General features: G+C 62.4%; 89 protein-coding genes and 1 tRNA gene. 46 read left to right on the top strand and 44 right to left on the bottom strand.

Annotated elements, in window-relative coordinates:
- Positions 1-228 precede the first annotated feature (228 nt).
- The 3 genes from M6D32_RS01670 to acnA form a co-directional block, all read right to left on the bottom strand.
- Positions 229-600, bottom strand: a complete 372-nt coding sequence (locus tag M6D32_RS01670; RefSeq protein ID WP_298252717.1) for a DUF2794 domain-containing protein — start codon at positions 598-600, stop codon at positions 229-231.
- Between the two features lie 450 nt (positions 601-1,050).
- Positions 1,051-1,818 (bottom strand): thioredoxin family protein, encoded by a 768-nt coding sequence (locus M6D32_RS01665; RefSeq protein ID WP_298252715.1) that lies wholly within the window; start codon positions 1,816-1,818, stop codon positions 1,051-1,053.
- A 155-nt stretch (positions 1,819-1,973) separates the two neighbouring features.
- Entirely contained in the window at positions 1,974-4,694 is a 2,721-nt protein-coding gene (acnA, locus tag M6D32_RS01660; protein ID WP_298252713.1) for an aconitate hydratase AcnA, read from the bottom strand.
- A gap of 228 nt (positions 4,695-4,922) precedes the next feature.
- Between acnA and ccmA the strand changes: the two genes are divergently transcribed.
- The 5 genes from ccmA (at position 4,923) to M6D32_RS01635 (ending at position 7,936) form a co-directional block, all read left to right on the top strand.
- Positions 4,923-5,525 carry a heme ABC exporter ATP-binding protein CcmA gene (gene ccmA, locus M6D32_RS01655; RefSeq protein ID WP_298252712.1) on the top strand — a complete coding sequence of 201 codons (603 nt, stop codon included), beginning with the start codon at positions 4,923-4,925 and terminating at the stop codon, positions 5,523-5,525.
- Complete coding sequence (ccmB, locus tag M6D32_RS01650; protein WP_298252710.1) at positions 5,522-6,190, top strand: heme exporter protein CcmB; 669 nt, start codon at positions 5,522-5,524, stop codon at positions 6,188-6,190. Before ccmA ends, ccmB begins: the two co-directional genes overlap by 4 nt.
- A gap of 70 nt (positions 6,191-6,260) precedes the next feature.
- The gene (locus tag M6D32_RS01645; RefSeq protein WP_298252708.1) at positions 6,261-6,998 is read left to right on the top strand and encodes a heme ABC transporter permease; all 738 of its coding nucleotides are present in this window, start codon (positions 6,261-6,263) and stop codon (positions 6,996-6,998) included.
- Positions 6,999-7,164: 166 nt separating this feature from the next.
- Positions 7,165-7,329: a heme exporter protein CcmD gene (gene ccmD / locus M6D32_RS01640; protein ID WP_298252706.1), complete on the top strand. Its 165-nt coding sequence runs from the start codon at positions 7,165-7,167 to the stop codon at positions 7,327-7,329.
- 10 nt (positions 7,330-7,339) lie between these two features.
- A complete protein-coding gene (locus M6D32_RS01635; protein WP_298252704.1) occupies positions 7,340-7,936 on the top strand; it encodes a DsbE family thiol:disulfide interchange protein in 597 nt (198 codons plus the stop codon).
- Positions 7,937-8,007: 71 nt separating this feature from the next.
- Here M6D32_RS01635 and M6D32_RS01630 read toward each other — a convergent pair whose 3' ends face one another.
- Positions 8,008-8,616: a septation protein A gene (locus M6D32_RS01630; RefSeq protein ID WP_298252702.1), complete on the bottom strand. Its 609-nt coding sequence runs from the start codon at positions 8,614-8,616 to the stop codon at positions 8,008-8,010.
- Positions 8,617-8,625: 9 nt separating this feature from the next.
- Positions 8,626-9,564: a signal recognition particle-docking protein FtsY gene (ftsY, locus tag M6D32_RS01625; protein ID WP_298252700.1), complete on the bottom strand. Its 939-nt coding sequence runs from the start codon at positions 9,562-9,564 to the stop codon at positions 8,626-8,628.
- A 176-nt stretch (positions 9,565-9,740) separates the two neighbouring features.
- On the opposite strand from ftsY, the gene M6D32_RS01620 reads away from it, so the two are divergent.
- A complete protein-coding gene (locus M6D32_RS01620; protein ID WP_298252698.1) occupies positions 9,741-10,481 on the top strand; it encodes an RluA family pseudouridine synthase in 741 nt (246 codons plus the stop codon).
- A gap of 211 nt (positions 10,482-10,692) precedes the next feature.
- Here the strand turns inward: M6D32_RS01620 and mtaB are convergent, their stop codons facing one another.
- Positions 10,693-11,949, bottom strand: coding sequence for a tRNA (N(6)-L-threonylcarbamoyladenosine(37)-C(2))-methylthiotransferase MtaB (gene mtaB / locus M6D32_RS01615; protein WP_298252696.1), 1,257 nt, complete (start codon positions 11,947-11,949; stop codon positions 10,693-10,695).
- Positions 11,946-12,818, bottom strand: coding sequence for a diaminopimelate epimerase (gene dapF / locus M6D32_RS01610; protein WP_298252694.1), 873 nt, complete (start codon positions 12,816-12,818; stop codon positions 11,946-11,948). The genes mtaB and dapF overlap by 4 nt, the downstream gene beginning before the upstream one ends.
- A 206-nt stretch (positions 12,819-13,024) precedes the next feature.
- Between dapF and M6D32_RS01605 the strand changes: the two genes are divergently transcribed.
- Positions 13,025-13,681 (top strand): GyrI-like domain-containing protein, encoded by a 657-nt coding sequence (locus M6D32_RS01605; RefSeq protein WP_298252692.1) that lies wholly within the window; start codon positions 13,025-13,027, stop codon positions 13,679-13,681.
- A 5-nt stretch (positions 13,682-13,686) separates the two neighbouring features.
- On the top strand, positions 13,687-14,406 hold the full coding sequence (locus M6D32_RS01600) for an SIMPL domain-containing protein (protein ID WP_298252690.1): 720 nt from the start codon (positions 13,687-13,689) through the stop codon (positions 14,404-14,406).
- A gap of 129 nt (positions 14,407-14,535) precedes the next feature.
- Here the strand turns inward: M6D32_RS01600 and M6D32_RS01595 are convergent, their stop codons facing one another.
- Entirely contained in the window at positions 14,536-15,519 is a 984-nt protein-coding gene (locus tag M6D32_RS01595) for an MBL fold metallo-hydrolase (RefSeq protein ID WP_298252688.1), read from the bottom strand.
- Between the two features lie 400 nt (positions 15,520-15,919).
- On the opposite strand from M6D32_RS01595, the gene ffh reads away from it, so the two are divergent.
- The 4 genes from ffh (at position 15,920) to M6D32_RS01575 (ending at position 19,662) form a co-directional block, all read left to right on the top strand.
- Entirely contained in the window at positions 15,920-17,461 is a 1,542-nt protein-coding gene (gene ffh / locus M6D32_RS01590; RefSeq protein WP_298252686.1) for a signal recognition particle protein, read from the top strand.
- Positions 17,462-17,512: 51 nt separating this feature from the next.
- Positions 17,513-17,848 (top strand): 30S ribosomal protein S16, encoded by a 336-nt coding sequence (gene rpsP / locus M6D32_RS01585; protein ID WP_298252684.1) that lies wholly within the window; start codon positions 17,513-17,515, stop codon positions 17,846-17,848.
- A gap of 176 nt (positions 17,849-18,024) precedes the next feature.
- Positions 18,025-18,546, top strand: a complete 522-nt coding sequence (gene rimM, locus M6D32_RS01580; RefSeq protein WP_298252682.1) for a ribosome maturation factor RimM — start codon at positions 18,025-18,027, stop codon at positions 18,544-18,546.
- Between the two features lie 33 nt (positions 18,547-18,579).
- The gene (locus M6D32_RS01575; RefSeq protein WP_298252680.1) at positions 18,580-19,662 is read left to right on the top strand and encodes a zinc-binding dehydrogenase; all 1,083 of its coding nucleotides are present in this window, start codon (positions 18,580-18,582) and stop codon (positions 19,660-19,662) included.
- Between the two features lie 48 nt (positions 19,663-19,710).
- Here M6D32_RS01575 and M6D32_RS01570 read toward each other — a convergent pair whose 3' ends face one another.
- Positions 19,711-20,112, bottom strand: coding sequence for a DUF1398 family protein (locus M6D32_RS01570; protein WP_298252678.1), 402 nt, complete (start codon positions 20,110-20,112; stop codon positions 19,711-19,713).
- Between the two features lie 26 nt (positions 20,113-20,138).
- Complete coding sequence (locus M6D32_RS01565; RefSeq protein ID WP_298252676.1) at positions 20,139-20,597, bottom strand: MarR family transcriptional regulator; 459 nt, start codon at positions 20,595-20,597, stop codon at positions 20,139-20,141.
- A gap of 99 nt (positions 20,598-20,696) precedes the next feature.
- Between M6D32_RS01565 and trmD the strand changes: the two genes are divergently transcribed.
- From trmD to M6D32_RS01545, 4 genes are all read left to right on the top strand, one after another.
- Positions 20,697-21,428, top strand: coding sequence for a tRNA (guanosine(37)-N1)-methyltransferase TrmD (trmD, locus tag M6D32_RS01560; protein WP_298252674.1), 732 nt, complete (start codon positions 20,697-20,699; stop codon positions 21,426-21,428).
- 107 nt (positions 21,429-21,535) lie between these two features.
- Entirely contained in the window at positions 21,536-21,916 is a 381-nt protein-coding gene (gene rplS, locus M6D32_RS01555; RefSeq protein ID WP_298252672.1) for a 50S ribosomal protein L19, read from the top strand.
- A gap of 333 nt (positions 21,917-22,249) precedes the next feature.
- Positions 22,250-23,656: a 3-isopropylmalate dehydratase large subunit gene (gene leuC / locus M6D32_RS01550; protein WP_298252670.1), complete on the top strand. Its 1,407-nt coding sequence runs from the start codon at positions 22,250-22,252 to the stop codon at positions 23,654-23,656.
- A 110-nt stretch (positions 23,657-23,766) separates the two neighbouring features.
- A complete protein-coding gene (locus M6D32_RS01545; RefSeq protein ID WP_298252668.1) occupies positions 23,767-23,979 on the top strand; it encodes a hypothetical protein in 213 nt (70 codons plus the stop codon).
- A 269-nt stretch (positions 23,980-24,248) separates the two neighbouring features.
- Here the strand turns inward: M6D32_RS01545 and M6D32_RS01540 are convergent, their stop codons facing one another.
- On the bottom strand, positions 24,249-24,536 hold the full coding sequence (locus M6D32_RS01540) for a hypothetical protein (RefSeq protein WP_298252666.1): 288 nt from the start codon (positions 24,534-24,536) through the stop codon (positions 24,249-24,251).
- Between the two features lie 56 nt (positions 24,537-24,592).
- Positions 24,593-24,925, bottom strand: a complete 333-nt coding sequence (locus tag M6D32_RS01535; protein WP_298252664.1) for a hypothetical protein — start codon at positions 24,923-24,925, stop codon at positions 24,593-24,595.
- A 158-nt stretch (positions 24,926-25,083) separates the two neighbouring features.
- Here M6D32_RS01535 and M6D32_RS01530 point away from each other — a divergent pair, with 158 nt between their 5' ends.
- The 4 genes from M6D32_RS01530 (at position 25,084) to M6D32_RS01515 (ending at position 27,446) form a co-directional block, all read left to right on the top strand.
- Positions 25,084-25,419, top strand: a complete 336-nt coding sequence (locus M6D32_RS01530) for a DUF1330 domain-containing protein (RefSeq protein WP_298252662.1) — start codon at positions 25,084-25,086, stop codon at positions 25,417-25,419.
- Positions 25,420-25,442: 23 nt separating this feature from the next.
- Positions 25,443-25,841 (top strand): metallopeptidase family protein, encoded by a 399-nt coding sequence (locus M6D32_RS01525; protein WP_298252660.1) that lies wholly within the window; start codon positions 25,443-25,445, stop codon positions 25,839-25,841.
- Positions 25,842-25,934: 93 nt separating this feature from the next.
- Positions 25,935-26,537: a 3-isopropylmalate dehydratase small subunit gene (leuD, locus tag M6D32_RS01520; protein WP_298252658.1), complete on the top strand. Its 603-nt coding sequence runs from the start codon at positions 25,935-25,937 to the stop codon at positions 26,535-26,537.
- A 126-nt stretch (positions 26,538-26,663) separates the two neighbouring features.
- Complete coding sequence (locus M6D32_RS01515; RefSeq protein ID WP_298252730.1) at positions 26,664-27,446, top strand: hypothetical protein; 783 nt, start codon at positions 26,664-26,666, stop codon at positions 27,444-27,446.
- A 296-nt stretch (positions 27,447-27,742) separates the two neighbouring features.
- Here M6D32_RS01515 and M6D32_RS01510 read toward each other — a convergent pair whose 3' ends face one another.
- Positions 27,743-28,621: a CoA ester lyase gene (locus M6D32_RS01510; protein ID WP_298252656.1), complete on the bottom strand. Its 879-nt coding sequence runs from the start codon at positions 28,619-28,621 to the stop codon at positions 27,743-27,745.
- Between the two features lie 172 nt (positions 28,622-28,793).
- Here M6D32_RS01510 and M6D32_RS01505 point away from each other — a divergent pair, with 172 nt between their 5' ends.
- Positions 28,794-29,438: a carbonic anhydrase gene (locus M6D32_RS01505; protein WP_298252654.1), complete on the top strand. Its 645-nt coding sequence runs from the start codon at positions 28,794-28,796 to the stop codon at positions 29,436-29,438.
- A 38-nt stretch (positions 29,439-29,476) separates the two neighbouring features.
- Here the strand turns inward: M6D32_RS01505 and M6D32_RS01500 are convergent, their stop codons facing one another.
- Positions 29,477-30,028 carry a TIGR00645 family protein gene (locus M6D32_RS01500; RefSeq protein ID WP_298252652.1) on the bottom strand — a complete coding sequence of 184 codons (552 nt, stop codon included), beginning with the start codon at positions 30,026-30,028 and terminating at the stop codon, positions 29,477-29,479.
- Between the two features lie 26 nt (positions 30,029-30,054).
- The gene (locus M6D32_RS01495; protein WP_298252651.1) at positions 30,055-31,089 is read right to left on the bottom strand and encodes an aspartate-semialdehyde dehydrogenase; all 1,035 of its coding nucleotides are present in this window, start codon (positions 31,087-31,089) and stop codon (positions 30,055-30,057) included.
- Between the two features lie 131 nt (positions 31,090-31,220).
- Between M6D32_RS01495 and M6D32_RS01490 the strand changes: the two genes are divergently transcribed.
- Complete coding sequence (locus M6D32_RS01490; protein ID WP_298252650.1) at positions 31,221-32,006, top strand: hypothetical protein; 786 nt, start codon at positions 31,221-31,223, stop codon at positions 32,004-32,006.
- A 150-nt stretch (positions 32,007-32,156) separates the two neighbouring features.
- Positions 32,157-32,567: a hypothetical protein gene (locus M6D32_RS01485; RefSeq protein ID WP_298252648.1), complete on the top strand. Its 411-nt coding sequence runs from the start codon at positions 32,157-32,159 to the stop codon at positions 32,565-32,567.
- Positions 32,568-32,668: 101 nt separating this feature from the next.
- On the opposite strand, the gene leuB is transcribed toward M6D32_RS01485, so the two are convergent.
- The gene (gene leuB / locus M6D32_RS01480; RefSeq protein WP_298252646.1) at positions 32,669-33,781 is read right to left on the bottom strand and encodes a 3-isopropylmalate dehydrogenase; all 1,113 of its coding nucleotides are present in this window, start codon (positions 33,779-33,781) and stop codon (positions 32,669-32,671) included.
- A 139-nt stretch (positions 33,782-33,920) separates the two neighbouring features.
- On the opposite strand from leuB, the gene M6D32_RS01475 reads away from it, so the two are divergent.
- Positions 33,921-35,108, top strand: a complete 1,188-nt coding sequence (locus M6D32_RS01475) for a YbfB/YjiJ family MFS transporter (protein WP_298252644.1) — start codon at positions 33,921-33,923, stop codon at positions 35,106-35,108.
- Between the two features lie 85 nt (positions 35,109-35,193).
- Here M6D32_RS01475 and M6D32_RS01470 read toward each other — a convergent pair whose 3' ends face one another.
- The 3 genes from M6D32_RS01470 to M6D32_RS01460 form a co-directional block, all read right to left on the bottom strand.
- The gene (locus M6D32_RS01470) at positions 35,194-35,979 is read right to left on the bottom strand and encodes a molybdopterin-dependent oxidoreductase (RefSeq protein WP_298252642.1); all 786 of its coding nucleotides are present in this window, start codon (positions 35,977-35,979) and stop codon (positions 35,194-35,196) included.
- Between the two features lie 20 nt (positions 35,980-35,999).
- The gene (locus M6D32_RS01465) at positions 36,000-36,629 is read right to left on the bottom strand and encodes a cytochrome b/b6 domain-containing protein (RefSeq protein ID WP_298252640.1); all 630 of its coding nucleotides are present in this window, start codon (positions 36,627-36,629) and stop codon (positions 36,000-36,002) included.
- Positions 36,630-36,827: 198 nt separating this feature from the next.
- Positions 36,828-37,382, bottom strand: a complete 555-nt coding sequence (locus tag M6D32_RS01460; RefSeq protein WP_298252638.1) for a fasciclin domain-containing protein — start codon at positions 37,380-37,382, stop codon at positions 36,828-36,830.
- 611 nt (positions 37,383-37,993) lie between these two features.
- Here M6D32_RS01460 and M6D32_RS01455 point away from each other — a divergent pair.
- Positions 37,994-39,535, top strand: a complete 1,542-nt coding sequence (locus M6D32_RS01455; protein ID WP_298252636.1) for a malonyl-CoA synthase — start codon at positions 37,994-37,996, stop codon at positions 39,533-39,535.
- A 525-nt stretch (positions 39,536-40,060) separates the two neighbouring features.
- Here M6D32_RS01455 and M6D32_RS01450 read toward each other — a convergent pair.
- Positions 40,061-40,924 carry a sulfite exporter TauE/SafE family protein gene (locus M6D32_RS01450; protein WP_298252634.1) on the bottom strand — a complete coding sequence of 288 codons (864 nt, stop codon included), beginning with the start codon at positions 40,922-40,924 and terminating at the stop codon, positions 40,061-40,063.
- Between the two features lie 202 nt (positions 40,925-41,126).
- On the opposite strand from M6D32_RS01450, the gene M6D32_RS01445 reads away from it, so the two are divergent.
- The 7 genes from M6D32_RS01445 (at position 41,127) to M6D32_RS01415 (ending at position 47,903) form a co-directional block, all read left to right on the top strand.
- Positions 41,127-42,080: a LysR family transcriptional regulator gene (locus M6D32_RS01445; protein ID WP_298252632.1), complete on the top strand. Its 954-nt coding sequence runs from the start codon at positions 41,127-41,129 to the stop codon at positions 42,078-42,080.
- A 210-nt stretch (positions 42,081-42,290) separates the two neighbouring features.
- On the top strand, positions 42,291-42,686 hold the full coding sequence (gene sdhC / locus M6D32_RS01440) for a succinate dehydrogenase, cytochrome b556 subunit (protein ID WP_298252630.1): 396 nt from the start codon (positions 42,291-42,293) through the stop codon (positions 42,684-42,686).
- Between the two features lie 29 nt (positions 42,687-42,715).
- Positions 42,716-43,090, top strand: a complete 375-nt coding sequence (gene sdhD / locus M6D32_RS01435) for a succinate dehydrogenase, hydrophobic membrane anchor protein (RefSeq protein ID WP_298252729.1) — start codon at positions 42,716-42,718, stop codon at positions 43,088-43,090.
- Between the two features lie 2 nt (positions 43,091-43,092).
- Positions 43,093-44,934: a succinate dehydrogenase flavoprotein subunit gene (gene sdhA, locus M6D32_RS01430; RefSeq protein ID WP_298252629.1), complete on the top strand. Its 1,842-nt coding sequence runs from the start codon at positions 43,093-43,095 to the stop codon at positions 44,932-44,934.
- Positions 44,935-44,947: 13 nt separating this feature from the next.
- Positions 44,948-45,730 (top strand): succinate dehydrogenase iron-sulfur subunit, encoded by a 783-nt coding sequence (locus M6D32_RS01425; protein ID WP_298252627.1) that lies wholly within the window; start codon positions 44,948-44,950, stop codon positions 45,728-45,730.
- Positions 45,731-45,813: 83 nt separating this feature from the next.
- The gene (locus tag M6D32_RS01420) at positions 45,814-46,038 is read left to right on the top strand and encodes a hypothetical protein (RefSeq protein WP_298252625.1); all 225 of its coding nucleotides are present in this window, start codon (positions 45,814-45,816) and stop codon (positions 46,036-46,038) included.
- A 248-nt stretch (positions 46,039-46,286) separates the two neighbouring features.
- A complete protein-coding gene (locus tag M6D32_RS01415; RefSeq protein ID WP_298252623.1) occupies positions 46,287-47,903 on the top strand; it encodes an OmpA family protein in 1,617 nt (538 codons plus the stop codon).
- A gap of 121 nt (positions 47,904-48,024) precedes the next feature.
- Here the strand turns inward: M6D32_RS01415 and M6D32_RS01410 are convergent, their stop codons facing one another.
- On the bottom strand, positions 48,025-48,390 hold the full coding sequence (locus tag M6D32_RS01410; RefSeq protein WP_298252621.1) for a nuclear transport factor 2 family protein: 366 nt from the start codon (positions 48,388-48,390) through the stop codon (positions 48,025-48,027).
- 151 nt (positions 48,391-48,541) lie between these two features.
- Here M6D32_RS01410 and M6D32_RS01405 point away from each other — a divergent pair, with 151 nt between their 5' ends.
- Entirely contained in the window at positions 48,542-49,129 is a 588-nt protein-coding gene (locus tag M6D32_RS01405) for a TetR/AcrR family transcriptional regulator (RefSeq protein WP_298252619.1), read from the top strand.
- Positions 49,130-49,195: 66 nt separating this feature from the next.
- On the opposite strand, the gene argG is transcribed toward M6D32_RS01405, so the two are convergent.
- From argG to M6D32_RS01375, 6 genes are all read right to left on the bottom strand, one after another.
- A complete protein-coding gene (gene argG / locus M6D32_RS01400) occupies positions 49,196-50,530 on the bottom strand; it encodes an argininosuccinate synthase (protein ID WP_298252617.1) in 1,335 nt (444 codons plus the stop codon).
- Between the two features lie 91 nt (positions 50,531-50,621).
- Positions 50,622-51,398 carry a phosphatase PAP2 family protein gene (locus M6D32_RS01395; RefSeq protein ID WP_298252615.1) on the bottom strand — a complete coding sequence of 259 codons (777 nt, stop codon included), beginning with the start codon at positions 51,396-51,398 and terminating at the stop codon, positions 50,622-50,624.
- A 43-nt stretch (positions 51,399-51,441) separates the two neighbouring features.
- Positions 51,442-51,939, bottom strand: coding sequence for a hypothetical protein (locus tag M6D32_RS01390; protein ID WP_298252613.1), 498 nt, complete (start codon positions 51,937-51,939; stop codon positions 51,442-51,444).
- 122 nt (positions 51,940-52,061) lie between these two features.
- Positions 52,062-53,279, bottom strand: coding sequence for a 23S rRNA (adenine(2503)-C(2))-methyltransferase RlmN (gene rlmN, locus M6D32_RS01385; protein ID WP_298252727.1), 1,218 nt, complete (start codon positions 53,277-53,279; stop codon positions 52,062-52,064).
- Positions 53,280-53,526: 247 nt separating this feature from the next.
- Positions 53,527-54,117, bottom strand: a complete 591-nt coding sequence (locus M6D32_RS01380) for an invasion associated locus B family protein (protein ID WP_298252611.1) — start codon at positions 54,115-54,117, stop codon at positions 53,527-53,529.
- A gap of 227 nt (positions 54,118-54,344) precedes the next feature.
- Entirely contained in the window at positions 54,345-55,190 is an 846-nt protein-coding gene (locus M6D32_RS01375; RefSeq protein ID WP_298252609.1) for an SDR family oxidoreductase, read from the bottom strand.
- A 114-nt stretch (positions 55,191-55,304) separates the two neighbouring features.
- Between M6D32_RS01375 and M6D32_RS01370 the strand changes: the two genes are divergently transcribed.
- The 3 genes from M6D32_RS01370 (at position 55,305) to M6D32_RS01360 (ending at position 58,914) form a co-directional block, all read left to right on the top strand.
- Positions 55,305-56,279 (top strand): NADPH:quinone oxidoreductase family protein, encoded by a 975-nt coding sequence (locus tag M6D32_RS01370; protein ID WP_298252608.1) that lies wholly within the window; start codon positions 55,305-55,307, stop codon positions 56,277-56,279.
- A 722-nt stretch (positions 56,280-57,001) separates the two neighbouring features.
- On the top strand, positions 57,002-57,712 hold the full coding sequence (locus tag M6D32_RS01365; protein WP_298252607.1) for a hypothetical protein: 711 nt from the start codon (positions 57,002-57,004) through the stop codon (positions 57,710-57,712).
- Positions 57,713-57,738: 26 nt separating this feature from the next.
- The gene (locus tag M6D32_RS01360) at positions 57,739-58,914 is read left to right on the top strand and encodes a TAXI family TRAP transporter solute-binding subunit (protein WP_298252605.1); all 1,176 of its coding nucleotides are present in this window, start codon (positions 57,739-57,741) and stop codon (positions 58,912-58,914) included.
- Between the two features lie 83 nt (positions 58,915-58,997).
- Here the strand turns inward: M6D32_RS01360 and M6D32_RS01355 are convergent, their stop codons facing one another.
- From M6D32_RS01355 to M6D32_RS01345, 3 genes are all read right to left on the bottom strand, one after another.
- Positions 58,998-60,191, bottom strand: a complete 1,194-nt coding sequence (locus M6D32_RS01355; RefSeq protein WP_298252603.1) for an adenylate/guanylate cyclase domain-containing protein — start codon at positions 60,189-60,191, stop codon at positions 58,998-59,000.
- Between the two features lie 6 nt (positions 60,192-60,197).
- A complete protein-coding gene (locus M6D32_RS01350) occupies positions 60,198-60,572 on the bottom strand; it encodes a YkvA family protein (protein WP_298252601.1) in 375 nt (124 codons plus the stop codon).
- 93 nt (positions 60,573-60,665) lie between these two features.
- A complete protein-coding gene (locus M6D32_RS01345; protein ID WP_298252725.1) occupies positions 60,666-60,968 on the bottom strand; it encodes a 4a-hydroxytetrahydrobiopterin dehydratase in 303 nt (100 codons plus the stop codon).
- Between the two features lie 272 nt (positions 60,969-61,240).
- On the opposite strand from M6D32_RS01345, the gene M6D32_RS01340 reads away from it, so the two are divergent.
- Together M6D32_RS01340 and M6D32_RS01335 are read left to right on the top strand one after the other, a co-directional pair.
- Positions 61,241-62,644, top strand: a complete 1,404-nt coding sequence (locus tag M6D32_RS01340) for a TAXI family TRAP transporter solute-binding subunit (protein ID WP_298252599.1) — start codon at positions 61,241-61,243, stop codon at positions 62,642-62,644.
- Between the two features lie 97 nt (positions 62,645-62,741).
- Entirely contained in the window at positions 62,742-63,011 is a 270-nt protein-coding gene (locus M6D32_RS01335; protein ID WP_298252597.1) for a hypothetical protein, read from the top strand.
- 65 nt (positions 63,012-63,076) lie between these two features.
- On the opposite strand, the gene M6D32_RS01330 is transcribed toward M6D32_RS01335, so the two are convergent.
- Entirely contained in the window at positions 63,077-63,655 is a 579-nt protein-coding gene (locus tag M6D32_RS01330; protein WP_298252595.1) for a TIGR00730 family Rossman fold protein, read from the bottom strand.
- A gap of 101 nt (positions 63,656-63,756) precedes the next feature.
- Positions 63,757-64,146, bottom strand: coding sequence for a response regulator (locus tag M6D32_RS01325; RefSeq protein WP_298252723.1), 390 nt, complete (start codon positions 64,144-64,146; stop codon positions 63,757-63,759).
- 215 nt (positions 64,147-64,361) lie between these two features.
- On the opposite strand from M6D32_RS01325, the gene M6D32_RS01320 reads away from it, so the two are divergent.
- The 3 genes from M6D32_RS01320 (at position 64,362) to M6D32_RS01310 (ending at position 68,582) form a co-directional block, all read left to right on the top strand.
- Entirely contained in the window at positions 64,362-65,117 is a 756-nt protein-coding gene (locus tag M6D32_RS01320; RefSeq protein WP_298252593.1) for a helix-turn-helix domain-containing protein, read from the top strand.
- Positions 65,118-65,384: 267 nt separating this feature from the next.
- Positions 65,385-67,211: a translational GTPase TypA gene (gene typA, locus M6D32_RS01315; RefSeq protein ID WP_298252591.1), complete on the top strand. Its 1,827-nt coding sequence runs from the start codon at positions 65,385-65,387 to the stop codon at positions 67,209-67,211.
- Positions 67,212-67,313: 102 nt separating this feature from the next.
- Entirely contained in the window at positions 67,314-68,582 is a 1,269-nt protein-coding gene (locus M6D32_RS01310) for an NAD(P)/FAD-dependent oxidoreductase (protein WP_298252589.1), read from the top strand.
- A 70-nt stretch (positions 68,583-68,652) separates the two neighbouring features.
- Here M6D32_RS01310 and M6D32_RS01305 read toward each other — a convergent pair whose 3' ends face one another.
- The 4 genes from M6D32_RS01305 to M6D32_RS01290 are packed head-to-tail and all read right to left on the bottom strand — an operon-like array spanning position 68,653 to position 71,763.
- A complete protein-coding gene (locus tag M6D32_RS01305; protein WP_298252587.1) occupies positions 68,653-69,060 on the bottom strand; it encodes a thiol-disulfide oxidoreductase DCC family protein in 408 nt (135 codons plus the stop codon).
- Positions 69,060-70,376 (bottom strand): SDR family oxidoreductase, encoded by a 1,317-nt coding sequence (locus M6D32_RS01300; protein ID WP_298252720.1) that lies wholly within the window; start codon positions 70,374-70,376, stop codon positions 69,060-69,062. Before M6D32_RS01300 ends, M6D32_RS01305 begins: the two co-directional genes overlap by 1 nt.
- Before the next feature lie 14 nt (positions 70,377-70,390).
- Positions 70,391-70,858 (bottom strand): DUF2269 domain-containing protein, encoded by a 468-nt coding sequence (locus M6D32_RS01295; RefSeq protein ID WP_298252585.1) that lies wholly within the window; start codon positions 70,856-70,858, stop codon positions 70,391-70,393.
- A complete protein-coding gene (locus M6D32_RS01290; protein ID WP_298252583.1) occupies positions 70,855-71,763 on the bottom strand; it encodes an alpha/beta fold hydrolase in 909 nt (302 codons plus the stop codon). The genes M6D32_RS01295 and M6D32_RS01290 overlap by 4 nt, the downstream gene beginning before the upstream one ends.
- Before the next feature lie 424 nt (positions 71,764-72,187).
- Between M6D32_RS01290 and M6D32_RS01285 the strand changes: the two genes are divergently transcribed.
- Positions 72,188-72,697 (top strand): GNAT family N-acetyltransferase, encoded by a 510-nt coding sequence (locus M6D32_RS01285; protein ID WP_298252581.1) that lies wholly within the window; start codon positions 72,188-72,190, stop codon positions 72,695-72,697.
- A gap of 99 nt (positions 72,698-72,796) precedes the next feature.
- On the top strand, positions 72,797-73,327 hold the full coding sequence (gene ppa / locus M6D32_RS01280; RefSeq protein WP_298252579.1) for an inorganic diphosphatase: 531 nt from the start codon (positions 72,797-72,799) through the stop codon (positions 73,325-73,327).
- Between the two features lie 132 nt (positions 73,328-73,459).
- On the opposite strand, the gene folD is transcribed toward ppa, so the two are convergent.
- Both folD and M6D32_RS01270 read right to left on the bottom strand, forming a co-directional pair.
- Positions 73,460-74,344 (bottom strand): bifunctional methylenetetrahydrofolate dehydrogenase/methenyltetrahydrofolate cyclohydrolase FolD, encoded by an 885-nt coding sequence (gene folD / locus M6D32_RS01275; RefSeq protein ID WP_298252577.1) that lies wholly within the window; start codon positions 74,342-74,344, stop codon positions 73,460-73,462.
- A gap of 12 nt (positions 74,345-74,356) precedes the next feature.
- Positions 74,357-74,647, bottom strand: a complete 291-nt coding sequence (locus M6D32_RS01270; RefSeq protein ID WP_298252575.1) for a YggT family protein — start codon at positions 74,645-74,647, stop codon at positions 74,357-74,359.
- 189 nt (positions 74,648-74,836) lie between these two features.
- Here M6D32_RS01270 and M6D32_RS01265 point away from each other — a divergent pair.
- Positions 74,837-74,912: transfer RNA gene (locus M6D32_RS01265), tRNA-Ala, on the top strand.
- 100 nt (positions 74,913-75,012) lie between these two features.
- On the opposite strand, the gene M6D32_RS01260 is transcribed toward M6D32_RS01265, so the two are convergent.
- From M6D32_RS01260 to M6D32_RS01240, 5 genes are all read right to left on the bottom strand, one after another.
- Positions 75,013-75,801, bottom strand: a complete 789-nt coding sequence (locus M6D32_RS01260; RefSeq protein WP_298252573.1) for a glutamine amidotransferase — start codon at positions 75,799-75,801, stop codon at positions 75,013-75,015.
- 82 nt (positions 75,802-75,883) lie between these two features.
- The gene (locus tag M6D32_RS01255) at positions 75,884-76,663 is read right to left on the bottom strand and encodes an SDR family oxidoreductase (RefSeq protein WP_298252718.1); all 780 of its coding nucleotides are present in this window, start codon (positions 76,661-76,663) and stop codon (positions 75,884-75,886) included.
- A 218-nt stretch (positions 76,664-76,881) separates the two neighbouring features.
- Entirely contained in the window at positions 76,882-77,358 is a 477-nt protein-coding gene (locus tag M6D32_RS01250) for a TerB family tellurite resistance protein (protein WP_298252571.1), read from the bottom strand.
- Between the two features lie 103 nt (positions 77,359-77,461).
- Entirely contained in the window at positions 77,462-78,871 is a 1,410-nt protein-coding gene (locus tag M6D32_RS01245) for an adenylate/guanylate cyclase domain-containing protein (RefSeq protein WP_298252569.1), read from the bottom strand.
- A gap of 40 nt (positions 78,872-78,911) precedes the next feature.
- Positions 78,912-80,300: a cytochrome P450 gene (locus M6D32_RS01240; RefSeq protein ID WP_298252567.1), complete on the bottom strand. Its 1,389-nt coding sequence runs from the start codon at positions 80,298-80,300 to the stop codon at positions 78,912-78,914.
- A 227-nt stretch (positions 80,301-80,527) separates the two neighbouring features.
- Between M6D32_RS01240 and M6D32_RS01235 the strand changes: the two genes are divergently transcribed.
- Complete coding sequence (locus M6D32_RS01235) at positions 80,528-82,216, top strand: MFS transporter (RefSeq protein ID WP_298252565.1); 1,689 nt, start codon at positions 80,528-80,530, stop codon at positions 82,214-82,216.
- A gap of 4 nt (positions 82,217-82,220) precedes the next feature.
- Here the strand turns inward: M6D32_RS01235 and M6D32_RS01230 are convergent, their stop codons facing one another.
- Positions 82,221-82,445 carry a cysteine rich repeat-containing protein gene (locus tag M6D32_RS01230; protein ID WP_298252563.1) on the bottom strand — a complete coding sequence of 75 codons (225 nt, stop codon included), beginning with the start codon at positions 82,443-82,445 and terminating at the stop codon, positions 82,221-82,223.
- A gap of 237 nt (positions 82,446-82,682) precedes the next feature.
- Here M6D32_RS01230 and M6D32_RS01225 point away from each other — a divergent pair, with 237 nt between their 5' ends.
- Positions 82,683-83,714, top strand: a complete 1,032-nt coding sequence (locus M6D32_RS01225) for a polysaccharide deacetylase family protein (RefSeq protein WP_298252561.1) — start codon at positions 82,683-82,685, stop codon at positions 83,712-83,714.
- Positions 83,715-83,915 lie beyond the last annotated feature (201 nt).

The following is an 83,915-nucleotide window of genomic DNA, read 5'->3' as shown; positions in this document are numbered from 1 at the left end:
ACGACCTCGGTGCCGACCACTTCCATCGCCACAGCAGCAGCACTCGAACCAAACGTCTGGTTCGCAGCCTCGAACATCTCGGATATACCGTCGACATCAGACCGATCGCCGCCTGACTGCCCAGTTTCGTATTAGGAGCGCAGCGCGCGTCTCGAACCATGAGGCCCGTGGCCCATCCTTCGAGACGCCGCGCAAGCGCGGCTCCTCACGATGAGGGAGTGTCCGGAATTAGACCACCGCCAGCTTGCGATCGATCACCAGCAACACGCGATCGAGCTCAGGGCCGCGGCGCAGGATCAAACCGCTCGCCGAAATCACGCTGTACATGCCCTGCTTGCGCGCCAGCCGCGGATCTTTCTCGATCCGGTAGAGCGGGACTTCCGACGAACGGCGGAAGATCGAGAACACGGCGCGGTCGCGCAGAAAATCAATGGCGTAGTCACGCCACTCTCCGTCGGACACCATGCGTCCGTACAAATTCAGAATGCGATTGAGCTCGAGACGATTGAACGTTACCCGGTTCGGCGAGGCGCCCGCAGCGCTCTGGCGCGCCACGGCGCGTGCCTCGCTTGGATCGGTATCCTCCGAGATCAAACTCATGGCACATCTCTCCTGTCATTTGTTTGATATGATCGCGCCGACTGAACCGCTCGGCAAGGGGCGGCGTTACCGCACCCCACTGCTTGGGGCCGAGACTTCACGACTTTTTGCCCGGCAACCGCCCTTTCGACGCCGTCACGGGATCGTTAGCCCAATCATAATACCGCCCCACTTCCGCCAAGCGGGTGCCCTGCTGGATTGCGAGAAGAATCATCTGCGTTGGCCCGGTCCTTTCGATACCGGATTCCTCAGCCCCCAGCCCCCCGGGGTCGTCGGGACCGGGTCTATCGCAGAACAATTGATCCGAGACTGGACCAACGCGAGTTGGTCCTTTTTCTTTTCTGGTACCTTCACTGTCCGGATTTGAGAAACGGATCGGAACGCGCCGCAAGCAAGCGCGCTTGTCGCGACCAATCCAATTTCGGTGGTGTCTCGCGAAGTCGAAGCTGCTTAGTGCAGCGACGTATAGGCCGCGCCCAGCATTGCGCCCGGCCGATCACGGCTTCCGTCCTGGACGAAAACGGCCGCAGCATCGATGCCTTCATGGGAAATATTTTCGAGCGGCACAGTCCAGCTGCCGGCCGTGCCGTTCCAGTCGCCAACCTTCAGCGCGTTGCGGACGACGTTGTAGTAGGTCAATTCGCGTCCGTGGTTCTCTCCGCGGGCAATCGCGATCGGTACCGCCTTGGAGATCGAGTAAATCCAGACTTCGCCGTGAGTCGCGGTGCTCGCCTTGACGGCATCGGGAACCGATACCGTGATGTGGCCGCCCGACAGCTTCATCGAAACCGGCACCGACATCACGCCATCATTTTTCCTGGTCGCGCCGATCGCCCGCTCGATTCCGGCCCGATCGCTGCCTACCACATGGGCTTCGCCGTTGATGATGGCTTGCGGCGTATAGACATCGCGATCGCCGCGCATCTGCGAATACGCCTTCTGGCGGGCGGTGAAGCGCGCGTCAGCGAGCGTATCTTTCCAGCCGAGATAATCCCAATAATCGATCGGCATGCTGAGCGCGATCACGGAAGGGTCCTTGGCCAGTTCGCCGATAATCTTGTCGGCCGGCGGGCACGACGAACAGCCTTGCGAGGTGAAGAGCTCGACGACCGCGCGAGGCTCGGCCGCCCCGGCGGGACGGATAATGGCGACGATGGCGCAGACACCCAAGGCGCCGGACCATCGTGAAATCGAATTACAAGCCATCATCACTGCCATCACTCAAGACCGGGAAATTTGTGGTTGCCAGTTCTCGCCGCTAACACCTAACGGAGCACCAAGCCATAAGGCTTTAGAACAGGGGCAAAGCAGCCATTTTTTAGGCTGCCTTCCCCTGCCTCGCTACTCACTTCGCGGTGAGCCGGCGATCACGATCACGCGGCCAGCTTGCGCAGCACGTACTGCAGAATGCCGCCGTTCCGGTAGTAATCCAGCTCGTCGAGCGTATCGATTCTGCACAGCAGGGAAATGCGCTGCAATGCACCGTCGCTCGATACGATTTCGGCGGTCAATTTCTGCCGCGGCTTCAGGTCACCCTGCAATCCGCGTATGGTTACTTTCTCGTCGCCCTTCAGTCCGATCGACTGCCACGACGTCCCGTCCTCGAAGGTCAGCGGCAATACGCCCATGCCGACCAGGTTGGAGCGGTGGATGCGCTCAAAGCTCTGGCAGACCACGGCGCGCACGCCGAGCAGGCGGGTTCCCTTCGCGGCCCAGTCTCGTGACGAGCCGTTGCCGTACTCGGCGCCGGCAAACACCACCAGCGGCACGCCCTCTTCCTGGTACTTCATCGCGGCGTCGTAAATCGACATCTCTTCGCCGTCGGGCCAGTGCTTGGTCATGCCGCCCTCGGGAATGTTGCCGTCGGCTCCCTTCAGCATGAAGTTCTTGATGCGGATGTTGGCGAAGGTGCCACGCATCATCACTTCATGGTTACCGCGCCGTGTACCGTACTGGTTAAAGTCGGCGGGGCGCACCTGATGCTGGCTCAGGAATTTGCCGGCCGGCGAGGTCAGTTTGATCGAACCCGCAGGCGAGATGTGATCGGTCGTGATCTTGTCGCCGAACATCGCAAGGATCCGCGCATCGACCACATCAACGATCGGATCCGGCTGCTTTTTCATCCCTTCGAAGTAAGGCGGGTTCTGCACGTAGGTCGAGCTCATGTTCCAGCGGAAGGTCTCGCTGTCCGTGGTCTTGATCTTGCGCCAATTGGTGTCGCCCTTGAAAACGTCGGCATATCGCTTCTTGAAGATCTGCGCGGTGACGTACTTCTTGACGAAGGCGTTGACCTCCTTCGCGGTCGGCCAGATGTCCTTCAGATAGACTGGCTTGCCGTCCTTGCCTTCGCCGATCGGTTCAACCGCGAGGTCTTTCTTGACCGTGCCAGCGAGTGCGTGCGCGACGACGAGCGGCGGCGAAGCCAGATAGTTCGCCTGCACGTCCGGCGAAACGCGGCCTTCGAAATTGCGGTTACCCGACAGGACCGCGGCTGCGACAATGCCGTTATCGTTGACCGATTTTGAAATCTCTTCCGGCAACGGGCCTGAGTTGCCGATGCAGGTCGTGCAGCCGAAGCCGACGAGATTGAAGCCGACCTTGTCAAGATCGGCCTGAAGACCCGAATTGGAGAGATACTCGGCGACCACCTGACTGCCGGGCGCGAGCGACGTCTTCACCCAGGGCTTTGCTTTCAAACCCTTGGCGGCCGCCTTGCGGGCGAGCAGACCTGCTGCGATCAACACGCTCGGATTGGAGGTGTTGGTGCAGGAAGTGATCGCCGCGATCACAACGTCGCCGTGACCGAGATCGAAATCGCGGTTTTTGACCGAATAGCGCGCTGCCGCATCCTCGGTCCGCTTGTACTCACTGGTGAGTGCCGCGGCAAAACCTTCCGCCACCGCCGGCAATGCAATGCGGCCTTCGGGGCGCTTCGGACCCGCCATCGACGGCACGACGTCCTTGAGGTCGAGCATCAGTTTCGTCGTGAAAACCGGATCGGCGGATTTGGCCGTGCGGAACAGGCCCTGGGCCTTCGCATAGGCCACGACCAGCGCGACGCGGTCGGCCTTGCGGCCGGACGTCTTGAGATAGTCGATGGTCGCTGTATCGACCGGGAAGAAGCCGCAGGTCGCGCCATATTCGGGCGCCATGTTGCCGATCGTTGCCTTGTCGGCGACCGACAGGGTGTCGAGACCGGGACCGAAGAACTCGACGAATTTTCCGACCACGCCCTGTTTGCGCAGCATCTGCGTGACGGTGAGCACGAGGTCGGTCGCGGTGACGCCTTCCTTGAGCTTTCCCTTCAGCTTGAAGCCGACGACCTCCGGCAGCAGCATCGACAGCGGCTGACCAAGCATGCAGGCCTCGGCCTCGATGCCACCGACGCCCCAGCCGAGCACCGCGAGGCCGTTGACCATCGTGGTGTGCGAATCAGTACCGACGAGCGAGTCCGGATAGGCCACTTCAAACGTGCAGGTCTTCTTGCCGACCTTCATCTTCTCCTTCCTGGTCCACACGGTCTGCGCGAGATATTCGAGATTGACCTGGTGGCAGATGCCGGTGCCGGGCGGCACCACGGAGAAATTCGAAAACGCCTTCTGGCCCCACTTCAGGAATTCGTAGCGTTCCTGATTCTGCTTGTATTCCTCGACCACGTTCTTGCCGAACGCCTTGTTGTCTCCGAAGAAGTTCACGATCACCGAGTGGTCGATCACGAGATCGACCGGCACCAGCGGATTGATCTTCTCGGCATCGCCGCCCAGATTCTGCATTGCGTTGCGCATCGCTGCCAGATCGACCACTGCCGGGACGCCGGTAAAATCCTGCATCAAGACGCGCGCCGGGCGGAAGGCGATCTCATGCTCGAGCGCACGCTTCTTCAGCCATTTCGAGACCGCGACGATGTCGTCCTTCTTGACGGTACGGCCGTCCTCGTTGCGCAGCAGGTTCTCCAGCAGCACCTTCATCGAGTAGGGCAGCCTGGATATCCCCTTGAGACCGTTCTTCTCGGCGACGGGAAGGCTGTAATAGACGTAGGTCTTGCCGCCGACCTTGAGGGTCTTTTGGCATTTGAAGCTGTCGAGAGAGGTCATGTGAGGCAATCCCAGATTGTCAGTGTATACCCGGCAAGGGTATTATTGCACCGGCTGCGGGGTTTGGCCGGCAAGGTCGCAGACGCTGATCGTGTGTCGCGTCAAGTTCCGGCTTATAGAATCTTTCAACAATCGCCGCCACACCGGTGAGCGAGTCACAGCAATGCGACACCTATAAATTCTGATGCGCTACCCCCAATGGATTTCGGGGATTGGCGAAGGGGCAAGATGCGGCTTTCAGGACGCGAGGTCGGTTGTGTACGGGGCGGCCGCAAGGTCTTCTCCGGGCTCAATTTCGAGGCGGCCTCCGGCGAGGCGCTGGCGGTTGTCGGACCCAACGGATCAGGCAAGACTTCGTTGCTGCGCCTGATTGCCGGCCTGCTCGTTCCGGCGCGTGGATCGATCACGCTCGAGGGCGGCGAGGCCGAGCTGACGCTTGCCGAACAATCGCACTATCTCGGTCATCGCGACGCGCTGAAGCCGGCCTTGAGCGTCTCGGAAAACCTCAATTTCTGGCGCGACTTTCTTGGCGGAGAGAGGTCGGATCCCGCCGAGAGCCTTGCGACCGTCGAACTCGACCACGCCTCGCATTTGCCGGCGGCCTTTTTGTCCGCAGGGCAGCGGCGAAGGCTTTCGATCGCGCGGTTGCTGACGCTGCGGCGGCCGCTCTGGCTGCTCGATGAACCGACCAATGCCCTCGATACAGCCGGACAAAGGATGTTCGTCGGACTGATGGGCGATCATCTGTCGCGCGGCGGCCTGATCGTTGCCGCAACCCACATGCCGCTCGGAATTGCCGCACGGACGCTGCGCGTCGGAGACGCCTCGTGACCGCGCTTTTGGCGCTGATCCGCCGGGACATCCGGATCGCACTGCGCGTCGGCGGCGGCGCGCTGATCGGCGTGCTGTTCTTTCTCACCGTGGTGGTCTTGATGCCGTTCGCGATGGGGCCGGACCTTGCGCTGCTTGCACGGCTGGGACCTGCGATCCTCTGGCTGGGCGCGCTCCTGGCCAGCCTCCTGACGCTGGATCGCCTGTTCACGGCCGATCACGACGACGGCGCGCTCGACCTGATCACGATGAGCCGAACGCCGCTGGAACTGTCATGCGCCGCGAAGGCGCTGGCACATTGGCTCGCCGCGGGACTGCCGCTTGTCATCGCCACGCCAATCCTGGGGTTGCTGCTCAATCTTGACGCCGGCGCGACTGCAGCCGTGGCGTTGACGCTGCTCGCGGGCACACCGGCGCTGACCTTCACCGGCATGATCGGGGCAGCACTCGCCGTGACACTGCATCGGGGTGGCTTGTTGCTTGCGGTTTTGGTGTTGCCGCTATCGATTCCCGTGCTGATCTTTGGCGTGGCGGCGTCGGAAGCCGCCATCGCCGGACCGTCGTCATTCGGGGCGCCGTTTTCGATCCTGTGCGCGCTGTCGCTGTTTGGCCTCGTGGTCGGACCCCTTGCAGCGGCCGCGAGCCTGCGCCAAGGGCTGGATTGATGATCATCAACTCTCGCTGAAAGACTTCATGCCAATTGCGCGCAACGGCTGCGGCCATTAACAGAGTGCCATGACGCTGATCGACCTCGCCAATCCGACCCGGTTCCTTGCTCTGACCGCGCGCGCCTTGCCGTGGCTGGTGGCAACGACCGCGATCCTGCTCGCGATCGGGCTGTACCAGTCGGCGATGGCGCCTGACGACTACCAGCAGGGCGCCACCGTGAAGATCATGTTCATTCATGTGCCCAACGCCTGGCTGTCGATGTTCGTCTGGGCCGTGATGAGCCTCGCCGCGCTGGGTACGTTGGTGTGGCGCCATCCGCTCGCCGATGTCGCGGCCAAAGCCGCCGCGCCAATCGGCGCCGCCTTTACCTTCCTCGCGCTGGTGACGGGTTCGCTGTGGGGCCGGCCGATGTGGGGAACCTACTGGGAGTGGGATGCCCGGCTGACGTCCGTTTTGATCCTGTTCCTGATGTATCTCGGCTTGATCGCGCTGTGGCGCGCGGTCGAGGATCCCTCGCGCGCGGCGCGCGCGGCGGCGGTGCTGACGCTGGTCGGCGCTCTCAACCTGCCGATCATCAAGTTTTCGGTGGATTGGTGGAACACGCTGCATCAGCCGGCTTCGGTGATGCGGATGGGCGGACCGACCCTCGACCGCGCGTTCCTGATTCCGCTCCTGGTAATGGCGCTGGCGTTTTCACTGCTGTTCATCACCCTGCACCTGGCGGCGATGCGCAATGAGATCCTGCGCCGTCGCGTGCGCGCCATGCAAATGATCCAGGCGCAAGCCGGCAAGCCGCAGGCCTAGTGCGGCGAATTTGAAGTTCCTATCAGTTTCGCCGCAAGTTCGTTATAGGAACTTCAAATTCAAAAGCCGCACTAGAATCATAGTGCGCCAGAGCTCCTTTGATTCCGAAGTTCGCATCAGAGGCGCCCCATTAGTTTGCGAACTTCGGAATCGGAGCTTTAGGGCGATGTCCCTTGGACCCTATACGACCTTTATCGTGACCTCCTATCTGGCGGTCCTGATGGTGGTCGTGTTGCTGATCGCTTGGATTGCGATCGACTATCGTCGCCAGAAGCGGCGCCTGAGCGACCTTGAAGCAAAAGGGCTGGTTCGCCGCTCCGGACGCAAATGACGGAAAAAACATGAGCACACCTACAACCTCCAACGAGCGCCTGCGAAGTTCGCGCTGGCTGATGGCGCTGCCGCTCGTCATCTTTGCGGCGCTTGCCACCATCTTCTGGTTCGGGCTCGGCGATGGCGATCCTTCGCGGCTTCCATCGGCATTGATCGGTCATCCAGCGCCACAAACTCCCTTGCCGCCGCTCGCGGGGCTCGCCAGCAACGGTGCGCCGGTTCCCGGCCTCGATCCAACCGTCTTCAAGGGCAAGGTCAGCGTCGTCAATGTCTGGGCGTCGTGGTGCGTGCCTTGTCACGACGAAGCGCCGCTCCTGACTGAGCTTGGCCGCGACAAGCAGCTGCAAGTCGTCGGCATCAACTACAAGGACTCGGCCGACAACGCCCGGCGCTTCCTTGGCCGCTACGGCAATCCGTTCGGTATTGTCGGCGTCGATGCCAACGGCCGTGCCGCGATCGAATGGGGCGTCTATGGCGTGCCTGAAACCTTCATCGTCGGGCGCGAAGGCACCATCCTTTACAAGCTGGTCGGCCCGATAACGCCCGATAACATCAATACGACGCTTCGCGCCGAGATCGACAAGGCGCTGAAGGCGGGCTCCTGATTGCGCTAATCCGGCGGGGCCGGCGGTTCGGTCAGCATCGAGATCCACGTTTCGCTGTTCGCTTTCACTGCTTAGTGCGCTTTCTCTCGGACATCGCCTTCCGCCGCTTCACTCGCTTGCAGCGAGACCGGATCGAGATGATGCCGCTTGATCAGCGGCATCTGGATGATCGCAAACGCCATCGTCAGCGGAATCACGCCAAAGGCCTTGAAGCCGACCCAGAAGTCGGTGCTCTGCGTGCGCCAGATGACTTCGTTCAGGATCGCCATCGCGAAGAAGAACAGCGCCCAGCGCAGCGTAAGAGTTCGCCAGCCCTGCGCCGTGAGATTGAATACCTGATCGAACAGGACGGCGATGAAGGAACGGCCGAACAGAAGGCCGCCGCCGAGAACCAGCGCAAACAGGCCGTAGATGATGGTCGGCTTGACCTTGATGAAGGTCTCGTCGTGCAGAACGAGCGTCAGCGTGCCGAACACGAGCACGACGACGCCGGTGACGAGCGCCATCAGCGGCACATGCCGCGTCACGACATAGGAGGCCACCATCGCCGCAACGATCGCCACCATGAACGCCCCGGTCGCGACGAACAGGTGAAACTTGGCGTTCGCGCCGAAGAACACGAGCAATGGCCCGAGTTCGGTGGCGAGCTTGAACAGCGGATGCGGCTGGGTCTTGTCCATTGCTAATGCCTATACCTCTATTCCCGCGATCGCCTTCGCAAAGTCGCGAGCCGTGAACGGCGCCAGATCGTCGATGCCCTCGCCAACGCCGATGAAGTGAACCGGCAGCTTGTATTTCTCCGAAAGCGCAACGAGAATTCCACCCCGTGCGGTGCCGTCGAGCTTGGTCATCGCGAGGCCGGTGACGCCAGCGGTACGATGAAAGGCGTCGACTTGCGATAGCGCGTTTTGTCCCACCGTTGCGTCGAGGACCAGCAGCACCGCATGGGGTGCGGTGTCGTCGACCTTCCGGATCACACGAACGACCTTTTCGAGTTCGTTCATCAGTTCGGCCTTGTTTTGCAGCCGCCCAGCCGTATCGATCAGGAGCACGTCGCGCTTCTCGTCGCGCGCCGCAGACAAAGCGTTGAAGGCGAGGCTCGCGGAGTCCGAGCCCTGGGCTCCGGCAACCACCGGCGACTTCGTCCGCTCGCCCCAGACCTTCAGCTGTTCGATCGCGGCGGCGCGGAACGTATCTCCGGCGGCGAGCATCACCTTGCGGCCTTCGACGGAAAATTTTGCGGCCAGCTTGCCGATGGTGGTAGTCTTGCCGGAACCGTTGACGCCGACGACCAAAATAACGAACGGCTTTTGCGTCTCGTCGATGACCAGAGGTTTCGCCACCGGGGCCAGCACCTTTTCGACCTCGGTTGCGACCACCGCTTTGACCTCGTCGGCCGAGATCGATTTGTCGTAACGGCCGTGGCCCACGGCCTCAGCAATTCGCGCCGCCACTTCGGTTCCGAGATCGGCGCGCAGCAGCACATCCTCGATGTCCTCGAGCATGGCGCGGTCGAGCTTGCGCTTGGTCACGAGGTCCGCGACCGCCGTGCCAAGCGAACTTGAAGTCCGCTTCAATCCACTGGATAGCCGGCGCCACCAGCTCTGTTTCGGTGCTTCCTCGGTCATGGCGTGGTGTGTTAGCGGTTTAAAGCCCAGTGGTCCGATGCCAACATTCGCATCCCGCCTGGGCAAGCAATTTTGCGCATGTTGGCATCAAAGGACCACTGGCAAGATATGAGACTGCTGGTGGAATTTTAGGGTTTGACATTCGCTTTCCGCGCTTTTGGTCGGTAGTGTAGCGAATGTCAAACCCATTCCACCAAGGTGAAAGTCTTGACCGTCCGATCGATGTCGCCCAACTGACGGCGGAACAAATCCAGTCCCGCGTGCTTCATCGCGACGGGCTAATGCTTGTGATTGACAAGCCCGCAGGCCTTCCCGTGCATCGCGGCCCGAAAGGCGGCCCGAACCTGGAAGCCTCCTTCGATGCGTTGCGGTTTGGCCTGCCGCGGCCGCCGGTGCTGGCGCATCGGCTGGACAAGGACACCTCCGGCTGCCTCGTGCTCGGGCGACATCGCAAGGCGACCGCCTCGCTCGGCCTTCTGTTCAAGCACGGCAAGATTTCAAAGACCTATTGGGCGATCGTCGAGGGCGGCCCGGCCAGCGACGAAGGCACCATCGACATGCCACTCGGCCGGCTCAACGCCGAGCGCGGGTGGTGGCAGAAGGTCGACCCCGAAGGACAACCGGCGACCACGAACTGGAAGGTGTTGGGACGCGAGGGCGGCCTGACGTGGCTGGCGCTCGAACCCGTCACTGGCCGCACCCATCAACTGCGCGTGCATGCCTCCGCGCAGGGCTGGCCGATCGTCGGCGACAACATCTATGGCAACGGGCCGCGCTTCGGCGAACCGCGCCTGCATCTGCACTCCCGCGAGATCGGGATTCCGATTTCGAAGAACAAGGAACCGGTGCGCGTGCTGGCGCCCGTGCCGGAACACATGCGCGAGCGATTGCGCGCTTGCGGATGGAACGGGGAGTAGCAATCTCGTACTGGATCGCCCGATCAAGCCCGGGCGATGACAGCGGAGTTCTAGTGTCCCGATTCCGAAGTTCGTAGCCTGTTACGGAGCCACGTTTCGAACTTCGGAATCGAAAGGACACTAGCAAGCCTATTGATCTAGTGTGGCTTTGGTTCAGAAGTCCGCATGACGAGCCCGCGGCAGTAATGATGCGGACTTCTGAACCGCCACACTAGGTGGTCAGCCGCCCATCCACATGACCGGTAATTGCAAGCCGACGCACCTGACCCGGCGCCGAACCACTGATCGCAACGGGCAGAAAATGTTCCGTTCGGCCCTGCGTGCCGCTTTCGATCAGAATTTCGCGCGTAGCGCCGATTTCCGACACAAGACGTCGCCGCAGCGCGGCCTCGCCCGCCTCGCGCAGGCGCCTGGCGCGCTCCTTGACCAGGCCACGCTCGACCTGCGGCATGCGCGAGGCCGGCGTACCCGGACGAGGTGAATACGGAAAGACGTGCAGGAAGGTCAGGCCGCTTTCATCAATGAGGTCCAGTGAGCGGGCAAACATCTCTTCGGTCTCGGTCGGAAAGCCCGCGATGATATCGGCGCCAAGCGCAATATCCGGCCTCAGGTGACGCACTTGCCCGCAGAACTCGATCGCCTGCCGCCGCGAGTGACGGCGCTTCATGCGTTTCAAAATCAAATCGTCGCCGGACTGCAACGACAAATGCAGATGCGGCATCAGCCGCTCGTCCGTGGCGATGACCTCCAGCAAATCGCGATCAACCTCGATCGAGTCGACGGAGGAAATCCGCAAGCGCTTCAGTTCGGGCACGTCTCGCAGAATCTGCTTGGTCAGTTGGCCGAGTTTCGGAGCGCCGGGCAGGTCGGCGCCATAACTCGTGAGATCAACGCCGGTCAGCACGATTTCGGGATGACCGCGCTCGACCAGCGCGCGAACCAGCGCCACCGCCATCTCGACTGGCACCGAGCGCGAATTGCCGCGACCGAACGGAATGATGCAGAAGGTGCAGCGATGATCGCAGCCGTTCTGAACCTGCACTAAAGCGCGCGGCAGACCCTGCTGCAATCCTTCCAGACGAAGCGGCGCCATCCGGCGAACCGACATGACGTCGGTAACCGCGATCTTGTCGCTTGTTCCACCTCCATCAAACGCCGCGCGCGCGCGCTGCCAGGCCTCACCTTGCATCTTGTCGTCATTGCCAACGACGCGATCGACTTCCGTCATGCCGGCAAACATTTCGGCTTGAGTCTGCGCCGCGCAGCCGGTGACGACGATCCGCGCCGATGGCCGCTCTCGCTTCAGCTTGCGGACCTGTTGGCGCGCCTGCGCTACTGCCTCGCCTGTGACGGCGCAGCTATTGATGACGATGGTGTCGGAAAGCCCCGCGCGGACGGCTTCAAGGCGCACCACCTCAGATTCAAACGCGTTGAGACGGCAGCCGAAGGTGACGACGTCGACGCTCATGTGACCGAAGCAAACAGCGCCGGATCGAAATGGCCCTCATATTCGAAGGCTGCCGGGCCCGTCATCAGCACATGATCGTCGCGGTCGCGCCATTCGATGGTGAGATCGCCGCCGGGAAGCGTGATCTGGACCGTCCGGCTGGTGCGCTTGAGCCGCGCGGCCGCCACCGCGGTGGCGCAGGCCGCCGAGCCGCAGGCCTTGGTCAGGCCCGCGCCGCGTTCCCAGGTGCGGATCGTGATGTGATCGCGATCGACGACATGGGCGAGCGTGATGTTGGCGCGCTCGGGAAAGATCGGATGATTTTCCAATAGCGGGCCGAAGCGGCCGAGGTCGTAGCCCTGCACGTCGTCGACCCAGAAGATCGCATGCGGATTGCCCATGCTGACGACGGACGGCGTGTGCAGGATCGGAGCGTCGATCGGGCCGATCTGCAGCTCGATGCCACGCGTGTCGCGAAATTCCTCGGCGAGCGGAATATCCTGCCAGCCGAATTTCGGCGCGCCCATATCGACCGTGTAGAGATCGGCAGACGGCCCCTGCCAGCAATTCAACAGCCCGGCGCTGGTCTCAAACGTAACGGCGTTCTGACCGGATGCCTCGAACACGCGCCGCGCCACGCAGCGCATGCCGTTGCCGCAGGCGCCGGCTTCGGAACCGTCATTGTTGTAGATCCGGATAAAGGCCTCGGTGCCCGACAAGCGTGGCTGCTGCAGCACCATCAACTGGTCGTAGTGAACCCCGTTCGGCGAAGCGACCGCTCGCGCATCATCGGCCGTGACAGGGCCGGGCCGGTCGCGCAGGTCCACCACGACGATCTCGTTGCCGATCCCATTCATCTTGGCAAAGCTGTGGTTGGCGAGCGCGCTCATAAGCCTGTCCGGTCAAATGCCTTGCCTTATATGGCCAACGAGGCCGGATTAGCTAGATGTTGGTTTATCTGTGTCGCCGCCCCCGTCCCGGCGGGGAGGGCCCATGAAATATCCGCAAATATCTGCCATGGGACGAACGCCGCGCTCGCGTGTTAGACATCCGGGATTCGCGCGCGCAGGCCACCGAAGGCCTTGGAGAAGACCTGATGAACTACGCCAGCCCCCTTCGTGTTGCCCTGTTCGCTCTGGTCCCTCTGGTCGCCGTCGCATTCCAGTCTGTGCACGCGCAGGCGCCCACACCCGCAGCACCGGCCCCCTCCACGACCCCTGCCCCGCCGCCCGCCGAAAACAAATCTCCGGGGGACTTACCGTCGGCCAAGACCCCGGCCCCGGTTCAGACAGCGGATCCGTTTGGCGAGCAAATCATGCTGACGCCTAAAACGGTCATCGCCACCAAGGGCACGGCAAACTGGGACACCGCCTATGAAACCCTTGTTTCATCCTTGAAGACGCTGACGGCCGCGCTCGAGAAAAGCGGCGACAAGCAGGCCGGCAATTCGATGATCGTCTACACCTCGACCGACGACACCGGCTTTACCTATCTGGCGGAGATCCCGGTCGATCAGGAACCGAAGGACCTGCCGAAGGCGATCACCGTCGCCAAGTCCCCCGAGGGAAAGGCACTCAAATTTGTCCATCGCGGTTCGTATGAGAACATGGACAACACCTACGAGGCCATCACCAACCACCTCGATGACAAGAAGCTGGAAGCCAAAGACACCTTCATCGAGGAATACGTCACCGATCCCCTGAAAACGCCGGACGACAAGCTGGTGATCGACGTCTATGTGCCGCTGAAGTGAACATCATGGCAAAGCACACTTTCCTGCCCGCTCTCTTCCTTGCCGCGCTCGCTGTCGGCGCGCCGTTCGCCGCGCGAGCGCAGACGCCGACGGAACAGCCGGCGGTAATATCTGTGACCGGCGAAGCCCGCATCTCGATTGTGCCGGATATGGCCCAGATCGATGCAGGCGTGACATCGGAGGGGAAGACCGCGCGCGAGGCGTCAGATGCCAACAACGCCGCGATGGGCAAAGTGCTGCTGGCGCTGAAGGGCGCCGGCCTCGAGGAGAAGGACTATCAGACCTTGCGGCTGTCGCTGCAGCCGCAATACACGGCGGCCAAGTCCGGCGCACCGGCGACGATTTCCGGTTATCGCGCCAGCAACCGCGTAACGATCCGCCTGCACGACATCACCAAGGTTGCGAACGTCATCGATACCATGGTCACGGCCGGCGCCAACGAGATCGGCGGCATCGGCTTTACGGTATCGGAGGCGTCGATGCTGCTGGACGGCGCGCGCGCGCATGCGATTGCCGATGCCCGCCGCAAGGCCGAGATCTATGCGAAAGCAGCCGGTGTCACGCTGGGCACGCCCGTCAGCATTTCCGAAGAGGGCGCCGCTCAACCGCTGTTCCGCGCCAGGGTAATGGGCGGTATGGCGGCCGCCCCGACGCCGATCGCGCAGGGTGAAGAGACGTTGTCGATCACGGTTGGCGTGGTCTGGGCGATCAAGAAAGAGCAGTAGATCGCACTCATGTCCCGGACGCGTTGCATCACGAAGTGGTGCGACGCAGAGCCGCGACCGTCCGGACCAGCACCTGGGCCCGGCTCTGCAGCGCATCGCTACGCGCTGCGTCCGGGGCACGAGGAATTCCTAGATCTCCACCACCTGCCCTGGCTTGAGCGCAACAAGGCGTTCGCGAGGGATCTTTGCTTCATCGAGCGCTTCGCCGAGCGCAATCGCGGGCGCGTCGATGGCTTCGTCGGTGAGCTGGAACGTGCCATGGTGATGGGCGAGCGCCTGTGCCGCGCCGCAGTCGGCCAGCGCCATCACCGCGTCAGACGGATTCATGTGCTGGTCCTTCATGAACCAGCGCGGCTCATAGGCGCCGATCGGCAACAGCGCCAGCCGCAACGGACCATGCGTCCTTCCGATGTCGCGGAAATGCTTGCCCTCGCCATAGCCGGAATCGCCGACGGCATAGATTTTCCCCGCGCCCGTCTCGATCACGAAACTCGCCCACAGCGATCGATTGCGGTCGAACAGACCGCGCGCAGACCAGTGTCGCGTCGGCACCAGCGTGACCGCGACGCCTTTGCCGAGTTCAACGCGCTGATGCCAGTCGAACGCCTCGGCGCGAATGGCCGGATCGGCCTTCGTCATCGTCAGGTCGTTGCCAAGCGGCGTGACCACGCGCGGCGAGAATTTCCTGGCAAGCCGCGACAGGGTGACGACGTCGAGATGGTCGTAATGACCATGCGAGACCAGCACCGCATCGATACCAGGCAAGGCGTCGAAGGCGATGCCGGGATCGTTGTGACGCTTCGGACCTGCAAAGGCAAAGGGCGATACCCGTTCCGACCAAACGGGATCGACCAGGATGTTGAGACCGGCGGTCTGGATCAGCCAGCTCGCGTGACCCACGAACGACAGCCGCGCCTTGTTGCCCTCGACGCGCGCCGGCGGGACGTCGGCATAGGGGCTGGGTGCCCATTTCGGCCAGACCGCGCGCTTACGATCTCCGCCGAACTGCCAACGCCAGACTTCGCGGAGCGATTTTGGCGGCACGCCATCGGGATCGAAGAAAACCCGGCCGTCGAAATGGTCAGACGGGGGCCTATTGCTGGAACCATGCATGGGGAGGGATTGGCCGCAAAATGCCCGGTCCGCGCAAGAGCCCAGCAAGGCGTCCCGGTTCACGAAACCGCCATTCGGAACGCGACTTTCCTTGACTTTCCAGCCCCAAGGGGTTTTAAACCGCCGAAATTCATCGAAAAGATTGTCCTTTTCGACTCGCCGACCGGTCCTGGAGGCCGGAGGTCAACGCCCGACAGCGCGATGCGCCCTCGGGCGTAAAGGTGTTTGAAAGATCCTCATCCTGAGGAGCCGCGCGCACCCGAACAGGCCGAGCGATAGCGAGGCCGTCGTGAACGGTGCAGAAATATGCGGCGTCTCGAAGGATGAGGCCAATAATCGCAACCCTTCGAGACGCAGGCTTCGCCTGCTCCTCAGGGTGAGGCAACAAAGGACGACGCACTTGTTCGACAATCTGTCGGAAAAGCTGGGTGGCATTCTCGATCGGCTGACGCGGCGCGGCGCGCTGACGGAAGCCGATGTCGATGCCGCCATGCGCGAGGTGCGGCGCGCGCTGCTGGAAGCCGACGTCTCGCTCGATGTCGTCCGCAGTTTTACCGATCGGGTCCGCGAGCAGGCGATCGGCGCCACCGTCGTCAAGTCGGTCACGCCGGGCCAGATGGTGGTCAAGATCGTCCATGACGAGCTCGTCGCTACACTTGGCTCCGACGGCCAGGCCATCGATCTCAACGCGGTGCCGCCGGTCGCGATCATGATGGTCGGCCTGCAAGGCTCCGGCAAGACCACCACGACAGCGAAGCTCGCCCGCCGCATGGTCCAGCGCGACAAGCGCAAGGTGCTAATGGCTTCGCTCGACATCTACCGCCCGGCGGCGATGGAACAGCTCGCCATTCTCGGCCGCGACCTCGACATTCCGACGCTGCCGATCGTCGCCGGGCAAAAGCCCGCGCAGATCGCCAAGCGCGCGTTAGAGGCCGGCAAGCTCGGCGGCTACGACGTCGTGCTGCTCGATACCGCCGGCCGCACCACGCTCGACGAAGACATGATGAGCGAGGCGGCGGAGATCAAAGCCGCCGCCAGCCCGCACGAAGTGCTGCTGGTCGCGGATTCGCTGACCGGCCAGGACGCGGTCAACCTCGCGCGCTCGTTCGACCAGCGCGTCGGGCTGACCGGCATCGCGCTGACCCGCGTCGACGGCGACGGCCGCGGCGGCGCGGCGCTGTCGATGCGCGCGGTCACCGGCAAGCCGATCAAGCTGATGGGCACCGGCGAAAAGACCGATGCGCTGGAGGATTTCCATCCCAGCCGCATCGCCAGCCGCATTCTCGGCATGGGCGACGTGGTCTCGCTGGTCGAGAAGGCCGCCGCCAACATCGACGCCGAAAAAGCCGCGCGCACCGCCGAGCGGATGCGCAAGGGTCAGTTCGACCTTTCCGACATGCGCGAGCAGTTGATGCAGATGGCGAACATGGGCGGCATCTCCAGCCTGATGGGCATGATGCCGGGCATCGCCAAGATGAAGAACCAGATCGCCAATGCCGGGATCGACGACAGGATCATCAAGCGCCAGGTCGCGCTGATCGACTCGATGACGCGGCAGGAGCGCAAGCATCCCGACGTTCTCAAAGCGAGCCGCAAGAAACGGATCGCGGCCGGCGCCGGCGGCAAGGTCGAAGACCTCAACAAGCTGCTCAAGATGCACCGGAACATGGCCGACATGATGAAGGCCATGGGATCCGGCAAACGCGGCCCGCTCGCCGGCATCGCGCAAGCCATGGGCTTTGGCGGTGGCGTGCCGTCGGCCGAGCAGATGAAGGCGATGGCCGAGAAGATGCCGCAAGGTCCGGGCGGCATGCCTTCCTTGCCGAAAGAACTTCCAGCCGGTCTTCGCACCGGCCTGCCGAACTTGCCGGGGCTGACGGGACTATCCAACAAGCCGACCTTGCCCGGCCTCGGCGGCCTTCCCGGCCAGAAGAAGAAATAGTCGAGAGATCAATTTACCCCTATTCGAACAGACAAATCTAAGGAGAACCCAATGTCCGTCGTTATCCGCCTTGCGCGCGCAGGCACCAAGAAGCGCCCCGTCTATCACGTCGTCGTCGCCGACTCGCGCTTTCCGCGTGACGGCCGCTTCATCGAGCGGCTCGGCCATTTCAATCCGCTGCTGCCCAAGGATAATGCCGAGCGGCTCAAGCTCGACATGGACAAGCTCAAGGCCTGGCTCGCCAAGGGCGCGCAGCCGTCCGACCGCGTGATGCGTTTCCTCGACGCCGCCGGTGTGAAGAAGCGCGAAAAGCGCAACAACCCGGAGAAGGCCGTGCCGCGCAAGGAGCGCAAGGCGCAGGCCGAAGCCGCCGCGAAGTCGGCGTAACGCTTGAAGAGAGAAACGGCCTCGCGCTTCGAGATGCACGGCTCGCGCCGTGCTCCTCAGCGTGAGGGTCTTTCCCCACATCCCGAGGAGCGGCGTCGCCCAGGCCGGCCGGGCAACAGCGAGGCCGTCGCGAACGGTGCAGATAGGTGCCGCGTCTCGAAGGATGAGGCCCGCTAATGCCCGAGAAAATCTGCGTCGCCCGGATCGGCGCCGCGCATGGCGTGCGGGGCGCCGTGAAACTATGGACCTTCACCGAAGATCCCTTTGCGGTCGAAGATTACGGTCGGCTCGAGACCAAAGACGGCACCCGGAATTTTGAAGTGGCGAGCGCGCGCGAGGCCAAGGACCACATGGTCGTTACCTTCAAAGGTGTGACGACCCGAGACGAAGCGGAACGTCTCAACGGAGTTGAGCTGTACGTGCCGCGCGAAAGACTGCCGGCGACCGAAGATGACGAATATTATCACGCCGACCTGATCGGGCTTGACGCTGTAACCAGCGCGGATGAGCCGCTCGGCCGCGTGATCGCGATTCATAATTTCGGCGCCGGCGACATCATCGAGATCGCGCCCGAAACCGGCACGACGATACTTTTGCCGTTTTCCAACGCCGTGGTGCCGACCGTGGACATTGCGGGCGGCCGGGTCGTGATTGAGCTGCCAGAAGAAATCGATGGCGACGATCCCAACGCCGCCTGATCACCATCTCCTTGCGAACCGGGAGCGATTGACATGAGCAAAACCCACAAGGCCTGGCGGATTCATGCCCATCACGATCTGCGTTTCGAGGATGTCGAGACGCCGAAGCCTGCACCCAATGGCGTGCTGGTTGCGATCGAAGCCGGCATGGTGCTCTCCTATATGGGACGCGTCATGGCGGGCCAGGTGCCTTACAATTTGCCGCCAATGCCGTTCGTGCCCGGCACCAACGCGATCGGCCGCGTGATCGCAGCCGGCGAGAATGTCGGACATGTTCGCAGCGGCGACCGCGTCTTCCTCAGCCCGCATTTGCGCGGCGACGTGCCGAGCGCTGAACCGCCGCAGATCCTGATCGGTTTGACCGCAACCAGTCCAACAGCGGAAGCGCTCGCCTTGCAGGCCCGCTGGCGCGACGGTGTCTTTGCGCAAGTTGCACATTGGCCGGCCGCCTGCATCACGCCGCTGACTTTGCTCGACGACAAGCCTGCGACCGAGTTGATCGCCCTCGCCAAGCTGATCGTGCCGTTCGGCGGGTTGCAGCGAACCGGCCTGCGCGGCGGCGAAACCATCATCGTCAATGGCGCAACGGGCTATTTCGGTTCGGGCGCGGTGATGCTTGCCGTGGCGATGGGAGCGGGGCGCGTCGTTGCGGTCGGCCGCAAGCCGGAAGTGCTCGAATCGCTGCGCGACAGATTCGGCCCGCGCGTGATCCCCGCCATTGTCTCCGGCGATGCCGGCAAGGACCTCGCCATTATCCGCCACGCCGCCGGCGGCAGCGCCCGCGTTGCGCTTGATTTGCTCGGCTCTGCCAAAAGTACGTCGACCACGCTTTCCTGCCTGCGCGCACTGAAACGCGGCGGTCGATTGGTGCTCATGGGCAGCGCCGAGGTGCCGCTCGAACTGTCGATGCGCGAGATGCTCGCGAACGATTGGGAAGTGGTGGGTCAGTTCATGTATGAGCGTCAGGCGCCGGCGCAGCTCGCCGCGCTGGTGGCGGAAGGCCTGCTGGATCTCCGGCACGTGCAGGTCACGACTTTCAAGCTGGCCGACTTCGAGCGCGCCGTCGACAGCGCGGCGCTGATGCAGGGTCTCGATCTCACGGCCGTGGTGTCTTAGCAGCGGATCAGGTGCGCCGGCCGTCAGCGTCTGAGGTCGAAACGCCCGTCACGCCGCGCTCGGGAACCGCTCGACATAGTTGTCGCCTGTGCGGCCGTAGTAGACCGCGCGGCGGCCGGCGAGCGACACCATGTAGCCGACGCAACCGGCGCGCGCGATCCGGTCGCAGAATTCCCGGTACTGGATTTTCTGCTGCTGGATGGCGCGGATCGCGGCCTCAACATCGCCGGCGGCGAAATCGTTCGCCGGCGTCTCGCCAACCGGCTCGGCGGAGACCCGATGCGACTCGCCTGAGGGCATGTAGAAGGTTCGTTCTCCACGCAGGAGATCGGCATGATAGCGCTCGACGCCGACAGCCGCGAGCTTCATCACCATTTCGGGAAAGGTGATGCGCTCCTGATCGGAAGCTTCCGCACACTCCTGCATGATCCGGATAATCTCTGGCTTCATTGTCATTCTCCTGTTTTGAGCCAAAATCAATCGACCGGTGGCGCATGAAGATCGAGCCGCTTCAGGATGTCCTGCATGATGCGCATCAGCCCCGAACGATCCGCCGGCGGGAGATGCGCAAAGAATTCCGCATCGTTGCTGTCGGCAAGTTTCGACAGTTGCGGCACCAGCGCGCGGCCGGCCTCGGTGATTGCGAGTTCCTGTGTGCGGCGATCTCCCTTACCCGCGCTTCGAGTCACCAGCGCCTTGGCGACCAGCCGGTCGGCGAGTTTCGAGATCGCGCCACGTGTCATGCCCATGCGATCGGCCAGCACGCTCGGCGCGAGCGTTAATTCGTCGTGGAGCACGCGAAGCATCACCCACTCGGCGACCGTCACCCCGCGTCCTTCCACCTTGCGGCGGAAGGCGTGCGAGACCTGGTTCGAGACGGCGCGCAACCAGAAGCCCAGATGGTCCTCAAGATTGCTGATCTCGGCCTTTGCCATGGTCGCTCCGTTAGTTGACTAGGAAACTATCACGAGAAGTTTCCTAGTCAACTAATTTTTGCGGTTTGATTTCTGAATGCGGCCGGGCAATGCAGGGCGATGAATTCAACCTGGCACGCGACCGTTCTGACCCTGTTTCCGGAGATGTTTCCGGGACCGCTTGGCGTAAGCCTCGCCGGCAAAGCGCTTGCCGCGCGGGTTTGGTCGCTTGAGGCGCGAGATATCCGGGATTCCGCCACCGACCGCCATCGCAGCGTCGACGACACCCCGGCCGGCGGCGGCCCGGGCATGGTGCTGCGGGCGGATATTCTGGCCGCGGCGATCGATGCCGCGGAGGCTTCGGCCGGCGCACGGGAAAACCGGCCAAGGCTGCTGATGAGCCCGCGGGGTCGGCCATTGACCCAGTCGTTGGTGCGCCAACTCGCCGCTGGCCCGGGCGCGCTGATCATCTGTGGCCGTTTCGAGGGGGTGGACCAGCGGGTGATCGAGGCGCGCCAGCTCGAGGAAGTCTCGGTCGGCGACTACGTGCTGTCGGGCGGCGAAATCGCCGCGATGGCCCTGGTCGACGCCTGCGTCCGGTTGTTGCCAGGGGTCATGGGCAAGGCGGAATCGGCCTCGGAGGAGAGCTTTTCCGATTCCCTACTGGAATTCCCCCAATATACCCGTCCGCAGGCCTTCGAAGGCCGGCAGATCCCCGCAATTCTTAGCTCGGGCGACCACGCCAAGGTCGCATCCTGGCGGCGGGCCGAGGCGGAGGCACTGACGCGGGCGCGGCGGCCCGATTTATGGGAGGTGCACGAAAACGCGTCAAAAAGCACGACAAAGGAGTGACAAACCGAGACCTTTGCCGTATATGGGCGCCAATTCCGAGAACTGACGGCAGCTTGGATCGCGAGCCCCCGGACTGGCAGGGCGCGCGCCGCCGATGGAGATTACCAATGAACCTGATTCAACAGCTCGAAAAAGAGCAATTCGAAAAACTGTCGGCCGGCAAGGACATTCCGGATTTCGGGCCCGGCGATACGCTGATCGTCAACGTCAAGGTGGTCGAAGGCGATCGCACCCGCGTGCAGGCCTATGAAGGCGTCTGCATCGGCCGCTCCGGCGGCGGGCTCAACGAGAGCTTCACCGTGCGCAAGATTTCCTACGGCGAAGGCGTCGAGCGCGTCTTCCCGGTCATGTCGCCGATGATCGACTCCATCAAGGTCGTGCGCCGCGGCAAGGTGCGCCGCGCCAAGCTGTATTACCTGCGCAATCTGCGCGGAAAGTCGGCCCGCATCGTCGAGAAGACCGAACGCGCGACCGCCGTGAACGAGTAATTCGAGCCAATCCAGGCTCTCTAAAAAGCGCGGGGCGTATGCCCCGCGCTTTTTGTTGCCGGCACGCCGCGACCGCAGGGCGCCCCCACGCGAAGAGGTCTCGCTCTCGCCTGCGCGCGTGCTATATATCGGTCTCAAATGGTTCTAAATCGCACCAGCGAGAGTTGCCGGCGCGTCGTCATCGACGATCACGCCCGCCTGCCCGGCCGCTTCTTCGGACGGTTCGCGACGTCTGCGACCTCGGAACTTGCGCGCGCGTTTTGACGCTGCGCCCTCCGCCGTCTTCGGCGCGATTCCGTCTCTCACGATTTTCAATTTTAGGAGCTTACGCTCATGTCCAAACCGACCACCCTGTACGACAAGATCTGGAACGAACATCTGGTGCATGAGGCCGATGACGGCACCTGCCTGCTCTATATCGACCGCCACCTGGTGCATGAAGTGACTTCGCCGCAGGCTTTCGAAGGCCTGCGCACCACGGGGCGAAAGGTCCACGCCCCCGAAAAGACGCTCGCGGTCGTCGATCACAACGTTCCGACCACGGATCGCACCAAGCCCAATCCCGATCCGGAAAGCGCCGAACAGATCAGGGTGCTGGCGGAGAACGCCAGGGATTTCGGCATCGAGTATTACAACGAGTTCGATCGCCGCCAGGGCATCGTCCATGTCATCGGCCCCGAGCAGGGCTTTACGCTGCCGGGCACCACGATTGTTTGTGGCGACAGCCACACTTCGACCCATGGCGCGTTCGGCGCGCTGGCGCACGGCATCGGCACGTCGGAGGTCGAGCATGTGCTCGCGACGCAAACGCTGATCCAGAAAAAGGCGAAGAACATGCGCGTCGTCGTCGACGGCAAATTGCCGGGCGGCGTCACCGGCAAGGATATCATCCTGTCGATCATCGGCGAGATCGGCACCGCCGGCGGCACCGGCTATGTGCTGGAATATGCCGGCGAAGCGATCCGTTCGCTCACGATGGAAGGCCGGATGACGGTCTGCAACATGTCGATCGAAGGCGGCGCGCGCGCCGGTCTCGTCGCGCCCGACGAGAAATCGTTCGAGTTCCTGAAGGGCCGTCCGAAATCGCCAAAGGGCGCGGCCTGGGATGCCGCGCTGCGCTATTGGGAAAGCCTGCGCAGCGACGACGGAGCGCATTTCGACCACGAGATCAGGCTGGATGCCGCGAAGCTGCCGCCGATCGTGACCTGGGGCACCTCGCCGGAAGACGTTGCTTCGATCGCGGGTCTCGTGCCCGATCCCGACAAGATCGAGGACGAGGCGAAGCGCCTCTCCAAGCACCGCGCGCTCAGCTACATGGGGCTGAAGGCGGGGACGAAGATCACCGATATCAAGCTCGACCGCGTCTTCATCGGCTCCTGCACCAACGGCCGGATAGAGGATTTGCGCGCAGCGGCGAAAATCGCCGACGGCAAGCGGGTCAACGCCAATGTCAATGCGATGATCGTGCCGGGCTCGGGCATCGTGAAGGAGCAGGCGGAAGCCGAAGGCCTCGACAAGATTTTCATCAAGGCCGGCTTCGAATGGCGCGAACCGGGCTGCTCGATGTGCCTTGCCATGAACCCGGACAAGCTAAGCCCCGAAGAGCGCTGCGCCTCTACCTCAAACCGCAATTTCGAGGGCCGCCAGGGCTTTAAGGGGCGCACCCACCTGGTCTCACCGGCCATGGCGGCGGCCGCCGCGATTGCCGGGCATTTCGTCGATATCAGGGACTGGCATTAAATCGGCGTCCCTCTTTCAAAATCGCGGTATCGAAGAAGGAACCCGTTAACCCGGCGGGCGCAAAATTGCCGGCGAAGAAGGTCCGTTCGCGACTGCGCGAGGGAACGGTCATGGCAGACAAAACCGGAAAGTCTGAATTCGTCGATACCATCGGCGACGCGACAACGCAGCGCTACCGGCGCGCGATGCCGCGCGCCAAGGCGCCCGTCGTCAAGGCGGCCCCAAAGATGGGCCACTGGCCGCCGGAGCGCCTTGAGCAATGGCGGCTGGAAAATCTGACGCCATGGAAGATCAAGCCCTGGAAGATCAAGGACTGGGTCTGAAAGGGCGCGCGTCCCGCTTTCCCTAAAAAACGCGCGCATCGCGCAAAGGATCAGGCGCCCTTGCGGGGCGCCTGACTCACCTCACCTCACGTGTCTCGAACCTCAACGTCAGGCGCGATGATTTCTGCGCTGATGATGGCGTGCGGCGCGATGATGGCAGACGACACGCGGGCCATGCACGGTCAGCAGCGCCGCTCCTGCGCCCGATACGCACAGCCGAGGTCGCGCACGAACTAAAAAGCTGAACACGGACATCGCCCTTCCGATGGCTAACAGCGCGAACGAGTCTGCCAACGGCTCGCGGCGGCGCTGTCGATGCCTCGCTTTCGAGGTGTGATGCTTTCGCGGCGTGGTTTTTCTGGCGCGAAATCTAGCGACCAAAATCTGAACGCGCCATGAATGTGTCGGCCACAGATTTGCTCGGAATCGTTAGCGCCGCTCTGACTCACACGCGCATGATCGCCATCATGGGAATAAATTGCGGCGAACGAAAAAACGGGCGCAACAAGCGGGCCCACCAGGCTCGATTTGCCTTGAATGATCAGCAACAGCGCCATCAATGATGATGCCAGTGATGATGATGCGACGACTCTGAAGGCCTCCAGGGAAGTGCCTAGCCGTGGCGCCAGACGCAGGTCATGTGCGGCACGATGACCGTCCCGCTCGGCCGATATTCCTGCACATAGGATGCGTTGCACTCCCGAACGGCATTCGGGCCGGGGTTATAATGAGGAAAGACGTCGGATCCGGGCTCGGCCGGATAGCGCGGGTAGATGCGAACCCGCCGCGGCGGACGAACCGGGGCTGGACGAGCGGCCAGATCGGCGGGCGTCAACGCTTGTGCAACGCGTGTGCCCTGCGTCGCGGTTTGCGCTTCAGCGCCGGCCGTCAGCAGCGCGAAAGCGCCTGCCAGAATCCCTGCCACCGCCAGTTTGCCGAACCTCATCGCCACGCCCGCCCTGTTTCGCTTATTGATCCCTACGGTCTCTGATTGCCGGGCCAACGTCAACAATCAAGGCCGACCTTTCCGGGCCCGTCATGCAGGCCGGGCGTCGCGTTCGATCGCCGGGCCGGTTCCTGCGCCCTTTGCGGCTGCGGATCCAGATGACAGTCTGTGACAACAGGAAAACACGACCGGAGGCAGAAGATCATGACGGTTATGTGATCGTACAGCTCAAAATGACCGACCGCGCATCCTATGACCGCTATCAGGCGCGCTTCTTCGATGTCTTCAAGAAATTCACTGGCCGTTTGCTGTCGCCCGATGAAAGTCCGACCGTGCTGGAGGCCGCATGGGACCGCGACAAGCTGGTATTGATGTCGTTTCCCGACGAAGCTGCCTTTCGCGCCTGGGGCCAGTCGGCCGAATATCTGCAAAATTCGAAAGACCGAAAGGCCGGCGCGCAAGCTGTGGTCCTGCTGGCCAAGGGATTTGGCTGACGGCTATTCACGAGGCATGCACAATGTGGAAATCAGCCAAGGCGCCCTCACTCGCCGAACTGGAGACGGTGGCGCAGGATATCCTGGCGCGGCTGCCCGAAGCATTCCGCGATCTCTGCGAAGGGGTCGTGGTCCGCGTGGAGGATTTCGCGACAGACGAGATCCTCGACGAGATGGAAGCGGAGAGCGAATTCGACCTGCTCGGCCTGTTCCAGGGTGTCGGCCTGCCGCAGCAGAGCCAGAGCGACATCGCGCGCCTGCCCAACCTGATCTGGCTCTACCGGCGGCCGATCCTGGACTACTGGGCCGAACACGACGAGACATTGGGGAGAATCGTCCGCCATGTGCTGATCCACGAGATCGGGCATCACTTCGGCCTCTCCGACGAGGACATGGCAGCTATCGAGGCAGACGCAGTTTGAGGCAGCTTTTTGTCCTTTTATGCGGGTCGCATTCGCGATAAACCACCGCTCCAAATTGCTTTTCGTCCATGCCAACCAAGAAGTGTGCTCCTCATGGATAAGTTCACGACGCTGGAAGGCGGTGCCGCGCCGCTGAAGATCATCAATGTCGATACCGACATGATCATCCCCAAGCAGTATCTGAAGACCATCAAGCGCACGGGTCTCGGCAAGGGCCTCTTCTCGGAACAGCGCTACAAGGACGACGGCAGCGAGAATCCGGATTTCATCCTCAACCAGCCCGCCTACCGCAACGCCAAGGTGCTGGTGGCCGGCGACAATTTCGGCTGCGGCTCGAGCCGCGAGCATGCGCCGTGGGCACTGCTCGACTTCGGCATTCGCTGCGTGATCTCGACTTCGTTCGGCGATATCTTCTATAACAACTGCTTCAAGAACGGTATTCTGCCGATCCGCGTTGCCCAGGAAGATCTCGACAAGCTGTTCGACGACGCCGAACGCGGCGCCAACGCGACGTTGACCATCGATCTTCCCAATCAGGAAATCCGCGGCCCCGACGGCGGCACCGTGAAGTTCGAGATCGATCCCTTCCGCAAGCATTGCCTGATGAACGGGCTCGACGATATCGGCCTCACCATGGAGAAGAAGCCGTCGATCGATGCCTATGAGGCGAAGCTGAAAGAACGCGCCTGGGCGTAGTTTTGTCTGACGCGTTTTCTATCGCAGATAGGTCTGCGCAATCTGCGGGCACTCGATTGCTATGCGAACCGGTCTCCACCCTCGGATCAAGTCCGGAGGCATGCTTCGCTCGAAAACGCTATGCCCTTGCGCCCTGACATCGTCACCTTCTGGCATGGTCCGCTCGATCGCCTGCGCCGGCTATGCCTGCGCTCGCAGGCCGCGGCCGGTCACAAGGTGACGATCTACAGTTTCGATCCGATCTCGCAATTGCCCGACGGCATTGCCAACGCGGAAGCCGAGGCCATCCTGCCGCATTCTTTTGCCGAGCGGCTGCGCCCCGCAAGGCCCGATGGCGTCTGGATCGACCGGACCATGCTGCAATTTTCGGATTTTTTCCGGATGCGGCTGATGGCGAAGAGCACCGGCCTATGGCTTGACGCCGACGTGCTGCTGCTCAAGCCGGTCGAGATCGATCCCGCAAAACCCTATTTCGCGTGGGAGCAACCGCGACAGCTCGGCAATTCGGTGTTGTACCTGCCGCCCAACGATCCGATCGTCGCCGCCTTCGAAGCGCTGATGGCGCAGGACGAGCTGACGCCGGACTGGCTGTCGCGCCGGCATCGCCTGACTTTCATGCTGCATAAATTGCGCGGAACGACGCGCATCTCGGAAGTGCGGCTTGCGATCTATGGTCCGGCAGCGCTCACCGCGCTCGCCCGCCGCGCCGATGAATTGCAATACGCGCTGCCGAAGAAGTCGTTTTACGCCGTGCACGCCGAACCGAAACTGTTCTTCGATCCAGGGGATTTTTCCGCACTGACCGGCGACGCCGAAATTATCGGCTTTCACATATCGCCCAAAGGCCGCGGCAATGACCAGCCCGTTCCCGGCAGCCTGTACGCCTGGGCGGCTGAGAAGTTCCGTTGATCTCATCGCGAGGAGCCGCCAACGGGTCGCGCGAACGCGCGCCCGATGACCTGCTCCACGGCGTCTCGGCGGATGGAGATGCGCGTGCGGCATGCCCCGGATGCTGCGCAGCGCGAAGCGGTGCGCTGCTGATCCGGGGTCCATGATGGACCCGTAAGTAACCCCTAGCTAGGTCCCGGCTCTGCGGAGCAGCGTACCGGACGATGCGTTGCATCGCCGGGAGAACGCTGCACCGCGTCCGGGACACGAGAAACATTGTTCCAAACGCCAATCCATTGTTGCTCCGAATAGAATCTTTAGGGGTGCCCCATCGCGGCGATCGAGTCGGCCAGCATGATCGTACGGCGCGCCATGTCGGCATGCAGCCGCTCCACCATCTGGCCGTCGAGCGAGATGGCGCCGCGCGTGGCATTCTCCGGCAATTCGAAGGCGGCGATGATCCTGCGGGCGCGCGCCACTTCTTCCGCGGGCGGCGTGAAGATGACATTGCAGGCTTCGATCTGGCCGGGGTGAATCAGCGTCTTGCCATCGAAGCCGAGATCGCGCGCCTGCACGCATTCCTGATTGAATCCCTCGATATTGCTGAAATCGCTGTAGGGCCCGTCGAGGATTTCGAGGCCGTAGGCGCGCGTGGCCAGAATGCAGTGGGTAATCATCGGCAGCATGATCGCGCGTCCCGGCTGCATGCGGATTCGGGTTTCGCGCGAGATATCGTTGGGGCCGAACACAAAGCCGGCGAGCCGCGGCTCGTCGCGCGAGGCCGCTGCCAGTTCCTCGGCATGCAGCACCGAGCGGGCGGTCTCGATCATGGCCCAAACGCGGATCGACGGATCAGCCTTCGCCTCACGCAAGGTGCTCGAGATAGTGCGAAGATCTTCCACGCGGGATACTTTCGGGACCAGGATGGCGTCTGGCCTGGCCTTGGCGGCCATCTTGGCGTCGTCGGCCCAGAACGGCGTGTCCAGCGCGTTGGTCCGGACCCAGACCTCCCGCTTGCCAAAGCCGCCCGCCGCAATCGCCTTGGCGATCTGGTCGCGCGCCAGAGGCTTGGCGTCCGGCGCGACCGAGTCTTCGAGGTCGAGGATCATGGTGTCGGCGGCAAGGACGCGCGCCTTCTCCAGCGCCCGCGAATTCGAGCCCGGCATGAACAAAAGGCTGCGGCGCGGGTGGGTCATATTTTCATCCCTTTCGATCACCAAATTTTATGGGCTCGGCGGCAGGCCTTGCATAAGGTGCGCTGGAACCGTCGGCGTCCTTTGTCGCTTGAGCATGGGAGCCACGACTTAACATCTCGATCCTGGCTTCGAAAGGCTTGTTCCAGCCCCTTGCATATGATTAGGAACGAGGATGCTGACCTTCCCAAAACGGCTCCTTGACGGTTACCGGACGTTCCGGACGCAGCGCCTGCCGACCGAGCAGTCGCGCTATCGCGAATTGTCCGAACGCGGCCAATTCCCCGAAGTCATGGTGATCGGCTGCTGCGACTCGCGCGTCTCGCCCGAAGTGATCTTCGACGTTGGCCCCGGCGAATTGTTCGTAATGCGCAACATCGCCAACCTCGTGCCGGTCTACCAGCCCGACGAGAACGCCCACGGCGTCTCGGCGGCGCTCGAATATGCCGTCAACGTGCTGCGGGTGAAGCACATCGTGGTGCTCGGCCACGCCCAATGCGGCGGCATCCGCGCTTTCGTCGACAAGATCGAACCGCTGTCGCCGGGCGACTTCATCGGCAAATGGATGGCGATGTTCATCAAGCCGGGCGAAGTGGTCGAGCAGCGCGACAAGGAAACAATGCAGCAATTTGTCACCCGGATCGAGAAGGCCGCGGTGTTCCGCAGCCTGGAGAACCTGATGACATTTCCCTTTGTGAAGAGGGCGGTTGAGCGCGGCGACATGCAACTGCACGGCGCCTATTTCGGCGTGGCCGAGGGATCGTTGTTCGTCCTCGACAAGGTGACGAAGGAATTCCTGAGTGCCAAAGAGAACGAATAGGAAGTAGCGAGAGGAGCGGTTTTTTATTCCGCCACTCGTTATTCCTCACCGTGATCGCTGCTCCAACGATCGGACAAGGCCAGCATCAGCGTCGAGATCACGAACACCAGATGCACACCGACGAGCCACGTCATCCTGGTGGCATCGAAGTTGCGATCGATGTTGAGAAATGCCTCCAGCACATGGATCGCGGAAATCGCGACGATGGAAGCCAGCAGCTTCTGCTTCAGCCCGGCGAAATCGATCTTGGTCATCCAGACCGGCCAGCTGGGATGATCGCGAGTGTCGATGCGCGAGACGAAATTCTCGTAGCCCGAGAAAACCACGATCAGGATCAGATTGGCGACCAGCACCACGTCGATCAGCGAGAGTACGCCGAGGATGGTGTCGGTCGACTTGGCGCCGGGCGCTTCGAGAATGAACTCCCAGAGCATCCGGACGAATTTGAGAAGCAGGACGACGATGCTGACGATGAGGCCGACATAGAACGGCGCCATCAGCCAGCGGCTATTGAACAGCGCGATCTCGGCACCGCGCTCGACGGCATTGCGTCCGTTGTCCGATCGCGACGGAGCCGGGGTCTCGGACATGTCTCCGGCTCCCTGCGCGACCGGCCTCAGGCCGCCTGCTTCTTGGCACGAAGCAGCTTGCGGTTGATCAGGACTTCCGCGATCTGGATCGCGTTCAATGCGGCGCCCTTGCGCAGGTTGTCGGACACGCACCACAGCGCAAGCCCGTTCTCCACCGTCGCATCCTCGCGAATGCGGCTGATATAGGTGGCATCCTCGCCGGCTGCCTCGTAAGGCGTGACGTATCCGCCGGACTCCCGCTTGTCGATGACAAGGCACCCCGGCGAACGCCGCAGGATATCACGCGCCTCGTCCGCCGTGATCGGATGTTGAAATTCGATATTGACCGCTTCCGAATGGCCGACGAAGACCGGCACGCGCACGCAGGTGGCGGAAAGCTTGATCTTGGGATCAAGAATCTTCTTGGTCTCCATCATCATCTTCCACTCTTCCTTGGTGTAGCCGTCCTCCATGAACACGTCGATCTCGGGGATGACGTTGAAGGCGATACGCTTGGGGAATTTCTTGTTGATCAATTCGCTGTTGGTGTAGACGGCCTTGGTCTGCGAGAACAATTCGTCCATCGCATCCTTGCCGGCGCCCGACACCGACTGGTAGGTCGCGACCACGACCCGCGTGATAACCGCCTTGTCGTGCAGCGGCTTGAGCGCAACGACGAGCTGCGCGGTCGAGCAGTTCGGATTGGCGATGATGTTCTTCTTGGTGAAGCCAGCGGTCGCATCCGCATTGACCTCCGGCACGATCAGGGGGACGTCCGGATCCATGCGCCAGGCGGAAGAGTTGTCGATGACGACCGCCCCGGCAGCAGCGATCTTCGGCGACCATTCCTTGGAGACCGAGCCGCCCGCCGACATCAGGCAGATGTCGACGTCGGAGAAATCGTAGTGCTCGAGCGCTTTGACCTTCAGGGTGCGGTCGCCATAGGACACTTCGACGCCGACGCTGCGGCGTGACGCGAGCGCCACGACCTCGTCAGCAGGGAATTTGCGCTCGTCCAGAATGTTGAGCATTTCCCGCCCCACATTGCCGGTCGCGCCGACCACTGCGACTTTGTAACCCATCGTTCACTCTCCGAAGAAAAAAGCCCGCCCTTCGCAACAAGCGGAAAGGGAAGAAGTGGCGCTTCTATGCGAGAAACGCCGTCAAGACAACGTTTCGCGCGCCCAGGCATCTTTCGGCGCCCGGGCCCCTGATGCGATCCAGCCAAGACAACCACCTCTGCATTCATCCGGCGCTGACCAGCTTTGCCGACGAATGCTGCGCGACGCTGGCGCAGCTGATTGTCTATGTGGGCGCGCTCGCACTTTTTGCCATTGCCGGCTTGCATTTCTGGAACCAGTTGCAGTTCGGAACGGCGGCCAGTTCGGCCGCCCGGGCGGGCTTTACCCTGGCTGCCCGCTCGCGCCCGGGTTTCGCCGCCGGGTCGCTAGATCCACTAGAAAACTCAGAGAGTTACGAGGTTTTCCGGCATCCGGCGTGCAGCCGGAAGAATGTGTTCCATTGGGGTCCCCCGAATGAAAGGCCTGTAGCTGAGCTTGAAATCTACCGTCCTGGCGGCGAATTCGAACCGTCTCTACCGCGAACAGCCAATCTGGCGGCACGGATAGCGGGCGGGGACCGCCGGGAACTCGAAGCGGCCGGCGTCATCGCCAGCAAATTCGGCAACGTGGCGCTGTTTCGCGATTCCGGTCGTTTCGATCCGGCAAAATCCTGCCTCGGTTTTCTCAAGCAGTTCGGCGATCCGGCGTTGCAAGTCTCCGGCTGGTCGTGTCAGGGAGCGACGCTAACGGCACGGCGCGCGTCGATCGGCTGCATGCTGGACCGGCTGACCCTGCTCGCGTCCGGAAACGACCGGACTCTGGCCGAGCTGTTTGCCCGCGCCGAGCTGAATCACAGGGGTTGCGGCCGGGCATCCGCCGCCATTGCCGCAGACTGGGGCACTGGCGCCGAAAACCCGCGGCTGCGCGGCCCCTTATGACCGGCTACCAGCCAAGAAGTTGGTTCTCGCGCAACTTTTTGACCCACGCCTGCTTTATTTATCGCCAACTGTGGCCCGTTTGACCTTGTGACAATAGACACCGCCGCTACAATGCCAGACGAACTAGGGCGTTTGCCTGAAGAGGACCCGATGACCCCAAGATTTGCTGCCGCCAACAAAATTGCGGTGTTGTTTGCCGCCATCGCCATTGGCGCCGCAGGTTTCGCCGCTTCGCCGGCCAGCGCGCAGACACCGGCGCAGAAGAAGGAAGCCAAGCGCCAATACGACAACCACGGCCGGATCGTTTATGGGTCGGGCGGGCCGAACGTGTCCTATCAGCAGGGGCCGCATACGCGCGTCTTCATCACCAAGCGCTCCTGGCTCGATGCCGGCACTGAAGTCCTGCCCGGCGACCGCAAATTCACCGATTACGCGTTTCCGCCGGAGCTGGGCTACCCCGATTTCGCGCGTGAAAACAACAATCGCCCGATCGACCGCCAGCCGCTTAACCCGCCGTCGGATATGGGCGGCTATCCGTCGCGGATCGCGCTGCCCTATTGAGCCAGCGTCGGCTTGATTGCCTCGCGCCCGCCAAATGCGGGCGCGATTTGCTTTTCCGTGGCGTGGATCGGCGTTTCGCTCGTCAACCGCAGGCCGGCGCATTATCCGTACAGCGCCTGCAGCTCTTTCAGGATCGCCTCACCCATCTGCGACGTCGACACCGCGGTGGTGCCCGCGGACTTGATATCCGCCGTGCGCATTCCCTTGGCGAGCACGGCCGCAATCGCCGCTTCGACCTTGTCGGCGAGCGCGCCGAGTTCGAACGAATAGCGCAACGCCATTGCGAATGAGGCGATCATCGCGATCGGATTGGCAAGCCCCTGGCCTGCGATATCCGGCGCCGAGCCGTGCACGGGCTCGAACAGCGACTTGCGCTTTTTGGTCTTGGCGTCGATCTCGCCGAGCGACGCCGACGGCAGCATGCCAAGCGAACCCGTCAGCATCGCCGCAATATCCGACAGCATGTCGCCGAACAGATTGTCGGTAACGATGACGTCGAACTGCTTCGGCGACTTCACCAGGTTCATGCCGCCGGAATCGGCGAGCTGGTGTTCGAGCTGCACGTCCTTGTATTCGCGGTTGTGAACCTGCGTGACGACCTCGTTCCAGAGCACGCCGGACTTCATCACGTTGCGCTTTTCCATCGAGGTCACCTTGTTGCGGCGCTTCTTCGCCAGATCGAAGGCGACGCGCGCGATACGCTCGATTTCATAGGTGTCGTAGACCTGGGTATCGATGGCGCGCTTCTGGCCGTTGCCGAGATCGGTGATGGTTTTCGGCTCACCGAAATAGACCCCGCCGGTGAGTTCGCGCACGATCATGATGTCGAGGCCTTCAACCACCTGGCGCTTCAGGCTGGAGGCTTCCGCGAGCGCCGGGTAGCACACAGCGGGCCTTAAGTTCGCGAACAGGCCAAGATCCTTGCGCAACCGCAAAAGCCCGGCCTCGGGCCGGGCCTCATAGGGAACACTGTCCCATTTCGACCCGCCCACGGCGCCGAAGATCACTGCATCGGCCGCCTTGGCCTGCGACATGGTCGAGTCCGTGATGCTTTGCTTGCTGGCCTCATAGGCTGCGCCGCCGACCAGACCCTCTTCGGTCTCGAAACGCGCAATTCCCTGCGCATTGATCCACCCGATCAGGCACTTCACCTCGCCCATCACTTCGGGGCCGATGCCGTCGCCAGGAAGAAGCAGCAGTTTATGGGTCGCCATGATCGAATGCCTTATGAAGGATAGCAGGTCAGCGCGGAGTGCTAATGCGGCGTTGCGCAGATGGCAAGACACCATTGCCCCGGCGCGCCTATGCAGCGGCGCGAAGGCTCGTCACAATGTGTTCCCGTCGGAGATTCACGTGGCTCTTCCCGAACCTTCCCGTCGGCCGGATCATCCGGCCCGGTTGATCCTGATTCTGTCCCTGGCGCCGACAATCGGCCTTGGCATCGGGCGCTTCGCCTATTCTCTGGTGCTGCCGGACATGCGCGATACGCTCGCCTGGTCCTATTCGGTGGCCGGTTTCATGAACACCGTCAATGCGGCCGGTTATCTCGCCGGCGCCTTCGCTGCAGCGCCGCTGATCCGCCGTTTCGGACTGCCCGCTGCCGTGCGCTGGAGTACACTCGCCTGTCTGTTATCGCTGGCGCTCAGCGCACTCTCGGGCAATTTCTTCATGTTGAGTTTTGCCCGCCTGCTGGTGGGCGTGGGAGCAGCGGTTGCCTTTGTCGCGGGCGCCGCGCTTGCCGCCCGGATTGCCCAAAGCTACCCCGCGCGCGCGGATTTTCTCCTCAGCCTGTTTTATGCCGGACCGGGGCTCGGCATCGTCACCTCCGGACTGATCGCGCCGTTCGTATTGAAGGCATTCGGTCCGGGATCGTGGTGGATCGTGTGGTGGGCGATGACGCTCCTCTCGGTCATCCTGACCATCCCGCTACTGGTGACGCAACTCAGCGCCGGCAACGGCCCCGCGGCAGCAAAACCGGCACGCTTTGCGATCCGGCCAATCCTGATCTATCTCGCCGGCTATTTTCTGTTCGGCGCAGGCTACATCGCCTACATGACCTTCATGATCGCCTATGTCCGCGATGCCGGCGGCGGCGCGGCCGCGCAGAGCGCGTTCTGGTGCCTGCTCGGCGCCAGCGCGTTCGTTACGCCATGGGTTTGGCGGCGTATCCTTGCATGGAACAGCGGCGGCCTCTCCACCACCATCATACTCGGCGTCAACACGCTGGGCGCATCGCTGCCGTTGTTCGGGCATTCCGCGCTGATGCTGACGATATCGGCGCTGGTGTTCGGCATATCCTTCTTTGCGATCGTCGGATCGACCACCGCCTTCGTGCGCTTCAACTCGCCACCGGACGCGTGGCCGAAGGGAATCGCGGCCATGACCATCGCCTTCGGGATCGGCCAGACGCTGGGGCCGACTGCGGTCGGCGCGATCACTGACCACTTTGGCAGCCTGTCCTACGCCTTGAACGCATCGGCAGCGCTGCTGGCGTTAGGGGCGATCGCCTCGGCGTTTCAACGGCGGTTGGCGAAATCCTGATCCCGTCATTCCCGAGCGGTCCACCTGGACCGAACTATGGTTCGCAATTGCGAACCTGAAAATCTCGAGATTCCGGGTCTGCGGGTCAGTTTCCGCTGAACGAATTGTAACCCTGATCTTCCCAGTAGCCGCCCTTGTAGTCGTTGGTGACTTCCATCGAGAGCACATATTTCGGATTCTTGAAGCCGAGCTTGGTCGGCACGCGGATCTTCATGGGATAGCCGTAAGCACGCGGCAGAATCTCGTCGGCGAACTTGAAGGCCATGATGGTCTGCGGATGCAGCGCGCTTTCCATGTCGAGCGGTGAGTTGTAGCCATCGCGGTCGGCACACTGGAACCAGCAGTATTTGGCGCTCGTATCGGCCCCGATCGCCTTGAGGAAATAGCTGAGCGGCGTTCCGGTCCAGCTTCCGATCGCGCTCCAGCCTTCCACGCAGATGTGGCGCGTAATCTGCTTTTGCTGCGGCAGCTTGTAGAGCTCGTCCAGCGTCCAGGGCTTCTTGTTCTCGACAAGTCCGCTGACTTCGAGCTTCCAGTCTTTACCATCAATATCCGGCGCGTCGTCGACCTCGTAATAGCCGTTGAACGGGAATGGCTTGGTGATGGCGCTTTCCGGAAACGTCGGCGCCAGCGCGTAAGGATTGAAGATGAGGGCCTGCACGGCGTCGTTGAACTTCGAAACCCTCTTCAGCATTTCCTCGGCCGAGTCGGAACTGACAACATCGCAGCCGGTCAAAAGCGTGAGCGCGCCGAGGCTTGCACCGCCCGTGATGAAACGCCGGCGCACCAGATCCGGCATCGCCCTGGTCGCATCCTTGACCAGCAATTTCTTGTCGACGCCGGGGATCAGAAGCTTGCGAAGTCGGCCCATGGCTAGTCTCCGGTGGCGGCTCAGCGGCCGATGATCATGGCGCGCAGGCTTTTGGGCACCAGCACCGCCAACAGAATATGGATCGTCAGAAACGCGACGATCGTGGACATGCAGAAGAAGTGCACATAGCGTGCGATATCGTATCCGCCGAACAGCGCCGTCAGATACTGAAACTGCACCGGCTTCCAGATCGACAATCCCGACAGCACAATGACGATGCCGACGACAATGATGCCGGCATAGAGCAACCTCTGCACCTGATTGTACTTGCTGAGGTCATCATGCGAGAGCTTGAAGGTCAGCGCCGCGACCGCGTCCGAGATCACGCCGCGCGGGGAAATCGGCAACAGCTTTTTCTTAAAGCGCCCGGTTGCAAAACCCGTGATCAGATAGGCGAGACCGTTGATCATCAACAGCCACATCGCCGCAAAATGCCAGAGCAGCCCGCCGGCAAGCCAGCCGCCCAGCGTGATTGAAGACGAGAACGTCAGCGACCGGAACAGCGGCGAGGCGTTGTAGATTTGCAGTCCCGACAGGATCATCAGGATGATGGCAACGGCGTTGATCCAGTGCATCAGGCGCACCCAGGCCGGCTGAATGACCTTGGGAGCGGTTGCGGTGTGCTGCTCGGTGGCTGCAAGGCTGGCCATGATGTTCCCGTCGCTGAAAGCTCGTCTGTGTAGATATACGCCAAAACCGATCCCTCGTTACTGCCAGAACTCTTGACGACAGCCAAGAAATCCACCGCTCCCCGCGATCGGAGGTCACAAAAAAGCGAGCCGGGTCTCCCCGGCTCGCTTCTCCCGCCTTCCGGTATCCCGAGGGGAGAAATGGGATACGGCGTGGCCTTAGGTCGCCGGCAGCAGGACGGTGTCGATCACGTGGATCACGCCGTTCGACTGATTGACGTTCGTGATGGTGATGGCGGCGGTATCGCCCTTGGCGTCGACGATCCAGGTCTTGCCGCCATCCTTCTTCACCGTCAGTTCCTCGCCTTCGACGGTCTTGAGTTTCTTGCCGTCGGTCAGATTGGACGCCTCAAGCTTGCCGGCGACCACGTGGTAAGTGAGGATTTTCGTCAGGGTCGCCTTGTTCTCGGGCTTGACGAGGTTGTCGACGGTGCCGGCCGGCAACTTGGCGAACGCCGCGTTGGTCGGCGCGAAGACCGTGAACGGGCCCTTGCCTTCCAGCGTCGACACGAGACCGGCGGCCTTCACCGCCGCAACCAGCGTGGTGTGGTCCTTCGAATTCACGGCGTTCTGAATGATGTTCTTGGAGGGATACATCGCGGCGCCGCCGACCATCACGGTCTTTTCCTGGGCGCTGACCGGCGCGACGAAGGTCGCCGTCAGGGCAAGAGCACCGAAGGCGACCGCGGAAAACAAGGCAATACGCTTGGACATGGAAACGTCTCCCGAATGATTGTGCGGCGCGCGGACATCCGCGGCCGATGAGGGCAACGGCGACAAGTCGTCGGGTCGATGACTGCGTCGTCGTTGGCCCGAGCTACGGGAGGTTTTTGCGCGCGGTTTCGAACAAAAATTCTTTATGTTTGGTGAAACTATTGGGCCGCACCAACGTGCCCTTTCGCCTTCGCGCACGTGTCGCGTCAAAGGGGTCGCGTTCGCGTCTTTCCGGCGATGGCTTCATCAGTCCCGGTTAGCCGGCGTCTGGATAAAATCCCGGTTCCAGGCCGGGCATGTTGCCGCCGGTCACCCAGGCCACGCGTTTGCCGACATTTGACATCCGAACTGTCTCCGTTGCCTTGTAAAGAGCCTCTTTGCTGGTAAAAAACCCGACAAATATGAGATAGCGGCGGCTAGTGGAGTGGATTTGACATTCGCTACCGACCTAGCCGCAAACTCGGAAAGCGAATGTCAAATCCTAAACTCCACTAGAAACATATCCTTGCTAGTGGTCCTATGATTCCAACCTTCGCAAAGATGCCCGCTGAGAAGGGATGCGAATGTTGGAATCGGACCACTAGCGCCGCTCTTGCCGATCGGAATGATGCATGAATGCGCAGCACAAGACCATCACGAACGCCAACCTGTTTTCCCGCCTGTTCGACGGCGTCGACGATCCGCGCCGCCTCGCCATCGAAACCCTTGATGGGAAGCACATCAGCTATGGCGACCTTGTCGCGCGCGCCGGACAGATCGCCAACGTGCTGGTCGATCGCGGCGTGAAGCCAGGCGACCGGGTTGCCGCACAAACCGAAAAATCGGTGACGGGCCTCGTGCTCTATCTGGCCACGGTACGCGCCGGCGCGGTCTATCTGCCGCTCAACACCGCCTACACGCTCAACGAGCTCGAATATTTCATCACCGACGCCGAGCCGTCGCTGGTGGTGTGCGACCCATCGAAAGCGGCCGGTATCACTGCGATCGCGGCGAAGGTCGGCGCCAAGGTCGAAACGCTGGGCCCCGACGGCAAGGGATCGCTGTCGGACGCCGCCGACAAGGCACAGTCCACCTTTACGACCGTGCCGCGCGAAAACGACGATCTCGCCGCCATCCTCTACACTTCCGGAACCACGGGGCGGTCCAAAGGCGCGATGCTGTCGCATGATAATCTGGCGTCGAATTCGCTGACGCTGGTCGACTACTGGGGTTTCACCGACAAGGATGTCCTGATCCACGCGCTGCCGATCTATCATACCCACGGCCTGTTCGTGGCGAGCAACATCACGCTGTTTGCGCGCGGCTCGATGATCTTCCTGCCGAAGTTCGATCCGGATCTGATCATCAAGCTGATGGCGCGCGCGACCGTGCTGATGGGCGTGCCGACCTTCTACACGCGGCTGTTGCAGAACCCGGCGCTGAACAAGGAAACCGCCAAGCATATGCGGCTGTTCGTGTCAGGCTCGGCGCCGCTTTTGGCCGACACCCACCGCGAATGGTTCGCGCGCACCGGCCACGCCGTGCTCGAACGCTACGGCATGACCGAAACCAACATGAACACCTCGAACCCCTACGACGGCGAACGCGTTCCCGGCGCGGTCGGCCATGGGCTGCCCGGCGTTTCGGTGCGCGTCACCGATCCGGAAACTGCCAAAGTGCTGGCGCCGGAAGAAATCGGCATGATCGAGGTGAAGGGCCCCAACGTGTTCAAGGGCTATTGGCGGATGCCGGAAAAGACCAAAGCGGAATTCCGCAGCGACGGCTTCTTCATCACCGGCGACATCGGCAAGATCGACGCCAAGGGTTACGTGCACATTCTCGGCCGCGGCAAGGATCTCGTGATCTCCGGCGGCTTCAACGTTTACCCCAAGGAAATCGAGAGCGAGATCGACGCCATGCCGGGCGTGGTCGAGTCGGCCGTGATCGGCGTGCCGCATGCCGATTTCGGCGAGGGCGTCACGGCGGTCGTGGTCTGCGACAAGAACGCCAAAATCGACGAGGGCTCGGTGCTGAAGGCGCTCGAAGGTCGTCTCGCCAAGTTCAAGATGCCCAAGCGCGTGTTCGTGGTCGACGAATTGCCGCGCAACACCATGGGCAAGGTGCAGAAGAACATCCTGCGCGAGACGTACAAGGATATTTACGCGGGCAAATAGTCTCTCGGACCTAGTCCTGCTAACTGCTTCAACTCGTCGACAACAGGGTCTGTGCGCCAAAATCGGATGCGAATGCGCCATTCAGGTATGAATGTCACTCGATCACCAAACTCAGTGACGTCCCTGAAATAGATTGTGACTGGCCGAGAATTTAGCCAGCGACGTCTATAACGGCGCTCAGAGGGACGCAAATCTCTCGAAAGTAGTTGGAAATGAAGAGCTCTCGCTCGTCTACACGTAGTCTCTTTAGGCCGGCGTTAGCCCACAGGATGAATGCTGAAGCTCCAATCCAAATTCCAAGAAAAATAAGCTTAAACGGCACCGCGTCGTTCTTGTCATGCAGGCCGTCTAACCAAAGAAGGACGGTTCCCAATCCAAAGCCCGATATCCAGATAACTGGAAATACAAACTTCGCCGTGAACGTCCAGGCCGACGATAGAGTGCGCACAATGTTGCCGTTCTGGTTTCCGTCGCAACCCTATTATAAGAGGCCGAGCCCGCGATGTCGCCTCTTGGGCAGCGGCACTACCCGCCATTCCACAGACTGATCGCAAAGCGAGTGCCGACGATGAGGAGATACGTTCCGTAGGCACGCTCGAGCGTCTTTTTCGACAGCGCGTGCGCGACCCGCACGCCGAGCGGAGCCGTCAAAAGGCTTGTCGGCATCACCAGCACCGCGCCGATCAGCGAGACATAGCCGAGCGCAAGCGGAGCCTGCAGCGCCGCCACGTCGGGATAGTGCGCCGCCGCCGGCCAGCCGGCATAGATATAGCCGAGCGCCCCCGGAATTGAGACGAGCACCGCGATCGCGGACGAGGTCGCCACGCCCTGATGGATCGGGCGGCCGTAAAAGGTCATCAGCAGATTGGCGAACAGCCCGCCACCGACCCCCATCAGCGTCGCCAGCAAGCCGACAAAGAAGCCGAAGACGCGCATCACCGGCCCCTTCGGAAGATCGTTGCCAAGCTTCCAGTTCTCGTTGGCCGTCAGCAGCCGCACGGTCGCGAAATAAGCCACCAGCACGAACACGATCTTGAACAGCCGCTCGGGCGCATAACGCGCGATCACGCTGCTCGAAAGCACCCCGATCAGGATCGGCAGCCACCAGGCACGCAGCACCTCCTTGTCGATGGCGCCGCGGGCGAAATGGGCGCGGTAAGAGCTGATCGAGGTCGGAATGATGACGGCAAGGGAGGTGCCGACGCAAAGCGGCATCCGCACCTCGAGCGGAACACCGGCGAGGCGAAAGCACTCGTAAAACACCGGCACCAGAATGGCGCCGCCGCCGATGCCGAACAGGCCGGCGAGAAACCCGGCAAGTGCTCCGACCGCGACCAGCAGCACGGCCAGTTCGAGAACTTCTGGGGCGTTGAGTCCGGCGATGGTCATCGTGCGTCTCGGCAATCCGGCAACCGGTTTGCCCCGAATTCGCGGCGGGACGAACTGCGCGACTCACGATGGCGAGCCGGCTTGAGAAAGCGATCCATGATGACCTCCGCGAAAAGCTGCCGGCGAAGATAGACTATTGTTTATTCCGGGAGTATTGACGCTATGGACTAACATCCTTGCGAAAATCGGAAGGATCAATCTGGTGGATCAACTCGCAGCCCTCGCGACGTTTGTGCGCGTGGTGGAGACGGGGAGCTTGTCCAAAGCGGCGCGATCGCTCTCGAGTTCGCTGACCTCGGTCAGCCGGAAGCTCTCCGCGCTCGAACAGCACTTCGGGATCCAATTCGTGCGGCGGACGACCCGCCGCCTCACGCTGACGGACGAGGGCCGGATGCTCTATGAGCGGGCCAAGGCTGTTCTTGCGGAACTCAAACAGATCGAAACGTCACTAACGGCAAATCATCAGGAGCCGACAGGGCGGCTGCGTGTGAGCGTACCCACCCTGATCGGCCGCGCGTTGGTCGCGCCGGTATTGGCGGAGTTCTTGCGGCTCTATCCTTCCCTCTCCATCGACTTGCAACTCGTCGATCGAGCCGTGGACATGCTGGAGGAGGACATCCATGTCGCGCTTCGCATCGGGCACCTTCCGAATTCGCAGCTCATCGTCCGCAAGCTCGCCGACATCCAGATGATCGTCTGCGCGGCGCCGTGCTATCTGAAGCGACGCGGCACGCCGACAACACCAGCCGAATTGTCCGAACATGATTGTCTCGCCTTCTCCGAGACGCCGGGCCTCGGTGAATGGCACTTTGGCAAGGAAGCAAAGCCGCAATCCAGGGTCGCGATCTCGCCGAGACTCTGGATCAACAGTCTGGACGCGCTCGTCCTCGCAGCAGAGCAAGGCGCTGGCGTCGTCAGGGTCCCTTCCTGGCTGGTCAAGCGCGAACTCTCCGGCGGACGTCTCGTCCGCGTCCTGAGAGATTTCGAACCGCCGCCCGCCCCTCTCAACGTGTTGTTTCAGTCGGCGAGACTGGCCTCGCCAAAGACACGCGTCTTCGCCGACTATCTCGCCGAGCGATGGCGCCGGCTCGATCCGTTCGGGTCACGGCCGACGCGGTCTTCGGTCACGAATGCTCCAGCGGCTGAACGTTCATGAATCGTGCTTCAGGTATACCAGCAGAAGACCGCCCCTGGATCGTTCAATCCCCCAATAATGCAAGGCTCATCTGAAGCTATGAACTGCCGTTCGCAGGGGAGGGATTCTGCCATTGCACTGGCTGTTTCGACTTCGTAAATAGGAATCGTCTACCGCGATCCCAAAGAAGGGCTCGTCGCGGAGTCCCGCCAAAACATCAAAGCGCCCCCGATGACCATCAGGATCGAAAGACCGCTTTCACCATTCCTAACCTATCGCTGGACCCTGACGATGGCGCTCTCCATCATCCATCGGGCCACTGGTTTTGCGCTTTATTTCGGCACGCTGCTGCTGGCATGGTGGCTGATCGCCGCCGCCTCCGGCCCCACTGCCTATGCCCATGTCCACGATTTTATCGGAAGTCTCATCGGCCGCCTGATCGTGTTCGGCTACACGTGGGCGCTGTTGCATCATTTGTTCAGCGGCATCCGGCATCTGGTCTGGGACCTCGGCTACGGCTTCAAGCCCAATGAGCGCGAGGCGATGACCTGGGGAGCGCTGGTCGCCGGCATTTCGGCAACCGTGCTGCTCTGGATCGTGGCCTATATGATCGGAGGCGGCCGATGAGCGCGCCCGACGCCGAGAGCGTGAAGTCGATGCGCACGCCGCTCGGTCGCGTTCGCAATCTCGGCTCCTCGCATTCCGGCACCACGGACTTCTGGCGACAGCGCATCACCGCGGTCGCCATGGTGCTCCTGATGGTGCCGGTCATTGTCGTGGTGATGATGCTGCTCGGCAGCAACCATGCCGGCGCCGCGCAGATGCTCGGCTCGCCGCTGGTTGCGATCATCCTGCTCTTGTTCATCATCGCCAGTACCTGGCACATGAAGATCGGCATGCAGGTGGTGATCGAGGACTACGTGCACCACGAGCCGCTGAAGCTCGCGGCGATCATGGCCAATAATTTCTTCTGCTTCGCGGTCGCTCTGGCCTCGATCTACGCCATCCTCAAACTTGCGTCCGGAGTGTAACGATGACCGCGGGCGGCAACGGCTCGGCGAACGGCAAGGGTAGCCCGGCCACCAACAGCAAAGCCTATCCCATCGAAGACCACACCTATGATGTCGTGGTGGTTGGCGCCGGCGGCGCCGGATTGCGCGCCGTCGTCGGCTGCGGCGAGGCCGGGCTTCGCACCGCCTGCATCACCAAGGTATTTCCGACGCGTTCTCACACCGTCGCTGCTCAAGGCGGTATCTCGGCATCACTCGGCAACATGCACCCGGACGACTGGCGCTGGCACATGTACGATACCGTGAAAGGGTCGGACTGGCTCGGCGACCAGGACGCGATCGAATACATGGTGCGCAATGCGCCCGAAGCGGTTTACGAGCTCGAACATTGGGGCGTGCCGTTTTCGCGCACCGAGGACGGCAAGATCTATCAGCGGCCGTTCGGCGGCATGACGATGGACTACGGCAAGGGCCAGGCACAGCGCACCTGCGCCGCGGCGGACCGCACCGGCCATGCGATGCTGCACACCATGTACGGCCAGGCGCTGCGGCATTCGGCGGAATTCTACATCGAATTCTACGCCATCGATTTGATCATGGACGACCAGGGCGCCTGCCGCGGCGTGATCGCGCTGAAGCTCGACGACGGCACACTGCATCGCTTCCGCGCCCAGACCACGATCCTCGCGACCGGCGGCTATGGCCGCGCCTATGCCTCGTGCACGTCCGCGCACACCTGCACCGGCGACGGTGGCGGCATGACCTTGCGCGCCGGCCTGCCACTGCAGGACCTCGAGTTCGTGCAATACCATCCGACCGGCATTTACGGTACGGGATGCCTCGTCACCGAGGGTGCGCGCGGCGAAGGCGGCTATCTCGTCAATTCGGAAGGCGAGCGCTTCATGGAGCGCTACGCACCCTCCGCCAAGGACCTCGCCTCGCGCGACGTCGTTTCGCGCGCGATGACCATCGAGATCCGCGAAGGCCGCGGCGTCGGCAAGAAGAAAGACCACATCTTCCTGCACCTCGACCATCTCGATCCGAAGGTGTTGCACGAACGCCTGCCCGGCATTTCCGAATCGGCAAAGATCTTCGCCAATGTCGATGTCACGCGCGAGCCGATCCCGATCCTGCCGACGGTGCACTACAATATGGGTGGCATCCCGACCAATTATCATGCCGAGGTGCTGACCAAGAAGGATGGCGACGAGAACTCCGTCGTGTCCGGCCTGATGGCAATCGGCGAGGCCGCTTGCGTATCGGTACACGGCGCCAACCGGCTCGGCTCGAACTCGCTGATCGATCTCGTGGTGTTCGGCCGCGCGGCTGCCTTGCGCTGCGCCGAGAAAATCACGCCGAACGGCAAGCAGCCGGATTTGCCCGCCGACTCCGCCGACAGGGCGCTCGGCCGGCTCGATCACTATCGCTATGCTGCCGGCAGTACGCCGACCGCAAAACTGCGCGAAAGCATGCAGCACGTGATGCAGAACAACTGCGCCGTGTTCCGCACCGGCGAAGTACTGAACGAAGGCCAGAATCTGATTCACAAGGTGCATGGCGGGATCGGCGATGTTTCGGTCTCCGATCGCTCGCTGGTCTGGAATTCCGACCTGGTCGAGACGCTCGAGTTCGACAATCTGATCGTTCAAGCGGTGGTGACGATGGACTCCGCAGCCAACCGCGCCGAAAGCCGCGGCGCGCATGCGCGCGAGGATTTCGCCGCCCGCGACGACCAGAACTGGATGAAGCACACGCTGGCCTGGATGGATGAAAAGGGTAATACCGCGATCGATTACCGTCCGGTGCACAACTACACCATGACCAACGACGTTCAATACATTCCGCCGAAGGCGCGGGTGTACTAGTTAGGCAAGATCAATGGTTGAATTCGCACTTCCGAAGAATTCGAGGATCACGGGCGGCAAGGTATGGCCCAAGCCGCCCGGCGCCACCGAGATGCGCGAATTCAAGATCTATCGCTGGAATCCGGACGACGGCAAAAATCCGAGCGTCGACACCTATTACATCGACACCCATGATTGCGGCCCGATGGTGCTGGACGGGCTGATCTGGATCAAGAACCACATCGATCCGACGCTGACTTTCCGTCGCTCCTGCCGCGAGGGCGTGTGCGGCTCCTGCGCGATGAACATCGATGGCCAGAACACGCTTGCCTGCACCAAGTCGATGCACGACGTGAAGGACGGCGCCGTGAAGATCAACCCGCTGCCGCACCAGCCGGTGGTCAAGGACCTCGTGCCCGACCTCACCAATTTCTACGCGCAATATGCCTCGATCGAGCCGTGGCTGAAGACGACCACGCCGACCCCGCAGCGCGAATGGCGGCAGAGCCACGAGGACCGCGAAAAACTCGACGGACTTTACGAGTGCATTCTATGCGCCTGCTGCTCGACCTCCTGCCCGAGCTACTGGTGGAACAGCGAACGCTTCCTGGGTCCGGCCGCGCTGTTGCAAGCGACGCGTTGGGTCACCGACTCGCGCGATGAGGCGACCGGCGAGCGGCTCGACAATCTCGAAGATCCGTTCCGCCTCTATCGCTGCCATACCATCATGAACTGCGCCAAGGCGTGTCCGAAGGGACTCAATCCCTCCGAAGCCATCGCCGAGCTCAAGCTGAAGATGGTCGAACGGCAGGTCTAGGCATTTACCGGATCGCGCGCTTAGGAACATCGCTCAACGGAAGTCGTTAGCGGCTCAGTCGTGCATGACCGAGTGACGATGCGATGCCAATCGATCCATCCGAAGATCCGCCGATCCCGCCCGGGCAGCCCACCGAGCCGCTGCGGGAAGACCCGCCCGGGAATCCCAGGCGCGAAATTCCGCCGCCGGTGCACGAACCCGGCGAACCGATGAGCCCCGATGAATTGCCCGGCAATCTGCCGGACGAATTGCCGGTGCCCGGCGTCCCGCCTGACCCCACCTCGCCACCGCCGGCAATGGACGCGTGACTTCGCCAGACGGCTTTGGCTGCGAATGACGCGCTCAGGCGCGCTGCGACTTGCGCTGTGAACGCGTGATGAACCAGCGCGCGTCAAAGCCGCGCAGTTCCGCAAATAAATCCTCGTTCCTGTTTGAAGCCCGCCACAATCCGGCCCAACGCTTGTCCGTTGATCGTCGGCGTTTGTTGATTTCAATTCCCCTCCTCGATCTTCCCTCCGCCCTGACACCGTCGAAACTTCCCTGGGACCCAAAGCGCATGACAAAACGACAACTAGCTCTGCTTGCCACGACCGCATTGACGGCCATGCAACTGTCAACCACCCCATCGCACGCGCAAAGCGCACCGATCGTGGTGGCGCAGCAGAGAGAGGAGTTGGGTCCCGACGGCAAGCCCAAGCAGGCGCCCAAGGAAGCGCCGAAGGAAGCGCCGAAGGGAGCTCCACCCGCGCGGCCGGGAGCGCCGCAGCCGCCACAACATCAGGCGCCGCCACCGCCGCAGCATCCAGCAGCACCACCACCACCACCACCGCAGCATCCGTCGGCGCCGCCGCCCGCGGCCGCCCCGCATACACCGCCGCCTGCGGCAGCACCTGCGCCTGCCGCTCCGAAGCCTCCTGCCGCACCCGCAGCGCAGCCACAGGAGCGTGGACACGAAATGGAGCGCGAGCGGCAGCAGAAGATGACGCCGCCTCAACCGCCGCCGGCCGCGCCTCAGCAAGCGCCGCACACCGGCCAACCACCGGCGCCTCCCGCAGCCGCACCTCAGCCGGTGCCGCACCCAGGTCAACCCCCAGTACCTCCGGCAGCCGCGCCTCAACAAGCGCCGCGGGGCGCAGCACCGGGGGGCCAGACGTCACTTCCGCCGGCCGCCGCCACCATGGCGCGCCGTCCGCCGCCAGCCGTTGCCGCACCGATTCCTGTTGTGCCGCGGTCGGCGCAGGCACTGACGCCGATCGCGCCAGGCGCCGCAGCACCCGGCCCGCGGCGGATGGAGGATTTCCACGCCGAGCGTCACGAAACCGATCAGGGCGGCCGCAAGGTCTTCACCGAACCGGGCCGTGTGATTGTCGTCGACCCGAGTGGTCAGTCTTTCATTCGCCACGACGAAGACGAGCGTTTCCGCTTCGGCGCCCGCAATATCCAGACCCAGCAGGTCGGCGGCGAAACCCGCACCATTGTGGTGCGTCCGGACGGTTCGCAGATCATCACGATCGCCGGCGCCGATGGACGCTTGCTGCGCCGTATCCGCAGGGATCGCGAGGGCCGCGAGATCGTGATCATCGACAACAGCTTCCGCGATCCTTCCGCCGTCGGCAGTTTCTATGTCGAGCTGCCGCCGCCAATGATCCGCATTCCCTATGATCGCTATATCGTCGAAGCCGACGTGGCCGCGCCGGATGTGATCTACCAGACACTGGAAGCCCCGCCGGTGGACCGGATCGACCGGCGCTTTACGCTCGATGAAATCCGCTACAGCCCGTCGGTGCGGTTGATGATGCCGAGCATCGATCTCAATACCATCAACTTCGAAACCGGGTCTTGGGACATTCCGCCCGACCAGGCCGCAAAGTTGCAGGTGATCGCCGACGGCCTCTATCGCGCCATCTCGCGCAACCCGCGCGAGGTGTTCCTGATCGAGGGCCATACCGATGCGGTCGGCAACCCCGTCGACAATCTGTCGCTGTCGGATCGCCGCGCGGAATCCGCCGCCGAGTTACTGAGCCAGCAATTCAACGTGCCGGCGGAGAACCTGACCACGCAGGGTTATGGCTCGCAGTATCCGAAGGAGCAGACCGACGGGCCGAGCCGCGTCAACCGGCGCGTCACGGTCCGCCGCATCACGCCGCTGCTCGATGGCGGCTCGGCGCACTGATCGAGGCCACCTGAAGTGCAAATGGCCGGGCATAAGCTAGCGAAGGCGACGCCGTTCTTCGAGCGGCTATGCCCGGCCATTTTTTTCTTTTGCGTCGAAGCAGCATGATCGATACAATTTCTCAGCGCGCCATCTGCTGCGGATCGTAGAAGAACCGCTCCTCGATCAGTTTGTCGCCGCGCCAGGTCTGCCAGGCGACCTCCTCCATGCTGCGGGTCTTGCCATCCTTGCCGGCGAAGTCGAATCGCCAGCAGACTGCGGAGCAATCGCCATCGAGCAGCAGCGGCCCGAGTCGCGTGGTCTTGACGCCGGCGACTGATGCCAGCATCGCACGCTCGCGCTCGGCGAGCGCGTCGCGGCCAACCCGCCATGCGCCGTCGTTCTCCTGGGTGCGCGCATCGGGGGCGTAAAAATTCATGATGGCGCCGACATGGTCATTGGATTCAACCGTATCGACGAACGCCTGCAGGGTCTTGAGTGAGGGCATGATGAATCTCCATCCTTATTTGCACTTGGTGGCCCGATCGAGCGCGGGGGAGTCGGCTTGCTGCATATTTATCGACTACTAGTCGGTATTTATCGACTGATAGTCGGTAAGTCAATTGGCTCGACGGTGGAACTGCGCTAGAACAGGCAGCATGGCAACCCAGGCCGAGCGGCGCGAGAAAACCAAGGCCTCCATCGTCAAGGCGGCAAGGCGCATTTTTGGCGAGCGCGGCTTTGCCGCGACCACAATGGATGACATCGCCGCAGCCGCGCGCGTCGCAAAGGGCGCGGTCTATCACCACTTCCCGACCAAGGAGGCCGTGTTCGAAGCGGTATTCGAACAAGTCTCGCTGGAACTGGTTTCAGAGCTCGATCGGATCGCGCGCACCGAGAACGATCCGCTCGCCGCCATGGCGGCCGGAACAGAGGGCTATTTCTCGGCGTGCTCCAAGGGCCCGACCGGACAGATCATTCTGCGCGACGGACCGGGGGTACTGGGCTGGGAGCGCTGGCGCGAGATTGACGGGAGGCATTTCGGCGGAAAGTTTCCGCGCGCATTGGCCGCGGCCATGGAGGCCGGTGTGATCGCGCGGCAGCCGATCGAGCCCTTGGCGCGGCTGCTGCTCGGCGCGGTGACGGAAGCTGCGGTCGCGGTTTCGGCAGGCCGGGATATCGGCAAGGCTGGCAAGGATTACGCGCGGGCGTTCCGCGCGCTGCTCGATGCGCTGAGGGTGAGGTAAGCCAGGAGCCTTCCCGGAATCGGGTCCCGCAGCCGCGGAGACGCAATAATCACCGTGACTACGCGGCTAATCCTTGTCGCCCTCGAGCTTGAGGATGAGCGAGCCCTCGCCGATCGAAACCAGACCTGTGTCGGAGTAGATTGTCAGCTTGGCGCGGGTGTCGGCAATGTCGAGATTGCGCATGGTCAATTGACCGATGCGGTCTGCCGGCGTGAACGCCGCGTCCTCGACCTTCTCCATGCTCAACCGCTCCGGCTGATAAGTCAGGTTCGGACTCTCGGTATTGAGGATCGAATAGTCGTTGCCGCGGCGCAGTTCGATCGTCACCTCGCCGGTGATAGCGCGCGCCACCCAGCGCGCCGTTTCGCGCAGCATCAGCGCCTGCGAGTCGAACCACCGCCCTTGATAGAGAAGTCGCCCGAGGCGCATGCCGCTGATCCGGTACTGCTCGATGGTGTCTTCGTTGTGAATGCCGGTGACCAGCCGTTCGTAGGCGACGTGCAACAGCGCCATGCCGGGCGCCTCGTAAATGCCGCGGCTCTTCGCCTCGATGATCCGGTTCTCGATCTGGTCGCTCATGCCGAGGCCATGCCGGCCGCCGATGGCATTGGCTTCCAGAAACAGCGCGACCGGCTCGGCAAACGTCTGCCCATTCAGTGCGACCGGCTGGCCTTCGTCGAAACGCACGACGACCTTCTCCGCCTTGACGGTGCAGTCGTCGCGCCAGAACGGCACGCCCATGATCGGATTGACGATCTTGATGCCGCTACTCAGGCTCTCGAGATCCTTGGCCTCGTGGGTGGCGCCGAGGAGATTGCTGTCGGTCGAATAGGCTTTTTCGGCGCTCATCTTGTAGGCGAAACCGCTCGCCGTCATGAACGCCGACATTTCCGCGCGGCCGCCGAGTTCATCGATGAACTGCTGATCAAGCCACGGCTTGTAGATCTTCAGGCCCGGATTGGTGAGCAGGCCGTAGCGATAGAAGCGCTCGATGTCGTTGCCCTTGAAGGTCGAGCCGTCGCCCCAGATGTTGACGCCGTCTTCCTTCATGGCCGACACCAGCATCGTGCCGGTCACTGCCCGCCCCAGCGGCGTGGTGTTGAAGTACGTGATGCCGCCGGTCGAAATGTGGAAGGCGCCCGACTGGATCGCGGCAATGCCTTCGTGGACCAGTTGCGTCCGGCAATCCACCAGACGTGCATTCTCGGCGCCAAACTCCAGCGCTTTTCGCGGAATCTCATCGTAGTCGGCCTCATCAGGCTGACCGAGGTTTGCCGTATAGGCAAAAACGCGGGCTCCCTTCTGCTTCATCCATAACAGCGCTGCGCTGGTATCGAGACCGCCCGAGAAAGCGATGCCAACTTTCTCGCCCTTGGGCAGACTCTTCAAAATCGTACTCATGGAGTGTCCAATCGATCGGAATTGGCTGATGGTTAGGTGCCGCGAATATCAAATTTCGAGAATATCGGCACGTGTTATCGGCGGTTAAGGCTTACAGGGACGGCCTTTCGCTGACATCCCGGCCGCGCCATCGCTGCATAGCCCGATATCCCGGCCACGCCAGTCGCGTCAGCGCCGCATCGACCGCCTCGTCGGTCAGCCGGGTCGATGACCAGCGGTAGATATAGCCGTGGGCCAGCCAGATCACCAGAAACGTCACCAGTCCGGCGATGGCGACGTCGGTGAAAAAGTGCCCACCAAAGGCCATCCGCAGCCCGCTGGTCGTCGCGCCGAACACGGTTGCCGCGGCATAGGCCGCGGGCCGCCACGCCGGTGGCGCGAGTGCGGCGGGCGCATAGGTCCAGAACGCGGTCGCGCCTTCGCCGGAGAAGAACGAACAATTGCGCGCGCACTGACCGCGCGGGTCCCACCACGGCATGAAAGCCTGGTTGCCGCCAAACTGGGTCACGGTGATCGGACGCGGCCGGCCCCAATAGCTCTTGAAGGTGAGATTGGTCAGCACGCCGGCGGAAAGAACGAGCGTTAGCAGAAGAAAGACGAGCGCGCGTCCCGACATCATCAGCGGCCGATCCGGGCGCGCCAACTTGACAATCAATGCAACGATGGCGGGCAGCGCAAAGGCCCAGGAGATCCACATCGCCGCATCGCGGGCGATCACCGCGAGCGTGCTGGATTTCACCGGAAACGAATGGGTCGGCGCGTCATAGAACAGGGCCGCCAGCTTCAGATCGAGCTCGGGGTAGATTCCGAACAGCAATCCGACCCCAAGCGCCAGCGAAAGCGCGATAATCAACCCGGTCCGGTTCATGGCGCGGGGTTTAGCCGAGACGGTAGCGAATGAAAAGACGCGTTCACAGCAACGGTGGCGAAGGCGACTGCGACGGCATGGGTGGGGGCGGTCGAAGCTTCGGCGGCGGCAGGCGCCACGCGCCGGCGTTGCGGCCAGCGATCATCCAGTACACCACGCCTGCGACAATTCCCGCCCCGGTCATGATCTCGAGATGCCGCCGCACGATGCCTTCAAACCGAAGCTGCTCGGTGTCGAAGGGAACAAGGCCGAGATAACAGGCGAGCCCGACAAGCCCGCCCCCCACCGCGTAGGTCAGAGCACCGCGGACATAGAAGGCCTCGGTGATTGCGACCACGACCATCGCCGGCACCAGCGCAAAGCCACTGACGAAGATGAAGCCAAAGCCCAGGATGACGTTCAAGACGCCGGGATCGACCGGTCCAGCTCCGAGATCGGAGAACTCCGGGAACATGATCGCGGCGACGACAATCATCCCCGCCACAAAGCTTGCCGCGAGAAAGCCGAACAGAATCACGAATAATCGGCCGATCAATGCCATGCATATCTCAGATTATCGTCATTGCGAGGAGCGGAAGCGACGAAGCGATCCGGAATCATGGTCCCTCACGCTGGATTGCTTCGCTTCGCTCGCAATGACGAGGTGAGCGAAGTGCGTTGTCCCTAATCCGTCATCGCCATCGCGCGCAACGCCTGCCGCTCGCGCGCCGACAACTTTTCGGTCTCCGATTTCAACTGGCCACAGGCGGCGAGGATGTCGCGGCCACGCGGCGTGCGCACCGGCGACGAATAGCCGGCGTTGAAGATATATTCGGAGAATTTTTCGATTCTCGCCCAGTCCGAACATTCGTAAGAAGTGCCTGGCCACGGGTTGAACGGGATGAGATTGATCTTGGCCGGAATTCCCTTCAGCAGTTTCACCAGCATTCTGGCATCATCGAGGGAATCGTTGACGCCCTTGAGCATGACATATTCAAAGGTGATGCGCCGCGCGTTGGAGGCGCCGGGATAATCGCGGCAGGCCTGCAACAATTCGGCGATCGGATATTTGCGATTGAGCGGCACCAGCTCATTGCGCAATTCGTCGCGCACCGCATGCAGCGAGATCGCAAGCATGACGCCGATTTCGTCGCCGGTCCGCTTGATGTTGGGCACTACGCCCGAGGTCGACAGCGTGATGCGGCGGCGGGAAATGCCGATGCCTTCGTTGTCGGCCACGATCAGCAGCGCGTCGCGCACCGCATCGAAGTTATAAAGCGGCTCGCCCATCCCCATCATTACGACGTTGGTAACGAGGCGATTGCCATTGGGCGTCGCGCGATCGATCCAGTCGTTGAGGCGGTCGCGCGCCACCATGATCTGGCCGACGATTTCGCCCGCCGTGAGGTTGCGCACCAGGCGCTGCGTTCCGGTATGGCAAAACGCGCAATTCAGCGTGCAGCCGACCTGCGAAGAGACGCACAGCGTGCCGCGGTCGGTCTCGGGAATATAGACGCATTCGACTTCGTGCGCCCTCTCGACCTGGTCGCCGCTCGGCAGGCGCAGCAGCCACTTGCGGGTTCCGTCGTTGGATATCTGCTCGGCCACGACTTCCGGCCGCGCCACGGTGAAGTGCTGCTCGAGTTCCTTCCGCATCTCCTTGGAGATGGAAGTCATGGCCTCAAAGCTTTGCGCGCCACGGACATACATCCAGTGCCAGAGCTGCTGCACGCGCATCTTGCGCTGCGCCGGCGCGACGCCGATCTCGCCGAGCTTTTCGGCCAGCTCCTCGCGCGACAGCCCGATCAGCGAGGGCTGCGCCGGCGGCACATAGGTTTCCAGCGGCACCTTTTCCAAAGGTGCGTTCGCGGAAGCGTTGGTTCGGCCGGGATCGCTGGTCATTGTCTCCGTCATGACCACCAAATAAGCCTTCCAGGACCTATAGGAAAGGCATGAATGCAGGGGATCCGAGGGTCGTCGAAAACGACCTAGTGATCCGATTCTAACATTCGCATCCCCCCTCAGCGTCCACTTTGCGAATGTTAGAATCATAGGATCATTAGAAATATTAGATTCTAGTGTAGTTTAGGATTTGACATTCGCTTTCCGGACTCGCGGCTTGGGGGGAGCGAATGTCAAATCCACTACACTAGCGGTGGCAGTCCTGCGCGACGCGATCGAGCGCCTGGGAAAGCCCTTTCAGGGAGAACACGTCGGTGGTCTCGGTGCCCTTGGCGGAGACGCCCCTGACCGTGACGTCGGCGGCCTTGCGCATGGCTTCCACCAGCCGCTCCTCCTCGGCCGCGTTCTTGATCCAGAGGCCGTCGCCCTGCGTGTACATCGCATAGGACGCGCCACCGACCTCAAGCGTCGCTTCCGAGCCCGGCTTGAGCGTGTAGCCGATCATGATCGAGACCTCGTTGACGACCTTTTCGGCCGGGCGGGTGGAGATGAAGGCATAGGCCGGATCGCGCGGCCGGTTCGGCGGATTGGTCTTCGAGGAAGACGGCTTTGCCAGCACAAAGCACACCTTCTTGCCATTCGGCGTCGCCGCATAAGCGCCCCAGGTGCCAAACTGACCGATCAGCGTCGGCTCGCTGCCACCGACCGCCGCGGGCTCAGGCTTGGCCGCGGCCGGCCTGGAGGCACCCTTCGAGCTTGGCTGCGCCAGCGCATGGCCGGCACCGGCGCACAAAAGCGCCGCCGCAATCGAAGCTGTCAGCTTTCCCCGCACGGACATCGCGAATCTGGTCCCTCATCATTGTGACTGGAAGATGGCCCGGTACCGCACGCTCCTGGTGGTCCGATCCTGACATTCGCATTGCTTCTGAGCGGACACCTTGCGATTTGACATTCGCTCGACGAACTCGCGGCCGGGTCGGTTGCGAATGTCAAATTCATTCCCCTAGCTGCGATGGATAGAAGGTAAATGCCCGATTCGGAAGGCTTTGGTCGGCGCTTTAAGACTTAAGTCCGGCTTTTCGAATGCGCTGTTCGCTGAGCCTCCCACTGCGCCTCCGTCCAGGCCAACAGGTCCTCCGCACCTGAAGAGCGCAAATGCGCCCCGCCATCCTGCACCACCATCTCGCCGTTGATGTAGCCACCCGCGTCCGAAATCAGGAAGCTGGCGAGATCGGCGAGTTCGCGATGTTCGCCGGTGCGGCCGAGCGGATTGCGCGCCACCCAATTCGAATCGCGTCCCTCGGGACGAAGCTGGCCCGTGGCGCCCGCGGTCGGAAACGTGCCCGGTGCGATCGCGACGGTGCGGATGCCCTTCGGCCCCCACTCGACCGCCAGGCTTTTCGTCATTGCCAGCACGGCCGATTTCGCCATCGCGGACGGCACCGTGAAGGCGCGGCCGGTGATGGTCGACGTCGAGAGGATGCTCAGCACGACACCCTTGTGTCCGGTCTCGATCCAGCGCCTGCCGGCAGCCAGCGTGCAATACATCGTGCCGTGCAGCGTGGGGCCGAGAATCGCGTCCGCCGCCCGAAACGACAAATGCTCAGTCTGTGCGATGAAGGTCGCGGCCGCATTGTTGACGAGAATATCAAGCGGCGCCTCACGCCAGACGGATTCCATCATGGCTTCGACCGCCGCTCCGTCGCGAATATCGCACGCCAACGTGTGAACCTTGCCTGCTGACGCCTCGCGGATCGCGGCAGCAGCCGCCTCCAGCACCTCCAGCCTGCGGCCACAGATGATCAGTTCGGCGCCGAGCTCGGCGAACCTTTGGCCCATCGCAGCGCCGAGCCCGGAGCCGCCGCCGGTGACGAGGATGCGCTTGTCCTTGAGCAGGCCTTTTTCAAACATTGTTCCATTCCCCGATCTGTTTCTTGAGTCTATTTCTTGGATCTATTTCCTTTGTCTATTCTCGCAGTGGCAAGTTAGAGCTATCAACTCCGTGTCTGAAACCCGGGTGTGCCCATGAAAGCTGTTCTCTGCTCGCAATATTGCGGTCCCGACGACCTCGTGCTGACGGAGGTGCCCGATCCCGTGGCAGGACCGGGCGAGGCCGTGATTGCGATCAAGGCAGCGGCCCTGAATTTCTTCGACCTCCTGATGATCCAGGGCAAGTATCAGATCAAACCGCCCTTCCCGTTCTCACCGGCGGCCGAAGTGGCTGGTATCATCGAGAACGTCGGCAGCGGCGTGACCGGTCTAAAGGCAGGCGATCGCGTCATCGCTTCCTGCGGCCATAACGGCGCGCGGGAAAAAATCGCGCTGCCGGCGGCTTCGATCGTCAAGATTCCGGACGGCCTCGATTTCGACCGTGCCGCCGGTGTTATCATCACTTACGGCACCGCGCTGCATGCACTGGAAGATCGTGCCAGCCCCAAGCCGGGCGAAACGCTCGCGGTACTGGGCGCGGCCGGCGGCACCGGGCTCGCCGCATGCGAACTCGGCAAGCTGCTTGGGCTGAAGGTGATTGCCTGCGCCTCGTCCGATGAAAAGCTTGAATTCGCCAAGGCGCATGGCGCCGAGCTCAGCCTGAATTACGCCACCGAAGATCTCAAGGAAGGCCTGCGCCGTCTCACCGGCGGCAAGGGCGTCGACATCATCTTCGACCCGGTCGGCAGCCACTATGCCGAGACTGCGTTACGCTCGATCGCCTGGGAGGGCCGCTTCCTGGTGATCGGATTTGCCGCTGGCGACATTCCGAAAATGCCGCTCAACCTCGCGCTGTTGAAGGGCTGCGACATCAGAGGCGTATTCTGGGGCGCCTGGGCGAGGATCAATCCAGACAAGAACCGCGCCAACCTGGAGCGGCTCGTGCAATGGGCCGCGGAGGGGAAAATCTCCTCTCATGTCGATCGTACCTTCCCGCTGGCGCAGACCGCCGACGCGCTGAAAGTGCTCGCCGGCCGCAAGGCGATGGGGAAAGTGATCCTGCATCCTTGACGCCACAGATTTTTGCCACAAGTATTTACGTCAGCTGCTTGACGCCATTAACCATGCTTGATGACGCGATCGCGCTTTGAGGTTCGTAGTAGCCGCAATCTGTGCCATCTAGAGCTCCGATTCCGAAGTTCGCAAGCTATTGAGGCGGCTTCTGACGCGAACTTCGGAATCAAAGGAGCTCTAGCAAATATAGGTTTCTAGTGCGGCTTTTGAATTTGAAGTTCCTATGACGAACGCGCGGCAAAACTGATAGGAACTTCAAATTCCGCCGCACTAGTGTCACCTTGGGCCGGCACGCCACAACTTCTCCTCATTTGCGCCCCGGATGAGACGCGACCCACGCGGTGACACAACCCAAAGCTGCCTAAATAAAATCAAAATATCTCCTAAATCGAGACGGTGAACGTCGCTTTTTGGTCGGATTCAAAATGCGTTTTAGATCGTTCAGTAACGGGCAGGGGCCGATAAACTGATGCCGGCATGCCCGATGTTGCGTAATAATGGGAGGCATCACCATGGCGCAGGGGACCCGGTATAGTCCTTACGACACTCCGTATGAATCGGACTATACTTCATACGAAGACCGGTACGCAGAACCCGTCGACCTGGATAATCTGGGTTCGCAGCTGAGGTCGCAGCATTCGTCGCGATCCGTCGCGACGCGCGATGAATTCCTGCCAGACGATTCCGTTCCACTCTTTCTGTCTGGCTCCGAAGAAGACTTGCGGTCATCGAAATTTGCACGGCCGCGGAAGAAGAGTTCGCGGCTGCTGAAGACCGCTGCCTTTGCGGCTGCAGCGCTGATCGCCACCTTCGTCGCCGTCAAAAACCCGTTCACGGTCTTTGCCAACGCGACCGCTTCGCTGATCGGCTCTGCCGACATCCGCCAGGCCGCCGCACCGGCAGCACCGCCGCCCCAGGCGGCTGCTGCCGCCTTGGCAAGCACGCCGGCCATGGTAGCAGGCCCGGCGCTTGCGACCGCGGCGCCAGTGCCGTCACGCGATGAAATCGCACTCGCGCTGAAGACGGCGCATCAGAGCCTGCCACCCGCCGAAATCCAGCAGCCGACGACCACGGTGGCTACTGCCGCACCCACGGCGACCACCGCACCTGTTGCGCCTACCGCTGCAGCGCCTGCCGCTGCACCTGCAAGGCAGATCGATGCCGCCGAACTCGCCAACCTGATGACGCGGGCCAAGGCCTTGCTTGCCACCGGCGATATCTCGCCTGCACGCCTGCTGTTGGAGCGCGCGGCCGAAGGGCAGGATGCGAATGCCGCCATGATGCTGGCCGAGACCTACGACCCCGCCGTGCTGGGAGCGCAGGATATCCGCAACATCACTCCGGATCCTGCAATGGCGCGCAACTGGTATCAGCGCGCCGCCCAACTTGGCTCGCCTGACGCGCAGCGGCGCCTCAGTCAACTGCAATAATCGTCTTCATTCAGGGGTAGGAAAAAATGCGACGTTTGATTGGTTTGGCACTCGTTGCCACGATGCTGGCGCTCGGCTTCGCGGCGCGCGCGGAAGAAGGCGGGGTTGATCCCGCCAAGGTCTCTGACAGCCTCAAGGCCATCTTTCAATTCGGCTCCGCTTCAACCAAGCAAGCGTTGAATGCCAATACGGTGACACTGATCACCGGCACGATCGGCGGCACCTATGTGCAAATTGGCGCCGACCTCGCCTCCGTGCTCGACGACGGAAACAAGTTACGCGTACTTCCGATCGTCGGGCGCGGCTCCGTCCAGAGCGTCGCCGACATCCTGTTCCTGCAGGGCGTCGACATCGGCATCGTGCGCGCCGACACGCTCGATTATCTCGAGCGCAAGGGCTTTGCGAAGGACATCAAGAAGCAGTTCACCTATGTGACCAAGCTCTACAACGAGGAAATGCAGATCCTCGCGCCGAAGTCGATCAAGACCCTGAGGGACCTTGAAGGCAAGACGGTCAGCGTCGACCTGCCGAACGGCAGCACCTTTGTTACCGTGTTGACGGTGGCGGAGCGGCTCGGTGTGAAGGCCAACTGGGTCTACATCGAACAGCGTATCGCGATGGAGAAGCTGAAGAAGGGCGAGGTCGATGCCGTGATCGTCGTCGGCGGCAAGCCCTATAAGTCGGTTTCGAGCTTCCAGAACGATGGCCGCTTCCATCTCGTGAAGGTGGATTACGAAAGGCCGCTGCAGGGCGACTACCTGCCGGCCACCCTCACCTCGAAGGATTATCCGAACCTGATCCCCGAGGGTGAATCGGTGGACACCATCGCGGTGCCGGCCTTGCTCGCCGCCTATAACTGGGCGCCCAACACCGACCGCTACCGCAAGCTCACCAATTTCGTCGACGCGTTTTTCACCAAATTCCCGCAGTTCCAGCATCCGCCCTTCCATCCGAAATGGAAAGAGGTTTCACTCGCAGCACCGCTGCCCGGCTGGACACGCTTGCCGTATGCCCAGCAATGGCTCGACACGCACGGGATCGAACCGCTGTCTCGCAGCAAGTTTGACGATTTCCTGAAGCAAAGCTCGGCGGCCGGAAAGATGCCCTCGGAAGCCGACAAGGAAGCGCTGTTCAGGCAGTTCAAGACCTGGGAAGCCGAACAGAATGCCCGCGCCCAGGCGCCGGCATCGAAATCGCGATGACGCTCTGATCTAAAAAGAAAAACAGGGAGAGCGGCCAGGGGCCTGACGCGACCATCGCGTCAGGCCCTTGCAGTTTTAGCGGCTCACCCGACCGGCCTTGCGAAAGGCTCAAAGATCTCCTGATCGGCGGCGACGCCCTTGAGCGGATGACGCCCGAGCGATTTTGCGGCGATGCCCCCTGTCGCGACGAAATCGGACGACAGCAATAGCGAGCGGCTCAATTGCCGGCACATCGATTCAATGCGTGCGGTCAGATTGACCGCAGGACCGATAACCGTGAAATCGAGGCGGGTATCGCTGCCGATATTGCCGTACATGACGCCACCGACATGCAGGGCGAGGCCATATTCGATTTGCGGCAGGCCCTCGTTGCGGCGCCGGCCGTTTTCCTCTGATAACGCCGATCGCGCGCATTCGGCCGCCGCTAGCGCCGCCAGACAGATTTGCGCGGCCGCGGCGTCCTGGGAAATCGGGAAGATCGCCAGCATCGCATCGCCGATGAATTTCAGGACTTCCCCGCCTTGCGCGGCGACCGCATCGCACATCGGTCCGAAATAGCTGTTGAGAAGGTCGATCAAGGCATCGCGCGGCAGCGTCTCGGAAAGGCTGGTGAACCCGCGCAGATCGCAAAGCCAGATGACCGCGCGGATGGTTTCGCCGGCGCCGCGCTGGATCTGACCTTCCAGCACGCGGCGTCCGGATTGCCGCCCGACATAGGTATCGAGCAGTGTGCGCGCGGTGCGCCGCCACGCCTGGACCTCGAGATTGAACGCGACTGCCGGGATCACGGCCGCAAACAATGCGACCTCGCGGTCGCCGAACCCGCCGGCGCATTTGGTGGCGAAAGACAGTGCTTTGTAGCTGCCGTCGGCAAAGGGCACTGAATGGACGACATAATCCGTGTAATTTTCGCCGCGCAGCTCACCGAGAATGTCGAATTCGCCAGGCTGCGGCGGCGCCATCAGATCGAAGCGAACGGGCCCCTTGCCTTCATAGGCGAGCCGGATCGGGCTGTTGGCCATGATCGCGTTCGCCTGCGCATTGGCGCGGTAGAGGCGCTCTGTCGTGCCCTTGCCGAGTTGCCAGAGCCCGCTGAACGAAAAAATCTGCGGATGCAGGATGGGCACCCCGGTGGTGATGCGCGCGACATCGACGCCGGCCGCCCGCAAGGCCTGCGCAAAGGCGTCGAGGAATTCGCTCGGGTCGGTGCGCTGGCGCGCGCCCGTCATCAGCCAGTGAATGACCGGATCGGTTTGGTCCTGGTCGGTCGGCGCCACCAGCAGTCAGGTCCCCGGCTCAAAAGTCCGCTTCAGCGCGGCGTTCGCGGCGGCGCGATGCTCCGGCGTGATGTGGGCCGCCACCAGGCGGATCGCGGTGGCGAGCACGGCGGCATCGTCGGTGAAGCCGAGCACCGGCAGCATGTCCGGGATGAAGTCGAACGGCAGGATGAAGTAGGCGATGGCGCCTAGCAGCGCGGCCTGAACATGGCGCGGCGTCTGGCGATCAAGCGCACAGTAATAGGCGCTGAGCAGATCTTCGGCGAACGGCAGGCTGGCTGCGACGCGCTTGAACTTGGCCCAGAAGCGCCGGCGAACGCTCTCGGGATTCTTGGTGAGTTCGTCTGCGGGCTCAAACCCGGCCGTCTGTTCCGAAATCATGGCCCGCGCTCCGCGCTATATCCGCGCTTAGCTGGGGATATCGCGCCACTCTTGCAAGCTCCCCGCTTGGGGAGGTCGGGTGGGCAAATGGCGTCAGGCGCCCAATTGGCCGGCGATCGCGTTCATGGCCTTGGCGAGATCGATGTCGTTTTGTGTCACGCCATTCGCATCGTGGGTAGAGAGGACCACCTCGACGGTCTTGTAGACGTTGCGCCATTCCGGGTGATGGTCGTTCTTCTCGGCGACCAGTGCGGCGCGGCTCATGAAGCCGAACGCCTCGTTGAAATCCTTGAATACGAAGGTGCGCTCGATCGCTTCGCGTCCCGCGACCTCTTTCCAACCCGACAAGCCTTTCAGGGCCGATTTCCGAGCTTCAGCCGACAATCGTTCCGCCACGGGCGCCTCCTTCATTGGACCACTGACTATCTAACACCGATCGGCCGGCTCCGATCCTCGAAAAGCGGCAACCGGCGCCTTGAAAAAGGCGCTGTTAAATCAAAGACATGAGGTCAGCTGACCCGTCGGTGCCGTGGCCATAAGGGGATTGCCCAAGCGGGTGCGCCGGTAGCCATCACGACGAAGTAACTCAAGAGAAAGCGCTATTGTTTGCTAAACTTCCCGCCGAACCGAGCGAGCAAATCCCCTTGGACCCGAACCTTTCCAGATCGATGACAAGCGGTCTCGGCACCGGGCCGGCCAGCTCCTCCACTCGCTCCTCGGCAAGACGGGTTGCGCTGGTCGTGCTGGCGGGGGTTCTTGCCGTGATCGGCATCGTCGCCGCAAGCTATTACTACGCGATGCGGCCGGTCGCCCTGCGGATCGCGGTTGGCCCGCCCAACAGTGACGACCTCAAGGTGGTTCAGGGCTTGAGCCAGGCCTTCCTGACATCTCATGGCCGGATTCGCCTGCGGCCGATCCAGACCGAAGGTGCCACCGCCAGCGCACAGATGATCGCGGAAGGACGCGCCGACCTTGCGATCATTCGCGGCGACCTGAGCGTGCCGAAAAATGCGCAGGCCGTGGCGACGCTGCGCAAGAATGTCGTCGTGCTGTGGGTGCCAGCCCCCATGAAGGGCAAGAAAGCGGGGGCGAAGATCACCAGGATTGCGCAGCTGGCCGGGCGCCGCATCGGCGTCATCGGCCGTACGCCTGCCAATGTCGATCTGCTCAAAGTGATCCTGCAGCAATATGGCATCGAGCCCGGCAAGATCGATGTCGTCCAGTTCCCGATCACCGAGTCGGTTGACGCGATCCGCAACCACAAGGCGGACGCCTATCTCGCCGCGGGACCGGTCAACAGCAAGATCACGTCAGAGGCGATTGCGGCGTCAACACACGACGGCAAGCCGCCGACGTTCCTTGCCATCGATTCGGCCGAAGCGATCGCGCAAAATCATCCGATGTATGAAGCCTCCGAGATTCCGGCCGGCGCCTTTGGCGGCTCGCCGGATCGCCCCGAGGAAGAGGTCAAGACGATCAGCTTCTCGCACCATATCGTCGCGCGCAAGGATCTCTCGGACGCGACGGTGGCCGCCTTTACGCGACAGCTGTTTGCCATCCGCCAGACCGTAATGAACGAGTTTCCGCTGGCCGCGAAGATCGAGACACCGGATACCGACAAGGATGCATTCATCCCCGTGCATCCGGGTGCGGCGGCCTTTGTCGACGGTGAGGAAAAGACCTTCCTCGACCGCTATAGCGACTTCATCTGGTGGGGCCTTATGGCCATGTCGGCGATGGGCTCGGTCGGTGCATGGTTCGCCGGCCACCTGAAGAAGGATGAACGCGGCAACAGCTCGTCGCTTCGCGAACGGCTGCTCGACATGATCGCGGCGGCACGACGCACCGATTCCACCGAAGAACTCGACCGCATGCAGTCGGAAGCCGACGAGATCCTGCGCGAAACGCTGCGGAGCTTCGACCATGGCGTCATCGAGGAAGGCGTGTTGACCTCGCTCAACATCGCGCTCGGACAATTCCATCACGCGGTAGCCGACCGCCGCGCGCTGCTCACGAACCTGGCGCAGAACCTGCAACGGGCAAGCTCCGCACTGCGGGTGACCGGAACCTAGTGTTCGTCACGGCAAGGTGCGTGGCACCAATTGCCGCAGCCGGAACGACCTCAAACCGGCTCGGTTTCTTCCTCATGTTTGAAATGAGGAGAGCACCATGCGATTCACGCTTGTGATCCCGGCGCTGGCGGCGTTGGCCATGACGCTGGCAGCTCCGGCCTACGCCCAGTACGAACGCGTATATGGTCCGGGCTATTATGGCCCCACCTACCGAGGACCCGCCACCCGAATGCATGCCTTTCGCGGCGCTTACAATCAGGGGCCGGCGGTTGATTCCTTCCTCTATGGTGACAGTTGGGTCCCGGAGCCGATCTTCGATCATTCGAGAACGGGTGGCATCGATCCGAATATCCGTCCATCGGACTGAGCTAAAAAGATCAATCCTCTACTGAAACCAACCGGCAGGCCGCGCGCCAGCCGGTTTTTTTCGTCTCACAGCCACTTCGCCACTTTGGTCGGAACGAAGTGGCGCAGCTGGTCGATCAGCACGGCCGGATCGGCATCCACGCAGATCGAATGCCGATGCTCGGGCGGCAGAAACTCGCAAGCCACGATGTGATCGATGAAGACGAGAAACGGACGGTAGAAATCGGAGATGTTCAAGAGACCAAGCGGTTTGTCGATCTCCGCAAGCTGGTTCATGGTCCAGACTTCCATCATCTCTTCCATCGTCCCGATGCCGCCGGGCATGGCGATGAAGGCGTCAGCGAGTTCGACCATCCGCTGCTTTCGGATTCGCAAGGATGCGACGATTTCGGTGTGGTGAAGACCCGGATGCGTATGGCCGCGCTGGCGCAGTTGTTCGGTGATCACGCCGTGCGCGGTACCGCCGGCGCCAATCAGGCTATCTGCGAGGACTCCCATCAGCCCCTTCGTCGTCCCGCCATAGACCAGCGTAATTCCCGCATCAACCAAGGCGCGGCCGAGACGGCGCGCGCCATCGGCATAGGCGTCGGTGTTGCCGAAGTTGGAGCCGCAGAAAACGGCGACGCTGGTGATGGAGCGCGGCACGATACTGGCCTTTCGCGTTGAGACTGGCTCCGCCATCATCCAGTGGAACGATCGCCGGATCAACCGGCCCCTCCGATGCGAACTTCGGAATCAAAGGAGCGCTAGCGCGCGGCGCGACCGGCGGCGGCGCGTTTCAACATTGCTTCGAGCGCATCGGTCGTGCAGGGCTTCGGCAACCTCGGCCTCTGCGAAAACGCGCCGCTCAACGCGGCCTCGCCATCATATCCGCTGACAAAAGCAAAGGGGATACCCAGCGTCTCCAGCCGCTCGGCGACTGCGAGACTGTTCTCGCGCACAAGGCCTATATCCAGCAGCGCGAAATCCGGAGCGCGCTCGTCGATAAGCTGAAGCGCGCGCGTCACGTTGCCGGCGGTGCGGACCGTCTTGACGCCGAGGCGAAGGATAGTGTCCTCGAAGTCAAGCGCGATGATCGGATCGTCCTCGACGATGAGAACATCCTCGGGGAGCCTGTCACGCAACACGTCCATCATCGCGGCCACGAAGGTTCCACCAAAAGGCTATGAGTTTCGGCAGGACAGTCCTGCCGGAGGCGCATCGTTGGGGCTGCCTCCTGTCCCCTGCATGAAACCACCACACGCCGCCGTCCGTTGTCTGTCCACTAGTGGACGGAACTAAGGAACCCATGCGGGTATTGTGAGACCTCGCCGGAAACAAACGAGGCGAACGAACGAGGCGAGCGGTCACCATGATTTCACCGGGAAAACCCGACCGGAGCGGCGAACGGCCCAACAACAACCTGTTGCGGCGGCTGAACGATGCCGACTTTGCGCTGATCGCACCCTACCTGTCGCAAGGCGAGTCGGCGTCCGACGACCTGCTCTATGACCCGGGCGACGACGTCGATACCGTACATTTTCCCTGCGGGGCGAGCCTTGCGTCCTATCTCGTTCCCAACGAAGACGGCCGGGATGTGGAGACGATTCTGGTTGGCCGCGAGGGCGCGGTCGGCGGCATCGTCAGCCTCGGTTATCTGCCGGCCTACACCCGCATCAACGTGAAATTCGGTGGGGTGTTCGCGCATCTGCCGATCGGGAAACTCGAACTGGCCAAGACGGCTTCCATATCGCTGCGCAATGTCTTCGCGCGTTATGCCGACTGCCTGCTGGCGCAGATGTTTCAATCGACCGCCTGCAATGCGATCCACTCCATCGAGCAGCGCACGGCGAAGTGGATCATCTCCGCGCTGGAGCGCACCGAGGGTCCCAATATCGTGCCCCTGACCCATGAGCAGTTGGCGACGCTGCTCGGCGTCGGCCGCAGCTATGCCAGCCGGGTGATCCAGATCTTCAAGTTGGAGGGGCTTGTGGAGACCCGGCGCGGCTCCATCGTGGTGCGCGACCCCGAGGGCCTGCGGCAGCGGGCCTGCCGATGTAACGAATCCGTCAAAAACCACTTTGAGGAGGTGCTGCGGGGCGTCTATCCGACCGAGGTTGTCCCCTAACAGCCACAAGCCGGTGTTTTCCGGGCCTATCGGCTAACCAATTCACAAATAACACATTGTTTTTCGGTGATTCCTGACTATATTGCGGCGCAGTAAGGGTGTGCCCGGTCCTTTTGGCCGGGCTTCCTTTTTGGATGCCTGAGCACCCTGTTTTGGGTGGCTGAGCAGCCTGACAAATCCAGGGTTTTGAGCGTGGTCCGGAAAAAGCGGGTCCCGGTTTTCCGGTGAGATCGCGCTCCCTTATTGTCTGACGCAGAAGAAACAAAAATGAACCTTCGCAACGTCGCCATCATCGCCCACGTCGACCACGGCAAGACCACGCTGGTCGATCGCCTGCTGCAGCAGTCCGGTGTCTACCGCGACAACCAGCGCCAGGTCGAGCGCGCCATGGATTCCAACGATCTGGAGCGCGAGCGCGGCATCACCATTCTGGCCAAGGCCGCCTCGGTGGAATGGAAGGGAACGCGCATCAACATCGTCGATACCCCCGGCCACGCCGATTTCGGTGGCGAAGTCGAGCGCATTCTCAACATGGTCGATGGCGCGCTGGTGCTGGTCGACGCCGCCGAAGGTCCGCTGCCGCAGACCAAATTCGTGGTCTCGAAGGCGCTGCGGATGGGCTTAAAGCCGATCGTCGTCATCAACAAGGTCGACCGCTCCGATGCGCGGCCGGTCGAGGTCATCAACGAAGTGTTCGATCTGTTCGCGGCGCTCGACGCGAGCGAGGAGCAGCTCGATTTCCCGATCCTTTACGGCTCGGCCAAGCAGGGCTGGATGGCAGCTTCGCTCGAGGCATCGCACGACGATGGCATGAAGCCACTGTTCGATCTGATCCTGAACCACGTCAAGCCGCCGGTGGTGGAGCAAGGCCCGTTCCGCCTGCTCGGCACCATCCTGGAAGCCAATCCCTATCTCGGCCGCATCATCACCGGCCGCATCTCTTCGGGCTCGGTCAAGCCGAACCAGAACGTCAAGGTGCTGGACCATAACGGCAAGCTGATCGAGACCGGCCGCATCACCAAGGTGCTGGCGTTCCGCGGCATCGAGCGCACGCCGATCGAGGAAGCGGAAGCCGGCGACATCGTGGCGCTCGCGGGTCTTCCGAACGCTACTGTTGCCCACACCATCTGCGATCCCGCGGTGGAGATGCCGATCCAGGCCCAGCCCATCGACCCGCCGACGCTGGCGATGACGTTCCGCGTCAACGATTCGCCGCTCGCCGGCACCGAAGGCAGCAAGGTCACCGGCCGCATGATCCGCGACCGTCTGTTGCGCGAGGCCGAGGGCAACGTCGCGCTCGGCGTGCGCGAATCCGACGACAGCGACGCGATGGAAGTCGCCGGGCGCGGCGAACTGCAGCTCGGCATCCTGATCGAGACCATGCGCCGCGAGGGCTTTGAGCTCTCGGTGTCGCGCCCTCGCGTCGTCCTGAAAAAGGACGAAGCGAACGGCGATTGGCAGGAGCCGATCGAGGAAGTCGTGATCGACGTCGACGAGGAGCATTCCGGCGTCGTCGTGCAGAAGATGAGCGAGCGCAAGGCCGAGTTGATCGAGATGCGCCCCTCGGGCGGCCATCGGCAACGGCTGGTGTTTTATGCGCCGACCCGCGGCCTGATCGGCTATCAGGGCGAACTGCTCACCGACACCCGCGGCACCGCGGTGATGAACCGCCTGTTCCATGGTTACGCCGCCTACAAGGGCGACATCCAGGGCCGTCGCAACGGGGTGTTGATCTCCAACGATCAGGGCGAGGCGGTCGCCTATGCCATGTTCAAGCTGGAAGACCGCGGCCCGATGATGATCGAGCCCGGCTGGAAGGTCTACAAGGGCATGATCGTCGGCGAGCATACCCGCGACAATGATCTCGAGATCAACGTGCTGAAGGGCAAGCAGCTCACCAACATCCGCACCACGTCCAAGGATGAAGCGGTGCGCCTGACGCCGCCGATCAAGATGACGCTGGAAAAGGCGCTGGCCTATATCGAGGATGACGAGCTGGTCGAGATCACCCCGAAGTCGATCCGCCTGCGCAAGAAGTTCCTCGATCCGAACGATCGCAAGCGCGCCGAAAAAGCCAGGCAGGCGGTGGCGTAAGAGAGGCGAATAGCCAATGGGGAGCGGCGAATAGAGGCGTTCCCGTGCCGTTCGCTTTCCGATAGCCTACTCGCTATTCGCTACTCACTATTCGCCTTACACATGTCTTTCCCTTCGGACATAAATGTCGCCATCATCGGCGCGGGCGCCGCAGGCCTTGGCGCCGGCCATGCGCTGAAGCGCGCCGGCGTCTCGTTTGTCGTGCTGGAGGCGCGCGATCGCGCCGGTGGCCGCGGTCACACCATCATGGCCGCGCCCGACGTGACTTTCGATCTCGGCTGCGGCTGGCTGCACTCGGCCGACCGGAACGCCTTCGTCAAAATCGCCGGCCAGCTTGGTTTCGAGATTGACCGGACGCTGCCGCCATGGCGCGACCGCATCGCCGTCGGCAACGCTTTTCCGCCGGCAGACCGCGCCGAGTTTCTCCGCGCGCTCGACGAGTTTTTCGATCGGCTGGAAGAAGCGGCCAAGGAGGCGGCCAAGACCGGCGTCGACCGTCCTGCCAATGTTTGCCTAAAACCCGGCAACCGCTGGAATCCGATGATCGATGCGATCTCGACCTATATCAACGGCCGCGAGCTCGACCAGGTGTCGGTTCTCGACTTCGACGCCTACGAGGATACCAATATCAATTGGCGGGTGCGCCGCGGCTATGGCGCGCTCATGGGAGCCTATGGCGCATCGCTGCCGATTGCGTTCGGTTGCGAGGTCACGCTGATCGATCATTCCGGCAGACGCCTGCGCATCGAGACCTCGCAAGGCACGCTTCCCGCCGACAAGGTGATCGTGACCGTGCCGACCAACCTGATCGCGCAAGAAGCGATCCGCTTCGTTCCGCCGCTGCCGGAAAAAGTCGATGCCGCCGCGCACCTGCCGCTGGGATTGGCCGACAAGGTGATGCTCGCACTCGACGGCGCCGAAGAGATGCCCGCCGACGGCAATCTGCGCGGCATGACCATGCGCACGGAAATGGGCACGTATCACCTGCGGCCGTTCGGGCAAGCCTGCGTCGAGGGCTTTTTCGGCGGACGTTTCGCGCAGGCGCTGGAAGATGAGGGCGACGGCGCGATCGCGGCGCATGCCATCGACGAGATCGTGGCGTTTCTCGGCAACGATTTTCGCCGCAGGCTGAAACCGCTGAAGGAATCGCGCTGGGCGCATGATCGCTTCGCCCGCGGCTCCTATTCGCACGCGCTGCCGGGCCATGCGGGCAAGCGCACCGTGCTCGCCGCGCCGGTCGATGGCCGCCTGTTCTTCGCGGGCGAAGCCACCTCGCCGAACTTTTTCTCCACCGCCCATGGCGCGCATGATTCAGGGGAGAGGGCGGTGAAAGAGGTGGTGCAGTCGCTGTCATTCCGGGATGGTGCGTAAGCACCAGACCCGGAATCTCGAGATCCCGGTTTCGCCTCTGGCGAGGCGCCCCGGGATGACGCCTTCGCCGTCACTCCATCACCCTCCCCCGCATCTCAGCATCCGGCACGAAGCACGCATCGTACTTTCCGAAAATCCGGTAGCGATTTTTAGCGACGAGATTGTAGACCGCATCACGAAGCGGCATCGGCACGGCGAACAACACACGCGTCCATCGATAGCCCGGCAGGTTCGACAGCACCGTCAATGCCGCATCGGATTTGAACCAGGCCACGCCACCGTGGATCACCGCATTGGTGTCGGGATCATCGGGGTCGATGCCGAAAGTGCGCGCCAGCCGTGTGCCGTAATTCGACTGGATCGCGGTAAAGCGAAATCGCTTCGCCTCATCGCGCGCCGCGACGAAACGAATCCAGCGCGAGCAGAATACGCAGACGCCGTCATAAAGAATCACATCGTCGTCAGGCCACGCCGGCATCAGCGGCTATCCAGGGTTGCGAGCGCGACCAGCATCAGCACGATTGCGGGTCCTGTCTTGACCAGAGCCCCGAGCGGCTCGATCCAGAGATCGGGCGTCAGGATCGCCGCGCCTAACATATAGCCGAGTGAGGCCAGAATTCCCCATCCCAATCCGAAGACGCAGGTGCGGCGGAACGAGATCAAAACGCCGATCATCATATCCATCAGGCCGGTGAGAACCGTGATCGGCGCGATCAGCGACAACGGGAAATGGTGCGAATTCAAGATACCGGCTGCGGCATCATAAGAGACAAACAGCGCGATGAAGCCGGAAACGCCCCAGAACACGACAAGGCTTGCAATGACCATCGCCTTGATCAGATAAAGCCGCGCGAACCATTTCTCCTGAATAGTCGCCCCGCGCGGCACCGCAAGGTTCAATTCGATCGGAACGATTCCGGTTGCGCTCATCCATGCCGAGGGATCGCCGCTCACGCCGCGGCCCAATTCGGCCATCGCCGTCGAGCGCAGCGGCGATTGCCAGCCTAGCCAACCGACAAGGTCCGCCAGTTTCACGCTGATGGTGAGCAAGGAGGCCGGAACGCGAATCCGCGGCCACTCGCGCGTGCCAAAAGATCGGCGAAATGCCCCGATCACGTCACCCAACGTGACTGGCTGCTTCTGCATCAGGTCCCAGGTCACAGAATTGGCTGCGGCCTCATCAACGTCGCGCGCCGCAAGCCAACTCGCGGTCGCCGCGATGTCCTCCACCGCAACGGGCTGGAGCGCTCTTGCAGATTCGGCTGTTGGCAGCGCCAACGGCGTGGCGGCGAACGCACGGACCATAGCGCTGCCGCCAAAAGCCGCGGGCGCAATCACGAAGCCGGGCCGCAGGATCGCGTAGCGAACGCCGGATGTGGCAATCATCGCGTCGGCCTCGCGCTTGGTGATGCTGAAAGCGGTGAGATCGTCCTTCTCGACACCAGGAATCGAGATGTGGATCAGGCGAATGGCGCGACCGCTTGCCTTGATCGCGCAAAGCAGGCGCTGAACGAAATCGCGGTGCACGGCGGCCGTGTCGCTGCCGGGGCCATCCTGAAGTACACCCAGGCAATTGACCACGACGTCGATTGTCCGTTCGCACAGCATTTGCGTAAGCGCAACTGCATCCATCGTCATGATCGGCCGCTCGAGATCGAGCGGGCTCGTCTTTTGCGCCGGCACGAATTTCCGAGCCACGGCGGTCACCTGAAAACCCCGCGAACGCAGGTCGTCGGTTAGAAATCGACCGATCAGTCCTGAAGCGCCGAAGATGAGAACGTTGCGAGGCAGCATCATGGTCCGCCGCCTTAAATGGGCTTTGCTATCATCAGCCAGAGAATGATCATGACCGAGCCGAAGCCGGGAACGCCGAACGCCAACCAGCGGCGAAACAACGCAAAGTAACGCGGCGGCAACGGGTGCGCCTTCTCCGCCGCGAGGCGCGCCAGATCGCGCATCTCGATCTGCATGAAGACCACAGGAATCCAGAACGCTCCCGCCACGGCGTATAGCGCCAGCGATACCATCAGCCAGCTCTCGGCCAAGCTTGTCGCAGACAACATCATCAGCAGTCCGCCGCTGATGGGCTGCACGATCACGGCACTCAGGGTGAAGATCATGTCGGCGATGACGACCACCGCAGCCGTGTGCGCGATAAACGCAGCATCGCGGCTGCGATGCGCGATGAGCATGAAAAACGCGATCCCGCTGCCCGTGCCCAAAATGACGATCGCGCCGAGGACGTGCAGATATTTGACGGCGAAATAGACGGTCACGGCTTCTTCGCCCGCGCGAGAGGCTGCGGCGATGATCCTTTCAGCGCGCGGTCGAGTTCGGCAGGCAGTAGCTTCACGCCGTTCTCGGTCTCGGCGATCCAATGCCCCTCGCCGTCATAGGCCGGCAGCACGCGGAAATCGGCCTTGCCGCCGCTCGATCGAAACGCGTCGGCCATTTTCCGTGAAAAATCCGGCGGAAAATAGCTGTCGTTGGCGGCGACCAGCCAGCTGACGGGAATGCGCGCGCCGCGGCCGAATTCGCCGGCTGCCGCAAGCAGCGTATGCGGGGCGCAAATCTGGTTGGGGATACCGTTGGGCTGGCCGCCGCGACCGGGGGCGAAGGCGATGATCGCCGCGATCTCGGCCGGATCGGAATTGGCAAGCGCGAGCGCGCCCCATCCGCCCGCGGAATGCCCGATGATTACCGTGCCGTCACGCCGAATGAAGGGCTGCTGGCGCAGGTAGGTCGCGGCGGCGGCGATTTCGTCCGCGGTGGCCCGGCCGGCATGGACGTAGTCCGCGCCGTCACAGCCGCCCTGGTCTTCCAGATAGCTGCCCCCGGTGGCGCCGTGGCCCGGACGTTCCGGCACCAGCACGGCAAAACCGCGCGCGACCAATAGCTCGGCCAGCGGCCGGTATTTCGGCTGCGGCATCATCACGCGGAGCACCGTGTTCTGGGTCGACGCATGCGCAATGACCGCCAGCCGAAAGGGGCCTTGACCTGTGGGGCGAAACAGGACGGCGTGCGAAGCGACGTTTGGATCGCCTGACGGCACCAGCCAGGCCTGCTCGCGATCGGGCTCCCCTTCCGTGCCTTGCGGGCCAAAGGTGACTTGCGCGGCCGCGGTTTGCGACCACAGCACGGCAAGCAGAAACGGCACGAAAACGGCCCTAAGCAAAGGCATTCATCACCTCATCGCCGCGCTGCAAGACGAGGTATCCGCAAGGTCGCTCACGGCGAATCAAATCCTGCGCCTCATCTCGTGATGTCAGAAGTTAAGAACCGCTAGTGCCCACTTTCCGAAGTTCGTACACCGCCTCAGCACGCATCATTTACGAACTTCGGAAAGTCATGGGTACTAGCAAAATTTTGATGCTAGTGCCGCTTTCCATTTGACGTTCCTGAACGAATTTGCCGCTTGCGGTACAGAAACGCCAAATGGGCGGCACTAACCGACCCGTCCATTCCGCCATATCCGGCATCAAAATGCCTCGTCTCTGTCCGCTTTTCGGGACAGACCGCCGCGGACTGATGCAGAAAGTCCACAGGTTAACCGATAATTAACGATAGACCTTGAAGCCGGGCCGCTGACTTGCTTTGATCAGGTCATGAGCACAACCCTGATCGAAGTCCGGCCGGCCAAAGCTGCTGATGCGGCAGCGGTGGCATCCACCCATGACGAGGCGTGGCGTGCGGCCTATCAGGGCATCATTCCCGGCTCCGAGCTTGAGAAACTGATCAACCGCCGCGGTCCGCAATGGTGGGATTCGGCGATTCGCAAGGGCAGCCGCGTCAGCGTGCTGGTGTTTGGCGACAAGGTTGCCGGCTATGCCAATTACGGCCGCAACCGCGCCCGCAGCCTGCACTTCGAAGGCGAGATTTACGAGCTCTATCTTCGCCCTGAATTCCAGGGCCTCGGCTTCGGCCGCCGCCTGTTCTCGGCCGCACGGCGCGACCTGATGCAGAGCGGCCTGAAGAGCATGGTGATCTGGGCGCTTTCCGACAATGAGCCGGCGACCGAGTTCTATCGCGCGCTCGGCGGCCGCATGGTGGCTCGCTCCTCCGAAAAGTTCGGCCCGAAGTCGCTCGACAAGGTCGCCTTCGCCTGGACCAACTGATTTCCGACTGCGATCATCTGCCGTCGTTGCCGGGCATAGCCGTTCGAAGAACGGCGTCGCTTCCGCTAACCTAAGGCATTCCAACTCCCGGAGCCATCCATGCGCGTTGAAGCGATCTCGATCGGCGTCGATCCTCCCCGCGAGGTCAACGTCATCATTGAAGTGCCGGCCGGCGGCGAGCCGATCAAATACGAACTCGACAAGGAAGCCGGCACCCTGGTGGTCGATCGTTTCCTGTATACGGCGATGCGCTATCCCGGCAATTACGGGTTCATTCCGCACACGCTGTCCAATGATGGCGATCCCTGCGACGTGCTGGTCGCCAACACACGCGCCATCGTGCCGGGTGCCGTGATGAGCGTGCGGCCGGTCGGCGTGCTGCTGATGGAGGATGAGGCCGGCGGCGACGAGAAGATTATCGCGGTGCCGTCATCGAAGCTGACGCAGCGTTACGACAAGATCAGGACCTATAGCGACCTGCCCGACATCACGTTGCAGCAGATCCGGCATTTCTTCGAGCACTACAAGGATCTCGAGCCCGGCAAATGGGTGAAGGTGCTGCGCTGGGGCGGCGCTGACGATGCCCATCAACTGATCGCAGAGGGCATCGCGCGGGCGAAGGGGAAGTAACGACATAGTCGTCATTCCGGGATGGTCCGAAGGACCAGACCCGGAATCTCGAGATTCTCCGATGTGCAAGTGCACATCGTAGCTCACTCGCTTCGCTCGTGCCCCGGAATGACGGCGTAATAACTACCGCCCTCACACCCCCGGCTTCGGCAGGCCCGCAATCGCGCAGGCTGCACGCAGCGTGTTGACCAGCAGGCACGCCACCGTCATCTGGCCAACACCGCCCGGCACCGGCGTGATGGCGCCCGCGACTTCCGAGACTTCCGCAAAGGCGACGTCGCCGACGAGGCGCGTCTTGCCGTTGACGTCCGAGAGGCGGTTGATGCCGACGTCGATCACGGTCGCACCCGGCTTGATCCAGTCGGCGCGCACCATTTCCGGCCTGCCGACGGCGGCATAGACCAGATCGGCGCGGGCGCATAAGTGCTTCAGGTCGCGCGAACGCGAATGCGCGATCGTCACCGTAGCGTTTTCGTTGAGCAACAACTGCACCAGCGGCCGGCCGACAAGGTTGGAGCGGCCGATCACGATCGCATTCATGCCTTCGAGTGAGGCATGCACGCTCTTGCTCAAGATGATGCAGCCGAGCGGCGTGCAGGGCGACAGCGCAGAAAATCCGCCAGCGAGCCGGCCGGCATTATTCGGATGCAGGCCATCGACGTCCTTGGCCGGATCGATCGCATTGACGACGGCTTCGGTGTTCAGCGCCTTCGGCAGTGGCAGTTGCACCAGGATGCCATGCACCAGCGGATCGCGGTTGAGCCGCGCGATCAGCGCCAGCAGATCGGCCTGCGCGACGTTCTCCGGCAAGACATGTTCGAAGGAGGCCATGCCGGCCTCCTGCGTTTGCTTGTGTTTGGAGCGGACATAGACCTGGCTGGCGGGATCGTGACCGACCAGAACCACCGCGAGCCCCGGCGTCAGTTCGTGATCGCTCCTGACCCGGGCGACCTCGCTCGCCACCCGCGCGCGAAGCTCTGAGGCGATGCGTTTTCCGTCGATGATCTGCGCCGTCATTCGCTCACGCGATCAGAAGACGTTCGGATAAATGTAATACTCGATCACCCGCTCGACGAAGTAGATGATCAGGATCAGAATGATCGGCGAGATGTCGAGCCCGCCCAGATTGGGCATGACGGAACGGATCGGCGCGAGCAGCGGCTCGGTGATCCGGTACAGAAACTCTCCCGCCATCGCCACGAACTGGTTGCGTGTGTTCACAACATTGAAGGCGATGAGCCAGGACAGAATGGCAGCCGCGATCAGCAGCCAGACATAGAGCTGCAGGACGATGAGAATGATGTCGAGAACGGCGCGCATGGCGGGACTGGCTCGCTGGAATCGTGGACGAAACCCCCGCTAAATACCGGGTCCGTGCGGGGCAAACAAGGCGAGTTCCCGGTAAAACACCGGAAAAACAACGATTTCGCCGTTCTTGACTTGGCCTCCGCGCGGATTGTAAATGGCGCCGATTGCTGGCGGTTTCTTGGCATTTTGCCGCAGCGATTTGGGGCCATAGCTCAGCTGGGAGAGCGCGTCGTTCGCAATGACGAGGTCGGCGGTTCGATCCCGCCTGGCTCCACCAACCTTCGCAGGCTACGCCCGCTTCGGCTGGGCAAGCCAGTTAATAGCGAAGGCTGCCACGCCGTAGCCCGGAGGGCGGCGGCGGGCCGATTGTTGCGCCGCTACTCCGCCGCTTCCGCCATCGCGATTTCGGGCACCCGGCTGAGCCAGCCATCGAGGAATTGCTTCAGCCAGGCGCGCTCGGCGACGTCGTAGCAGCCACGTTCCGCAAAATGCTGCTGGCGCGGATAGGCGCCTGGCATGTCCAGCCGATCGGCACCGCACACCGTCCAGCGGCACATCATCGCGTAGGTCACGTCGGGATGAAATTGCAGACCGAAGGCATTGCCGAAACGAATGGCCTGGTTGGGAAAATCGCCGCCTTGTGCAAGGAGCTCGCCGCCGGCGGGCAGTTCGAATCCCTCGCGGTGCCAGTGATAGACCTCGTCGGGCCAGCTCGCGCAGACCTTCAGCCCGGCCAACGTGGGCCGGATCGGGTAATAACCCATCTCGACGCGGCCGTGCGGATGCGGCGCGACGCGGGCACCGAGATGCATCGCGAGCATTTGCGCGCCAAGGCAAATTCCGAGTAACGGCCGCCGCTCAATCAGCGGCACCGCGATCCAGTCGATCTCGCGGCGAACATAGTCGTCGGGATCGTTGGCGCTCATCGGCCCGCCGAAAATGACCGCGCCGGCATGTGCCGACAGCGTCTGCGGCAGCGCATCGCCAAAACGCGGACGCCGGATGTCGAGTTGATAGCCGAGCGCCCGCAGCGCGTTGCCGATACGGCCCGGCGTCGAGTTTTCCTGGTGCTGGACGATCAGGACGGGACGAAGCGAAGACGCCGCGGGCCGCGCCATCGCGGATGCGGCATCACGCACAAGACCGATTTTGGCGGAGGGCGACATCGACCTTTCTTCTCGCTAGCCTCCGCGAGCTTAACCAACAAATCGTTAATTTCGGGTGAGTTGCGGGCGTGGTGCGCGCTTCCTAGCGCGGGCGGGTCTGAAAGCGGGCCACCGCCGCCAGGATGAATCCGCGCGGGAAGAACCGCAGCATGAACGGCACGATCTTGATGCCAAGGCCCGGCAGCACCGCGCGCTTGTTGGCCATCAACCCGCGATACGCTTGCGCAGCGACCTCTGCCGAGGAAACGTTGAGCACCGCGGAATCGAGTCCGGGTTCAAAGCCTGCCCGCGTCTGAAATTCAGACGGCACCGGACCTGGACAGAGCGCGGTGACGCGGACGCCCTTCGGACCCAGCTCGGCGCGCAAGGCCTCGGTGAACGACAGCACATAGGCTTTGGAGGCGTAATAGACCGCCATGCCCGGCCCCGGGAGGAAGCCCGCGATCGACGCGACGTTGAGGATTCCGCCGCGGTTTCGGATCAGCTGATCGGCAAAGCGCAGCGACAGATCGGTGAGCGCACGAATATTCACCGCGATCATCCCGAGCTGCTCCTTGCGGTCGAGCTCGATGGCACCGCCGAACAAACCGAAGCCCGCATTGTTGACGACGAATTCGCATTCGGCGTTCGCATTGGTCAGCGCGGCAGCGATCTTGTCGCCGGCGTCGGGTTGTTCGAGATCGCAAGCGATCGCGATCGGCGTGGGAAACCGCTTGGCCGCGATTTCCGTAGCCAGCGCCTGCAGGCGGTCCGCCCGGCGTGCCACCATCGCCACGCGATGGCCGTTGGAAGCAAAGACGCGCACCAGATCGGCGCCAATCCCCGCCGAGGCACCCGTAATCAGCGTCACCCGCTCAGTCACGATTTTCCTTGCCACCCAGTAAGTACCGCCCAATCGGGGATTTTGCTTATGCGGGATATCGCCCGCCTGCAAGCGTTTCGAGCCTTCTGCAAGGTACGATCGGGCAGAAATCAGCACCGCCAGAAACACGCAGAAATGCGGGCGGGCTACATCAAGGAATTTTTATGGACCTGGCGCGCAAGAGGCCGGGATGATGGTGACATTTGGACCGTGGACTTCTAACCGCCTGACACGGCGGAGGACTGCCTGGCGGCGACACGGTGCTTGAGGTCGATCCGGTCGCGCTGGGACACGCCGAGCAAATCGGCCGCACGCCAAACCACATTATCCTCGAATTCGCTGACCTGACCGTCGGCGTATACCAGCTCCCACATCATCTCGACGATCCGCAGGCGTCCGGCATCGTCGACCGAACGCATGATGACGCTGGTGAAATGATAGAGATCGACCGCTTCGCCCTCGACCAGCGTTGCGGAGGCGATCAGCTTGTCGGCGGTGCCGTGATCGAGGCCGAAACTGCTTTCGATCAGGCTGTGGAGCTTGCGCCTTTCCGCATCCGACGGTTCGCCGTCGAGCGAAATGACGTGGATGAGCAGCGCGGTCGCGGCCAGCCGGTAGCCGTTGTCGTCGAGGTCACGTGGCTCATGTGCGGGAGAAATAACCTCAGTGATAAATTGGCGCAGTCCGTCGAGCATCAGAGGTCTCTAGATAGCTTCGCTTCAGATCTATATGGCGTGGAACACGAACTCACGCAATCGGCGCGTGTTCCCCGAACGGATTACCTTTCGGCAATGTTGCCTACGGAATTTCGTAGACCAGGACCTTGTCGGCGATGCCGCGCAACGCGGCCTCCTTCTGGATCGGCTTGATCGCCCGCTCCCGCAAAATGGCCGAAACCGCGGGCACCTCGACCACGCCGCCGGTCGCATGAATCGCCTTTGAGGTTGCGAGCCCCTGAACCCGCGCCGCGATATTCACGGTCTGGCCGAAATAGTCCTGCCGCTCGTTGAGCATGACTGCCAGGCAAGGGCCTTCGTGAATGCCGATCTTGACCACTAGATCGTCGGTACCGCGCTCGGCATTCAGCCCATCCATCGCCGCGCGCATCTTGAGCCCCGCGGTGATCGCATGCTCCGGCTTGACGAAGGTCGCCATCACGGCGTCGCCGATGGTTTTCACCACGGCGCCTTTTTCCGAGGCAATGATCTCGAGCAGCGCCCGGAAATGCGCGCGCACCAGGTCGAAAGCGGCGAGATCGCCGACACGCTCGTATAGCGCGGTCGAACCCTTCAGGTCAGTGAACAGGAAGGTGAGCGAGGTGATCTTCAACCGCTGATCGATGTGGAGATTGTCGGCCTTGAATACGTCGCGGAAGGTCTGATTGGACAGCATCCGCTTGGCGGTGAGAAACGGCCGGCGCTTGCCGAGCAACTGATGCAGCTCTTCGGCCGCGATGAAAACCGTCGGCAGCGTCCGCACCCCGGCCTGGTTGTCGAGCGAAAGCCGCAGGGGGCCCGGACGGAGCGTGATCGAGCCGGTCGGCGGGTGCGACTTGTCGTAAACCAGCGAAAGCTGCTGGCGTTCCCTGGTCGGCTCGCCCTGTACGTCGATGAAATGCGCCGAGTGCGTCACCGGTTCAAACGCGATGATGAATTGCGGCGGCAATTGCAACGACAAAACGGCGCGCTCGCCGGCGGGCAGTTCCAGCGAATCGAGCGTCCCCACGTCGGTCAGCGTGGCGAACGACTCCTCGTTGAGGTCGATGCCCGAACTCCAGAACACCTGCTTGTAATATTCCCACAATGGCAGCGTGTTCGGATCATGGGCGGCGATGCGCTTGACCTTGGGGCTCACCGTGAAGGCGACTTCCACTTGCTCGTCGACGGAAGCTTCGTAGCCGCAGGCGCATAATCCGCAGTGATAGTCCTCGCTGCGCAGCGATTTCAGCGTGTCGTGCGCATCGAGCACGCCGCTGCATCCCGGACAAAGCACGTTCCAGGTCAGGTCGAACAGGCCGAGCCGCGAGGCGTGCAGGAATCCCGAGATCGCCTGCTCCTCGTCAAGGCCGTTGGTCTTGGCAAATTCCAGAACATTGACGCGGTTGAGTTTGTGATCTTCGCCATTCTGGACGAGGTGTGCGATCGCATCGGCAACCGCCGGATCGGCGTTTTGCTTCAACATGGAAAACTGCGCCTTCAATTCACTCATGATTTCGGACCCATCTTAGATTGCGCGCAAGTGAGCCGAGTCAGCGCGGCGAGATCTGGAACATCGGCGAGCGATCCGGCTGGGTCGTCACCACACCCGTCGGCATGATCGGCTCCCTGTCCACGAGCGTAACGTGGAACGCCGCGATGATCCGCGCCAGCGCCAGCGTCGCCTCGACCAGCGCAAAATGCGCGCCAATGCAGACACGCGGACCGACGCCAAACGGCAGATAGGCAAAGCGGTCGGGCGGCGGTTCCGGCGCCAGGAAGCGTTCGGGCACGAACGCATTCGGATCGCGCCACAGTTTTTCGTGACGGTGCAACAGCCATGGCGAAATCAGGATCACGTCACGCTTCGCGATCGGCAGGCCGGCAACTTCATCCGCGCCAAGCGCGGACCGCGCGATCAGAAAGGCGGGTGGATAAAGCCGCATGGTCTCATCGATCACGGCGCGGGTGAACTTCAACCGCTCGAGGTCAGCCTCGCCATTGCCCGAGAGCTGCCGCGCCTCGCTTGCCACCTGTTCCTGCACGACCGGGTCGAGCGCCAGCAAATACAGCGACCAGAACAGCGCCGTGGCGGTGGTCTCGTGACCGGCGAGAATCATGGTCGCAACCTCGTCGCCGAGCTGCGTCTCGCTGAACGCATCGCCGGTTTCCGGATCGCGCGCGGCACCCATCAGGTCGAACAGATCGCGGGCCGGCGCGCCTTCCGCCTTTCCGGCGGCGCGGCGCTCCGCCATCAGCATGCCGACGAAGCGGGTCCAGCGCTTGCGGAAACGCGCCCGCGCAAAATCACGCGGGCTTGGCCAATCCCGCGGCAACACCAGATCGAGGAAATGGGGCCGCGCCAGGGTGTCGCCATACTCCATCACGAAGTCGCGCAATGTCGCGCCGTGACGTTCCATGCCGAACGAGAACATCGTCCGGCCGGCAATCTCGAGCGTCATTCGCTGCATCTTCTCGCGCAAATCGACCGGCTCGTTGCTGACGCGGCGCAGATTGGCGACGGTTTCATCGGTCACCGCGACCATATGCGGAATGAGGGTTGCGACCGCACGCGGCGTGAAGGCCGGGGCCAGCGTGCGCCGCTGGTGCTTCCAGGGCCGTCCTTCCGCGATCAGCAGGCCCTCCCCCAGCATCGGACGCAGCACGCGGAAACCGGTCGGCGTGCGGGAATAATTCTCGTAATTGTCGACCAGCACATGGCGGATCGCATCCGGCGTGTTGAGGATGAAACTGGAATTGAACAGGAAGCGGCCGCGAAGGACATCTTCCTCATAGGCGCGCTGGCCCCAGGTTCCGATGGCGCTTTCGCGCATCTTCGCCATCCGCTGCAGCGCCGTCATGCTCTCCGGGGCCCGCGGCGGGCTCGGAGGAACCAGTCGCCGGCGCGGGCTACGGATATCCCAGGTTTCGGCTATGCTCACGGATATCGTCCTTCGGCTTTGGATGGGGCAAGATCTCGTCTCGCCGCTTGCGAGCATATCAGCTTCAAAATCCCGACGCCATGAAGGCGCCCCTCTGGGACCCCGGTGATCGGCGGATTGTGACAGCGGAACGATCTTGGGTATTTTGCGATGACGAATCGGGTGCGTGCCGGACCTCAACGGGTATGCTCGATTCCGGAGGAAAGTCGCCCGCAATGGAAGAAACCATGACGGAACAGCCGAAGCGCCCGATATTGGCCACCGACGGTATTGCAGCGCCGCTGCGCCATATTGCGTTCCGCCGGATCTGGTCGGCGAGCCTGCTGTCCAACCTCGGCCTCCTGATTCAGGCGGTTGGCGCGGCCTGGGCGATGACCCAGATGACATCCTCCGCCGACAAGATCGCGCTGGTGCAGACCGCGCTGATGCTTCCAGTGATGCTGATCGCAATGCCGGCCGGCGCGATCGCCGACATGTATGACCGCCGCGTCGTCTCGCTGATCTCGTTGTCGATCGCGTTGTTGGGCGCGACCGCGCTGACGGCGCTGGCCTGGTTCGGGCTTGTCACGCCGGACAGCTTGCTGGCCCTGTGCTTTGTGGTCGGCAGCGGCATGGCGCTGTTCGGGCCCGCCTGGCAATCGTCGGTAAACGAGCAGGTGCCGGTCGACATGCTGCCCTCCGCCGTGGCCCTGAACGGCATCAGCTACAACATCGCGCGCAGTTTTGGACCCGCGATCGGCGGCATCGTCGTCGCCACCGCAGGCGCCGTTGCGGCGTTTGCCGCCAATGCCGTTCTCTACCTTCCGCTGGTCGTGGCGTTGTTCGTCTGGCGCCGCGAGAGCGTGCCGTCGCGACTGCCGCGCGAACGTCTCAACCGGGCGATCGTCTCGGGCGTGCGCTACATCGCCAATTCTCCCTCGATCAAGATCGTGCTGGCGCGCACGCTCGTGACCGGCCTGATCGGCGGGTCGATATCGGCGCTGATGCCGCTGGTGGTGCGCGACCTCCTGCATGGCGGCGCGCAGACCTATGGCATCATGCTCGGCGCTTTCGGCATGGGCGCGGTGATCGGCGCGCTCAATATTGGCGAAGTTCGCAAGCGCCTGAGCGGCGAGGCCGCGGTGCGCGCCTGCGCTTTATCGATGGGCGGCGCCATTGCCGCGGTGGCGCTGAGCCATGAACCGGTGCTGACGGTGGCCGCGCTGGTCGTGGCCGGCGCGGTCTGGATGCTGGCGGTCGCCCTGTTCAATATCGGAGTGCAGCTTTCAGCGCCGCGCTGGGTCGCCGGACGATCGCTGGCGATTTTCCAGGCCTCGATCTCCGGTGGTATTGCGATCGGAAGCTGGGGCTGGGGGCAGCTCACGGATGCCGCGGGCGTCGAAACCGCGCTGCTGGTTTCGGCAGGCTTGATGGTGCTCTCGCCGCTGCTCGGCATCTGGCTGAAAATGCCGCGCGTCGGCGCACGCAACGAGGATGCCGAAATGCTGGCCGATCCGGAGGTGCAGTTGTCGCTGACCGGACGTAGCGGGCCGCTCGTGGTCGAGATCGAATACCGTGTGGCGCAGGACAACGCTCGCGCCTTCCACAACGTCATGCAGGAAGTCCAGCTCTCGAGGCAACGCAACGGCGCTTACGGCTGGTCGATCGCGCGCGACATTGCCGATCCCGAACTATGGACCGAGCGCTACCATTGCCCGACCTGGTTCGACTATCTGCGTCAGCGCAGCCGCTCCACGCAGTCCGAACGCGCGCTGCATCAGCGCGCGATGGATTTTCATCTCGGGCCCGGCCCGGTGCGCGTCCGCCGCATGCTGGAACGGCCGTTCGGCTCGGTGCGCTGGAAGGAAGACACGCCCGACCGCGCGGCCAATGAAGTGCTGCCGGTGGCGTCCGCTGCGGCGGGCAGCAGTACTTAGGAGTTTACTGGCCGTTCTCGGTCAGGACCTTGTCGCAGGCCCGGCTGAGCCGGGCGCGATGCTGCTTCAGACACTCCAGCACCACCGAGTCGCCGTCGTTGATGCGCGCGCGGCAGAAGCGGGTCACGTCACGCGCGCAGGCATCGTGACCTTGCTGCGCCGGGACAGGTGAGGCCGCGAAGGCCTGCGCCGCAAAAATTCCGAGCAGGACGAACAAACTTCTGAGCATCAATCAAAACCTTCATCGCTGCAATGGCGGCGATGAAAGTCTGCTTGGGCAACGAAGTCAATGCGCGGATCAACGCATCCATCGATGGTTCGCCTGAGGCGACGCGGCGAACGTCAGAGCCGGCGCGATCTGTCGCCGCCACAGCCGAAATGGCACGATGTTGGGGGAGCGTTAACAACTCTTTCCCATAAATGGCTAAACGGAAGTTTTCGTTTTCGCATTAACGGAAGAGTAACCATGCGTAACGCGTTGGGCCTGATGCTGATGAGTGTGGTGGCGGCCGCGTTGATCGCCACCGGTGGCTGGTTCTGGACAGCACCGGCAAGAAGCGCCGCCAAAGCCAAGGCCGTTGCCGCCGCGCAAGCCGCGCCTGCGCCGCCCCCCGCGTCCGCCAAGCTCGCCGCCAACCACGATCCGGTCGAAGTGACCGGCAGCATCCCGGAAGCGCCGCATGCTCCCGCTCCGCAGCCGAGAGAGGCCGCGTGCGCCAATCCGGATGCACTCGGCGTTTCCCGCGTCGTCGAGGTCGACACCACGGGCGGACCCGGCTTCGGCTTCGAGCAATTCAAGCAGTTCGATTTTCTGGCTGACAAGGAGGTCGTGCTGACCTTCGATGACAGTCCGTGGCCGGTCAACACGCCGGCGGTGCTCAAGGCGCTCGCCGACCAATGCACCAAGGCGGTGTTCTTCTCGATCGGCAAGCACGCCAGCTATCATCCCGAGTTGCTGCGGCAGGTCCTGGCGGCCGGTCACACGGTCGGCACGCACACCTGGTCGCATGCCAATCTGAATTCGAAGAAGATGAACGAGCAACTCGTCAAGGACGAGATCGAAAAGGGCATCAGCGCCGTCAAGCTCGCGCTTGGCACCGCGCCCGCGCCGTTCTTCCGCTTTCCGGAATTGCAGCAAAACGCGGCGGCCGTGGCCTATCTCGGCACGCGCAACATCGCGATGTTTTCCTGCGACCTCGATTCCTTCGACTTCCGGGCCAAGAGCCCGGAGCAGGTCATCAACACCGTGATGACCAAGCTGCAGAAGCAGGGCAAAGGCATCATCCTGATGCACGACTTCCAGAAACACACCGCCGAAGCGATGCCCGAATTGCTTCTTCGTCTGAAGGCCGGCGGCTACAAGGTCGTGTTCATGAAGCCCAAGGCGCCGGTGCAGACCTTGCCTGAGTACGACGAGGAGATGATGAAGGAAATGAAGATTTCCGTCTCCACCAGCGTACGCCCGGTGAGCAGCGTCATTCAGACCGTTTCCCAGTAAGCCGCAAGAGATCGAAACGCCCGATGCGACTTGTGCCCGGGCAGGACGAGTGCGGTGAATTTGAAGTTCCTATCAGTTTCGCGGTAACCTCGTCATAGGAACTTCAAATTCTAAACCGCACTAGAATCATATAATTGGCTAGTGCTCCTTTGATTCCGAAGTTCGTAAACGTGGAGCCGCAATATGATACGAACTTCGGAA

Source organism: Bradyrhizobium sp., assembly GCF_027307225.1.
Taxonomy (GTDB): domain Bacteria; phylum Pseudomonadota; class Alphaproteobacteria; order Rhizobiales; family Xanthobacteraceae; genus Bradyrhizobium.
This window is presented reverse-complemented; position numbering and strand designations above follow the sequence as displayed.

Excerpts from the sequence above, each read along its gene's own strand:
- M6D32_RS01670 (WP_298252717.1), bottom strand. The coding sequence starts at position 600 with ATGAGTTTGATCTCGGAGGATACCGATCCAAGCGAGGCACGCGCCGTG.
- M6D32_RS01665 (WP_298252715.1), bottom strand. The coding sequence starts at position 1,818 with ATGGCAGTGATGATGGCTTGTAATTCGATTTCACGATGGTCCGGCGCC.
- acnA (WP_298252713.1), bottom strand. The coding sequence starts at position 4,694 with ATGACCTCTCTCGACAGCTTCAAATGCCAAAAGACCCTCAAGGTCGGC.
- ccmA (WP_298252712.1), top strand. The coding sequence starts at position 4,923 with ATGCGGCTTTCAGGACGCGAGGTCGGTTGTGTACGGGGCGGCCGCAAG.
- M6D32_RS01645 (WP_298252708.1), top strand. The coding sequence starts at position 6,261 with ATGACGCTGATCGACCTCGCCAATCCGACCCGGTTCCTTGCTCTGACC.
- ccmD (WP_298252706.1), top strand. The coding sequence starts at position 7,165 with ATGTCCCTTGGACCCTATACGACCTTTATCGTGACCTCCTATCTGGCG.
- M6D32_RS01635 (WP_298252704.1), top strand. The coding sequence starts at position 7,340 with ATGAGCACACCTACAACCTCCAACGAGCGCCTGCGAAGTTCGCGCTGG.
- M6D32_RS01630 (WP_298252702.1), bottom strand. The coding sequence starts at position 8,616 with ATGGACAAGACCCAGCCGCATCCGCTGTTCAAGCTCGCCACCGAACTC.
- ftsY (WP_298252700.1), bottom strand. The coding sequence starts at position 9,564 with ATGACCGAGGAAGCACCGAAACAGAGCTGGTGGCGCCGGCTATCCAGT.
- M6D32_RS01620 (WP_298252698.1), top strand. The coding sequence starts at position 9,741 with ATGTCAAACCCATTCCACCAAGGTGAAAGTCTTGACCGTCCGATCGAT.
- mtaB (WP_298252696.1), bottom strand. The coding sequence starts at position 11,949 with ATGAGCGTCGACGTCGTCACCTTCGGCTGCCGTCTCAACGCGTTTGAA.
- dapF (WP_298252694.1), bottom strand. The coding sequence starts at position 12,818 with ATGAGCGCGCTCGCCAACCACAGCTTTGCCAAGATGAATGGGATCGGC.
- M6D32_RS01605 (WP_298252692.1), top strand. The coding sequence starts at position 13,025 with ATGAACTACGCCAGCCCCCTTCGTGTTGCCCTGTTCGCTCTGGTCCCT.
- M6D32_RS01600 (WP_298252690.1), top strand. The coding sequence starts at position 13,687 with ATGGCAAAGCACACTTTCCTGCCCGCTCTCTTCCTTGCCGCGCTCGCT.
- M6D32_RS01595 (WP_298252688.1), bottom strand. The coding sequence starts at position 15,519 with ATGCATGGTTCCAGCAATAGGCCCCCGTCTGACCATTTCGACGGCCGG.
- rpsP (WP_298252684.1), top strand. The coding sequence starts at position 17,513 with ATGTCCGTCGTTATCCGCCTTGCGCGCGCAGGCACCAAGAAGCGCCCC.
- rimM (WP_298252682.1), top strand. The coding sequence starts at position 18,025 with ATGCCCGAGAAAATCTGCGTCGCCCGGATCGGCGCCGCGCATGGCGTG.
- M6D32_RS01575 (WP_298252680.1), top strand. The coding sequence starts at position 18,580 with ATGAGCAAAACCCACAAGGCCTGGCGGATTCATGCCCATCACGATCTG.
- M6D32_RS01570 (WP_298252678.1), bottom strand. The coding sequence starts at position 20,112 with ATGAAGCCAGAGATTATCCGGATCATGCAGGAGTGTGCGGAAGCTTCC.
- M6D32_RS01565 (WP_298252676.1), bottom strand. The coding sequence starts at position 20,597 with ATGGCAAAGGCCGAGATCAGCAATCTTGAGGACCATCTGGGCTTCTGG.
- trmD (WP_298252674.1), top strand. The coding sequence starts at position 20,697 with ATGAATTCAACCTGGCACGCGACCGTTCTGACCCTGTTTCCGGAGATG.
- rplS (WP_298252672.1), top strand. The coding sequence starts at position 21,536 with ATGAACCTGATTCAACAGCTCGAAAAAGAGCAATTCGAAAAACTGTCG.
- leuC (WP_298252670.1), top strand. The coding sequence starts at position 22,250 with ATGTCCAAACCGACCACCCTGTACGACAAGATCTGGAACGAACATCTG.
- M6D32_RS01545 (WP_298252668.1), top strand. The coding sequence starts at position 23,767 with ATGGCAGACAAAACCGGAAAGTCTGAATTCGTCGATACCATCGGCGAC.
- M6D32_RS01540 (WP_298252666.1), bottom strand. The coding sequence starts at position 24,536 with ATGGCGCTGTTGCTGATCATTCAAGGCAAATCGAGCCTGGTGGGCCCG.
- M6D32_RS01535 (WP_298252664.1), bottom strand. The coding sequence starts at position 24,925 with ATGAGGTTCGGCAAACTGGCGGTGGCAGGGATTCTGGCAGGCGCTTTC.
- M6D32_RS01530 (WP_298252662.1), top strand. The coding sequence starts at position 25,084 with ATGACAGTCTGTGACAACAGGAAAACACGACCGGAGGCAGAAGATCAT.
- M6D32_RS01525 (WP_298252660.1), top strand. The coding sequence starts at position 25,443 with ATGTGGAAATCAGCCAAGGCGCCCTCACTCGCCGAACTGGAGACGGTG.
- leuD (WP_298252658.1), top strand. The coding sequence starts at position 25,935 with ATGGATAAGTTCACGACGCTGGAAGGCGGTGCCGCGCCGCTGAAGATC.
- M6D32_RS01510 (WP_298252656.1), bottom strand. The coding sequence starts at position 28,621 with ATGACCCACCCGCGCCGCAGCCTTTTGTTCATGCCGGGCTCGAATTCG.
- M6D32_RS01505 (WP_298252654.1), top strand. The coding sequence starts at position 28,794 with ATGCTGACCTTCCCAAAACGGCTCCTTGACGGTTACCGGACGTTCCGG.
- M6D32_RS01500 (WP_298252652.1), bottom strand. The coding sequence starts at position 30,028 with ATGTCCGAGACCCCGGCTCCGTCGCGATCGGACAACGGACGCAATGCC.
- M6D32_RS01495 (WP_298252651.1), bottom strand. The coding sequence starts at position 31,089 with ATGGGTTACAAAGTCGCAGTGGTCGGCGCGACCGGCAATGTGGGGCGG.
- M6D32_RS01490 (WP_298252650.1), top strand. The coding sequence starts at position 31,221 with ATGCGATCCAGCCAAGACAACCACCTCTGCATTCATCCGGCGCTGACC.
- M6D32_RS01485 (WP_298252648.1), top strand. The coding sequence starts at position 32,157 with ATGACCCCAAGATTTGCTGCCGCCAACAAAATTGCGGTGTTGTTTGCC.
- leuB (WP_298252646.1), bottom strand. The coding sequence starts at position 33,781 with ATGGCGACCCATAAACTGCTGCTTCTTCCTGGCGACGGCATCGGCCCC.
- M6D32_RS01470 (WP_298252642.1), bottom strand. The coding sequence starts at position 35,979 with ATGGGCCGACTTCGCAAGCTTCTGATCCCCGGCGTCGACAAGAAATTG.
- M6D32_RS01465 (WP_298252640.1), bottom strand. The coding sequence starts at position 36,629 with ATGGCCAGCCTTGCAGCCACCGAGCAGCACACCGCAACCGCTCCCAAG.
- M6D32_RS01460 (WP_298252638.1), bottom strand. The coding sequence starts at position 37,382 with ATGTCCAAGCGTATTGCCTTGTTTTCCGCGGTCGCCTTCGGTGCTCTT.
- M6D32_RS01455 (WP_298252636.1), top strand. The coding sequence starts at position 37,994 with ATGAATGCGCAGCACAAGACCATCACGAACGCCAACCTGTTTTCCCGC.
- M6D32_RS01450 (WP_298252634.1), bottom strand. The coding sequence starts at position 40,924 with ATGACCATCGCCGGACTCAACGCCCCAGAAGTTCTCGAACTGGCCGTG.
- sdhC (WP_298252630.1), top strand. The coding sequence starts at position 42,291 with ATGACCATCAGGATCGAAAGACCGCTTTCACCATTCCTAACCTATCGC.
- sdhD (WP_298252729.1), top strand. The coding sequence starts at position 42,716 with ATGCGCACGCCGCTCGGTCGCGTTCGCAATCTCGGCTCCTCGCATTCC.
- sdhA (WP_298252629.1), top strand. The coding sequence starts at position 43,093 with ATGACCGCGGGCGGCAACGGCTCGGCGAACGGCAAGGGTAGCCCGGCC.
- M6D32_RS01425 (WP_298252627.1), top strand. The coding sequence starts at position 44,948 with ATGGTTGAATTCGCACTTCCGAAGAATTCGAGGATCACGGGCGGCAAG.
- M6D32_RS01420 (WP_298252625.1), top strand. The coding sequence starts at position 45,814 with ATGCCAATCGATCCATCCGAAGATCCGCCGATCCCGCCCGGGCAGCCC.
- M6D32_RS01415 (WP_298252623.1), top strand. The coding sequence starts at position 46,287 with ATGACAAAACGACAACTAGCTCTGCTTGCCACGACCGCATTGACGGCC.
- M6D32_RS01410 (WP_298252621.1), bottom strand. The coding sequence starts at position 48,390 with ATGCCCTCACTCAAGACCCTGCAGGCGTTCGTCGATACGGTTGAATCC.
- M6D32_RS01405 (WP_298252619.1), top strand. The coding sequence starts at position 48,542 with ATGGCAACCCAGGCCGAGCGGCGCGAGAAAACCAAGGCCTCCATCGTC.
- argG (WP_298252617.1), bottom strand. The coding sequence starts at position 50,530 with ATGAGTACGATTTTGAAGAGTCTGCCCAAGGGCGAGAAAGTTGGCATC.
- M6D32_RS01395 (WP_298252615.1), bottom strand. The coding sequence starts at position 51,398 with ATGAACCGGACCGGGTTGATTATCGCGCTTTCGCTGGCGCTTGGGGTC.
- M6D32_RS01390 (WP_298252613.1), bottom strand. The coding sequence starts at position 51,939 with ATGGCATTGATCGGCCGATTATTCGTGATTCTGTTCGGCTTTCTCGCG.
- rlmN (WP_298252727.1), bottom strand. The coding sequence starts at position 53,279 with ATGACCAGCGATCCCGGCCGAACCAACGCTTCCGCGAACGCACCTTTG.
- M6D32_RS01380 (WP_298252611.1), bottom strand. The coding sequence starts at position 54,117 with ATGTCCGTGCGGGGAAAGCTGACAGCTTCGATTGCGGCGGCGCTTTTG.
- M6D32_RS01375 (WP_298252609.1), bottom strand. The coding sequence starts at position 55,190 with ATGTTTGAAAAAGGCCTGCTCAAGGACAAGCGCATCCTCGTCACCGGC.
- M6D32_RS01370 (WP_298252608.1), top strand. The coding sequence starts at position 55,305 with ATGAAAGCTGTTCTCTGCTCGCAATATTGCGGTCCCGACGACCTCGTG.
- M6D32_RS01360 (WP_298252605.1), top strand. The coding sequence starts at position 57,739 with ATGCGACGTTTGATTGGTTTGGCACTCGTTGCCACGATGCTGGCGCTC.
- M6D32_RS01350 (WP_298252601.1), bottom strand. The coding sequence starts at position 60,572 with ATGATTTCGGAACAGACGGCCGGGTTTGAGCCCGCAGACGAACTCACC.
- M6D32_RS01340 (WP_298252599.1), top strand. The coding sequence starts at position 61,241 with ATGACAAGCGGTCTCGGCACCGGGCCGGCCAGCTCCTCCACTCGCTCC.
- M6D32_RS01335 (WP_298252597.1), top strand. The coding sequence starts at position 62,742 with ATGCGATTCACGCTTGTGATCCCGGCGCTGGCGGCGTTGGCCATGACG.
- M6D32_RS01325 (WP_298252723.1), bottom strand. The coding sequence starts at position 64,146 with ATGATGGACGTGTTGCGTGACAGGCTCCCCGAGGATGTTCTCATCGTC.
- M6D32_RS01320 (WP_298252593.1), top strand. The coding sequence starts at position 64,362 with ATGATTTCACCGGGAAAACCCGACCGGAGCGGCGAACGGCCCAACAAC.
- typA (WP_298252591.1), top strand. The coding sequence starts at position 65,385 with ATGAACCTTCGCAACGTCGCCATCATCGCCCACGTCGACCACGGCAAG.
- M6D32_RS01310 (WP_298252589.1), top strand. The coding sequence starts at position 67,314 with ATGTCTTTCCCTTCGGACATAAATGTCGCCATCATCGGCGCGGGCGCC.
- M6D32_RS01305 (WP_298252587.1), bottom strand. The coding sequence starts at position 69,060 with ATGCCGGCGTGGCCTGACGACGATGTGATTCTTTATGACGGCGTCTGC.
- M6D32_RS01300 (WP_298252720.1), bottom strand. The coding sequence starts at position 70,376 with ATGCTGCCTCGCAACGTTCTCATCTTCGGCGCTTCAGGACTGATCGGT.
- M6D32_RS01290 (WP_298252583.1), bottom strand. The coding sequence starts at position 71,763 with ATGCCTTTGCTTAGGGCCGTTTTCGTGCCGTTTCTGCTTGCCGTGCTG.
- M6D32_RS01285 (WP_298252581.1), top strand. The coding sequence starts at position 72,188 with ATGAGCACAACCCTGATCGAAGTCCGGCCGGCCAAAGCTGCTGATGCG.
- ppa (WP_298252579.1), top strand. The coding sequence starts at position 72,797 with ATGCGCGTTGAAGCGATCTCGATCGGCGTCGATCCTCCCCGCGAGGTC.
- folD (WP_298252577.1), bottom strand. The coding sequence starts at position 74,344 with ATGACGGCGCAGATCATCGACGGAAAACGCATCGCCTCAGAGCTTCGC.
- M6D32_RS01270 (WP_298252575.1), bottom strand. The coding sequence starts at position 74,647 with ATGCGCGCCGTTCTCGACATCATTCTCATCGTCCTGCAGCTCTATGTC.
- M6D32_RS01260 (WP_298252573.1), bottom strand. The coding sequence starts at position 75,801 with ATGTCGCCCTCCGCCAAAATCGGTCTTGTGCGTGATGCCGCATCCGCG.
- M6D32_RS01250 (WP_298252571.1), bottom strand. The coding sequence starts at position 77,358 with ATGCTCGACGGACTGCGCCAATTTATCACTGAGGTTATTTCTCCCGCA.
- M6D32_RS01245 (WP_298252569.1), bottom strand. The coding sequence starts at position 78,871 with ATGAGTGAATTGAAGGCGCAGTTTTCCATGTTGAAGCAAAACGCCGAT.
- M6D32_RS01235 (WP_298252565.1), top strand. The coding sequence starts at position 80,528 with ATGACGGAACAGCCGAAGCGCCCGATATTGGCCACCGACGGTATTGCA.
- M6D32_RS01230 (WP_298252563.1), bottom strand. The coding sequence starts at position 82,445 with ATGCTCAGAAGTTTGTTCGTCCTGCTCGGAATTTTTGCGGCGCAGGCC.
- M6D32_RS01225 (WP_298252561.1), top strand. The coding sequence starts at position 82,683 with ATGCGTAACGCGTTGGGCCTGATGCTGATGAGTGTGGTGGCGGCCGCG.